This window comes from Aquicella siphonis, from assembly GCF_902459485.1.
GTDB lineage: Bacteria > Pseudomonadota > Gammaproteobacteria > DSM-16500 > DSM-16500 > Aquicella > Aquicella siphonis.
In genome coordinates this window covers 1-115,343 of sequence record NZ_LR699120.1, presented here as the reverse complement: position 1 = coordinate 115,343, position 115,343 = coordinate 1, and the positions used below count along the sequence as shown (strand labels likewise).

Below are 115,343 nucleotides of genomic sequence, written 5' to 3'. Positions count from 1 at the left end.
GGCCTCAGTATCAACATGCCGTGATTCATATGCCCGATGACCGCAAAGGCGAACAAATTATCCTGGTGACCAATTACAAAACCGCCCAGGTAAGCCAGCTCATTGATCATTTCAGGCAGCAAGGAATGGCAGAACTCTCACTGCCCAAAAAAATCCTGGTCCTCGCCGCGCTGCCAGTCATGGGCAGCGGGAAAGTGGATTACATGGCAGTCAGGGCACTGGTCGATGCGCAGTACGTGACTGAATCATGTCAGGATGATTGAGCAGGGCGCGATCCGGCTATCTGCCTGCAAGCTCCGCGCGCGGATTCTTCATGTGCGGAAATTCAAGCGCCGTTCCCCCCGGCATTCTCAGGTAGCTTTGATGGCCGCTTCAAATTCTTCATCGGTCGTTTTGTTTGAGAGGTCTTCTGCCAGAAACATGTACATGGCGGGTACGACAAACAAGGTGAACAATGTGCCAATCGCAATACCCGTTGCAATCACAAGGCCGATGTTGAACCGGCTTTCCGCTCCCGCTCCCGTGGCAAATATCAGCGGAATCACGCCTAACACCATCGCGATAGATGTCATCAGGATGGGACGCAGGCGGATTGCCGCGGCCATTTGCACCGCTTCGCGCTTCTTTTTACCGGTAAGCTGGAGATCGTTGGCAAACTGAACGATCAAGATACCATTTTTGCTGATCAACCCTATCAGGGTCACCAGGCCGACTTCACTATAGATATTGAGAGTGGCATTTCCGACACCCAGGCTGACAAAAATCATGGCGCCGCAAATCGACATGGGCACACTAATCAAAACAATAAACGGATCCCTGAAACTTTCAAACAGTGCCGCCAATGAAAGAAAAATGATAATCAATGCAAAAAAGAATGTCGCGATCAGCGCCGTTCCTTCCTGAATAAACTGGCGTGACTGCGAAGCGTAATCGACATAATAACCCTGAGGCAATACTTCCTTGGCAATTTGCTGCAGTGTCCCCAAGGCCTGGCCCATGGTAACGCCCGGAAATGCAATCGCTGAAATTGTCGTGGAATTCAATTGCTGGAAATGATTGAGTGATTCGGGCACAATTTCATTTTTCAAGCGGGCGATTGTGGATAACGGCACGGAAGACCCGTTGGCTGCCTTGATGTAATAATCCAGCGTTTGATGTGCGTTCAAACGGTCATTGCGTATCATTTGCGGGATCACCTGGTAGGATCGTCCCGCGTAATTAAAATAATTGATATATCCTTCGCTGAGCGACGCTCCCAGTACATTGCCTATGTCTTGCATGTTTAATCCCAATTCTGACGCCTTGTCTCTATCCAGAAGAATGGTCGTCTGGGTCTGATCGATCTTCAAGTCCGGATCAATATAGGCAAAAATTCCACTGGCGTATGCTTTTTCCAAAACTGCACTCAGCACCGTGTTGAGATTATCAAAGGTTTCAGTTGTCGTGATTACAAACTGAATAGGCAAACCGCTGCCGCCGCCAGGTAACGACGGCAGCTGAAATGCAGCGATTTTTGCCCCTGCGATCTTGTTTAGCTGATCCTGGATCAACGGCTGCAACTGGTTTGTCGTGCGTTTACGTTCATCCCAGGGTTTTAGCACCATGCCGATAATGCTCTGGTTCAATCCGCCGCTGCCATCCACCTGAAAGATATGATCAGTCTCCGGATATTCCGAGTAAATTTTACTCACCTGGTTCGCGTATAACTGTGTTTGTGCCAGCGCAGCATTCGCGGGCGCTGTGACTTGAGCTATGATGATTCCCTGATCTTCCTGCGGTGCAAGCTCCGACTTTGATGTCACAAAGAGAAAATAATTGCTTAATAAAATGACAACCGCGAAGACAGCAATGACAGGCAGGTTATTCAGCGCGTCATTCAGCGCCTTGTCATATCCATGCTGCAATTTCAAAAACAACCTGTCGGTAAATTCGATGAATTTGAATTTTTTTTCTTCCTTTGGCGGGTGCAGCAGCTTGGAACACATCATGGGTGAAAGTGTCAAGGCAATGATGGCTGACACAGTCACTGAACCCGCCAGCGAAAATGCGAATTCGGTAAACAAGGTCCCGGTCAAACCTCCCATAAAACCGATAGGAACATATACAGCGATCAGTACGACGGTAGTTGCCACAATCGGGCCGACCAGTTCTCTCGCGCCTATGACTGCTGCCTGAAGGCTGGTTTTGCCTTCTTCCATATGGCGTTGCGCATTTTCCACCACCACGATGGCGTCATCCACCACCAGACCAATTGCCAGCACCAATGCCAGCAAAGTTAGCAGGTTGATGGAATACCCCAAAGCCAGCATGATAAAAAATGTTCCGATAAGTGATAGTGGAATTGTGACAATCGGAATACTGACTGAATGCAGAGATCCCAAAAACAGGTAAATAACGATAGTGACAATGATAAAAGCTTCAATGAGGGTACTGATCACTTCCTTGATGGATGTACTTACAAACAGACTGGAATCATACACTATATTGGATTTAAGACCTTGAGGGAGCTGCTCCTCAATGGAGGGGTACACTTTTCTGACATTATCAATCACCGTAAGCAGATTAGCCGAAGGCGCAACCTTGATCCCTATGTAAACCGCCGTGCGCCCGTCGAAACTCACGGCTGAATCATAATTTTGCGCACCCAGCTGCACATTGGCGATATCCCCCAGCCGGATGATCGCGCCATTCTGTTCCTTGACAACCATCTTTCGAAAATCATCCACATTGGTCAGACTGGTATCCGCAGTGAGATTACGTATAAACATTTGGCCATCCGTGCGTCCGACGGCGGAGATAAAGTCGTTGTTAGCAAGCGCAGTGGAAACATCCGTAGGAGTAATGCCATACCCTGCCAGTTTCACGGGATCCATCCATGCCCGCAGCGCAAATGTCTGACCGCCCAATATTTCAGCAAGCTGTACGCCATTCACCGCCTGAAGCTTGGGTTGAACAACGCGAATAAGATAGTCGGTGATTTTATTCAGGGGTAGAACATCACTGTAAAAACCAATATACATGGCGTCTATGGTTTCCCCGACCGCAACTGAAATAACCGGTGATTGAGCGCTTTGAGGCAGCTGGTTCAATACCGCATTCACCTTGGTAGTGATATCTGATACCGCTTTCAGGGGATCGTAATTCAACAGTAGATTGACATTGATAGTGCTGGTGCCAGGAGTGCTGCTGGATGTCATGTAATCTATTCCGCCTGCCTGGGCAATGGAATTTTCCAGGGGTGTGGTGATAAACCCGGCAATGACATCAGGATCGGCACCGGTATAAGTAGTCGTTACCGTAACGACCGCATTTTCAGTAAAAGGATATTGCATGATGGGCAAGGAATCGACGGCGCGCAAACCCAATACCAGTATCGTCAGGCTGATCACGGTGGCGAGAACGGGTCTTTTTATAAATAGGTCCGTGAATTGCATAACCATCTTCCTTAGGCTTGATGCCTGTATTATTTGTCGATCAGTTTGGGCGCTGCGACATTACTTGGCTGAACTGAATTATTAACACTGATACGGCTGTTATTCTTCAGTTTAAGCTGACCGCTTGTCACCACCTCATCGCCCTCCTTCAACCCTGCCAATACCTGTATCTGATCACCGCGTGTTTCTCCGGTTGTTACAAATACCTGCCTGGCTATCAGGAGAGGTTCATTTTTGTCGTCATTACCCTCTTTTTTCACAACGTAGACAATATCTCCATAAGGATTAAACGTGATCGCCGATTGAGGCAGGGTCAAAAATGTTTTGGGCTCGCCCACTGTCACATCCACAGAAGCGTACATACCGGGCAGCAATTCAAGCTTGGGATTGTCCAGCGTGGCTTCCACTTCGACATTGCGCGTGTTCGTATCTACATTGGGCTGTATGGTTGTTATCCTGCCGGAAAACTGTTTTCCCTTGAAACTATCAGTTGTCACGATAACATTCTGGCCGACTTTCAACTGGGAAACCGCTTGCTGGGGAAGATAAAAATCGATGTAAATAGGATTAAGTGTTTGCAGACTGGTGACAGTATCCCCCACATTCAGATATTGGCCCGGGTTAACTTGTGAAATGCCCAGCCTTCCGCTGAAGGGCGCGCGCAGCGTCTTCTTCGCGACGGTCGCTGCCTGCTGGGCTGTCTGGCCTTGCAAATTTTTCAGGTTCCATTCATCTGTATCAACTTGCTGCTTGCTTACCGCGCGCACGGCATATTGTGCCTTGTCACGCTGATAGGTTATTTTAGCCAGTTCAGTCTGGGCCTGCAGCGAGTGCAACTGACCAATTTCCGCATCGGCATTCAACTGTACCAGTACTGTGCCTTCCGTAACTGTTGCCCCAGGCGTGAAATAAATCTTTTGTACCATGCCGGCCAGTTCCGTTGTCACATTGACGCCGACTATGGCGGTCAATGTGCCAACCCCCTTCAAACGGGACTGCCACGGACTGGATTGGACTTTCATAGTAGATACGGTAACAGCGGGTGCCTGCATCTTGGCCATATAGCGTTTGGTCATGAAGGAGGTAAATAATTTCCAGCCGAAAATCCCCCAAACAGGATACCCAGGAAAATCAGCATGATAATCATGCGCTTCTTCATTCAATCGTCTCCTCACGTTGCATTCAAACACTCCTGCACGCACCAGGGCTTGTTCCACCATCCGCCTCCCAATGCCTGGAAAAGAGCCGCGGTGTCATTATAACGCGCGGCTTTAGCTTGAATTACGGAAATACGCACAGTCTGGTATTGCTGCTGGGCATTCAGTAGAGAAAGATAATTGGTGCCGCCCAGGCGATACTGGCGTTCCGTCAAATACAAATTTTCACGCGCGGAATTTTCCGCCTGTTTTATGGCACGCAGGGTGCGGGCGTCTGTTTCCAATGCCCGCAACGTATCCGCGACGTTTTGAAAAGCCTGCAGCACCGTCTGCCGGTATTGAGCGGCAGCCTGGTCATAGGCTGCGATCGCTTCACGTCGTTGAGCGAACAAGGCACCGCCATGAAACAACGGCTGGGTAATGCCGCCAGTCAAAGACCATACTTTGGAACTGGAACCAAATAACTGCGATGGAACCGGGGATTCCCAGCCATAAGAGCCCGTTATCGTAAACTGTGGAAATAAATTTGCCGTTGCCACGCCAATATTCGCACTTGCAGCGTGTAATAAGGCTTCGGATGCCCGCACATCAGGACGCTGCCTGACCAGGTTGGAAGGCAGCGTGACGGGAAGCTTGTCCGGTAATACCAGTGCATCCAGTCTGATATCAGGAAGCGGACCATCCGGAAACGCGCCGATCAGAACAGACAGTGCATGACGTGTCTGGGAATAACTTTTTTGCAGTGGCGGCAAAGTAGCCCGTGTCTGGTCTACGAGTGTCTGCTGCGTCAAGACGGTTTCTCTTGAGACTCCGCCTAACTTCAATTGCTGCTCAAGAATATGCAGCTGGCCTTCCTGTGCGCGTATCAACTCATGCGTAGCCTGAATTTGCGCCTGATATGACGCTGCGGAAACCGCTGTGGTGACGATGTTTGCTGTCAGGGTCAGATAAGCCGCAATCAACTGGAACTGCTGATAATCCACTTGCGCACGTAAGGACTCTATCTGTCGCCGCGCGCCGCCGAAAACATCCAGTGTGTAACCGACCTTCACAGAGGCATTAAATACGTTAAAAATGTTCCCTGAACTCGATGAACCCAATGTCGCCCCGGTGAACCGCTGACGCTGGCCGCTTAAACCTGCGTCGAATGCGGGAAAAAGAGAATTGCCAATTTGCGCATTCAGGGTTTCTTGCGCCACACGCAGCGCTGCGTAAGAAGCCGCAAGATTGGGACTGTTAGCCAGCCCTGTTGTAATGAGACGATTCAACTCCCGTGAATGAAATAAATACCACCATTCCGTCGGCAGGTTATTGACGCTGACAAAGGTCTGAGCTTTGCCGGCCTCTCCGGCAGAGCGGGTTTGCACTGTCTTTGCCGGAAGCGGTGTTTCCGTATACCGGCTGACACGAGGCGGCGCAGGGGAGTGAAAGTCCGGTCCAACCATGCAGCCAGAAACCATCATACTCACCGAAGCTGCGAGAACCGTGTATTTTGCCCGTTTCCTGAGAGCGTGCATTCATTTGCAATCCATGCTGATTCAACCTAGTAACTTAGCACAAAATGGCGTTCGAGCAAATATCGGAACCTGTTATTTCTGGTCTAGGGAAAACGCCCCGGCTCGCGTCACTTTATTAACGGCGTTACGCCAGCCCAGGTATAACTTGTCACGCTCGGTTTTTGACATTTGGGAGACAAATGACGCCGACATTTGCCACATTTTGGAAATATCATCCAGAGACTGATATAATCCTGCCTGTAATCCGGCGAGATAAGCAGCTCCCAGCGCGGTTGTTTCGATGCAAACCGGACGATGCACTTGTAAATTGAGGATATCGGACAAAAACTGCAAGAGCCAGTTATTCGCCGCCATCCCTCCGTCCACTCGCAGTGTATTCAACCCGGAATGACAATCTGACTTCATGGCTTCAAGCAGATCCCGGGTCTGATAGGCGACATTTTCAAGCGCAGCCCGCACAACATGTTCTCTGCCGCTGCTTCTCGTCAAACCCAACAAGGCGCCTCTGGCATCCGGATCCCAATAAGGCGCCCCCAGGCCTGTAAACGCCGGTATTAAATACACACCTTCGGTACTATGAACTTTTTTTGCGAGCGCTTCAGTTTCAGCGGCATGGGTAATGAGCCCAAGTGTGTCTCTGAGCCATTTCACCGTCTCACCCGCGGAAAAAATGCTTCCCTCCAGACCATAAGTCACGTGATGATCGATGCGGTACGCTATGGTTGAAAGCAGCTTGTTATTTGACTGTATGACTCTGTCGCCTGTGTTCAACAACATAAAACACCCCGTGCCGTAAGTGGCTTTTACCATGCCGGAGTGAAAACACGCTTGCCCAATCGTCGCTGCCTGCTGATCGCCCGCCATTCCGGTAACCGGAACGCTTTTCCCAAGAATAGAGCCATGAATGTCGCCAAAATCCGCGGTATTGTCTTTCACAACAGGCAACATGACAGCAGGAATATTAAATGCTCTCAAAATCTCGTCATCCCAGGTTTGATCATGTATGTTAAACAATAATGTCCTGGAAGCATTTGTCGCATCTGTCGCATGCGATTTGCCATGCGTCAATTGCCACAACAAAAATGTATCCACTGTGCCGAATAACAAGTCACCCTTTGCTGCCCGTTCGCGGACGCCTTGGACATTCTCCAGTATCCATACAATCTTGGTGGCAGAAAAATAGGGATCCAGTAATAATCCGGTTTTGTGATAGACCATTTCTTGCAAGAATGTTTTTGATAACTGCCTGCACATTTCACTGGTTCTGCGGTCTTGCCACACAATAGCAGGATAGACGGGTTTTCCGGTTATCCTGTCCCAGATGACTGTGGTTTCACGCTGATTCGATATGCCGGCGGCGGCGAGGGAATCTGCATCGAGATTTGCCTTTCCTAGCGCTGCGCGGCAACACTCCACTGTATTTGCGAACATCTCGAGTGGATCTTGCTCAACCCATCCATCCCTGGGGAAAGTCTGCCGCAAGGCCATTTCATGCTGACTGATCAAGCAGCCGCGGCGGTCAAAAATAATTGCGCGGCTATTGGTTGTACCCTGATCAATAGCCAATAGATAATTACGCATTGTCTTCATCCTCAATCATCTGGCTCGAACCGCGGCAGGCGGCTGTCTGCGCGATAATTCGCAGGATTATAGCGTGTTGCCGGCGTGAAGTTGAAATCATTTAATGGAGAGGAATTTTACTTTTCATATAATTCATGCCGTTCATGCCATTCCGCGATTGATTCTTCTGGGTATCGCGCAAAACACACCTCTCTTTTGCCTTTGGGAATATCACACCAGCCAGCCGCATAATCGAGCATGATGTGAACGCGTTCAGGCGGAATGGGCAAGGGCGTATCAATCGCTGACGCGAAAGGATGAACAAGATCAGGCCAGGCAGGATCAGAAATCCACAAACAGCTGGCACAGCGTTGACAAAAATGCCGGCGACCTGTGCTTCGTTTGGGCCGGTTTTCCCGGGTTCGTCCCAATATGGCGTGGTAAACTTTCACATATTGTTTTCCAATGACTTTAAGACTATCAGCCTGCCCCATGATATTGATGGCATACCCACCTCCACCCGCGGTCTTGCGGCAAATGGAACAATAACACCGCATGAATGGATAAGGCGTATGGGAATTGACTTCAAATCTCACCGCTTTGCAGTGACAAGATCCTTTTAATAACATGATTGTCTCCCTATGATGGCGTGTCATATGAAAAATCTGCCGGTCTGGCGAGTCCCATCATGAATCCGGATTGATGGAAACCTGTTTTTTCAAAAATCTGATCAGATGATCATGATAGTCTTGCAATACTCCGCGCCTAGCCTGATCATCCATATTCATAACACCGTATGCAATAAATGGTGACAAAGGTGAAATGCCGGCAAACCGGAATGTATGATGAATGGGCTTGAGGTACTGATCCATCCTGCCATGTATGCCGCTCTCTTGGTAAGCACTTTCCGGTGACTGCGTGGTGACTGATACCAAAACCTTCCTGGGCTTCAACAGACCGCTGTCGAACCATTTATCCTTGTCAAAAGCAAAACCCGCAGTGAATATGCGATCAAGCCATCCTTTTAAAATGGCTGGCATTCCAAACCACCATAGAGGAAATTGCAATAGTACGCTATCACACCAGGCCAGCTTGCTCTGTTCTTCCTTGATGTCATTGCTTAAAAGATCATTCAAATAGGCATCACGCTGTATCATCCCGTACTGACGGGATGACAGATCGTGGCCGTTCCTGAAATCACTCCAGCTGGCAACCGGATTGAATTTCATTGCGTATAAATCAGAAATCCTGACTTCAAAGCCCATGGATTCCATCGTACGCACAGCCATATCTCTGAGCGCAGCGTTAAATGAGCTTGGCTCGGGATGAGCATACACAATCAAGATTTTCATTTTAATGCCTGTTTCACATTAACAATTGCAATCCGCTATCCAGCTTGTCCCCTCCCTTCAATCAGGGTGAGTTTAGAATGTCCAGCATGGGCCTTCTCGCTTCAGGGCCATAAAAAACCCCGCCCACCGGGACAGCATGATTAATGGCCTCCATGACTTGACTAATCCAGACAGGTCCAAAACCTCCGCACAGCTCGATACACTGCACCCCTTCTTCCACCAGTTTTTTTGCTACCTCAATTACATGTTCTTTATGATTCATATCAATGCCAATGATTTTGACTCGCGTCTGGTCGGACTTCATTTCATCGATATCTTTTTCATGATTAAAACCAGGTGACAAGTAAATAAAAGCCCAGTAACGTAATGCCATCACATTCTCCTCTTGCCGGATCTTTCTTTTATCAATTATTAGGAACAAGAATGAATCATCATTCCACTTTTGAAAACACTGCCCTGTCATTCCCAACCCAAACACAAAACGCTCATCGCCTTGTGCATTATCATTTCCCATGAATGGGAGACAGAACTCATATTATAAGTCACTTCATTTTTTTCGTACATATAACGTTTTGACCACTCTGGCAACAATTCTGCCTTCCTGATCAAACAAATCCACGGGACGATCAAACACAAACTTTTCATTCATATCCGCCTGGTGCCTGATAGCTTGAATTTCTTCCCTAGTAAAGGCAAAAGTCGCGCGCAGAGTGTCTTTCCCGGGCTTTTTAAATTCTATATAAGCCGCCTTATCCCAGACGATGTAATTCTCGCCCAGATTTTTAATCAGCATCAACATATAAAACGGGTCTGTCATGGCATACATAGATCCGCCAAAATGGGTGCCGACATAATTGCGGTTATACCAGCGCAAACTCATGCGTACTGTTATTGTGCGAAAATCATCGGTAATTTTTTCAATCCAGATTCCGGTACCCAGATAAGGAGGCCAAAAATTAATCATCCAGCGTAGCAGGCATACCGGAATTTTCTGCGTCCAGCGGTAAGCATAAGTCGCGCTCATGAAATGTCCACCCTGTCATGTTTCATCTCTTTCCTGCTGACCCATTGGTCAGCCATCATTGCAAACGAATTTTCCGCAAACGGGAAGCATTCAGGATAACAGACACCGAACTCAGACTCATGGCCGCCGCGGCAAAAATGGGGCTTAATAACATTCCGGTCCAGGGAAACAACACGCCTGCCGCAATCGGAATACACAATGCATTATAAATAAAAGCCAGAAACAGGTTCTCACGAATGTTACGCATGACATGCTGACTGAGCTTGCGCGCGCGCGATATCCCGGTTAAATCTCCTTTCACCAAAGTAATGTTTGCGCTTTGCATGGCTATATCCGTGCCTGTTCCCATGGCAATGCCGATGTCTGCTTCCGCCAGTGCCGCGGCATCGTTGATCCCATCCCCTGCCATGGCCACGATATTTCCCTCATCGCGCAATCGCTTGATGACTTCCGTTTTCTTATGAGGAAGCACATCAGCTTCAAAAGACGCAATCTTCAATCTGTCCGCAATCGCGGCAGCGGTGGTGGCATTATCACCCGTTACCATCATGATTTGCAGGCCTTCGTCGCGTAAGGCATTCAATGCTTCGGGCGTAGTGGGCTTGATGGTATCTGCGACGCTGATCAAACCTGCGATACGGTCTTCCACCACCACGAACATGACTGTGCCGCCGTCACGGCGCAGCTGCTCCGCTGGCTCTTGAATGGAACCTTGCGAGATGCCCAGCATTTCCAGCAACTTGTTATTCCCTAAGGCGACTCGCTTTTGATCGACCATCCCGATAATTCCCTTGCCCACCTCGGCATGAAATTGATCAGGCCTCTGTATGGTTATATTTCGGGTCTTTGCGGCGGATAAAATGGCTCCAGCCAGCGGATGTTCGCTATGACTTTCCAGACTGGCCGCGTAAAATAACAAGTCGGATTCTGAATATCCGGTCATGGGAACAGTCTTGTTAATCTGAGGCTTGCCCAGTGTCAATGTCCCGGTTTTATCGACGACAAGCACACTGACTTTTTCAAATCTTTCCAGGCTTTCAGCATTTTTGATCAAGATTCCAGCCTGCGCGCCTCTGCCCATACCCACCATAATAGACATGGGAGTCGCAAGCCCCACGGCACAGGGACAGGCGATAATAAGAACCGATATGGCGGAAACCAATCCGTAAGTCATCGCGGGATCGGGGCCAAACAATGTCCAAGCGAAGAAAGTGATTACCGCGATACCTATCACTGCCGGCACAAAATAAGCGGAAATCGAATCAGCCAGGCGCTGAATGGGAGCACGAGAATGTTGTGCTTCCGCCACTTGCTGCACAATCTGCGACAACATCGTTTCGCTGCCCACGTGCTGCGCCAGCATGATGAAAGTTCCGGTCAAATTTACTGTCCCGCCTATGACCTTGGCATCTTTTGCTTTCTCAACCGGAAGCGATTCGCCGGTAATCATGGATTCGTCAATTGCGCTGGAGCCTTCAACAATAACGCCATCCACTGGAATCTTTTCGCCCGGACGAACCCGCAGCCTGTCATTCACATGCACTTCTCCCAGAGGAACATCCACTTCACTTTCATCCGCCATGATTTTGCGGGCCAGTTTCGGGGTCAGGTCAAGCAGCGCACGCAAAGCCAGGCCAGTCCGTTCTCTTCCTTTTATTTCCATGATTTGGCCAAGCAAGACCAAAACCGTGATGGCTGCCGCGGCTTCGAAATACAAATTGACCTGGCCATGCATGCCTTTAAACGCGGGCGGAAACAAGCCTGGAAATATCACGGCAATCACGCTGTAACCAAAGGCCACGCCAATACCTAGCGCAATCAAGGTAAACATATTCAGGCTGAACCTTATCAGCGATTGTCCTGCTTTGGTCATCAAAGGCCAGGCGGAATAAAACACAACCGGGACTGCAAGAATCAGTTGAGCCCAGGAAGATACCCCGGGGGGGATGGCGCGTACCCAGTTGGAAAGCAGCGGTATATCCGCGCCCATGGTGAGGAAAAAGATGGGAACAGTGAATACCACGCCCAGCCAAAACCGCCAGGACATATCCATTAGTTCTTCATTAGGTTCTTCACCCGCGGACACGGCCATCGGCTCCAATGACATGCCGCATATCGGGCACGAGCCTGGTCCTTGCTGAATGATTTCCGGATGCATGGGGCAAGTATAGGAAGCTTGTTTATCGCCGCGAAGAGATTGTTTCCCTGGCGGTGAGGCGGAAGGTGAATGATGTTTGTGATGATGGCTTGAGTGCGCACAGCATTTTTCATCAGGTGTATTGTTTGATTCGGGTTCTGCCATATGAATATTTTCCTTAAAGATCAAATGTCCCGCATGGAACTTTTGGTTTATGATTGCATATACATAAGCTAAGCTAGGCTGAAACCCGCTTCAAAACCCGGCATGCATTTGCTGTCAGACTTTTTGAAACAGGTTGCAGAGTTCATTCATATTGGTTCCTACACTGCTGATAGAATCAGGGAGATATTACCATGCCAGGAAAAAAAATTTCACATTTGATGTTTGGCGTTTTGGCTGTACTGGGTGTCAACCTCGCCCACGCGAGCGTGACCATCCCGATAGAATTATTCAATGCCACCAGCGGGAAAGTGCAAAATATAGGCAGCATTACTGCCGAAGACTCCTTTTGCGGGGTGTTACTGACTCCTGATCTGAAGGGTTTGCCGCCCGGCGTGCATGGATTCCATGTGCATGTTAATCCTTCTTGTGCTGATAATGGGAAAGCGGCGGGTGGACATCTGGATCCTGCCAATTCAGATCAACATAATGGTCCTTATAGCAAGCATGGGCATCTGGGGGATTTGCCAGTATTAATTGTCAACAATGATGGAACAGCGACCCTCCCGACGCTGGCGCCGCGTTTCAAACTGTCCCAGATCCTCGGACATGCCATCATGATTCATGCCGGCGGAGACAATTATTCGGATAAGCCGGAAAAACTGGGTGGCGGAGGAGCGCGCATTGCGTGCGGGGTCATTGAAAAAAAACCGGCATGAACTTCCCTGACAAACACCAGAATAGAATTGTCCGTAAGGCTTTACTCTGCAAATCAAGATCTTCCGCCGCATGAACAGCCGGCGTCTTTTGCGCCGGCTTTTATAGCCATCCCGGAATAAACCGGTCCGCTGACCGTAATTCCAGTTTATGCGACCTCCAATCCGGATCATGTTCGCCGACCAGGTTCCAAAAACGTCTTGAATGATTCAAGTATTTCGTATGACAGAGTTCATGAATGATGATATGGCGCAATAACCGATGCGGAAGAAAAACCAGTTTATAATTCAGACTGATTGATTTTTTTGACGTGCAACTTCCCCATACCGTTTTTTGATCGCGCACCGCAGCGCTTGCATATTCCATACCCGTTACTAAACTTAGCGTTTCCAACTGGGAAATGAGATAATCACGCGAGTAATTTCTTATCCATGCAATGAGCTTCTTCCTGCATTGGGTTGTTTCATGAATTTTCCCGGTCAGAACGATTTCACGATGAGGACGTTGAATGATTTCAAGCCTGGATTGGCACGCGACATAATGGATCTTCCATAGCTCATTTAGAGCATTAAATTCCACATGATCAGGCCTCATTAGCGTCGGCGGTACTGTTGCCTGCGAAAGCGCGATCTGTTTAATAATCCAGGATTTATTTTCCTCGAGTATGCGCGGAATTTCATGCAAATTAAAACTCGGCGGAACGGTAATTTCCAGGCCGTCATGATGGCTGGCCCTCATTTTCACCCGTCGCGCCAGCCGGTGCCTTCTGACTTTATACTGTGGCGGCCAGACTACGGCGGATTGTCCTGGTATCATAAGCATCTGACTTCATCATTAAAAATTGCTGTTATAAAATTCCGGATGCGACCGCAAACAATACGCGGCCAAGCTCCCTGGACAGATCCTGACGCCATTCAGGACTTGATGAGCTGCGCCTTGTTCTCTTTGGACAGCGAAACCGGTGTGCCAGCCTTCTTTCTTTCTATGATATGGAACAAGTCTGTCACATTCCCATCGATAGACGGCATGCGCTCGACAAAGTGCCGTGTCATTCCCAAAAGCATTTTGCTGCCTGTCTTTTGAAAGAGAAACGGCAAAACAGCGTGTATGATGCACGCCAGTCCTCCAGTTATCATCTTGATCCCAAACAGTGTTGCAAACTTCATATGCTGAAAGTAGCTTTCGCCTATGCTGTGAGGATGTTCGGTAAATATATTTCTCATATTGTTTCCTATGCGATTCTTTCCATGATCTGATTATCTGCTGGTTGTGTGCCGCGCGCTATTTGTTGCCGCCAGGTATCCAGTACCATCATGTTCCCCAGCGTATCTTGCCGCGACATGGACATGCATTGATCTGCGCCGTCAAGAACATGCCGGCTCACGGCATCAATCTGATAAGTATATAATGATCGCTCAGCAGTCACATTGATTTTTACAGTTTCGCCGTTCTGGTAATGATGAATAATAAAACTGTTTTCTGTACGGTCAGGCAGCCAGGGATTGGAGATAAGACGTAAAGACCCCTTCGTTCCGATAATTTCGAAACGCGCGCACATGCTGATGTCATCCGCCGCTGTCACCATTGCCAGCATGTCATTCTCAAATTTCATCAACAGGCTGCCCTGGTTATCATTCCGAGTTGTGCTGACTCTTCCAAGTGAAGTGATTTCCAGAGGTTCCGCCATGCTTTTTCCTTGCGCGCTTCCGGCCAGCAAGCGTATCAGAGAAACCGGATAACAACCAAGATTCAGAATGGCACCGCCTTCGACCGGATTAGCCAAATCGACAATGTCTGCCATATAGACAGCGTTAAACAACGTGATTTTGCCCAAAACATGACTTGAAACCACTTCCTTCAATTTGTTTATCAGGGGATGGCAGCGATACATGAGCGCTTCCATACAAAACACGCCGTGTGTTTGAACGGCTGCCAACGCGGTACGCGCATCATCGATACGGGTCACGAAGGGTTTTTCACACAAGATATGTTTTCCGGAGGCGGCACACCGCACAATCCATTCTTTATGCAAGTGGTTTGGCAACCCAATATAGACGACATCCACCTCAGGATCATCAAGTACATCCTGATGGCATGAATAGTGGCGGGGAATATTATGTGTATGGGCAAAGTCCATGGCAGTTTTCAAAGACCGGCTTCCAACCGCATATAATTCGCTGATTGATGATTCCCGAATGGCTTTCGCCATCGTCGCAGAAATCATGCTGGTTCCAAGAATACCCCATTTAACAGGCACACGAGCCATGATCAACACCTCTGATGATTTTGTAAATACCGCCTATTCCAAGCATCAATCTGCTATGTGCTATCAATACCGGTCATGAGCTGATCCTGGGTAATCCGGAAAGCCGGAATGAGGAAACCGCGATGGAGCAAGCTCATTTCGTGAGCTCCGTCAATCAAGGATTGACTTTTAACACGGCCGGGATTAACTTCTAGCCCATATCTTCAGGGCAGGGTGCAATTCCCTACCGGCGGTAATTTTACTTCGTATGCGCCAAGTAAGAAAGCCCGCGAGCGCTTTTTCTAATGAAGAAGGTCAGCAGATTTGGTGTGATTCCAAAGCCGACGGTACAGTCCGGATGAAAGAAGATAAACCTGCTTATGAGCAAGAGCGCAGGCGCGGACAGCGATGGCCCATGGTCATCCTCACCGCCTTGCCATCGTACTTTGCCTGGTCGATCAAGCCCTGAGAAAAAACATATTAAACAAAGGCTTGAATATATCATGTCACATTCCGAGTTCATGTCGCTGGCTCTGCGTCTGGCCGAAAAAGGCCGTCTCACTGTTTCGCCCAACCCAATGGTTGGTTGTGTGATCGTGAGTCAGGGACAGATCGTTGGCCAAGGATTCCATCAGCAGGCAGGCGGCCCGCATGCGGAAATAATGGCTTTACAGCAGGCGGGCAGCATGGCCAAGGGCGCCACCGCCTATGTAACACTGGAACCTTGCTGCCACCATGGCAAGACCCCGCCCTGCACGACCGCACTCATTCAGGCTGGAATTAAACAGGTGTATGCCGCCTGCACGGACATCAATCCTCTGATCTCCGGCGCCGGCGCTGCGCAATTGCGTGCCGCGGGCATACAGGTTGAGACCGGGCTGATGGAAAAGGAAGCACTCGGCTTAAACGAAATATTTTTCCATTACATGAAACATAACCGCCCATTCGTAATCGCCAAATGGGCGATGTCACTGGATGGGAAAACGATTACTGCCTCTGGCGACAGCCGTGACATTTCCTCCCAGGCATCAAGACAGCATTCACATCAGTTCAGACAACAGGTTGACGCCATCTTGATCGGCGCGAATACCGCGCGACAGGATAATCCATTTTTAACGGTGAGGTATTCACCAGAAACAGGACTTCCTGTTCGGCATCCATTACGAATCGTGTTATCCGGCAAGGGCAGCCTGCCCCTAGATTTGAACCTATTCGACCCGCGTCTTCCCGGAAAAACCCTGGTGGCAACCACACCGGACGCGGATCAACATCATATCGCCTCCCTGCGTGAACAAGATGTGGAAGTTCTGGTTTTACCAGCAAACTCACGTCATCAAGTCGATTTGCATTCTCTCATGAGCGAGCTTGGCAGAAGACAAATCACCAGCCTTCTCGTTGAGGGCGGCATGACCGTTCACGAACATTTTTTTCATGAAAACCTGGTGAATAAAATACACGTTTATCTCGCCCCCGCTGTAATTGGCTCATTAAAAAATAAGCGCTTCCTGGATGAATTCAAGGTCTCAACATTAGATAAAGATATTTTTATTACTTCTGACTATAAGGAGCACTGTGATGTTTAGCGGAATTGTGGAAACCACGGGAGAAATATCCCGCCTGGTTACATCCGGCGGGTGCAAGGATTTCACCATCTCGCCCTCGTTGCCGTTTAATGACATCGTTATTGGTGAAAGTATCGCTGTCAATGGCGTTTGCTTGACTGTTACCGGTTTTACTTCATCAGGATTCAATGTAACCGCCGTCCCGGAAACACTGAGACTCACCAACCTGGATCAATTAATATCAGGCAGCGCGGTCAACCTGGAGCGTTCGCTGAAGTTGAACTCCAGATTGGGCGGACATGTGGTGCAAGGCCATGTTGACGGAACCGGACAGATTATGGAGCTAGCCCATGATGACAGCGATGCGCTGATGGTCAAAATCAGTCTTCCTGATATCTTGGCAAAATATATCGTTAACAAGGGATACATCACGCTGGACGGCATGAGCATTACTGTTATACAGGCTGCGAACACCTGGTTTACCGTCACCTTGATACCACATACCCGTGAAGTCACTATCGCCCATCAATATACCGTTGGAAGCAAGATTAACATCGAAGTCGATATCCTTGGAAAATACGTAGAGAAAATGTTAGGAGCATACAAACATGCTATCAGCCATTGAACGCGTCGAATCAGCCTTAAGCGACTTCAAAAAGGGGAAGATGATCATTCTGACGGATGATTCTGAACGTGAAAATGAAGGCGATCTCATCATCGCCGCTGAACACGTGACCACCGAATCCATGAATTTCATGATTCGTAACGGCAGCGGCATCGTTTGTGTTGCCATGCTGGCAACCCAGTTAAGGCAGCTGGATCTGCCGCTCATGATCTCGCACGATCAAAATACCAGTATGCGCGGCACACCCTTCACCATATCAGTAGACGCGCGAGAAGGTATTACCACTGGCGTTTCAGCACATGACAGAACGGTAACGATCAAAAAAATGATGGAATCCCGTGCTTTTGCGCATGACCTGGTCAAGCCCGGGCACATATTCCCGTTACAGGCAAAAGACGGCGGGGTATTTGAACGGCAGGGGCATACGGAAGGAGCTGTGGACCTGGCCAGGTTGTCAGGCTGTAAACCGGCGGCTGTCTTGTGTGAAATCATGAACCCGGACGGAACGATGTCAAAAGGAGACCAGTTAAGCGCTTTCGCAAACCGGCATCAGCTTGCCATACTGTCGATCGACGATATCATGACGTACCGCATACACCATGAGAACCTGCTGGCGGAAGAAGCTTCCGCTTCGTTTCTGCTCGATGAATATGGCAATTATCAGATGAGTGTGTACAAGGAAAAATACAGCGGCTGTGAACATGTCGTCTTGATGAATGACAGCAAGCCTTCGCAACAGCCGATGCTGGTCAGAATACACTCCTCCTGCTTCACCGGAGATTTATTCGCATCCCGGCGGTGTGATTGCAACAAGCAATTACGATATTCCCTGCAGCGCATCAGCGATGAAGGCGGAGTTCTTATCTATCTGAATCAGGAAGGACGCGGCATAGGATTATTCAATAAAATTCGCGCCTACGCTTTACAGGAAAAGGGATACGACACGGTGCAGGCAAATGAAAAACTGGGGCTGCCGGTTGATTCCAGAAAATATTACATAGCAGCAAACATTCTTAAAAATCTGAACATCAATGAAATCCGCTTGATGACAAACAATCCCGGCAAAGTAAGGGATTTGAAAAAATATGGAATCAAACACGTTGAAAGAATACACATGCCGGCATTTGCGGACCAACACAATCAGTTCTATCTTCAAACAAAAAAAGCCAAGCTCAATCATGATATCAATATGACCATGACTTGATCAAAAATTCAATAAAATCAAATTCTCTTCTTCTCCAGGAGCAGCCATGAAAGAACATAGATATGCCATTATTGTGAGCCGTTTCAATGAACATGTTACTGAAAAATTATTAAAGGGCGCGTTAGAAAGATTGGCTGAAAAAAAGATACAAGACAGCGATATTACTGTAATCAGGGTTCCCGGCGCCGTGGAAATCCCCCTCGCAGCCCAATTGATAGCGAAAAAAGGCCGCCATTCAGCCATCATCTGTTTAGGCGCTGTCATTCGCGGCGAAACCAGTCATTACGATTCTGTATGCCAGCAAGTCAGCCAAGGCTGCCAGCGTGTCATGCTTGATTATTCCATACCGGTCATTTTTGGCATCTTGACCACGGAAAATGATGAGCAAGCACTAGACCGCGCAGGCGGGACTCATGGTCATAAGGGAAAAGATGCCGTTGATACGGCGATGGAAATGGCACATCTGGCAAGTGAATTGACTTCTGATGGCTCAATCAGTATAGGTTATTATTGACAGAAACCGTGTCTTTATTGAACCATGCATGCCCGTTGCCGTCATTCAATCATGGATTTTCAAAAACACATACATCACGAGGAAGCTTATTGAAATATAGATGCTTCAATTCATTTTATTTTCAGTGCGGATGAAAGCGGTTTATTTGTTTCATGTTCTAATTCGCACGAAACTCTAGGTCTGTATTTATCACAGCTTGCTGCGGCCGCACCCAGATGTGACGAAGAGACACGAGTCACCTTCTCTGATTGAAACGGCATTGCCGGCGCCGCAACATCTTTTGCAACTTTTCTCGCGGGAACTCCGGCAAGGACTTGCAGAACAAAAGTGGTTGATTGTGCGCTGTTCAGGTTTTTGTAACTGATGGTTCGCGATAATAATGCATTCCAGGCTTCCAGGTTACCGCCCTTCATATGATCAATAAAAAATCTTTCCTTGGCCATCCAGGAAAATGTTTTGTAATTTGCGTCATAAAAATTGGCTATGGCGGTATATTGATCAACCAGGTCCGTTGCTTTTTCCAAAGTGTCTGCACGATCCAGGTCATTTAGATTCAGCAGCTCCAGCTTGAATAACTCAACCGAATACTTATGGCTCATCAGACTTAATAACCGGATTCTTAGCGCCTGTAAAGCGGCCTGTGCTTCCACCGAATGCGCATTGGATAGTTTGTTTGCCAATATTTTATATTTTGCTTCAGCACTTTCCTTCAGACTGTCGTTATCGAATCGACTTACCATCTCTTGCTCCTCCATGTTAGCCTAATGGTATATTATAATGTCCACTTTATACGATATCAGGACGAACACCACGTTAAGGCGATTAACGTAAACACAGTTATCAGGATGGTCGTGTTATCACACTTGCACTCTTTACTCGATCAGCTTCCATGTTATCAATCAATGCTTAACAAAACGTTAAGAATCCCGCTGCAACGATCTTACAAGACTTTCAAGTTCATCCCAGCGTTGGTACGCTTTTTCCAGGTCTGATTCCAGCTGATTGAGTTTATTGAGAGTTTCAGAAACTGTCTTTTGGTCTTGTTTGTAAAAATCCGGATGATTAATTTCTTCTTGAACCCTATGCTGGGCTGACTCCAAATTCTCAATTAATGTTGGCAGCCCGTCCAGCTCCTTCTGATCTTTATAGCTTAATTTTTTCGATTGCCGGATTTGTGTACAGGCAGCCTTGCCTGTATCCGGCCTGATCAGGGATGATTTTTCACCTGACTGGATATTTTTTTGCTGTTGCCTCCATTGACTATACCCGCCCACATACTCTTGTATCCTGCCGTCGCCTTCAAAAACCAGCAAGCTGGTCACCACATTATCCAGAAACGCCCTGTCGTGGCTGACTAACAACATAGTGCCCTGATAATCACTTAGCAACTCTTCCAGCAGTTCCAGTGTTTCAATATCAAGATCATTGGTCGGCTCATCCATGACCAGAAGGTTGGCTGGTTTGCTAAAAAGTTTCGCAAGCAGCAGCCTGTTGCACTCGCCTCCAGACAACGCCTTTACTGGCGTTCTCGCGCGCTGGGGAGTAAACAGGAATTCAGTCAGATAACTCATGATGTGTTTCCTGTGACCATTGCACTCCACCCACTCGCTGCCTTCCAGCACATTATCAATCACTGTCTTTTCCGGATCGAGAGAACGCCGCTGCTGGTCAAAATAGGCAATTTGCAGCTTCGTGCCCAGCGTGACCGTTCCCTGACGTGGCGTGATTTTGCCTAGGAGAAGATTGAGTAAGGTGCTTTTTCCCACCCCGTTAGGGCCGATTAAACCCAGCCTGTCTCCCCGCATGATACGTATGGAAAAATTTCGAATAACCGGTTTTTCATCAAAACCATGGCTTATGTCATATGCTTCGATAACGAGCTGGCCTGATCTGTCGCCCTCGTTCACATTGAAAGACGCTTTGCCCTGGATTTCACGGCGCTGGCCGCGCTGACGGCGCATGGCTTCCAGCGCCCTGACCCGCCCTTCGTTACGGGTACGCCGCGCCTTGATTCCTTGCCGTATCCAGATTTCTTCCTGCGCCAGCTTTTTATCGAAATCAGCATTTTGTTTTGCTTCAGCATGAAGCATTTCTTCTTTTCGGCGGAGAAAGTTTTTATAGTCGCCCGGCCACGATGTCAGGTGTCCGCGGTCGAGTTCAATGATGCGGGTGGCAAGGCGTTGCAGCAGGGCACGATCATGTGTAATGAATACTAGTCCGCAGCCTGAAGCTAGTAACTGCTCTTCCAGCCACTGAATGGCTTCGATATCAAGATGATTGGTGGGTTCGTCAAGCAGCAGCAAATCAGGCGCCGCAACCAGTGATTTTGCCAGCGCGGCGCGGCGCAGCCATCCGCCTGACAAGTCAGTCAATCGTTTGTCCGGATCCAGTTCCAGCCTGCTCAGGATACTATTGATATTGTTTTCAAATTCCCAGCCGTTGAGCGCATCGATTTGGTGTTGAATTTTTTCAAGCTGTGCGAATTCAGACTGCGTATGTCCCTGTCCCAATCTATGAGTAAGCGCATGATATTCGGCTAATAGCTGTCCGGTCTCCAACAATCCTTCTGAAACGAATTCATACACACTCATTTGCAGATTAAGAGGCAAATCCTGGGCAAGCCGCGCGCACCGCAAGTGGGGCTTGCGCCAGACAGAGCCTCTGTCCGGCGTTAATGTGCCTTCAATAATTTTCAGCAAAGATGATTTTCCAGCGCCGTTTCTTCCTATCAGGCACACACGCTCGCCCTTGCCTATCTGCAATTTGACATCATCCAGCAACGCATCCAGACCATAGGCCAATGACACGTTATCCAGTGTGACCAGGTTAGTCATACTGTATTGTCCCTTTCTTCACATGCTTGCAGCCATGTTTCTTCAAGCGTCTGCATGTCTTTTTTCAACGCCGCCTGTTTGATAAGATAAGCTTGCAGTCTCTCCTTGTTTTTCGGCTCATAGAGCGTCAAATCCGTAAGCGCAGCTTCGTTATCCAAGATTTCTTTTTGCAGTTTTTCAAGATCACATTCCAATTGTTTTATTTTTTGCAACAACGGCCTGCGCATATCCCGCTGTCTGGCATCAAGTTGGCGCTGTTCTCTCTTCGAAACTTCCGTCTTGATTTTTTCCGGTGCGGCCGCTTCAACAGCTTGCTTTCTGTATTCAATCAGCCATTTTTGATAATCGTTCAAATCGCCATCAAAGTCTTCCAACTTGCCGTCCGCAACCAGCACCAGCTTATCTGTTGCTGTTCGCACGAGGAACCGGTCATGGCTTACCAGCAGCATGGCACCTTCATATTCCTGCAAAGCCAGACTCAGGGCATTACGCATCTCCAGATCCAGATGGTTGGTGGGCTCATCCAGCAGCAACAGGTTTGGCTTCTGCCATACCAGCAGCGCCAGCGCAAGACGCGACTTCTCGCCGCCAGAAAAATTCCTGACAGGTTCAAGCACCTTATCGCCGCTGAATCCAAACCCGCCAAGAAATGCGCGCAGCTCCAGATCTGTCGCCTTGCCAGCCAGTCTGCGCAGATGCAATAGCGCATTATCACCCAGTTCCAGTTCATCCACCTGGTGTTGAGCGAAATATCCGATTTTGAGTCCCGCGCTTTTTTCACATCGGCCCTTCGCTGGAGTCAGCTCGCCGGATAGCAGTTTAATCAGCGTGGATTTGCCTGCGCCGTTTGGGCCCAATATCGCAATTCGGTCTTTGGGAGTAATACTCAGATTGATATTGCCCAATACGATCTTGTCGTCGTAGCCGATGCTGGCTTTCTCGAGTGTTAAAAGTGGATTGGGATATTGTTCCGCATTTCTGAATTGAAAATGAAACGGCGACTCGGTTTGTACCGCACAAACCAGATCCATGCGTTCAATTGCTTTCAGCCGGCTCTGCGCCTGTTTTGCCTTGGTGGCTTTTGCCCGAAATCGGTCGACAAATGATTGTAAATGTGCAAGCTGTTTTTGCTGTTTTTCATAGGTTGCCTGCTGAACCTGCAGTTCAGCCGCGCGCTGTTTTTCAAATGAAGAATAATTCCCCGTGTAAAGTGTCAGACTCTGATGTGATACATAGGCAATATGGTCGACTATATGATCGAGAAAATCGCGGTCATGCGATATGAGTAACAAGGTGCCATGATATTGTTCCAACCATTGCTCCAGCCATAAGACCGCATCGAGATCCAGATGGTTGGTGGGCTCATCCAGCAGCAACACATCCGAGCGTGACATCAGGGCTTTTGCCAGATTCAGCCTGACGCGCCAACCGCCGGAAAACGCGCTGACTGGTTTTGTCTGGCTTGCCGGATTGAATCCCAGTCCATCCAGCAATTGCGCCGCCCGTGCAGGCGCGGAATAAGCGTCTATCACAGCCAGTTTTTCGTGCAGCATGGCGATACGCTCGCCATCGTGTTCTTTTTCGGCATGTGAGAGCGCGAGCTGCAACGATGTTAACTCGCTGTCTCCGTCCAAAACAAATTCCAGCGCGGGCATGGCATACGCGGGAGTTTCTTGCGCGACGTGCGCCAGTCTGACTTGTTTGGGAATTTCGATTTCGCCGTCTTCCGGCTGCAATTCTTTCAACAACAGTGAAAACAGACTGGATTTGCCGGTGCCATTGGCTCCAATAATGCCTATGCGTTGTTTATGGTAAATTATCCAGTCCAGATGCTGCAACAAAACATGCTGGCCCCGGCGCAACGTGATATTACGTAATCTTATCATCGAATAATTGAATCATTCCGGCGGCACGCTACGCCTGGCTTTCCTGGTTAATAGTTAATAATGGCTTTCAAACACAGTAAACTTTCTTTCCAGATCCCACTGGGATTTTGCCTTTTCATTAGAATCCAGATAGGCGTTGCAAGCGGGTGAAACCGTATCCGCTCCAGGGACATCATTCATGCATTCAGCCGCGAGCCGCTGATAAGCATGATCTTGCCACAAAGCCTTTCCTGGAAGAAATGAATAAGCAAGACTGTTACGCGCAAACTGTTTGATCGTTGGGTAATCAAATTGATACGTTGTGACGGCGCGCAAATATTCCCTGGTCAGATTGCTGCGGCTGACGCCTTCATCGTCTGTTGACAGAGCAACCGGAACACCATAACGCAAATATAAAGGCAATGGATGCGTTTTCCCTTCCACGTTTAAAATCTCGGCGTTGCTGCTAAGATTTATTTCGACCAGCGTATGCTTTTCAGCCATGCGTTTCATCAATTGTTCAGCATTATCTTCCTGCTGAATATCAACGCCATGGCCGATACGGTCTGCTCCAGCCATTTCAACGGCGTCATGGATATGAAATTTCAGCCCCGCAGGCGGAACAAGCGCCTGATTTAATTCTCCCGCGTGCAAACTGATTCGCACGTCCGGATATATCTCATGCAAATATCCCACCATCCGCATATGCAAAGCATAATCCCGCATTGAAATAACGCCGTCTTCCGGCTGCACCATATTGACACCCACCACGCGCTTGTCACGGCGGGCCGCCTCAAATCCAGCAAGCAATTGCGCAAACACCATTTCAGGGGGTTGTTCGCGCAGAACCTGATATAAATAACGAATTTTTATTTCACAGCCTGCCTGGGGATTAGTGGAATCACACGCGAGGAGAGAACGCATTTTTGCCTCGTCCTGATCCAGGGAAAGCGTTATATCATCAATAACTTTGGTGAAATTTGACGCCAGCAGCCGGTTTCGCATCCGGGAAAAATCCGGATCCCATCCCAACTGCTTGCCTAGGCGGCCAGACTCATTACCATCCGCCGTGACCATCAGTTCCAGATAGGATTCATTCTCAGACGCGGCGCGCTCAGCAATTTCCGCGAGTATCTCGCCACGGTGATTATTGGTAATGGCGCTGAATTTTCCAAATGTCGCAAAAAAATGATCATGCCCGGATTCGCTGAATTGCGGAATAAAATGCCGCATGGACCAGGCATCGATGATGCTGTCGTAATAACGTGGATTTCTTATCGCATTATCCAGCCTGTTCGCCGGCTCACAATCCCGTTTATCAGTCACTGCGAAGGTAATCGGATCGACACACAAGTTATCCTTGAGAGCATACCGGATCAAGTTTTCGGCATAAGCAGCTCCGGATTCGTGATTATGCAAATCACCACCCTTGGGCATTGAGGCAAGAAAACTTCGCAATTTTTGCGAATCGCTTTTGATCGTTTCGAAATATCGTCCAGCATTTGTTTCAGGCAGATTCTGGGCAAACAAAGATGAACTGACAATCAGCGCCAGGCAAGCGGTGAAATAGCGTGTCTTCACAAGGAGCACCTTCATACAAGTTGTTGTAATAACTAACAATTAGCTGCTTCGATTTTCTGCATAATACCTGCAAACTGTTTCCAATTCCAGTCCCATGGGCAATCCGCGCATCCCCCCGCGTCTTTCCCTCGTTCCCTGAAAAGCCGTTCCAGCCAATCCGGTGTCTTATCCGAAAAATGTTCGTGACACTTCCCGGCTTCACACCGCCACAAAACCCGTTTTAACGATCGCCCACGAACTGCATCATGGCTTCGGGGTAACGTGCGCCCGATACGGCTTCCGGCGTAAACAGGCTATCCAGTCTTTCCATATCCTGCAGACTTAACTGAATTTGTGAAGCAGTGACGTTTTCTTCCAGATAGGAACGCCGCTTGGTCCCTGGAATGGGAATGATGATGGAGGACTTCGCCAAAATCCATGCCAAGGACAATTGCCCGGGCGTGCATTTTTTTTCGATCGCCATCTCGTTTAATTTCTCGACCAGATGATGGTTGATATTAAAATTCTTGTCCTGAAATCGTGGAATTCTTCTTCGATAATCATTTTCTTCCAGGTCGGAGAGTGCATTGATCTTGTTTGTGAGAAATCCTCTGCCAAGCGGTGAATAAGCCACAAAGCTGATACGCAATTTTTCACATAATGGAATAACGGCTTTTTCCGGCTCCCGGTACCACAACGAATATTCTGATTGTAGCGCTGAAATCGGATGTACGCGATGGGCTTTTTCAAGCGTATCTGCGTTGATTTCAGACAATCCCAAGTAACGGACTTTTCCTTCTTTCACCAAATCAGCCATGGCTCCCACGGTCTCTTCTATGGGTACATTGGGATCCATTCTATGAAGATAATAAAGATCGATCACATCAACGCCAAGACGCTTCAAACTGGCATCGCAGGCTGTCTTGACATACTCAGGACGGCCATTCACGGTTCTGCCCTGGGGAAGCCCGGGATCACGGACAATACCAAATTTGGTCGCCAGTATCACTTTGTCCCATTGACCCTTGAATGCTTTGGCGAGCAACTCTTCATTTGCACCCATTCCATACATATCAGCCGTATCAAAAAAATTGACTCCTAGCCGCAGTGCGTGATGTAACGTCACAATGGATTCATTGACATCTGTGCTGCCGTAAAATTCCGACATGCCCATGCATCCCAACCCGATTTCTGCCACTTTTACCTGCGTACTGCCTAGCTGTCGATTTTTCATACGCTGCTCCTGTCTGCTATGCAAAAATATGATTATTCATTTTCATCGCCGCGAGTCAGCAACACGGGAATATGGGCCAGACGAATGACCGCATCGGCTACACTGCCTAAAATTAATCGTCCTAGCCCGCTACGGCCATGCGTGCCTATGACAAGCAAATCCGCTTTCCACTGGTTCGCGTCTTCAACGATGCGCTCCGGTATCCGGGCTGGTGCTTCTGAAATTTCGTGCATGTCAAACTCGGCTTCAACCCCAGCCTTATTTGTTATTTCCCGCATCTTGGCCAGCACCAGTTCACCATGACGTCGAATTGACTGAATATACTGATCCAGATCGAATGACAATCCATCGATATAACCCAGGTATTCATCAACCACATGAATAACGCGCAGCTTTGCTTTCAAGGCATTCGCCAACACAACCGCATTTTTCAATGCCGTCTGTGATGTCGCGCTTCCGTCCACTGCAACAAGAATTCTTTGGTAAGGCATAATCAGTCAGTCCTTTTTTGGTTACTGATAAATTGGAGAATGCCTGAAAAATCCGTTTCCCCAAACCCCTGATTAACATACAGTTCATACAGTTCCGCCACAGCTGCCCCCAGTGGAATAGCTGCATTCACCGCTTCTGCTGCATGATGAGCCAGGCGCAAATCCTTTAGCATCATTTTTGCCATGAATCCCGGCTTGTATTGATTATTGGAGGGTGCATTTTCAATAATCCCCGGCACGGGGCAGTAACTTGTCATCGCCCAGCATTGCCCTGACGCACTGGAGCTGATATCAAAGAATTTTTTCTGGTCCAGGCCCAGTTTGTCCGCCAGAGCAAAAGCTTCGCAAACACCCACCATGGAAATGCCCAAGAGCAAATTATTACAAATCTTTGCGGTCTGACCGCTGCCTGACGCCCCCGCATGCACGATTTTTTTTCCCATGACCTGCAATACCGGCTTGGCTCTTTCAAAATTTTCGCTGCTGCCGCCAACCATGAAAGTCAATGTCGCTGCCTGCGCTCCGGCGACGCCGCCTGACACAGGCGCATCCAGCATGGATATATGCAGTTTTTCTGCTTCTTCATGCAGCATGTGTGTCGTGGCGATATCAATTGATGAACAGTCTATAAACAATTTTCCGGCTTTGATATGAGAAAATATCCCATCATGAGGCAAACAGATATCGACAACTTGCTGCCCTGTCTGCACGGATGTAATGATGACATCCGATTCTTGCGCGAGTTCGCCTAGAGAGTGAGCGACAATCGCCCCTTCTTTGGTCATGGATTGAACCGCATCAGGCACAACATCATGCACAAAAACCTTAAAACCTGCTTTAAGCAGGTTTTGCGCCATGGGGTGTCCCATATGACCCAATCCGATAAACCCTATCGTTGTCATATCTTGTCCTTAGCAAACCAGCGTTGCGTCACGGTCTTCAATTTGGTATAGAATCGAATCGCGTCATTTCCATACATGCCTATGTCTGAAAATATCGATCGCTTCCAGCCACCAAAACTATGATAGGCGACGGGAACCGGAACAGGCACGTTAACTCCTACCATTCCAACCTGCACCTTGTCCGCAAAGGTGCGAGCTGTGTAGCCGTCATTAGTGAAAATCGCGGTGCCATTTCCATATTCATGATCATTGATCAGTTGCAAAGCAGTTTCAAAATCCGGCACACGTACCACAGAAAGAACAGGGCCAAATATTTCCTCATTATAAATACGCATGCCCGGCTTGACGTGATCGAACAGACAGCCGCCCATGAAAAAACCTTGCCTGTGTTCAGCGGGTTTGTATTCGCTGCCATCAACAACCAGGGTGGCGCCTTCCTGCTTGCCGATATTTATATAGGATTTGACTTTTTCCAGATGTTCACGCGTGACCAGGGGGCCCATTTGTACCTCCGCTTTCGACCCCGGCCCGATTTTCAGATTAGTGATCAAGGGTTTCATTTTTTCAACCAGCTTGTCCGCAACCTGGTCTCCGACCGCAATGACGACCGAGATAGCCATGCAGCGCTCTCCGGCACAGTCATACGCCGCGGTTACCAGCGCTTGCGCCGCCTGATCCAGATCCGCATCCGGCATCACGACACAATGATTCTTGGCCCCGCCAAACGCCTGCGCCCGCTTATGATGGGCTGTGGCAGTCGTATAGACATGTTCCGCAACCGTTGATGAGCCTACAAAACTGACTGCCTTGACATCAGGATGCGTGATAAGCGCATCTACAGTTTCCCTGTCCCCGTTGACCAGATTCACGACCCCTTCAGGCACACCCGCTTCCTTTGCCAATTCCACCATGCGCAAGGCACACGAAGGATCTTTTTCTGAGGGTTTCAACACGAAAGTATTGCCGCAGGCAATGGCCATGGGAAACATCCATAATGGAATCATTGCCGGAAAATTGAAGGGAGTAATACCCACGCACACGCCTAGCGGCTGATAAAGAGAGTAACTGTCGACACCCGTACCCACGTCGCCTGCGTAAGCACTTTTTAAATGGCTGGGTATGCCGCAGGTGAAATCCACTACATCCATTCCACGCTGAAGAGAGCCTTGGGCTTCACTCAAAGTTTTTCCATGTTCCTGGGTAATATAACGGATCAGCTGATCGCGATTTTGTTCTAGCAGGGTTTTAAAACGGAAAAGTATCTTTGCCCGTTGCGGAGGAGTGGTGCCCGACCAGGAAATAAAAGCAGATTTGGCAGCCTGGACCGCCTGGTCAACGGTGTGACTGTTTGCCACGCCTACCTGACCGATAACAGAACCTGTCGCAGGATTATAAATATCGAGGGTTCTACCCTGGGGAAGCAGTTTTTTGCCACCAATAAAGTGAGGAACAGTGTAGACATCATTCCCCGACTTTTGACTCGCACCCACTGAATCCTGGGTCTCATGCACCATGTTAGTCTCCTTGAATTGAAGTTTCTTGCGAGGCAGTATAATCAACAATTCGATCGTATACTACCATAGGTTGCCTGATCGGGCGGGCAGGCCGCATCATGGCTTCCTGGTACTCATCCGATTCATGTCTTGAAAAATGAAGTGTATATCACTGAAGAAGGAATATGACAATGTGCAGATCACAACAGTGCGCATGAAGCTTTCTGTTGTTCCACGGTAAAAATCTGCTTCAGCATGGCTTTTTTATCCTGAACCCTGGCTGCAACCCTGAGTGGGTTATAGCGGGGATTCGCCCTTGTCTGCACATACTGGCCATATTCGTCAAGATATCCGCATCCTACTATGTCTTCCGTTTTGATGCCCTTGATAATATTGACTTCCTGCTTGGTTCCCGTCACCGGATAACTGGATGTTCTCGCTGACTGTGTCGCATCGATGTCTATTCCAAAACTATCCCGGTAATGAATTTGATACAGAAAGCCGAAAAATTCATGCACACCGTAATGATCTGTTCTGATTTGGCTGGTATAAAAACTGGCAATACGAGCACTTTTTGATGTGCTGACACCTGTGCTGTAATTTGAAACATCCGCGTAATCCTCGATATCACCCGATTGATATCCCTCTGTCATGCCGTTTAAAAATGCATCATCCGGATCCTGCAAGCTGCCCCGATACAAATAAGTCGGACCCGCTTCACCACTGTTTTGCTGCTGGAAAAAAACAATTTTTTTATTATCAAATTGTTCCCAGGCTTCATCGGGAAATTGCTCTGTCAACACCTCTACTAAATAGGTGCGAAATGAATAATTGTTTGCTTTCAATTTGGAACCGAGAAGACTTTGAATGATAATATTCTTCTGGTCTTGAATATTGGACGACAGCAAGGCGTGCTCCATCTCAAGAAGCGCAGGATATTTTGATTTCGAATGTCTGATCCGCCCAAAAAAAGTAGGCTGGTAACCCGGCCTGTCTGCTTGCTGGGCATAACGATCAAATGCTTCATTGAATGCCTGAAGATAACCGGGATGTAGTCGTTGCATACACTCTCGTTAAATGAGAATGTTCATTGAACTGTGTCAGTCCTTTGCCATGACAGATAAGCGACTGGATTTCAGGATGAAATCCGTTGCCACATGGATGTGGCGTTTGGAGCGAAGCAGTCATGGCAAAGGACTGACACAGTTCAATGAACATTCTCTGTTAAATTGAATTATATGAACAACAACTTAACATATGGTTAATATATATTCAACTTCCCGGATGGAAAAAGCATATCCGCCGCGAACAAACAACACCTTCACTCGTCTCGGCGGACAAGAACATCAAAAAACCCCGTATCCGCATCTCACCCGGTCATGGCAAGTTTCTTAACAGCTTCCGGCTTTTTCTCCTTGGCGAACGCCGCGAGTAAATCGTTAATCAATCCCGCATACATTTCCGTCATCATGACAAAATCCGCGTCAAATTTTTGTTGGCGGCTTTCCATTTCATCCTGAATTTCAGCCAGATCATCATCCGCCAAGTGTATGCTGCGAAAAGAAAAATCATCGGCCATGACAAAAGACAGCTTATCATGCCAGCATAAACCAATCTGAATCGCCTCACAGCCATCCTTGACCAGGGACTGAATGCTGGAATCGAACAAATCCTGCTGCTGGCAGCGTATAACACGATTTTGCTGGTCCGGATCTTGCAGTACACAAAATTTTTCTATGGAAAAAGCTTGAGGATAATCCTTGTTCTTCAGCCATTGAGTGACAATCGAAGCAGGCTTGATCACATCAATGGAACAAATGCCATCACCCAGTGATTTTTTAAACATTGAGAGAAACGCTTCCGTTTTTTTGGGACTGGTAGAATTCAGAACCAGCCATTGATTTCTCGTATCTATATATGCATAAGTCCGTGAATACTTGCTGAATGCCCTGGGCAGTAATGTCTGTGTGACTTCCTCCTTGTATGACAGCTTTTCCTTTTGCCGGACCCTGCGCCCTTCCGCAAGCTCTATCTGCCTGATTTTTTCTTTCAAGGTTTGCGTCACCACGCTTGCCGGTAATATTTTTTCTTCCGCCTGCAGACAGAACATGATACAGCCGTTCAAGCCTCGCGCCAGCGGAGCACCTTCCTCTTCCACGGGCGAAATCCAGCCTGCGCTGGATGGCATGGAAGGCAGGCAGGGGTTAAACGCCAAGGGCTCAAGTTTTTCCGCAAGCGCGTTGGGAGAGGATTGTATGGGTGAGGTTAATTGAAAAAGCTGGACTTGCTTGAACCACATCTGAGCCATTCCTTATGAAATAATAAATGTGCGCACACAAGAGAAAAACCCGGCCTTTCTTTTGCGTGCCGCATTGTCAGGGTGGGCTAGACTATCACGATTCAAGCCGATTTTACATCCGCAATATCATGAGATCACTGTGCCTCGTTCCGGCCGTAGATTCCATGTGCGCGCAATTCTCTGACAAGAATGGATGAGATCAGCTGATGGACAACACGGGTCGGATGAATGTGATCCCAAAACAGATATTCATCAGGGTTAGCACAAGACTTTTCGCCCGCCAATGACATTTCTGAAGTCAGGTAAGCCGTCCTGAGAGAAGGAGTGTTCAGAATGTCAATATCGGCTTGCCGCGCCGCCTGGACAGCCTTGAATTCCCGGGTGTCAAGCCCTCGGGCTTTTAACCAGTACCCGCCGTCATAACAGGCCTGGGTCACATTTTTCAAATGAAATTTGTCAGGATTGACGATGAGATCATCAAAGTATTGCGTCGTATCGCCGCTGACAATTTTTACCTCTGGGTAAACCAGTTGCATTTTCCGTATCATGTCAGCAAATTTTTGGTTATGCAGCGTCACCAGCCTGCGCACGCCCGCGATGAAATCCGGCCCCCTGGCGGTCACTTCAGGTACCGCGCCCAAGTCGGGAACATTCAAAACCAGCAGGTTTTTCGCGCCATAATACACCAGCCAGTCAATCTGGCTTTGAATGGATGCGACCGTATTCGTCGTCGCTTCATCGGCATCGGCACGGCCGTTCACATAATCGTTTCCCCCGGACCAGATCACATATAAGTGATTCTCCTTATGGAAGTCCAGCGCTGATGAAACCAGATAAAAATTCACCTGCATGCCCAGACCGAAGGGAATAATGAGTTTTGAATCCTTGAAAGGTTCTGCCCACGATCCCCCATAAGCATAATTAATTTGTTCCGCATGCATTTCCATGGCGAGATGATCCGTCCAGATCAAGCCATTGGAGAATCTGCCGTTGTAATAGGGCGGATCCTTGGGGATGACAGGAATCAAGGGAATGGAATTATGCGCCATGGCAGTCAGTGAAAAAATGTTGCCTGAATCAGAGAGACTGTCACCAAACACAACTATTTTATCTATATTAACGGCGTAGACACACGAGTATACGCAAGAGAATAGCAGGAAGAATAGAGACGCAACCAACCGTCCATAGAGCTTGATCATGTGTTGTCCTTGACTCGGCTATTTCATTCATCTTAGCGAATGGAAGTTAATTGTAAATACAGGAAAACACCAAACGCCTTAGGAATATGGCGGCAGCACAAGCCGCCTCGTTTGCAAATTTTAGGCTGCCGCGGCTCCATCACGCGATTGCGGTTAGACTGAGCGGGACAGGGATAATACCTGGCTGTCCGCTCTCGCATCCGAGGAACTGACCAAATGCAGCTCTGCAGCCGCATCATCACTCCGCGCAGCCACGGGATGTGAGAATAAACGGCCTTGAGTAATAGTCTGGATTTTACTCTTTTGCTCGTCAGTAAATATTTCCGGAGGCAGATTGAGGAGACATTGAACAAATTGCGGATCAAAGTCCTTTGCCAGCGTGGGATCCAGCTTGGCATGAAGATTCATATATAAACTGCAGAGATCACGCAAGGTTTTATAAGAAAGATCATAAATGACAAGCCCGATGACACCGCCTGTCAGTGCGCCAACCATCATGCTTAATCCTTCAAAAACTTTAGCGAAAGCCCGCTCCAGCGAGGCATTGATGACCATGTCGGCAGCAAAATAACCCAGGTAATTTCCCGCGTCGCCCAGCACCAGAGTCATGGCGCGACCAGTCAGTTTACTGACTATCAATTTGGGATTCACGCTTTCATTCGTCTGGCTGAGTGCATAACCAATGGCATAACCCGCGCCATAGCCAGGCGACGCCGCGATGACGGCACCCGTGACCGCCATGCCGATGGCGACGTAGGATATCTTTCTGGATGATTGTGTGTTACACAGCTTTTCCACCATTTTGACAGTATCCCCGCGCATGACATGGACTTTGGGATCAATGTATATCTTAGCGCCATCGGAGCCCAGCGCGGTTTCCAGTTTTTCAATGTTACGGCTGTCCATCAAAAACGTTTCAAAAGCGGATAGACAAGCCTGGCGTGTATGCTGGTCAATGTCTTCAATTTTCTGAATATTCAACGCATCTTTGCAAAGATCATACAAGACACTGTTTTCTTCCGGTGACCTTACCCAATAGGTATCCCAGATAGACTGCATCACGTAAAGCAGCAGGCCCATCTTGATTCTTTGTGTGCGGCTCAAAAAATGCTGTTCATCCTTTCCGCGCTTTTGCGGCAACATCTCACTCATCGCCTTGATAAGTCTTGCCAGCAGCAGCCTATCCGGATTATCCGACTTGGCGTTCTCCTGATACTTATCAGGCATGGCTTGCATCTTAGTATCGATGGATTGTTCAGTCGGGATCGCCCTGATCAACTTGTTGGCTTCCGTCACAACATGATTGAACGTGGATCTCAGAGTGTCTTCAACTTGCGTTTTTACCGTCTTGTATTCAAGGTTTTTCTCCGTGGATTTTTCCCTAAAATCCTGCTTGTTCGCCTTGAACACCAGATTATAAAATTTCGAGAGATAGATTAGTCTTGATTTGTCATCGAGATTGTTTGCGCCATTTATACCCAGTTTTTCTAATAACGCCTTATACAGCTTGCTCCCTGAATCGAACACATAGCCTTTGCTGTATTCGGGTTTAAGCAAGCGGTATGTGGCGTTGATATGTTCCAGCGCAAAAATATAGGCGCCAAGCATGGCTTCCTGTATTTCGGATTCAGCTGGCGGCTCATCGCTTTCAGCCAACTGTTTCAGTGTCTCCCTAACCGCTTCGAGAGTATCGATAAGCTTCACGCGATCGGGGTTGGGGGGCTGCCTATTGCGCAGATACTCCCCTCTCACCTCATCAATTCCGTCTAACAACGCCTGCAGTGGAGGGATGATATATGTCATTGCGATAAGCTCCTAGTGTGTTATCTGGCAATATACGGGTCTGGATAAGACCTTACTGTATAACGAAGAATTTACGATAGCCTATCTTGCTTAAGATATTCTTAAATTCATTTATAGCCGGGAAAAATATTCAAAGCCTTCGCCGTATCAAACACTCCTGACTTGTTTGCGCAAATAATGGCAATCTAAAGACTGTTGCCTGTTTAAGAGGGCCGACTTGCCAGTGCCGGCTCAGTCATCAGGCGCATAAAATTCCATAGCCCGAGGCAAAAAAATGGCTTACAATGCACCACGATTATCGGGTGAGTTAAAATGATTTCACATACACAGTCCCTGCATTCGCAAAAAATATCCGGTCTTGTCTGCGTCTCCGTTCTTGCATGGCTCAGTTATATGGTGACCAGCCTGCCCGTGATGGCGGAAACCGGCATCAGCTCTTTGGTCATTGCGATTGTATTGGGAATCCTGTTTGGCAACACCCTGCCCTATCCCGCATCATGGACAGCCGGTATTCAATTTGCCGCCAAGCGATTGCTTAGAATTGCCATCATACTCTATGGATTCCGTGTCAGCTTTCAGCAAATCGCATCCGTTGGCGTCCAGGCCTTGGCGGTGGATATCTTGATCGTCAGCCTGACTCTGACTGCGGGTTATTACATAGGCAGGAAAGTTCTCAGACTGGACCGGGACATGTCTTTGCTGATCAGCGCTGGCTCGGCCATCTGTGGCGCGGCGGCAGTATTGGCCGTTGAAGACGTCTTGAAAAGCGAACCCTACAAAGCTGCCGTTGCCATTGGCACCGTCGTACTCTTTGGCACCGCTTCCATGTTTCTCTATCCGCTGATCCAGCATGCGGGATTATTCGGTTTCAACGATACCCAGTTCGGCGTCTTTGCGGGCGCCAGTGTGCATGAAGTCGCTCAAGCGCTGGTAGCCGGCGCCAATGTCAGCCCGGAAGCCGGAAAAATCGCTGTCATTGTAAAAATGATGCGGGTGTTATTACTTGTCCCGGTATTAATCATTCTCTCTTTTATCAGTAATCAATCTTCCGTTTCCACTCTTGGCTCGAATAAACTTTTCAAAGTTACTATTCCCTGGTTCGCTCTGGGGTTCGTCGCCATGATCGGCCTGAATTCCACGCGGATTGTGCCTTCATCCTGGGTGGATATTATCAACCAGACCGATATTATCCTGCTAACCATGGCAATGGGAGCCATAGGAATAGAAACCAAATTAAGCAAGATGAAAAATGTGGGGTTACAACCGCTTTATCTCGCTGTCATGCTGTTCGTCTGGCTGCTCTTCAGCGCTTTTCTCATGATCAGATTTTTCTGAGGCACTTCCTTACAGCGACTCACGCGCATTGTTCTTTCCACGCAGTCATGCCTCCATCCAGGGATTTCACCAGATTGAATCCCTCGCTCAGGAGAAACTCGAGTGCTCTCATGCTGCGCCCGCCAGACGTACAATAGGTAACAATCAGTTTGTCCGGATCAAGTTCATTCAGTCGGCCGGGCAACTCTTCCAGGGGAATATGCTGACCGCCAATATGATAGGCATTATGCTTTTCAGTCGTCCTGACATCCAGCAGCTGGATATCCGGTTTGTTTGATAACAAATCCCGCAATTCCAGCGGTGATATATGATATTCATTCATATTGATATGGCTCCGCTTGTTGGCATGAAATGGATGCTCCGATTTGATCCCGCGGGAAAATCCGCAGATTTCGCAATCGGAATTTTTAGGCAAATGATACTCCTTGAATGCCATTTTTAACATATCTAAATGCAGCAACCGGCCCATTAAAGGTACGCCCTCCTGAAGTATCCATTTGATGACTTCCCCTGCCTGGATCATGCCAAGAATCCCCGGCACCACGGGCAACACCCCGCCTTGCTCACAAGTCTGCACCGTTCCGCGTTCGGGCACCACAGGAAATAGACAGCGTAAACAAGGCCCGTGTTGTCCTGCCACAGTCAGGCACTGTCCCTCAAACTGCGACACGCTGGCTGAAACAAGAGGCTTGTCGAGCAACACGCACAAATCATTGAGCAGAAACCGCGTCGCGAAATTATCAGAGCAATCAGCAATAACGTCATATTGGCTGATTAATTCCCTGGCGTTGAGACCGGTCAATTCAACTTGATGCACACGGATTTTTGCGTCCGGGTATTGCTCCGCCAGTTGTTCGCGGGCGCATTCGACTTTAGGTTTCCCAAAATGCCTTTCATGATACAGGATCTGGCGGTGCAAGTTCTGCCTGTCAACACAGTCATGATCCACAATGCCCAATGTGCCGACACCGGAAGACGCCAAATAGAGAAGCAACGGTGTCCCTAATCCGCCCGCGCCTATACAAGCCACTTTGGCATTCTTGAGCTTCAACTGACCAGTCAGGCCCATCCCGGGCAGTTTGATCTGTTGTTGATAACGGATGATTTCTTCCGGATTCAGTCTGGCATGCCGCGTCATCAATGCTTTCCTACCATAGACAATAATTGCTGCGTTTTTCTTTCTGGATTTTCTGCCTGTGTGATGGCCGAGATCATTGCGATTCCATTGACACCTGTATTCAATACCTCGCTCATCCTTTCTTCATTGATTCCTCCGATAGCAACCAGCGGATACCGTCTCAAGGTACGGCGCCAGCGCTTCAACTGTTCAATGCCCTGCGGAGCGAACGGCATCATTTTTGCAGTGGTGGGATATATCGGGCCGCATGCGATATAGGAGGGCTGAACCGCATGCGCTCTCGCCACTTCGTAATAACAATGTGTACTGATGCCCAATCGCAGGCCCGCCGAGAAAATCCTGTCAATATCAGCGGTGTTTAAATCTTCCTGCCCCAAATGGACGCCATAGGCTTGGTGCGCAATCGCGTCTTCCCAAAAATCATTAATATATAATCGGGCTTCATATTGCCTAGCCAGCGCAACCGCATGCCTGATTTCATTTTGCAAATGCACGCCTTGTTTATCCTTGCAGCGCAATTGCACGGTTTTAACACCCGCTGACAATAACAATCCTATCCATTCAGCTGAATCAACCACTGGGTATAATCCTAATGTTTCCGGATCACACGGCAAAAAGCTGCGTGGATGTTCCATCAAAGGACTAGCTGACAGAAAGGGCAAGTCATCCTGATCTTCGGGCCATGATCCGTGCACAAACCATGTTGGCTCACGGGAAATTGTTGACAGGCGAATTCCGTTGCTGATGTACATTTTCGCAATGACCAACGCATCCTTAAGAGAATAATTCAGCGCCAGACAGGCAGTGACAGCCGAAGAAAACACACAGCCTGTGCCCCGGCAATTTCGATCGGAATAGCGGGGCGTTGCCAGCCAGAATGATTCCTTCCCATTGGTCCAGTAATCCTGGCTCCATTTGTCAGAAATGAAATGTCCGCCCTTAATGCAAACACTGCCCGCACCCCGGGATAGAATTTTATGCGCCGCTGCTTCCATGTCTTCAAAGCTGCGTATCATGAAGCCTGACAGGCACTCGGCTTCGGGGATATTCGGAGTCAGCAGATGTAAATAGGGAAAGATTTGAAACAAACCATCCAGATATGCCCTGGCGGGACCCGCGATCAACCCGCCGCCGCATGAAGCGGAAAATACAGGATCAAAGACGATATAGCCGGAATAAGCGTGCAAAAACTCTCTTATCATATCTATATTTTTCGGCGTTCCCAGCATGCCGATCTTGATGGCATTCGGCCGGCATTCATGTTTCAGCACTGACAATTGCGCCTTCAGGTGTTCCGGGGAAGCATACTGTATATCCGATACCCGATGTGAATTTTGCGCTGTGGAAGCCGTCATGACGGAGCATCCATGCAGCCCGAAACGATGAAAGGTGAGCAAGTCAGTTTGCAGACCCGCACCACTGCTGGAATCAGAGCCGGCGATAGTCCAAGCTATCGGCTTATTCACGGACACCCTCACTATGCCAAAACGGCGTATCAATCAGGGGCGTGCTGGGATAAGCAAAATCCCGTGCTTCGATCATGCCTGCTTCATATGCCATTCTGCCAGCCTGCACGGCACAGCGAAATGCCTCCGCCATGCCAGCCGGATGTTTCGCGAGTGAAACCGCCGTATTCAATAAAACCGCGTCAAATCCCATTTCCATGACCTGACACGCATGCGACGGCTTGCCGATTCCCGCATCAATGATCAATGTGATATCCGGAAGCCGTTTGCGCAAAGTTTCGAGGGCATATGGATTCATGATTCCCCTGCCTGAACCAATAGGCGCGGCTCCGGGCATTAATATTCTGCAGCCGCTGTCGCGCAGCCGTTGACACAATACCAGATCATCTGTGCAGTAAGGAAAAACCTCGAATCCTTTCTTCACAAGAATAGAAGCCGCCCGCAGCAATTCCAGGGGATCGGGCTGCAAATTATATTCATCTCCTATCACTTCCAGTTTGATCCAGCGGGTTTCAAAGATTTCCCGCGCCAGCTCGGCGGTGGTCACCGCGTCAGCTGCCGTTCGACAGCCTGCCGTGTTAGGCAGCACATGGCATGGCAGCGATTTGATGGTGTCCCAGAATCCGTTGTCTGATTCCCGCGAAGTTATCTGACGTTTCAGCGCTATCGTCACAATGTCAGAACCGGAAGCAATGATGCTTTCACGCATGACTTGCAGCGACGGATACTGTGCCGTCCCCAACAACAGACGACTCGTTAATTTTTTCTCAGCCAATGTCCACATGGTACTCCTCAAGTATTGAAAACATCACACCGGTTCCAGCAGGAAAATTTTCCGCGCAGGATCGTTACCGCCGTCAGGATACGATGCATGGTTTGCATTCCTGCTTTTATCCACCCTGCATGGGCGTGACGACATCCACACAGTCTCCCTCATTCAATAGTGCGTTTACGACATCATTCCGTGACACGAAACTCCGGTTAACAGCCACGGCGAAACATCCATCAACGTATCCGTTATCACGCAACAACTCGACCAAGGTAAGCGACTTCCTGATCTTGATTGCCTTCGCGTTAAAATACACAGTAATCATGCAGTCCTCCAGATTTCGGGATAATAACAGGCAGATTGGCCCAGGCTGATCCAGCGCATAATTTCGGCCGCAAGCGCGGGAGCAATCAGGAATCCGTGTCTGTATAATCCATTAATCGCCACACATCCATTCACGTGTCTGATTTCAGGCATAAAATCATGCAGCGCAGGACGGCAATGCGCGACGGTCTTGACTAATCTTGCCTCAGCAAATCCAGGATGCAATGAATAGACCGCGGTCAACAATTCCAGGGTGGTGCGGACAGAGATATTACTCATGTCATCCGCATGGATTTCACTCGCCCCGATGATATAAACATGATCAGGGCGAGGCGCGAGATATAAGTTGTATCGTGGATGATGGAATTTGACCGGATAGCGAATATCGACCTCCGGCGCATGCAGCCAAATACTCTCTCCGCGCACAGCACACATTTTCTCGAACCGGGATCTCGCTCCCAGTCCGCGGCAGTCAAAAACCAGGTCAAATGCGTACTCATCATCTTCCGCGCGTATCTTGCCATCGGCGACAGCCGTCACGCGTGTCTCTGATCGCCAGAAGACATGATTTTTTAACAGGTATTCCCGCAAGGCGCCCATAACCGCCTGACTGTCAATCTGGCCTTCGTCGGGAATATAATAAACCTCATCGAATTGGGTGAGCTGCGGTTCAATCCGCAGAATTTCATCGTGACTCAATTTGACCGGCAATTTATTCTTCATTTCGCCGGACGAGTCTGGACAGGATTGCCTGGTATGTTTTCGCAAATGGTCGTGCAGCCTGGCATCAATATGCGAAACAAATCGCCGCAATTCCGGAACATCGCGGGGATGCGATAATGCCAGACTTCCCTGCGACCTAAAATAAATGTGATGACCAATCTCCTTCAGTATGTCAGGCCAGTGTGACAATAAGGCTTGCCTACCCAGCCGATAAATCAGGATTTCGGTTTTTTCCAGTTCGGAAACAGGCATTAACAAGCCGGCGGCGGCATGACTGCAGTTTGATGTGTCATTGACGGGCCCATGGTCAAACAGCGTAACACTATGGCCCGCCGACACCAGCGCGTACGCCAGCATGCGCCCCATGATTCCTGCACCGGCAATCCCCGCATTCATGCCTGCGCCTTATGGGCATATTCGCGAATTTCTCGCGTAATTTGCATGGAACAAAACTTCGGCCCACACATCGAACAAAAGTGCGCGATTTTTGCCGAATCCTGGGGCAGTGTCTGGTCGTGATACGCACGCGCGGTGTCCGGATCCAGTGACAGGTTAAACTGATCTTCCCAGCGAAACTCATATCTTGCCTCCGACAAAACCTGATCGTGAAAAAGCGCGGCGGGATGGCCTTTTGCGATATCCGCCGCATGAGCCGCGATTTTATACGCGATGATGCCCTGCTTTACATCATTTTTGTCGGGCAATCCAAGATGTTCCTTGGGTGTCACGTAACACAACAAGGCAACCCCGTGCCAGCCCATGACCGCCGCCCCGATCGCGCTCGTGATATGATCATATCCGGGAGCGATATCTGTTGTCAGAGGTCCGAGAGTATAAAATGGCGCGGCCTGGCAGTATTCGACCTGTTTATCCATGTTTTCCTTGAGTAAATGCAAAGGCACATGCCCCGGCCCTTCTATCATGACTTGCACATCGTGATTCCATGCCCGCCGCGTCAGTTCACCCAATGTCTGCAATTCAGCAAACTGGGCGACATCATTCGCATCCGCGATCGAACCCGGACGCAATCCGTCTCCCAGGGAATAACTGACGTCATAGGTTTTCATAATTTCGCAAATTTCTTCAAAATGCGTATAAAGGAAATTTTCCTGATGATGGGCAAGACACCATTTCGCCATGATGGACCCGCCGCGCGATACAATGCCTGTTACGCGGTTTGCTGTGAGAGGTATATGGCGCAGCAACACGCCCGCGTGAATGGTAAAATAATCCACGCCCTGTTCTGCCTGTTCAATTAGCGTGTCCCTGAAAATCTCCCAGGTCAGATGTTCCGCAACCCCGCCGACTTTTTCCAATGCCTGATATACCGGCACTGTTCCGACCGGAACAGGAGAATTGCGAATGATGTAATCCCGGGTCGTGTGGATATGTTTCCCCGTGGACAAGTCCATCACGGTATCCGCACCCCAGCGGACGGCCCATAATAATTTCTCAACCTCATCCTCGATGGAAGAACTGACCGGAGAATTGCCAATATTGGCATTGATTTTCACCAGAAAATTTCTGCCAATGACCATGGGTTCAAGTTCTTCATGGTTGATATTGGCGGGGAGAATGGCCCGCCCCTGAGCAATCTCATTGCGAACAAATTCCGCCGTGATCGCCGGTGCATGCGCGCCGCCCGCAGCGGCATACTGTCCGCGGTTCATATTTTCCCGTAATGCAGCGAATTCCATTTCCGGCGTAATAATTCCCCGCCGCGCATAATGCAATTGCGTGACATTCGTACCCGGTTTGCCCCGTTTTGGAATACGACGTAAATCCTGTGAGTAAGACAGCGCCGCCCGCTTCATGTTTGGGAAACCATTGTCCTGCGGCTGAACAGAGCGGCCTTCATAAGTTTCCGTATCGCCACGCTTCGCTATCCAGCCCGCTCTTGTTCCAGGCAGCCCCTTTGAGACATCTATGGACGAAGCTGCATCGGTATAGGGGCCCGAGGTATCATACACGCACCAGGTTTTCCCGTTCGTCAATCTGATTTCACGCATGGGAACGGCGATATCCGGATAGAGATGTCCTGGAATATATATTTTTCTTGATCCCGTGAGTGCTTGACAAAGATGTTTGTCGGTTTGCATGCGTACTCCATTAAATTCATGGGCGCGAGCATGCTGAAAGAAATGCGAAAAACCATCATAAAGACTATTCACATTCCCTACGCAGGCCCTAGCCTGATCAGGTTCAAAGGGTTAAGCAATCTGCTCTCTCAGCCACTGATGTGGCACCCCTAGTGATTACGGCGTATTTAATCACAAACAATTTTCAAAAGCCAACACAAACTTGCAAGCGATTAAAATCGGATAACGCCCTTTCAGATTGATGATGCAGCTCATCGTCTAGATTTGATTCGTTCTGACGCCAATAAACTGATATAACACCATCATCAATGCGCATACCAGAAGAAACAAGCCAGGCAAAAGTGTCGCTTTGATCGTTAACGGACCCAGACATATAACAGCGAGCGTGGCCAGCCCCATATTGAGAAAACTCATGACTGCAGAACCATGCGACTTGTCATCAACCTGATGCATTGCAATAGTAGACGCATTCGCGAGAATAAAACACAAGCCGTAATAGATAAACATCATGGGAAAAAATATTGAGAAAATCGCAGACAGCTGCATATGTACCGCGAGAATCATGATGACCGAGCCTGATGCCGCAATGACGATTCCTATCCCGATCATCTTTTTTAATGGAAATACCCTAACCAGTCTTGCGGAAGACAATGAACCCGATAATAAACCAATCGGCGGCAGCAGATTAGCGAATCCATATTCCGTGCTGTTCATACCCATCAGGTTGATTGCCACAAATGGAGCCACAGCGGCAAAAATATAGACGAATGCACTGCAACATCCCATAAGCAAACCGCCGGACACCAATGTGGTATTCCGAAATTGTCGGACATAGGCGAGAAACAGATGTGTGATTTTGAGAGCATTCTTGTCTTTTATGGACAAGGTTTCCGGCAGGTTGAATGTCAGGATCAACAAAAATAACCCGTATGCGGCTAACGCAAAAAAACAGCTTTCCCAGCCGTAATAGGCGGTGAGCACACCGCCTAGGGCCACAGCGAGTCCGGGTGTGACTGCGAACGCGAGCGTCAGATAGGCAATTTTTTGACTGGCGGCACGCGCATCAAGACATTCATTCACCAACGTGAATGTCATTTTTAACCCTACGCCTGATCCCAGAGCCAGGAAAAATCGACCAGCAACCAGAATTGAATAAATATGCAGCCAGCCTGACAGCACGCAAATCAGGCTGCTTACAATTTGCAAGCCGACGCCGCAATATACCGCCGGTTTGCGGCCAAACCGGTTGGCAATGGGACCGTAGACCAGTTGCCCCAGCGCATAACCGGTTAAAAACCAAATCATCGTTAATTGTGCCTGATCATCCGTAAGATGGAAAAACTGTTTGATATCAGGCAAGGCCGGCGTGAACAACACTGCGTTCACGGAAGCAAATGAAATCATTAACAATAAGGTCATGAATGGAATAGAGAATTGTTTCTGCATAACAGCCGCCTTTAATGTATTTTCTGTATGATAATGCTGGCATTAAAAGTAAACAATATAATATAATGTTAATTATTGTTGAATATTTTGCAATAATCATGACCAAACTAGAACGAATCAACGCCTTTATTCATGTAGTGGAAGCAAACGGCTTTGCAGCAGCAGCCAGAAAGCAAGGGATTTCAACTCCGGCCATCAGCAGACAGATCACGGCCTTGGAGGCAAGTCTTGGCGTGCAATTATTGAAACGCACCACCCGGCAAGTTGCCTTGACTGACATCGGGCTTCAATACTACCAGCACTGTAAGAATGCGTTAACCCTGCTTTCTGACGCTGAGGATGCCATCGCCAACAGCCGCAGGGACGCCACCGGCGTTCTAAGCATCTTAAGCAACCGACACTTTGCCTTCGCGCATCTTCTTCCACGATTAGCGGATTTTATGCAGATGAATCCAAAATTGCATATTCAGCTGCAATTGGCTGAGCGTTTTCCCGATTTGTCGCAAGAAAATATAGATATCGTTTATGGAGTCAGCCAGGAAGGCCCTCCCGATCTGGTCAGACGCCGTATAGCAAGCACAAAGTATGTGCTGTGCGCGTCGCCGTCCTACCTGAAGCAGCATGGAATACCCAGGACACCCGCAGATCTTGTTCAGCATGCCTATATCACACATAGCATGCGCAAACCACTCGATGTGCTGATATTTGCTGACGGCAGAGAAACATATCTGGAACCCGCCCTGTGGCTGAATGATACTCAGGCAATGCATGAATGCGCTCTTCAAGGCATGGGCGTAGTAAAACTGCACGAATATGAAGTCGCCGAGTCAATAAAAGAGAATTGTCTGACCGTGATTCTGCCAGATTATCCTATGCCCCAGATTTCCGTATATTTGTATTATCGGCAAAGCCGGTATTTACAAGCCAAGATCCGCCGCTTTATTGACTTTTATATGGAGTGACCCCTGCTTGCTGAAACTTCAACTGCTGGTGTCAGCGACTACTTACTATAGATATCAGGGCAGCAGTTTTTCATTGAATAAATGAGGATCATATCCCGTCCCGGGAACGCTGAGGGATAGCACTCCATTTTTGCAGGCGGCGAAAGATAGCCGTGATAACAGCATTAAATCCCAGATAAACAAGCCCGGCAAGCAAATAAAACTGCACTGTTTCATATGTCTGCGCGATCAATTGCTGAGTCACACCCATCAGATCCAGCAGCGTGATCGTACTGGCAAGAGACGTTCCCTTAAGTATCATGATGACTTCATTGGAATAGGCAGGGAGCGCCAGGCGAAATGCTCTGGGAAAAATGATTCGTCTGAACGCCAGCCATTTAGGCATACCTATTGCGTCACACGCAGCAATCTCATTCGCGGGAACTGATTTGATGGCTCCTTGCAGCAAAACGGTCGTATAACATGCCGAGTTGACAGATAATGCCAGAATCGCGCACGCCATGGGTGCCTGAAGGAATACCCACAACCACGATTCTCTTATCCACTCAAACTGGCCTGCGCCATAATAAATCAGGAACAATTGCACCAGAAGCGGTGTACCGCGAATAAAAAAAACAAATACATCGACACTCTTCCTGACAAGATACACTTCAGAGAGGCTGCACATTGTCATGATCACAGCAAGCACGAATCCCGCGCTTACCGAGGCCAGCATTAAAATAAATGTGACCAATATACCGCTGAGCAATCGGGAAAGGTAAGGAATCAAATCCATCATGTATGCAGATACCGGTTTGCTTTGATCGTAAAATAGGTAATGACTTGTTGAGAAACCGTAGTAATGACCAAATAAATTCCTGCCGCGATCAGATAAAATGTGAATGGCTGTTGGGTAGTACTGGCGGCAATCTTCGCCTGGTTCATCATGTCAGCCAGACCAATCAGCGTCACTATCGCCGTGTCTTTCAGCAACACTAGCCACAAGTTTCCCAATCCAGGGATGGCGTGGCGCCAGGCCTGCGGAAGCTGAATGCGAACAATAATTTGTCTGCGAGTAAATCCCAACGCCCTTCCCGCTTCAATTTGGCCGTTATCAATAGATAAAAACGCCCCCCTGAACACTTGCGAGGCATACGCGCCAAAAATAAGGCCCAATGCCGCGACTCCCGCTGCAAACGCGCTTATGTCGACATAGTGATGAAATAACCGGCTGATTATGGCTGTCACGCCAAAATAGATAAAAAACAGCACCAGCAGTTCAGGCAATCCACGCACGACAAAAATGATGCTTGCAGAGACATAACGCAGCCAGGGAATGGTAATGGATTCCAGCAAGGCCCCCATCAATCCGATGATCATGCCAACCGTCGCCGCGGAAATCGCAAGTTTGACCGTGACGACTGTTCCCGCCAGAATCTGCAATATATATCCGTTCGCTATCATAAGAAACCAACCCGCGCCTAGTCGCCAAAATATTTTTTGGTGATTTGATCATATGTTCCATTCGCCTTGATTTCCGCCAGTGCTTTATTCAGCTTATCCAGCAAAGCTGTTGCGTTCAAATTGACGGCAATCCCATATCCTGTTCCGAAATACGTATGATCCACAATGGGCTTTTCAATGATGGCATAAGTCTTTGACTTATTACCTTGCTTGAGCCATGCAAGAGCGATTGGCGTGTCCGCCAGAACGATATCAACACGTCCTGAATCCAGATCCAGGAAAGCGTCTTGTATGCTTGCATATGTCTTGACGGTTACCTTGTTCCCATATTTATCCTGCAAGTATTTTTCAAATGTTGAACCTTGCTGCACGCCTATGGTTTTGCCAGGCAGGCCCGTTAACAAATAATGCGAAGCCGTTTTCGCGACAAAACTTCCGCTTGGCTCGTAATAGGAATGGGTGAATGCAACCTGCTTCTGCCGCTCCGGGGTCACACCCAGCGCGGAGATCAGCGCATCAAATTTTCCCAATTTCAGACTGGGAATCAAGCTGCTAAATGCCTGATTACTGAAGGTGCAATCCGCCTTGATCTGCGCGCATAACGCATTGGCAATATCAATGTCAAACCCTTTAATTTGCCCGGTCTGATCTATGTACTCAAATGGAGGATAAGTTGCTTCGGTGGCAAAGCGTATCACAGGCGCTGACGCCGCATGCACGGGTACGCTCAATTGCGCCATCAAAAAAACCGCGGTCAATGCCTGCATTCCGAATTTAACCGCGGCACGGAGGCAATTTGAAATTTTTCTTCCGGCAGCGACGGCACAAAAATCGTTTACAGATGACTGAATTGACAGCTCGGTCTTTATAGTATAATTCATGACAGCCTCGTCTAAGACAAGAAATTAATGTTGCATGGCTTCGAGAAAACGACGAAACCGCGGTGTCTGTGGGTTGCCAAACATGGACAAGGTTTCTCCCTGTTCAACAATGGTTCCCGCATCCAGAAAAATGGACTGATTGGCCACTCTGCGTGCAAAGCCCAGCTCATGTGTCGCAACGAGCATCGTCATGCCTTCTAGCGCCAGCTGCTGCATGACGTTCAGCACTTCGCCCACCATTTCAGGATCCAGGGCGGATGTAGGCTCATCGAACAACATGATTTCCGGTTTCATCATCAGTGCCCTGGCGATAGCAGCGCGTTGCTGTTGACCGCCGGAAAGCTGTCCCGGATAGCGATTAAGCTTGTCTGACAATCCCACCTTTTCCAAAAGCCGTTTGGCTTCTTCCATCGTAGCCTTTCTGTCCTGTTTTAAAACCTGTATGGGCGCTTCAATCAGATTTTCCAACACGGTCATGTGCGCCCACAAATTGAATTGCTGAAACACCATGCCGATTTTTTTCCGCAATTCGACGATCTGTCTGTTTGTCAGAACGGTTTTTTCCTGTTCATTGAAACGCAGGACCTGGTTGTCGATCTGAATGACGCCATCATCCGGTATCGTCAATAAGTTGATGCAGCGCAGCAGCGTGCTCTTGCCCGATCCGCTGCTTCCCATTAACGCAACCACGTCACCCTTGTTTGCTGCAAAGGAAACGCCTTGCAGTACAACATGATCCTGAAAGGACTTATGTAAGTTTATGATTTCTAGCTTGTTCATGGCATGTGAATAATTATTCAAATAGTTGCATATTTAATCATGCATGCAGTATGATTGTCAATCAACGTTATGGCAACAGGAACAACATACTGCATGACGAAACCTAAAACGATATCGGGAAAAGACACCAAGACACTCATCGAAGCCTTACGCATGATTCTTCAGTCCAACACCGTCGGCACCCAGGAAGAAATCAAGCTGGCGCTCGAGGAACTGGGTCATGAAGTCAATCAATCAAAGATTTCGCGTCTTTTGCGCAGGCTGGGCGCGGTAAAAACAACCAATGAGCGCAGGCAGACGATTTACACTCTGCCTATCGACCCGGCGCCGCCAGCGTCGAAAAGCATCATGTCCGAATTAATCACCAGCATTCACACCAATGAGAGCCTGATTGTCATTCATACCAATCCCGGATCAGCGTCATTGATTGGAAGATTACTAGATCATCATCGTGAACCGCTAATGATATTGGGCACCGTCGCAGGCGATGATACAGTTTTTATTGCTCCTCAATCCGTAAAAAAAATCATGAAAACCCTGCAGCTGATCCAAACATTTTTAGCACAAATGACTTAACTTGTTTAAACTACCTCGTATCAATCACATTATATCGAGATCCGGATGAATGATCTGGCAAACAATCTGAACGCTTCGCCCCGAATTAACATCAAGGCAGTCATTAAAGAAGCCTGGGGGCTGGTTTATGGAATGAAATGGCCGGTATTCTGGATAGGTGTGCTGCTGCCTTTTGCATACTTCATACTGTTATTTATCGCCATGCTGATTCTGGTTCCCGGCAAGCAGTACATGTCACTGCCTTTCTTGCTGATCTCCGGATGCATATCATTGCTTGTAATCTGGTGTTTCCTGGCTATTATTGTCATGCTGGGCGTCAGACAAGCGATAGGATTGTCTGTGGATGTCAACGTCGTATACACACATTGCATGGAAGTAAAAGACAAACTGGTCTATCTCGCCCTTATCTGGCTAAGCCTCACGGGCTCTTACTTCTTCATCAAGTTTATGATAGGACAAAACCCTGTCTTGAATATTCTTCTTTATGCATTCTTTCTGTATTTGAAACTCCCTCTGATCATATTCGGCATTCCCCTGGTAGTGACACAACGCGGCGACATGGCTATGACACTTGAAGAAAGCTATAAGGCCATGAACCGCCATTGGCCGCAGATTTTAGCTTGTTTTCTCATCATGATAGGGATACTCACAGTAAGCGCGCTTCCTTTCGGGATAGGCCTGATCTGGACCATGCCCATGTATTATGCCATGACGGGAATCCTGTTCAGGGATATTTATGGCTTGAAAAGAAGAAAACAGAGGCAGGAGCAACCCGGCGGATGAACCTCTTCCGCTCCGCTTATCAGGCGAGTTGCTGACTGTTCGCGCTTCCAAACTAAAACGTGGAAATGGCCGCCAGACGTTGATCCAGGATTTGTTCGGTTACAGAAGCGCGGTTTTTTACTGCAAAATAAAGGATGACCACACTAAATATTGCTATCACCAGAAAGTCCCAGCCAAATGGAATAATGTTTTTACCGCCAAACGCTCCCAGATAGGAAATGAGAACCAGCCCGCCCAAATATGGCGCCATCCACATACCTGATCTTAATCCTAGGCCCCCTGGCACATTCAGCCGCCCCCTCAGACTTGCCGTCACAAAAAAGACGATGCCTATCGCCATAGCGATTGCCAGTTTGTAAATAGTTTCCCATCCACACCAGTAACTCAGAAGATTACAAAAGTAGAAAGCGCACGGGCAAATGATCTTGGCCGCGGGTAGTTTGAACCCGCGTTTTTCATGCGGCATTTCAATACGCATGCATAACAAGGCCACAGGACCCATGGCATAAGAGATGACCATGCCTGAAACAAGAAAACTGACCATCGCCTGCCAGCCCGGAAGCGGCAGGAAGAGGAACATTCCCAAAACAAAATTGACGAGAATGGCCGTCACAGGGAAATTTTGTTTATTCAGGATTTGCAACCAGCGGGGCAGATACCCGATTTGACTCATTGCATATAAAATTCGAGCTGTTGAAGTGACATAAATCAAGCCCGCACCACCCGGAGACACAGCGGCATCAATGTATAACAGCTTGACCAGCCAGGCCAAGCCCAATCCGGCGGCAAGGCCAGCAAACGGTCCCACATCACCGGCAAAACTCAGATGCTGCCAGCCATTCACCAGCATATTCGGACTAAGAGCCCCTATAAAAGCCACCTGCAATCCGAGATAAAGAATGAGACAGCCTATAACCGACCCCACAATCGCCAACGGGATAGCCACCGCGAGATTTTTGGTCTCTCCCGCCAATTCCACACCATGCTTGAACCCCGTGAAAGCAAATGCAACTCCTCCTGATGCAACCGCAGTCAAAATTGCATGCCAGCCAGTCAGGGTAAAAGCACCTGTAGCGGCGCCGGAAAAATTCACGGTATTAAAGCTGGTCTTAATCAGCACAAATACCGTCAGGATAATGACTAACACCTTAAACAGAAACAATCCAAAATTGAAACGAACCAGTCCCTTGTAACTAGCGATATTGATAATGCAAAATGCCAGCATCAAGATGGTTGCCCATACCATGCCTGCCCCGTTCAAAACAGGAATGCCGTTTTCGATATTCACAATAGACGTAAAATACGTTGATGCATACTGCAGAATGGCTTGCACTTCGATCGGAGCCATGGTCAATGCCGACAGCCATGCAATCCAGCTCACGATAAAGCTGGTGAAGGTGCCGTGGCTCATTTGCGGAATCTGTGCAGTACCGCCGGCAACGGGAAACAAGACAGACAATTCGGCAAAAGTAAGAGCAATGATAGCCGTGGCAACGCCTCCAATCAGCCAGGCAATGACGGCTGAAGAACCCGCGATCTTAGCCGCGTATAAGGGCGCAAATAGCCATGCTGAACCCACCATACCGTTAATACTCAACATTAGCAGACTGACGGGGGTAAAACGTCGATTGAGTGTCATAAGCTCTTGTATCCCTGATGTATTGATATCATATCTCATTTCCACGCTGATTCCGGGGTGCGGGAGAGTTTTGCACTTAGGTCTCGCTTGCCGCCGCACTCTCGAACTGAATCAATATGGCTCCCATTAAAATGATGACCACACCCAGTGATTGCACCCATGTCATGGATTCATGCAGCATGGCCATCCCGACCAGCACCGTGACAACCGGTTCCAGGACTGACAGGATCGATGCCTTCACAGGACTTATATACTTTAAACCATCCAGGAGAAGTTGGATAGGCAATGCCGTGGCGAAAACACCCAGTGCGCAGATATAAAACCAGGCATGCCATGAGGAGGGAAATACAAAACGATGAAAATAATATGACAGGCCCAGAAATACCATGGTATTCCCAATGCAGACCAGCAAAGCCAGCATTCCGGAATCAAGACTCTTGGTCGTATGCTGACTGCCATAGACATAAATGGCAAAACAACAGGCAGCGATAGCAGCGAGCGCGATCCCCGACAGATTCAAGGCCAGCTGACCGCTGCCTTTCAATAAAGCCAAGCCAAGCATTACGATACTCAATGCCGCCAAAGCGATTTTATTGATTTTCCAGGTTCCAGCCGCCCAAGCAATCAAACTGACAAATACCGGAAATGAGAAAAAAATAACCATCGCGATTCCCGTGCCAATCTGTTTGCTGGCGAGAAAGTAAAAAACGCTTGCACCGCTATAGCTTAATGCTCCAAAGATAAATATTTTCATGATTTCCAGGTAGTTCAGCGGATTTCTAAAAGGATGTTTGCGATTGATCAGCATCCATCCCGATATCCAGACGGAAGCCACCAGGAACCGCCAAAATAACATGTTTTCAACCGAAAAATGGTACGCAAAAAGCCGGGTTCCCAAAAATCCCATCCAGCCAAACAGAAGCCCGGAGAGGATAACGAGTATCGTGCCCCGAATCGATAAATTAGAAAGAAATGTTTTTCTTGTGTCTGTCATAAGCGCCCCGGGAGAAGAGGCGAACCATTCCCGATTCGACCCGTTTGTTCATGATTGATTGAAGATAGTATAAGCTTTGCCCACATGAATCAAACTTTCATGCCGCTTCGGAACCCCATGCTCCATACCAGCGCATCGCTATATTAAAAATCCCTTGCGATAATGACACTCTGTTGCAAACAGTACGGATTACCGTCAATTCGCATGAAACTTCTTACACTTCCCAATAGACAGTTTCAGCTTAGCAGGTAGAATTCCCTCTAGAAGACAACCAGAAACAGGGTAAATGCAGATGACAAAATTATTTGGCGAAGCTAATCCTCCATTAACTGAAAACCTGGTCTCTTATATTCTCTCCATGACTGGCAGCACCACATTGCGATTAGCCGAACAAGTAAACCGTACCTGGCGGGATGCAGTCTTTAAAATGAAGTTACGCACGAAAATATTCGAATCCACTTTAAAAAAGTGTGATTTTTTTACCAGGATAACATTCCAGGATTTTGATTTTGCACCCTTAAGCGGTGGACTGACCAATTCCACATTTAAACTAGTCATCCAGGGGCAAGCTTATGTGGCAAGGATTCCAGGGCGTGAAACACGGCTTTTTATCGACCGCTCCGCGGAATACTGGAATGCGGCCATTGCAATGAAATACGGAATCAATACTGTGATCACATACTTTGATCCTGCTAACGGATCCCAGGTCACCGCCTACCTGCAAGATCCTGTCCCCATGACATCCAGCCTGATCAAAGAACCTCTCTACCTGGAAGCCGCAATCAATACACTCCGGCGAATACATCAATCCACTGAGTTGTTCAAAAACGATGTGGATATTTTTTCGAGAAACCGGATCATGCTGGACATTATCAGCCATCATGGCAATGCATTACTCTCGAGATATCAAGAACTAGCCAAGACCATGGAAGACGTGGAAAAGCTTTTTTCTGTCCTCACACTGCCCAAACGACCTTGTCATAATGATACGACGCCATCCAATTTTGTGTGCTCCAATGGCAAAATGTATCTGATTGATTGGGAATATTCTGGAAATAACCTTCCGATTTGGGACCTGGTATGCCTGGCTGTGGAAGCAGGTTTCTCCCGGGAGGACACGCAGCGCATGCTGGCTTTATATTATGGGCCGGAGGCGCCTGAAAATGACAGGCTATTTCAAATTTTGATTCCTGTATATGAATTCTGGGTTGCGTTATGGGCAGGCGTGCAAATTGCCAACGCAAATCACTCAGGAGATGAGAAAGACTTGCTTGCGCTTGAAAAACTAAGGCTGGATGGATGCAGCAGCTCACTCAAGACGCTGACATTCAAAGAGAGCCTGGCGTCTTTCAGAAAAACAACGGAGAATGACAGTGAGCGCGGAACAGATCCCACCGGACTGCTGTCTGTGGGAATGTTTTCCAGCAGTCCATTTAACGCATCCGCGCAGTCATCAACACCATTGATTCCGCAACACCGCATGCACATGTAAACTTATATACCGCCAAATGTGAATGTATATATTTCCAGCCCCGGAGCATCTGCGATTACTTCCAGCAGGCCTTCATTTCCCTTCTTCAAGTCAACGAGAAAATATAACTTGTTTTCATTAACTTGCAATTGACCATTCACAACATCCGGACCGAAATCCTCAGTCATTTTTTTACCATTGAGCAAGACAGTCAAAGTGACCGGCGTTTTCTTTGACACACCCATCACCATGTATACCTTATTGGCGTAAAATCGTAATTTGACCGACGCATTTGCTTTGGACGAAGTGACTTTTTCAGAAGAAATTATCCATTCTCCGCCAAGAGCCCACTGACTCAATTTCAAAGTCTCAGGATAGGTATAGTTGGCAGGCGCATCCTTTGTGACAGATTCAGGGCTGGCAAAACGATCCGCCCTCTTATAACCCAGGTAGGTTTCCGGTGTCTGTTTTGTTGAATAAACCTCTGCTTCCCTGGCGGCCTGGACAGGCTCATTCATGCCTAAAAGATAACGAATATTATTTTCAGTGACATTATATTCACCTTCGCCGAAATGCACATACACCACTTCGCCTTCCTTATTCACCAGATAATGCGCCGGCCAATATTGATTTTTGAAGTTTTGCCAGGATACGAAACGATTATCAAGCGCAACAGGATAATGAATTCCGAATTGCGCCACTGCATTTTTCACATTGTTGACATCGTGTTCAAACTGAAATTCCGGACTATGCACTCCCACAATTTCAAATCCCAGATCATGATATTTGGCATACCAGTCCTTCAGATACGGCAAGGTTCTAATACAGTTAATACATGAATAAGTCCAGAAATCCACCAGCACAACTTTTCCCTTCAAATCGCTCCAGTTCAGTGCCGGAGAGTTAATCCAGGCATCAATCCCGGTAATTTGCGGCGCAGGATAAGGATGTTCCAGCCCGTTCACCAGCGAATTGACGCGCACGTTATCGCGGCTCTCTTCCGGCCCGGATGGAAGTCCTGTTCCTGGAAAAAAGATCAGGTACAAAACCGTCAAAACGATTATCAGGCCAAGTACCTGGCGGAATAATGAAGTATATTCACGAAACACGGCGATGCGCGTCATCACTCCCCGGCCAATCAAGGCGATCAATAACATGGGCAGCCCCGCCCCGATTGCAAAGGCGGTAACAATCAGAATGCTGATAAAAGTGGTTTTCTGAACCACAACTTGAACGATCACGGCCGCAAGAATAGGCCCTGCGCACGGCGTCCATATGATGCCAACCAGGCCGCCGAATAAAACGCCTCCCCAAAAACCGCCCTGCGGATTATTGACGATTTCTATCGAACTGCCTACGCTGGTCAACCGCGATGTCAGGAGATTGAATTTTTCCGTCAGTGTCTTAGACATCATCACCACGCCCAGCAACAGCAATATTCCATAGGAAAAGTTTCGAATCAAATCCTGGCTGACATGCACTGACTGAACAATCTCCCGTGAAAAAAGCGTAACCACGGTAAAAGTAATGATGAATCCTGTCACAATGCCCAGCGGCCTGGATTTGCTGCCGGCGAGTGATCCGGAAAGAATGATGGGCAGTATCGGCAAAATACAAGGCGAGATAATCAAGGCAAATCCTTCGATAAACGCAAGTCCAATGTTGATCAGGTCTGCATTCATGCTCAATATCCTTTTGTTGATTCATTGATTACTCTGCCAGCCAGTCACCATGCCGGCATGAAATGCCAAACGTCATCCGGGCATTTTGTACCCGCTTCCCTATTCAAACCAGGACGCGTGGCTTCTTGGTCTCCTCTTTCACAAATGCCAGGCAATCCTTGCAAGGCAGGTCACCCGGTGTGAAAGCAGACTCGTAAAAATAACATTGCATCATTACATGCTGATTGACAACCGTGTTTTGATATAAAAATCCGCGGCAGCTCTCATCCTGATCACAGGTAAATCGACACAATTGTTCATCCGGAACCGGTATCTGCCGTATATATGACGCCATTTTCGGCATCATCGCCGCTCGAAACGAATGGTAGGCATTAACACGCAGGCGGCGGCTGGATTCCTCTTTTAGCACACGCTGCTTGAATAATTGGCTTTTGTCATACCAGACACCTTGTTTATCATAACCAAAAGCAAAAATATTATTGTAATGCAGCAACCAGTTATAAAGTATTTCATTCGGCACTTCTTCCATTCTTTCAATCTGAAATGGATAAACCTCTTCTTTTAATCCAGGCATGAGATACGCATATCTGAACAGTGTTCCACTATATGTATGATGAAATGAGAGATAAAATTTCTTTTGACGATTTTCAAGAAGTTCATATTCCCCGCTTCCAAGAAAAAGAAGAAACGGATACGCCGAATTACCCATCAGATAATCGTTATGCAACAAACTGTCTTCTATGACCAGCAGGCTGTCCGGATTCAGCCTGCTTTTGATAGCGGGGGGACGCAGTACTGCATTCCGGTTGAGAGCGAGTCCTAGCGAACCGTTTGCCAAGCTGGCGTATTTGTCGATATTGACACGATTGACGTCAAAGGCAACGCACAATATACAGAAGGACAGAGAAAGGCATAACAGCCTGACCCACGCATACTTTCCGATAGTTTTGTGGGCCAGCCGCTCCACACAAAATCCCGCGATCACACTCAGGCAAAGCAGCGTCAGGCTGTAATGCCAAGGCGCACCCATTGCCCAGCTAAAAGGCAGAACCAGAAACAGAATAGATGAAGCATAGAGGAACGCCAGGGATTTTTTATAAACCATCGAATCATCCGAACGATAAATCCAGACACCAAGCGTACCCAGCAGAGCAGCCCAGATCAGGGCCCAGATCAAAAGACGGGCGGAAGCAGTGAAAATAATCGTGCGCCATGCGAGATCCGGGAACGCCAAAATACCCGATGGGATATAATCGTGCGTGACGCCAAATACATCCTTCAAAAATGCATTAACCGTCCCTAGTGTATGACGGTAATTCACATTTTTCACTCCGTATTCCAGCCCTGGCCAGGATGCCAAAAGATAAATTCCCAACGCCGCACTCGTCAATGTGATGATGGTTATCACCTTTCGTGCATCCCTGTGTCCAGCCAGCCTGTATAAATAGCGCCATGGCGATTGTCTGGTATAAAAGTGTATTAAAAAATAACACATCAGAACCGGCCCCAGCATGACGGCCGGTTCCTTGAATGTCACCGCCAGCACATACAAAAACAGTGAAGCAAAAAACAAGAAATAATGTCTGAACGGGATGACGTCGGGTTGTATGCGCGCAGGATGGTGTTCACGTTCGCACGGACACAAGGTGTTCTTTTCGCAGAAGACCACAAACAAATAAAGTGACAGCGTCAGAAAAAAGACATAAGCGAATTCAAAATGCATGATGGTGAGACGAGATATACTCAGCGCAGGATGCATCAGATAAATACTGAATGCAACCCACCCGCCAAATCGATAGGAAGGAAATAGCCGCGAATAAAGCCGAATGAGAAAATATCCAGTCATAGACAAGAAAAACAAATTGATGAGAATGAATGCTTTTGTGTTATGCCAGCCGAGCAGCGGCGTGATAATCTGATAAATCAGAAAATGTCCTGACGGCCTGAAAAAGGGAATGTTTGTGTGCAGCAATTTGGGATGCAGATAAATATTCAATAAATCGCCCAGACTGTGGATACCCTGATTAGCCAGGTAAATTGTCGGCTGCTCAGGGTACATCAGGTTAAATGCGATAACGGAATGATTAACAACCAGTACCAGTGAAAGTAAAAAAATTATCTGAATGAATGGCCTGAATATGGGTAACCGCAAGATTGTTTTTTTGATAAATTCCATTCTGAGTTAATCCTGTTTTTTGCCCAAACCTAGCAAAGCTTTTTAAACAATACGCTCTGCCAGCGCCTTGGTCCCGGTCGTGCGGTTTTCGGCGCCGCAACTGTTGCACGGCTCGAATAGCTGACATTTAACCTGATCTTAGGCAACTTTTCTATCACTTTTTGACGAAGCGCCCGTTTGAATCCGCCCGCATCCTGGCAAATATTGTAATCACCAGTCAGATCGAATAAAGTGATCGTTGATTAACGCTGTACGGCCGGGAATTACTAAAATTTGCACCAGCCTAAATATGCCAGCCATTTTTCATTTTTACCAGGATCATTCGTATGGATAACAATCGGGATACCAGCTTTTCCATTATCATTCCTACTTATTGTGAAGCCAGGAATATCCCCGATCTGGCACAGCGCATCGCCAATGTTGATTTTGGCGGCCGACAATTTGAAGTCTTATTGATTGATGACAACAGCCAGGATGGCATTGCCAATGTCGTCCACCATCTTGCATTCGCTTATCCATGGCTTCAGCTGATTGTCCGTACTGAAAAAAGAGACTTGAGCCAGTCTGTGATATGCGGCTTTCGAAATGCGCGGCATCCTCTCATCGTCACTATGGATGCGGACTTAAGCCATCCGCCCGAATCCATACCCGCCATGCTCGAAATGCTGGCTGACACCGGCACGGACATGGTAATAGGCTCACGATATATACCAGGCGGCAGCAGTGATCATAACTGGCCCTTCATTCGGAAAATCACATCCCGCACCGCGGCACTGATAGCAAGAATGCTGCTTACGGCGCCTGTAAAAGATCCGCTATCCGGATTTTTAGCTTTCAGGAAAGACCTGTTCCTGTCGGGCGATCCTCTGGAGCCGATTGGCTGGAAAGTCGGGCTGGAATTAATGATCAAATGCCGGTGTAAAAATATTCGTGAAATTCCCATTCATTTTTCGCAACGCAGCCACGGCAAGAGCAAGCTGAATATGAAAATTTCATTTGATTATTTACGCCACATTATCAAGCTCATGCGATATCAACTGTTTGCCTGACACCCGTTATGCGGTGCGTAATTCCCGTATATCCCGCACAAATGCCTCGATGTCAGCTGCTTCCGTGTCAAACGATGTCATGAGGCGCACCTCGTACCTGTCTTCATCCCACACATAAAAATGATATTTTTTCTGTAACTCAGTGATCAGTACTTCAGGCATGATGGCAAATATGGCATTTCCCTGGACGGATTGTGTAACCTTGATATCAGAAAATTCGGATAATTTTTCCGCCAGCAGCAACGCCATGTCATTCGCGTGCGCTGCGTTTTTCTGCCATAGCTGGTTGGTCAGCAGCGCCTGAAACTGCGCGGAGATAAAGCGCATTTTTGATGCCAGCTGCATGCTTTGTTTACGGATGTACATGAAATTTCCGTTGATGGCACGATTAAATAATACGACCGCTTCCCCTATCATCATGCCATTTTTTGTCCCGCCGAAAGAAAGCACGTCCACCCCTGCGTCTCTTGTAATGGATTTCAAATCCAGACCCAGAAAAACAGCAGCATTGCTGAGGCGTGCTCCATCCATATGAAGATACATCTGATGGGAGTGCGCAAAATCTGCTATATCCCTGATTTCATCAGGAGTATAAACCGTGCCCAGTTCCGTCGTTTGGCTGATGGAAATGATATGTGATTGCACATAATGCTGATCTCCCAATCGGCGCCATTGCCTGCGTATTCCATCCACAGTAATTTTACCATTCGATGTTGGCACCAGGAGTAATTTGGATCCGGTGAATTTTTCTGGCGCGCCGCATTCATCAACCTGTATATGTGCCTTGTCAGAGCAAATCACTGCCTGATAACTTGCATTCATGGCAGCCAGTGCCGTTACATTTGCCCCGGTACCATTAAATACAAAATGCACCTCGACATCCGCGCCAAAATGCTCCCTGAAGGTTTCAATGGCGCTCGCGGTATATTCGTCAGACCCATAAGCCGGTGCATGATGCCGGTTTGCATCTGAAATTGCCCTTAGAATGTCGGGATGGATCCCGGCATAATTATCACTGGCAAAGCTGATTTTTTTCATATATACGGTCTCCCCGGAGATACGGCATGCGTCTTGATCATGGCTATTCAAGAACCATCGCTTTTATTAAACTGACCACATCTGCGTTAAGATAAGGCCGTTTCTGAGGGGGATTATAATAAAGCAGCTGCAGCAAGCAAAGTAAGTCCATAAGCCTTGCGCCAATTTTCCAGTCTGGCGGCAGCTTACTGCCATTGCATTCTACACCCTGTATAAAACTTGTCTCATAGTAACCCGGCAAACGCTTGCTGTAACGCAAGAATAAACCCACGTCCAACAGGTAAGTGCTCGCAAGAGCAAACTCCCAATCCAGGACCGCGCTTACTTTCCATTTTCCCTTGTCTTGTTTGACCAACAGATTGGCCGGATCATAATCCGCATGCGTCAAATTCGCGGGTTGATGATCAGGCAGATGACCCTTGTTTTCTTCAATGAAGGCTATGACTCGGGATAAAAGTTCACTGTCTAATCCTCGGCGCACATCGGAAGAGTCCAATAAGGCTTGAACGTAGGGAATATATTGTTCCTCCACACCAAATGGCCTGACAGAGAAATCCTCCTGAAAAAAACCGCCCTGATCAAACTTCATCATTCGCAGTTGTGACACGATTTTTCCTGCGTCATACGCGCATTCCTGAATTGCCTGTTGGTCGCCTCGCATAATAACCTCCCGCATCAGAGCACCCTCAACCCATTCAAATACGGCATAAGGATAGGGAAAGATTTCGCAGCGGCCGTCATGGTAATACATTTCTGCCATCGGAATGCGGCTGTTAATAAATTGATAGATATTGAGTTCATTTATTAATCCGGACTTGTCTCTAAGATAAAGCCGCAACACTAATGGAGGGTGATTTGATTTGAAAGTAATTTTAAAATTACTGTTGGCACAGCCTTCTGACAGCAAAATGATCTGCTCAATCGGGTCGGGCACATAGCCTTGTATTAATTTCCCTGCCTCGGCGGCATTCAGATCATAGTGAGCAGTAAGCCGCTCCCAGCGCAGTTTTAATACCGGAGTGTCAGCGTGAAGAAAACGCACCGGATCAAAAGACATGACCCACCAATAAATGAATCGGCCAGGTCATTACCCGTTCCGCCGTCGGGTCTCCCCATGCCATTTGTAAATCAGCAAAAATAAGATTAATGGGATTTTCCTGGTTCAGCTGCTGATACTCCTTCACAGCGGACCAGGTATTGAGATAGCCAATCAGTTGCGTGAAATTCATCGATTTTTCTATATGATATGCGGGCGATTCGATTCTTTTGAAGGGAAAAGGAATGGTTTGGTACTCATTATCAATATATTCTCTCTGTTTGGGCCAGTAATTCGCCCCCAATACATCCGAATAAAGTCTCTTGATGAAAATATCCACATCCGGATGGATGAATCCCAGGGAGTAGCACCACGCAGCGACAATGCCGGTATATTTTGCCACCCGTTTGACTTCCTGATAAAAACTGTCGAGATCAAACCAATGCAATGCCTGCGCGACGGTAATCAAATCCACCGATGCATTCTGTAGATCGGTTTTTTCCGAAGGCCAACAGAAATAGTTAACATTTTCCTTTTTTATGGCGATATCCAGCTGAGCCTGGTTGATATCGCTGCCAATAACTTGCTTGAAATAATCCGCCAGCCTGGAAGCAGCCTGACCATTTCCGGTTCCACAGTCCCACGCCAGATCATGCTTGCTGACCAGCCCGGCAAGATACTGGTATAGTGCTTGCGGGTAATCTGGCCTAAACTGCAGATAATCTGATGACTTCTCGCCGAAGTGGTCTATGTAATGCATGAATTTATTTTCTCCCTCTCTCACACGGACCTAATCTGGCTATTTTCTCATATTTTTATTGAGTTATCACTTTCCATATCGTTACGCCTGACCAGGTCCGCAAGAAATGCCTGTCTTTCTTGCAGGATAGGTATCCGTCATTTTTTAAAAAAACCGAATTTACATTTGTCAACAAGCCATATTCGGGTATAATGAATGCCCTACATTGAGGCATATTGCCATGAAGAACATACAACGCCGCTAAGTTTCATCCTTAAAAGCTTGATCCTATAGCTTTGTCATCACTTTAATCACAAGCGAGTTGTATATTTATGCCTCACGACAATTTTCTTCACTCAGTCAGGAGTGAGATACGGGAAACCTTCTCTCTCAGCATTCCCTTAATTGCCTCCCAGTTGATCTATGCCTGCAGCGGTTTCATTGGCACCGCCATGGTTGCGCATCTGGGTCAGGATGCCTTGGCTGCCAGCGTTCTTGTCTCCATGATCTGGATGACACTGACAGTGTTGTTTTTTGGTATTTTAAATTCCATCAGCGTCCTCGTTTCTCACCAGTTTGGCGCGAAAAATTACCGGGCCATCAGTGATATTATGGGGCAAGCATTCATTCTGGGCGTTCTGCTTGCGGCAGTCATGATCATTCTTATGCTGGGCATGCCTATCATCCTGCGATACACTTCACAACCCCCCGCTGTGCTGGCGCTGGCAGTACAATACATGCATTCTTTGATCTGGACAATTCCAGGCCTGATCACTCTTATCGTTTGCGAACAATTTCTCGCGGGTGTCAATCAGGCAAAACTGGTACTGAGAATCAGCCTGCTTGTTGTACCTATAGAAATACCCCTCATCTATCTTCTCATATTCGGCAAGCTAGGTTTGCCCGCATGCGGAGTGGCGGGCATAGGTTATGGATTCGCAACAACCTATTCCACCGTGGCTGTGCTGCTGACTTGCTATCTCGTCAAGTCCAGATACTATCAATCCTTCGGCATTCTTCAGGGATGTTGCCGCATTGATCTGACCCGGATCATGGAATTGATTCGCATTGGCCTGCCCATGGGCTGCATGCATGTCATTGAAGTCAGCACGTTCACATTCGCCACCTTCTGGATTGCGCGATTCGGCACCACCATGCTCGCTGCGCATCAAATCGTTATGCAGTATTTGGGTTTTGCGATCACTATCGTTTTCGCCATGTCTCAGGCTGTCACAGTCAGGGTAGGCCATAGTGTTGGCAGACAAAATTTGACCGGCATACGCCTTGCCATTTATGTAGGCATGGTTTTAAATTTTATCTGCATCGCCCTGGTAGCATTGGCGCTGAACTGTTTTCCTTATTTCTTTCTGAGCCTGGATATGGATATCAAAAATCCCGCAAACGCCTTGCTGCTGCGCGACAGCGCCATGTTGTTAGGCATTGGCGGGATACTCATGCTGTTCGATAACTTTCGAATCATTGGTTTCGGCGCGTTGCGCGGTTTAAAGGACACAAAATTCCCCATGTATGCGTCCCTGGTATCTTTCTGGATCATAGGACTCAGCCTGGCTTATCTGTTCGGGATGGTATGGCATTTTTCAGGAAAAGGTATTTGGTGGGGTCTGACTCTGGGAATCGCAAGCGGCGCGGTCATTGTATTCATACGCGTGCAATGGCTGTTAAATCACGTCGATCTGGCGCAATTGATGACGACAGGAAAAAACATGAGCCTGGCTTCTCACGATTAAAAAACCGCCGGCTGCGGTTGAAGAGGGAAAAAGCGCACTCGTCTAATGACAGACAGGAAATATGTCACGCTCCGGGTCAGCCTGGTTATTTGTACGCCTCAAGAACATAGTAAGGCGCCATGATGGTTTCATCTTTCCAAGCCAGTCCGGTACCCTTTTCCATCACGGGGAAATGTACGCTGGTCTTTTGAAAACACTGATTCAACACGATCTGTTGTACAGTTTCAGGAGACCAATAGCTTCCGGAAACAACCGCGCCCGCTGGTAACAGCCTGACAGAATAACGTTCACCATCTTGTATCTCGCCAGCCTGCGGATACAGAGTTTCCACACTCACCCAGGAGCCCTTCAACAAGTTCCTGTAAGTATCCCAGGCAAGAAGTAATCCATTTGTACGCAATAATGACGAAACACTTTGAAGAAAATGTTCAAGGTCGTTCAATTTCTGATTTTCATGAAATACAAACGAACAAACAACAACATCAAATGTATCGGGCAGGATTGAATAATGGACCACACCGCCCGATTGATGCAGATGCAGATATATACCCTGCGGATCGGAAGACTTAGCCTGCATCAGCATGGACTGGTTTATGTCAGCGCCGATAACGACCGCATCTGGAAAATGGCGTTTAAGATATCTTGTCGCAAGACCGGTCCCGCAGCCCAAATCCAGTATTGTTTTTACCGGGCCCGAGTTGCCAATTAGCGCAGGCGCATCCTTCACGGCGAGATAATCCGTCCCGCACTCAATGGAATATTCGGGCAACCGGGAAAAATAACCGGCTTGCTCATGATAGTCGGTAGGCTTACAGCTGATGGCCATGTGTGATATCCCCGTGATCAATTTATTTACCGGTATTAAGAGTGTGATTACCAGAGGGTGCTAAATTACCACCAGGATGGAAAAATAGCAAAGTGACCGGGTATTCAGTCGTTGATATCCCCGCACCCAGAGCTTGCACGTGACGCGCGGTTAGAAATTGTTTAGAATGCGCTCATTTTAATAAATGAGTGGCTCTCGTGAACCAGTACCGCTTCATCAGTTGCAATCCGGATTCATTTCACGCAGGCGTGATAACAGCAAGAATTCAGGCAGTAAAAGAGGGCATGATCACCGAATTGCCCGTCAGAGAACTTTATCACCCTGACTGGCTGCGCTTGTTTTCCCCAGCAGACGCCTCACGCATCGCCGCTCTACATGCAGCTGAACAGACTCAGGATATCGAACTTCTGACACGCCTGCACCATATCAAACCAGCCGTCAAGGACAGTGTTATCCTGGTGGGAACACTTTTCACAGCCTTTCTGATCCTATCAAATCTGGCGGCATTCAAACTGGTCAGCGTGGGTCATTTTACCTTCCCGGCCGGCCTGGTTTTTTTTCCGGTTACTTACCTATTTGATGACATCCTGACTGAAGTTTATGGTTTCAAAATCAGCAGACGCATCATCTGGTCTGCGCTTTTTGCCAATTTGATCGTCTTGCTGGGAGCCTGGCTAACCACCTATCTTCCACCCTCTCCCGATTGGCACGATCAGGCAGCTTACGCACTTATATACCAGGCAACACCACGGATTTTTATTGCTTCAACAGTCGCTTATTTTTTTGGTGAATTCTCCAACTCCATCTTACTGGCCAAATTAAAAATTCTGATGTCAGGAAGACATTTATGGCTGCGCGCGCTGGCCAGCACATCTGTAGGTGTGGGAATTGACACCATTCTCTTTACCCACATCGCCTTTTTTTCTCTTATACCTTATTCGGCTGTCTGGGATATTATTTTCACCATGTATCTCGCTAAAGTCATATATGAAGCCTGCGCCATTCCGCTGACTTACAAAATGGCAAATTATCTGAAACGTAAAGACAATGTTGATTATTACGATGTAGGAACCCGGTTCAATCCGTTTTCCCTGGCGCTTTAAGATAGCGATTTTCGCCGGACGTGTAGTGTGTATCCAGGCTGAAGATGCCAAATTTCGTATGTAAATCATAAACATCCAGCTTTTCCACGCGCTTGAGCGCGGCAGCAAGAGACACGGATATTGGCAGCCCCGTGATTTCCACCATCACCTTAATCAGCCACATTGTCAGGATCAGGGAGAGCAGATGTTCGATCTGAATCATGCCGTAAAATGCGATTATTCCAAATATCCAACTATCCAATCCGGAAGCAGCCACCGTAGATGCAATGAATCTTGCCCCCATGGCGCGCCCCTGCCAGCGCAGTTTGAGTTTTGCCATGATGATGGAATTTAAAGGTTCAGCGCATATGTAACTGATTGCGGAAGCCAGTAATACTCTCGTATTCATGGTCATTACCGCATCGAATAGCGCATTGTTATTTGGATAATCAGGGCCCGGCAAATGAATCACAATCTGCCCATACACAATGAATAAGCCATTAAACAGAAATCCGCACCAGATTGCCCGTCGGGCATATTTATATCCGTAAACCTCCGTAATCAAATCGGATAATAAAAATGTCAGCGGGAAAATGAGCGTCCCGGCATCTGTAACCAAGTTCACAATTTTAATCAGGCGGGCATCAAACCAATTGGCGATGACGATGATGGTGGAATAACTCAAAGTCAGCAGCCATAGGTTATTGGATTGTATGTTCAGATTTTTCATGACGAAGACGTCAATTATAATCCCTGAGTTCAATAATCTTGTCGTTCTCGAAGCGGAAAACGGACACACCCAGCAAATTCAATTCTTCCCCGGCTTTTAGGCCGTTGGGCAAGTCTTTTTTCAGCGTTGCCCGATATTGTATTTCTATGGCTGCCTGATTATCACTTAAAATCCAGTTCTTAACCTGCTGCTTGCGATCGAGAAAATACATGGCACTTTGTGCCGCCAATTCGCGAACTTGTGATTTGCCTTGACAAGATATCGAACAACTGCCGCCGGAAATAGCCGCGAAAACACATTCATCAGCGAAACATTCCATCATTCCATCGATATCAAAATGGTTATACGCTGAAATATATTTTTTTATAACTTCACGCAAATGCGCCCAGGGCATGCGCTTCTCCTTTGATTAGAAAGCAGAGATACTGCTTTCCAAATATTGAATCCTGAAATCCCACTTTTCTCTCCTGGTTGAGAGTAAAAGCGTAATATTACCCATTCAGGCACATTTATGACATCAATTTGGTTGACTTGAACAATATTTCCCTGGCAGTTTTTACAATCGCGCTGTTGGGAACATATTTGTTAGTCAAGATGACAATACCCGATTTTTTGTTAGGTATCACAGCGATATAAGCGCGAAAACCGTTTGTTGCGCCGGTCTTGTCAATCAGTGCGTCGCCATTATAAGGCGGTCTGCTATAAATTTCCTGTACGTCTATGGGGCCAAAATCTTTGGCGTCAGATACTTTAAGCAGACCTGCAACGTCTTCATCTTCAATTTTGTGAATCTGCCACCCTAATCCCTGATAATCACCGCCCATTTTCACATACACAGATTGCGTCATGCGCATGGGATAAAAGACACGCGGCGGTGTGCCTGGCAACCCGATTGCCGCGCTGAGAAACCGCTGCATATCCGCTGCGGAAGCTTTGACTGCCGCAGCAGCGGGAAACAATCCGGCTGTCATATGAGGAGCGGCATCGCCATTTTTGTCATAACCTGTTGCATAGTACTTCGCCAGTGTTTTGGGAACGGAAATACCGGTTACCATTTTCAACGGATTCAGGATATGACGGCGATATAGATCATCGAAATCTCGTTCCGTAGACTTTTCAAGCGCATTGCCCAGCAGTCCGATACCAACATTGGAATAAATCCATTCCTCACCGGGATCCGAATCAGGCGTATAGGTATCCAGATATTGCTTCAGTTCATCCGGGGTGCTGACTGCTGCAGGCAGATCGAATGGCAACCCCGATGTGTGAGTCGCCAAGTCTTGTAATTTGATTTTTTTATAACTTTCCGGCAAATCCTTAATATATTTTGTAACAGGATCGTTAAAACTCATTTTAGCCCAATCCACTTCCTGGGCCAGCAGCAGGCTGGCCATGATTTTGGAAACCGATCCTATTTCGAAAATGGTTTTTCGGGTAACAGGTTCTTTTTTATCACGATCAGCATAGCCAAAATAATATTCATTCAATTTGCCGTCAGTATATAATTCCACCGCGACACCTGGAATATGATTCCTGGACATGAAAGAGGTAATGGTTTTTTGCACCCATTCATCAGGCTGATCAGGCGCATTTTCAGCCATCACTCCAAATGATATCGTCGATAACAGGATAGTGGATATTGTCTTGATCATTTTTCTCATATCGATACTCTCTTCTTTTTTTCCAGATAATTGCATTTTTACCCGAATCACATTTATGAGGCAGACTTCTTATCGAACTGATTTGCCTGCTTGCATACAATCCGCGAGATGATCCAGAGCCTTATGCATTTTCAGATTAATGCCGGATAAGTCGCTGCGTATCAACTCTTCACTCTTTTGAACATACTTGCCGGGAGATAACTCGTTCTGACAATGCCTCACCATTTCCTTGATGTTTTCGGGTGTCAACTCCAGGTGAAACTGAAATCCATAAACCCTGTCACCATAACGGAAAGCCTGTCTAGGACAGCCGGCACTTTTTGCCAGCAAGACAGCCTTATCCGGCAGCCCGGGCATGTCACTATGCCAGTGCATAACATCAAACTGCCCAGGAAATTGCTTGAATAATGGATCCGATGACGCTTCCGGAGTGGCCTCAACAGGATAGACTCCGATTTCCCGATGCGGGCTGGGCTCAGCCTTCGCGCCCAATGCAATTCCAAGCAATTGGGCACCCAGACAAATCCCCAGAATAGCCTTGTTTGCAGCAATTGCTGACTGGATAAGATCGACCTCGGCTTGCAGGTAAGGAAATTTTTCCAGCATCAGGGCGCTTTGCGGCCCGCCCATGATAATAAGGAAGTCAAAATCCTCAACAGCAGGCAAGTCTTCACCACGATAAACATGGGTGCCGGACACGGAAAATTGGTTTTTGTTTATCCAGCTTTCAATCGTCCCCAATTTTTCAAATGGAGCATGGATAATATAATGTATATGCATGTCAACCTTACTGCTTCATTTCAACTTGTATTCTCTGAATAAACCGCATTCTTTATACCCGAGACGTTTATATAAGGGAAACCCTTCCTGCGACGCTTGCAGCACGGCCATTCGATATCCCATTTCCTTGGCTCGCATCAAGCGAAACTGCTGCATGGCAGTCCCGTAGCCCCTTCTTCGGTATGCAACCGGCACAGACAGCCAATATAATCCGGCAACGCCAGCATAATAACAAGCCAGGCCGCGCACAACGGGTTTATTGTCAACATATCCCACATAATATTCAATCGGATCCTCTGCAGAAATCACTTCCGCTAGCCAGATATAATATTGATCAAAAGCTGACGGGGAAGCATTCAGTACGCGGGCAAAATCCAGTAATGTCTGTTGATCCAGGGCCCGGACAATCGATAATTCGGCCGGCGGCCGCAGCCGTTGTCCGCTGAGGTCACCATGCCAGGATTCAAGATCCAGCCACATGGCCGGATTATTTTCGGTATTCTGATATCCCGATCGCTCCAGATAACATGCCAAATCGCGCGGCTGATCATGGGGACTAACCCACCAGGTAAATGGCAAACTGCCATGGTCAAAATACGAATTTACTTCCCTGATTTTACTGCATGCATCCCGCGCGCTGAAATCCGCCCGCACGACATAATTAAATGTATCATCCTGCAACCCGGAATTGACGATGGTAAAATCCGGGACGCGTATCAATTGCACTGTTTTCATGTATTGAGAAAAATGTGTCATATGCACATTTAGATTTGCTTCCATCGCCAGGAGTATTTTATCTTGCGTCCATTCTTTGATTAGAGCCCGGGGGTCAGGCGGTAAAAATCGGATTCGCTGCTCTATCCAGCGCTTTGCCTTGCTGTCTATATCTTGAATGGTCTGGCTCTTGTTTTTGACATACTCATGAATATTGTCACGGTAGCGGGCCGCCAATTGCTGTTTTAATCGCTGATACCGGTCATACTCTTGCGGGTGCCGGATAAGATAATCGCGAAACGCGACATGTCGTTTTACTTGCGGATCACCTTCAGGAAACAGATGCAAATGATAGCGGACAGCCTCATTCTGTTTCGAAGTAAAAAAACTCGTATGCGGTACTATATTTTTCCTCAGACAATCATAGCCCAGGGCGGCCAAGGCTTGTTCAATCGCATGCATATCATCCAGACACGCATATTCCACGAGGATATCTATCACTGGTTTCGCGGCCATTCCAGGAATGGCAGTGCTTCCTATGTGATAAACAGATCGCAGCCTCGAGCTCAAAGTCTGGCGTAACAGCCCTGACTCAGTCAGATAAAGAGAAGACCAGGCTTGCTGATAGGGGATGAGTTCAACTATGCGTGGGGACATATACACCCTGTCATTTTAAAATATTCAATTATTCATTGTATTATATATTCGCCTGTACATTCATGATGCCCATTATTCCACATGGCCCAACAATCTCAATGGCATATCCATTTATTTAAGGCTCTCTTAAGCTTCATGATTTATCATTTTGCCCAAAATTAATACAGACATTTAAGGCAAAACGAGGCACGTGCATGCGCAATCGGTTTATCTCCCTTATTGGAAGCGTAAGGACGCGGGCAAATCCTTCGCATCCTGCCCCTGCCATAAAACCAATTAATCCTTTGCCCCCAGCAAAACCTGCCAGCGCACCGAAACCTGCCCGCAAGAGCAAGCCCCGCGTCGCGGATCCCCGCATCCAAATGCCAAGGCCACTGGATTTACCCGGGTTTACTTCTGTAGCCGTACCCGGATGGAATGTCGTCACTGTCAGCAGCGCACCCGAACCTGAGCGAAAATCTACGCCCCCGGAGCAACCGCCAGCCAAACCTCGTGTTTCAACCCGCCGCCCCGGCAGCTCAAGCGTTTTATCGTCGCCATTTTTTATGGCAAAACGCCATTATTCTGTACACGCCTGGCATCATACAACTTCGCCTTTTCGTATCAGCGACATACTGGAAGATGATAACTTCAAATTACCATCAGACCTTCAATTTACCCTCGCCAATCCGCAGTATATCACGCGGTGTCTGCGTGAAGTCCGCGCTATCTATCGTGCAATTGGAGGAAAAAACCCCGAACAGCAAAACCGTGCGGCTAAAGATCTTGTTGTATTCAAACCAGAACGAATGGGCTTGCAATATCTTGGCGCAATGGTCGCAACAGAAATCAAGACCGAAGATGATGCCGATTATCTCAATACCTGCAAGAAACTGTATAAATTGATACAGCCTAACATCGCTCAAAATCATAAACTGTTTCTAGAGCTCGCTGAAGAAAACGAAGCACTTGTTCATGACCTGGCTCACCGGCACCAACGCACTGAATTTTCCGATGACCCAAGGGCGCAGCATTATCTGGGTGTCAGAAACATCATTATGCAGCGTCTCGCCAGCAAGGGATACGATGCCCACATCATTAAGCATCTGGCAACCAAAATTGTCATGGATGATTTTCTCCGTAATATCTACGAAGAAACCATACAAAAAATCATTACAGAAACCATACATCAGGAATTATTAATTCAGCATTTGACCGCGTTGGATCCGCATGGCGAAGACCGTCAACAAATCCTGCTGTTACCTCAATTCCCGGCGCATCACCGTCTGACTCAAGTCATGGCGGGCGGAATCGCGACCGGAAAATCATCCGTCGCCAAACAATTCGCTGCCGAATTCAAGTCTAAATATGGTTTATCGCTTACTGATTTCGCGAGAATCAGCACCGACACTTTTCGATTGCTATTGCTTGATGATCCGTACATTGGAAACGACGCCATCACAAGAGGTTTGCTGACTCAGGATGAAGCCCGGCTAATAACGGATTTGTCCATACGGCTGATCGGAAAAAAAGTCGAACAACATGGTTCCGCGCCTCATGTTTTCATGGAAGCCGTTGCACCGACCGATGATGAACTCATCACCGGCACAAAATTAGGCGGTAAAGTCAGGGTGGCGATGACCTCTTATCCGCCAGCGCTGGCTGTCAAAGGAAATTATGAGCGTTATCAGGATAAAAAAGAACGATTACCGCCGGTTTCAGCCGTGTTGGGAAGTCAGTCACTCACCAGCAAAACCGCTCCGCGTATTCTTGATAAACATGGCGGAAAAGACATCGTCATGACCTTGCACGATACTTATGAAATCATCCATAAGTCAGCAAAAGGCTCCGCGCTGATTGCTATCTTTCATTGTCATCACGAAAAAGTAATCGTGTGCAACCTGCCTGGTTTATTGGAATTTGTCAAAAAATCTCATGTCAACACATCCGCCACCTCTCCGGATACAATGTATCCTGACCCTGATAAAATATCCTTGCCCGCGACCGTTGACCATTTTCTCAAGGATTATGGCAACAAGGAAATCGTCTTCGTCGATCCCGGCCAGGAAATCCACGACATCAATGATTACGATAATCACGCTTACGCCGTGTACCGGCCCGGATCAGGTCTGGAGATTAAAAATGAATCTGTTTACCGCGCGCTCATCGAGCACGATGAAGCGGCCAGAACGGCATTTGAGCTCATGCTGGAGAAAACCACGCCCGGCCTGGAAAGAAGAAAGCCAGCCGTCACTTTATAAGTCTGCCCGTTAGGAAGCTCACGGCATTGGCCCGCCGGCCATCCGCTCTCATTTTTGAGATTTGCCGCTAAACAGGGTAAGCTCAGGAAAGGAAGCACTTTGCTGGAGGGATTAAAAATGACGACTGGCAGGTTGTTGACTCGCTTACTGGCAAAACCAGGAGAAAGATATTTAATGAAGCAAAAACCCGTACAATTTATCAATAACACCCATCCTGTGCCTATGGAAAATTCCCACGACCTCGGCAAATCCATTCCACAGATATCTCTTCAGAATGCCGAATCGGCACTGACAGCCAGCGAACGGGCTCAACTGGAAAAACTGGATGAAACCGGTGTCACTGAAACCCTGCATGATTTGCGCAATCTCCGCGGCTAGCTGACTGGCAGCCGCTGCAAATCAGACCAAAGGGCCAGGGTTGGCCACCGCGCCCTCATACAAAAATATATTAAATACAAATACTTGTGATTAGTGAAGCATGTTGTCATGCTGGCAGCTGCAAGAGTGGGAATTTGTCAGCGCTATTTCACAAATCGTGTTATGATTTGCTCCATCCTAAACGGTGAACACCCCTATGTCTGAGCTTTTCTTTAAAGGAATCATCCTGGGCATGGTCATTTCAATGCCTATGGGTCCCATCAGTATCTTATGCATACAGCGCACCCTCTACTATGGAATAAAAATCGGCCTGGTCACTGCGATCGGCTCCGCGCTTGCTGATGGTGTTTACGGTTCAATTGCGGCGTTTGGCTTCACGGCAATTACAGATTTTTTAACCGGCTATCAATTCTGGATTCACTTGCTGGGCAGCCTCTTTTTGCTTTTCCTCGGCATAGGCATGATGCGCTCACCAATTCGAACCCTGCATGCACCATTGACCCAGGAAACCCATTCCATGCATGCATTCGTATCCGCATTCTTCCTGACCATCACCAACCCTGTCACGATATTTTCATTTATGGCGGTCTTTGCCGGACTAGGCCTTGGCAGCATCTATAAAGGCTATGATGGAGCCGTTTACACCGTCGCCGGAATCATGGTTGGCTCAACGCTTTGGGAATTCATGCTCAGCATAAGCATAAAAGGGATATTCCACCGCAGCATTAATCACACCATGATGCGCATCATCAACTATATTTCAGGCTCGACCATACTTGCCTTCGCAGCACTTTCATTCAAACTCTAGATCCGGGCGCCGGCACAGATCAACAGCAAAGATTTTAGTGATGACTAACAAACGCCTGCATGATACCGAGCATCTTATCATTACCAATTAAATTTCCCTGCCAGCAGTGATACAATGACCCCGCTATCATGATTACGTTTGGATTTTTAAGAATTAGCAAATTAATGCAAATTCAAAGGAAAGGATATTACTATGAAACCAGTTAATGCCTATGCAGCTGAAAAAGCAAAAGACCCGCTGAAACCCTTTGTTATTCAACGGCGTGATCCAGGCCCGCACGATGTTGCCATTGAAATTCTCTATTGCGGGGTCTGCCACTCGGATGTGCATCAGGCACGAGATGAATGGGGCAATTCCACATTTCCTATGGTGCCCGGTCATGAAATTGTAGGAAAGGTTACACAGACAGGCGCTTCCGTCACGCGCTTCAAAGCTGGCGATATGGTCGGCGTAGGCTGCTTTGTTGATTCTTGCAGGGAATGCCAGCCCTGCAGACAGCATCTTCAGCAATACTGCGAAAAAGGCATGAACCTGACCTATAACGGCGTAGAAAAAGATGGGAAAACAGCCACCTATGGCGGTTATTCCACAAACATCGTTGTTGATGAAAATTATGTCCTCACCATTCCAGCAAACCTTCCCCCTGAAAATGCCGCGCCGCTATTATGCGCAGGGATCACTACCTATTCCCCCTTGCGTCAGTGGAAAATCAAGCCCCGTGACAAAGTTGCCGTTGTGGGTTTGGGCGGGTTAGGTCATATGGCGGTCAAACTGGCCTCTGCAATGGAAGCGGAAGTCACCGTACTGAGCACATCTGACAGCAAGAAAAATGACGCCATGAAATTTGGCGCAAAACATTTTGTTAATACCAGAGATGGCAAGGCGTTCACCGAATATGCCAATTTTTTTGATTTCATGATCAATACCGCCTCCGGGAATATTAACCTGGAACACTATCTTCAATTATTAAAACAGGATGCCACCATGGTATGCGTAGGCGTGCCTGAGCAGCCATTCAGTCTTAATGCGTTTCCCTTGATCATGAAGCGCAGGCGTCTCGCAGGCTCGCTGATCGGCGGAATCAAGGAGACGCAGGAAATGCTGAATTTTTGTGGCAGTCATGGCATTTCAGCCGATATCGAATTAATCCCTATCAATAAAATCAATGAGGCTTATGACAGAATGGTTAAAGGAGAGGTACGATACCGTTTTGTGATTGATATCAATTCCTTGAGATCCGGTTAAATTGATGAAGCCAGCCGGCACGGGAAAACATTTATTCATCTGGTTCTGACTTTACTGCTGTCAATGAGCGGCTGGATTTCAGAACCTGCTCCCGGCTGTGATTTGACCATAAGACCCTGTTTGTTAATGGGGTGTATCAACTTGGGAAGGCTTTAGCGGCTACGTCAAAATAAGCATAATAAATCAATCAGATAATTACGGGATTGCGATTTTTACCATTGAATGCTTTATCAAAGACCAGTAATGATGCGGATTTTTTAAAAGTGCAAACTGACCACACCGAATCCGTCATCGATCTAACGATTATCTTGCAGGGGTTGATTATGGAGCATCATTGGAATAATCTGATTTAACTCAAACCAAACTATTGTGCGAGGATTGTATGAAACCAAGACAAGGTGAAAAGAACAACGACTCCAAAGGTATACCAGACAAAATAGAAAAGGAAATGGCTGAAGAAACAAAAAGAAATATCCTCTCTGATCCATTATCAAATCAATCCGGCGTTCATCAGTTTTTTTACAGAAATGTTCCGCCATTTAGCACAATGCAGCGAAGAGTGGATGAAGCAGATTGCGCTAAAAGCTTTTTAGCGGCAACACTGTTTAATAAGAGCCTTAGAGATAAACCTATTGACGGCGTCGACCCCATCAATATTACACCTGAATCGTTTTCTTCGTGTATGCGATTAAATAATAAATAACCCTGATGTGGGAACTGTGACATCAATCAAGATGTAAATTTTTACTGGCAGCGATGTGAAGCCATAGAGCTCTTTGCCCTATGGCTTTTCACATCGAATATGCCATTGTCCAGGATGAAGCCAGGACTCTCTAGAGTTTAAAATTGCTTACGATTGTTATGAGTGCTGCTGTTTTCATTATTTTCATTAACAGGACTGGCTACTGTTGTGGATTTTATATGAGCGCCAAAAGGCTAGTCGTAGAATTTATTTCTCTATCAAACCCTTTTACCTCAGGTAAGTCTTGTAATGTTATTTTACCATCTAAGTTACCCAATGGGGTGGATAGTTTAGCTTTCACATCCACACAGCTGTCTTTTGACCTGATTATACTTGTAGGCACTTCAGCGTCCGAAAGATATGCACTTGGACATATTTTCCAGCCATTATCGACGCCTTTCACATGGATATATTCACCCGGTTTCGTTTGATAAGATAACCCGTCAGCACTTAATGCTGCGTAAAACTCCGTGATATAATTGCAATCATACGCCATCGTGACCTTGCTGCGGCTGGATACTTTCACGCGTTTCGGAAGTTCCTGTTGCTGCGGCTGTGTTGGTGTATGCTGCACAGGTTTTTCAGGCTGCTGACTAACTGGTTGTGACACTGGTTGAGATACCGGCTGCTCTAATGGTTTTTGCTCAGTCTGTTGATTAACGCCTGAGGCATTAGTTTTATTGCCAAAAAGATACCTAAACATTTTTATGCCCTCGTTTCATGTAGTATTTATAAGATTTATTTACAATGCGCATTATATCTGGTGATTATTAATACAATATTAATCGCTCATCCCAGCGAATTGCGCCGTCATTCGTTATAATAGATGTGCCCGAAAAATCACAGCTAACTAGCTGAAAATAATGGTGTTGTACCCGAATGGATGTTATCCAGCAGAAAGGATACCGCTGCTGCAATGAGAAATGGGTACCCATTTAAAACATCTATAATCGGAGAATGTTCATTGAACTGTGTCAGTCCTTTGCCATGACAGATAAGCGACTGGATTTCAGGATGAAATCCGTTGCCACATGGATGTGGCGTTTGGAGCGAAGCAGTCATGGCAAAGGACTGACACAGTTCAATGAACATTCTCTATAATCGCGCTGCTTTTCAAGTCGACCGTAACAATGACTGTCAGGTTATGTCTGAGTAGAATTAAAATGGTTTCTGGTGAAAATAAGCGGCAACCCAAATAACAAGAGCAATATGATATTGATCAGCACGTTGAGGTAGACATGAAATGTCAATGACACAGCAGTATCCGTTGCAAACCAGAGCAACAGTCCCAGCATAAATCCATTCCAGGCCCATTTGTCCTTGTTTTTGAATGCATGAACACTCAGCACTGTCATGAAAACACCCCAGCCAGCCATGACCGCGCCTAAAGTTCCGTATATCCATTGTTGAAAAAGCAACAAAGAAGGAGACATTGTGTTTTCATCCCAGAAGACCTTATTAATATGGCGATTAAACAGCATATCGAATAATGGAGTCTGGTTGAAAAGCACCAGCGACAAACCAAAAAAAATCATGAAAAAGCTGGCGGTTACTATCCATTTATGCCAGAAACTGAAGGTAAACACCTTGTCCTCCTGAAGCCGCCAGGTCATGCGGCAATTATTTCAAGGTATCTGTGATCCCTACAGCATACAACCATTCAGGCGTAGGCAGAACCAGTTTTCTTTCCTCAATATTGAACAATCCAAATGTCATATGTGCTTCACAGCAAATATGTTGATCCGCATTACGAATCATTTGCCTCAACTTGCCAATCTTTTTTTCATATGACAAGGTTACCGATTCAATAATAACTTCTTCTCTCAACCGTATTTCCCTGATAAATTTGATTTGTATTTCCAATACGGTTGGACCCAGCCCTGATTCCTGGATTTTTTTCAAGCCAAACCCACGCGAAGTAATGAATTCCCAGCGCGCGCTTTCTAAAAGCTCGAGATAAGTCGCGTTATTAACATGTCCGAAAGTGTCAAGATGATGCTCGCGGATTAGCACCGGGTAGAGGAATGTTGCAGATTGTGTAAATGGCAGCATGTATTCCGCTCTTTTTAAAATGAATATATCAGCTCGATGACACCTTCAATTTATCGGTTTGTTGACCGTCGATAACGCTTCGGCTTCATGTTTTACTCCGACAAAACTTGGGAAAAACGGTCTAAGCTTTATGATAAAATCATACGCCATGAATAAAGCGCCAATGGCAAACACTATATCGCCTGGGGTACGCAGCCATTGCCATAATAACGTTGTATTATAAAATTCCAGACTTCTTGAATGAGCGAGACCATGCTGATAAACATCCATTAATTGAGCCCAGCCAATCGGAAAGAAATTTAACAATATCCAAAGCACTAAACCACCGTTATAAAGCCAGAATGCCCATGTGCCATAACGGTCACTCCATGAATGATTGCCTGTTGCATAGCGCAAACAAAAATACACCAATCCCAAGGCTAACAGACCAAATGCACCAAATAACGCTGTATGTGCGTGATTTAAGCTTAAAAACGTACCGTGTTCGTAATAATTAATCAGCGGCGCATTTAATGTCCCGCCGCCAAATACACCAGCACCAACAAAATTCCAAAACGCCGCGCCTAAAATATATAAATATGCCAAATTATATGAAAATATTTTTTGCTTTTTAATAAGGTGCAATTCTTCGATGGCATCGATAATCAACAAAGTCAGAGGAAGCACTTCAATGAATGAAAACATGGTTCCGAGCGGAATCCACATGTCCGGCGTACCAGTCCAATACCAGTGATGCCCCGTCCCAATGACGCCCCCTAGAAAGATCAGAATCGCCTCAAAATATACTGTCCGCTCAACCAGGCGACGGGAAACCAGCCCTACTCCCATAAGAAGATAAGCTGTTGCACATACGGTAAAAAATTCAAATGACTGCTCCACCCATAAATGCACAACCCACCATCTCCAAAAATCCGTAATGGTGAATGATTTTTCAATCCCTGTTAATGGAATCATTCCAAAGCAATATAAAACAGCCACATTAATTGTACTGGCCCAAAAAAGATGTTCTAGATGAATATTTCCAGTCCAAAATTCAACTGTAGCTGTTTTAAGGCTGCTCCAGGTGGGCCACATGCCTCGAAAAACGATGAAGCTCCAAAGAACCAGACCAATACAAAAGCCTATTTGCCAAAGTCTTCCTAACTGAAGGTACGATAAGCCCTGGTTTCCTAACCAGAACCATGCCTGATCAATGAAACCCATAATACCTAGATAGTTCCCAATGATTGCTCCGGCGACAATAAATAATGTAACCCAAAATAGAAAATCGACAAAAAATCCCTGCCATCTGGCTTCTTTGCCGCTAATTACAGGCGCGAGGAAAATCGCTGCGCTTATCCATGATAAGCCTATCCATACGATTGGCGTTTGAATATGGACATCACGCAAAAAATTAAAAGGCAAGAATTTGCTGATATCTATCCCATAAAATCCGGTCCTTTCTGCATAATAATGAGCCATTATCGCCCCGACGCCAATTTGCGCAAGCAAGACCAAGGCAACAATAAGAAAATATTTTCCAACTTTTCGCTGACTGTCCGTTAAGGGTTTAAATTCCAATAAAAAAGGCGTTTTAACACCTGCATCTGCTTCACTGAGATACCGATGATAGATATATAATACCGCGCCAAATCCAAAAAATACGAAGCAAAATGATATCCAAGTCCAATAGAAGGTGGCATTGGTTGCTACATTTCCAACACTGGGTTCATAAGGCCAATTATTTGTGTAGGAAAAATCTTTGCCCGGCCGGTTTGAAACGGTTGTCAATGATGAGTAAATCAAAAAATCGGCTGTTTCCAAAGCACTTTTATCATTCAAACTGTAAGCTTTTGTCCAGCCAGCTTTAGCATCATGGTTAAGCAACTGTTTTGAAATTTCAGCTTGTAACTGCTGTATCGATTTACTGACAGCAGAGGTGAGAATTAAATTCGATTGAGAAAGATCTAATTTTTTCAGTTGTTGCTGCATGGCCAGACGTACTTCATATTTGGCGCCGGTTGATAAGTCAGCTAAGGATTTGGAAAACATTTGTAGTGCTAATTCATTTTCTATTAATTGACCTAAGCGAACCAGATATTTGGCTGTGTAATCCTCGCCAAAATAGGATCCCATACCATAAAGACTACCATAATCCATTAAGTCCGCACGTTGGAATCCGGCTTTTCCAGCAATAATATCGCTTTCCGTCATCACTATTTGTCCGCTTGGGGAGGAAAACGTTTGGGGAAGAGGAGGCGCTAGCTGATAAGTTTCATATGTTCCCCAGCCAACAAATGCGAAACAAACAATTGCTGTGATCAATAATACCCATTTTAATACATTTGAAACCGGATCATGATCAGCTATATGTGTTAGGGAATGATTTGTGTTAATCGACATTGTTTGCTTCCATGCAATCAAAATTAATCATTGATTATGTAATGATGTCCCTCTCAAATCAAGAAATGAACCGGACTCTTATGAATAAATCAAAAGGAATATGGCAACATCGTAAAATATTGGCAGATGATAAAAAGACATTCTGATGGCAAAGCCTGGCTCACAACAGCCTGAAGATAACTATGAGTGGCAAAATGATTTTGTGATGTCTCTGAGTTATCCCCAGTTTCTGGGGATAACTTGTGTAATAAGATGTGTGTGAGACTGTATAATCCGGTTTATTGATGAACGCCTTGAGACTTGAGAGCGGAATTTGCCATTTTGACGAGCACCATTTTTGCATCGCCTGGCATGTCCCATGATAATGTGTACAAGACCCCGTTCATCTGCCACTCCAACGCAGGAGCATGCCAGTCCGCTTCAGCATGGCCTGGCGTGAAATAACCAGTCAAACCGTTTTCCAATTTCACTTCCTGTTTAGGCAGCGGTTTATTGTTTTGACCGAATGGAGGTTGTGAATATTCCTTCTCCAGCTTCCCTTTGGTGTTCACCGAGAGCGAGCCCACTACACAGCCATGCATCTGGCAATCCGGAGTTGACGCCACGGTAATTTCCCAGAACTGATTATAATCCGGCTTGTCATACAGACTGCTTTGCATGGCATATAGTGTTGGCTGCTCGCCCTTGGGAATACTGGTAGGAAACATGACGCTGAGTTGCGACTGCTTCTTCACTTGTTCTATGACTTGATTCAAATTCCGGATGACTTTGTCCGCCGTCACCAACTGAGGGGTTTTAGACTGGGCAGCATAAGCATGGCCCATTATCATGAACAAAATAGACAAACAACACAGAAACCTGATTCGCAACTTATTCACATTCTTCTCCTCTATGTCATTTTGGTTAAGGCACATCGAATTTGCTTGGGTATGAATCCTCCGCTGCTTACGCGCGTACTACCATTGTATTGCACTGTGCAAGCTTTAGTATGCACAGGCAAAGCCCGGGTTAGCTGTATGCTGGTTTGGTTATACTCACAAACAAGATAAATTTGATCGTCCGGTGAAAATCTCCAGGTTGACTGGAATTTTTTGAACTCCTCGGGCTTCAAGCTTGCCATTTCTTCTGGTTTGCCCGAATAAAATGTGACACCACTCAGATAATACTGTGCCGGAGCTTGAAGCGAACGCCAGCCAGCATAAGCTGCTGCCGCAGCTTGCTGTACCTGAATCTGTCCAGGACAGTCAACCGTAAAATTATTCGCCGCAAAAGAAGGTAAAACGATTAGCGCATTTATTAATAAAGCAGGAAGTACCTTGTTTCCATATCGCATTTATTTCTCTCACCTGCCAAATGAATGCGCAGCCCAAGAAAAGCGCTGCCACAACATGGTCTGGCATGGGAAATAGCTTGCAAGAAGGGGTGTGCTGAAAAACACCACCCCTTTCTGGTTTGGCTTAACAGCTAATTTCTGCCACCCGGCACATGCCGTCCAAAAATCCCCACAAAGCCATTGCCGCTTCGCGAGTCGCCCGCTCAGCGCGTTCTGGTTCAACATGCTTTTCAATCAGGTCCGCGACTTTTTTTGAATGTTCCACATCATATGCTTGATGGGCTGTGAAAAACTCCAGCGTCTTTTCATCATCAACGCCATAAAACTTTTTCAAACCATCAATTTTGGAGGCTGACACGTCAGGAACCTGAGCCTCATAAGCATATAACGCACATAAACCATCACGCCAATCACGCTGTGCGAGATCATAATAAGTTTCGACCATGGACGTGGTTTCAGGCAGAGGCATGTCATTTAATACTGTTTCCTTCCCGGCTCCCATGCCATTAGCAAACTGCATCCATAACGCAGGGTGATCAGTTCCATGAATTTCCTCATCAACCAGGTTTTCAAGTAACACCTTGCGCGCTTCAATAACAGGACAATGGGTATGCACGCGGGAAATAAAGCGCGGAAACGATTGTACCTGATTATAATATTGAGCTGCGTAACGCTGTAAGGTCTCCCGGCTCAATTCCCCCTTGGACCAGGCCTGATAAAACATATGTTTCAATAAATGATATTCAGAAATAATTGCGTTTAAGCGGGCAATAGTTTGCATGTGCGTACTCCTTTAATCTGTTCTTAAAACTGACGGGGCTTCAAGAAAAATGAATTATCAGGGTTAACGCCTCATAAATGCAAGCAGAATGGCAATGAATCCGCTCATCTTCTGTCTGACCAGACAAACTGGCGTCTGATTCAAAAATAAAGATAAAAAATAGCTTCTATCGCTGTCTTGAGTTCATATTACCCAACAGGTTGGCATCCACACATGTGATACAAACAAGCTTCAAGAGCAGAGCTGGATTGATTAAAATATGAACAATATCATATGTAGATGCAGCTGCCTGAGGCTTTCGTTACGACGGCAGACAAAGCCTCTCCCCCTCAACCTATGAGAGGGACAGGTTATTTCGGGCTGCACTGAGATTTTAGACCGATACAATGGAATGATTATTATGCTTTTCCCTGATGACATGTTGCGCTTGTCTGCCATCATTCAGGGTTTCAGCAATATATTCCACTGCGTCACCAATTGATAAATGCGCGAAATCAGGATAGCTCACGTTTGTAACGCTGAAGTAATATTCATAACCGTCAACGCCGTCAATAAATCCATAGCCTTCCTCGGGAACGATTCTTGCAATATGTCCATGCATAACGTCATTATGTGTTTTCACCCGGCCATGCCGTTTATGTGAATGTTCTTCCAATTGTCTCACGATTGCGTTAAATGCGTCACGAATTGCCACATAGACGTCTTCATTGATTTTATGCGTCACCACAAGCTCCTTTCCTGGAACAGTGACATCAATTCGTACATTGAATAACTTGCCCCGGTGCTTATGCTTTTGCGGCAACTCAATCACTATGCGGCAACTGCTGATTCTGTCGTAGAATCGGTTAAGTTTTTCTGCTCGTTTGCGTATATTGTTTTCTAAGGCGGGAGAAGTGGAAATATCGCGGATGGTAATTTGAACAGGTAACATAAGTTGACCTCCCTCGTTTTTAACTTACTTATAATTAATATTATTAAACTTCTTACTATTTACTATTTGAACGATTAATAGCAACATTACATGCTTGTTGTCATTCATTCACCTTATATGTTTTATTATAGACCATTATTGATTTTCGAGTAAGAAGCGGATGTGCAGAAAAGGAAATAGTCGAATTATCGCTATGAATTGACAAGAAAATCCAAAGGAAATCGCGGATCCGCAGCTTGGCTGTTCGCCGCCCGGTTTTTTGATACCCATAGGAATGGAAACAGGCAAGTTAAATGCGAATCAAAAAACAAATATTGCTCTGAATATTAACGTGATCGTATTACCGGCTTGAAAACACTCTCCAAATTTACGCCAACTCTTCCGCTAATGGCGCAAAATAATGAGCAACAGCATCACTGGAAACAGCTGGTAACGTTCCTGGCTGCCATTTGGGCGATTGATCTTTATCAATGATCACCGCTCTTATGCCTTCGGCAAAATCATGATCTTGCAAGAATCGCGTCACAAGCCTGTATTCCTGGCGCATACAGGCATCAAAATCCATATTTGCGCCCTCTTGCATTGCTTTCAGTGAAATTTTCAGGCTGGTAGGTGATTTCTTTTCAAGCGCGCTTACCGCTTCCTGACAAAGAGACTGGTTTGAGTTTTTCAGTGCCGCCAGGATTTCTTCTATTGTTTGCTCACCAAAGCAATAATCAATTACTTTCTGCTCGCTGATCAACAGCGACGGTTGAAGAGAGACTTGATAAGCTTCAATAATTCTGGAAACTGCCGCCTTGGGATCCCCGGCAAGAGGCTGATGAATAAGATCGTTCATAAGCGCAGGAATGGACTCTCGTGCAATTTTCTGGTGAGCAATACCAATTTGCACACATTCATCGCTTGCTATTCGCGCTCCCGTCAAACCCAGGTAATATCCAATTCGGCCAGCCAGGCGCGGTAAAAAATAACTGCCGCCCACATCTGGAAAAAAACCAATTCCTGTCTCTGGCATGGCGAATAGCAAACGCTCTGTCGCAATACGGTGAGACCCGTGAATGGATATTCCCACTCCCCCGCCCATGGTAATGCCATCCAGTAACGCAATATAAGGTTTGGGATAATGGAAAATGACACGGTTCAGCTGGTACTCATCACGAAAAAAATTTGTCATCACAGGATCATGTGACTTGATGCGCTCGTATGTCAGGCGTAAATCACCGCCAGCGCAAAAAGCACGGCCTTCCGCAGCCCGGATGAGGACAGCCTTGACATGCTCAGCTCCTTCCCAGAGCCGCAATTGTTTATAGATTGCGTGTATCATAGTGTGATTTAGCGAGTTCAGGACAGCGGGTCTATTCAAGGTGATCACACCCAGACTGCCGCCCTGGCCAGGCATTTCATCAAACAAGACTTCCGTATAGGTGTTCATCGTCAAGCTCCAGTAAAAACCGCAGTGCGTTTCTCTATAAACGCGCTGACACCTTCCTGTTTATCCGCAGTTGCGCAGCATAAACCAAAATGCGCGGCTTCCATCTCCATCGCTTCTTCCATGGGCAAATCATAGCCGGAATGAATGACTGACAAGATACTCTGCAGTGCGATTGGACCCAGATGAACCATTTCCTTGAGTATTGACATTGCCCTGGGTACGAGATCTTCAGATGTGGTCACTTCATTGACCAGCCCCCATTGTAAAGCTTCTTCTGCTTTAAACCGGCGTCCGGTCAAGCAGATTTCCAAGGCACGGCCTTTGCCAATCAAGCGGGCCAGCCGCTGCGTGCCCCCAAATCCCGGGATCACACCCAGCTTGATTTCGGGTTGACCAAAGTTCGTATTAGCCGCAGCTAATCTTATTGTTGCAGCCATGGCAAGTTCACAACCGCCCCCAAATGCGAATCCATGAACCGCTGCAATTGAAGGCTTGCCCAGCATTTCAAGACTGCGAAACACCTGTTGGCCAAAGCGGGCAAATTCCAAGCCTTGTTGGCCATTCAGCGCGACCAATTGTTTAATATCAGCCCCGGCGCAAAATCCTTTTCCTTCTCCGGTCAATAAAATGGCCCTGATGGATGCATCCTGTCTGGCATCATGAAAAACTCGGGAAAGGCGCTGCAGAACCTCGCGGCTTAATGCATTTAATTGTTCGGGACGATTCAGGCTAATCTGCAGAATGCCTGAATCATGAGGGATGATCTTGACCATGTCATTATTCATTTCCATACTCGCATATCCTTACTAATTGTCTGTTCTGAACTATTTACACAAACCGTACGACCGTTCTATCCATCCGCTCTTGTTATCCAAAACACAACCGGAACCTCTATACAAGATCTTTAAATAAAAGGAATTTCGCCTGATCTGGTGGGTTTAGCCATGCTCAAGCGCCATGGATTCTGAAGCGAGAAATTCTGTGATCTTGGCGGAATCCAGCGCTACCCTGCTTTGAACTGCCAATTGAAATATGATTAAGCTGAAAAGCGCCATCACTAAAAAGTCCCATCCGAATGGAATCAACCCCACGCCTCCAAAGGACCCCAAATACGACATGATGATAATCCCGGCAAGGTATGGAACCAGCCATAAGGAGGTTTTCAAGTCCCGTTTTTCAATTTTGACATTGCCGCGGGCATAGGAAACACCAAATATCAGGAATCCGATAAACAGCACAATACCCAGCTTGGAAATGGTTTCCCACCCTGTCCAGTAGCTGAATAAATTGCAGCAATAAAAGGCAAACGGACAAATTAGATTAGCGAAAGGCAGACGGAAAGGACGTTCCTTATCAGGCAGGGAGTAACGCAAGCACATGAGGGCGACCGGACCCATTGCGTAAGTAATGACCATGGCAGATATCAGAAAATTCACCATGGCCTGCCAGCCAGGCAACGGAAGAAAGGAAAGCATGCCAAATACAAAATTAACAGCAATCGCCCACACAGGGAAACGCTGGTTATTCAAACGGGAGAGGAATTTAGGCACATACCCCATCCTGCTCATCGCGTAAAGGATACGCGCTGTGGCCGTCACGTAAATCAGCCCGGCTCCCAGGGGAGAAACAACCGAGTTCACATAAAGCAGTTTTAACAGCCAGAACAATCCCAATGCCGCAGCCAGGCCGACAAACGGCCCTATGTCACCGGTATAATTCAAATTTTGCCAGCCGTTCTGAATGGATGATGGATCCAGCGCCCCTATAAAACAGATTTGAAGCCCAATATACAAAAGCAGACAGGCGACAACTGATCCCGCCGTGCTTAAAGGAATGGCGATAGCCAGCTTCCTGGTCTCACCCGCAAGTTCCACACCGCTTTTGAAACCATTGAAGGCAAGAACAATACCAGCTGTCGCCACTGCGCTCAGAATTGCTTTCCAACCCTCCGGGGATCCGGCAGCAGAAAGCGTGCCGGAAAAGTTTGCGCTATTAAAACGCGTGTTCAAAAGGGTAAAAATGGTGAGCAGAATCACAGAAAATTTGAATACAAACAGGATAAAATTAAAACGCATCAAGCCTCTGTAGCTGAGAACATTCACCAGACAGAGAGACACCATTAAAATACTTGCCCAGAGGTAGCCCCACGGTGTCAAAGACACTACGCCACCAGCTTCATGCATAAGAGAGGGAAAAAACAGGGAGGCATATTGTAATACGGCTTGTACTTCTATAGGGGCAAGCATCAATGCGGTAATCCAGGCTATCCAGCTGAGAATATAGCTTGCAAACGTCCCGTGGCTTAACTGTGGGATATGAGTCGTCCCGCCGGCAACAGGCAGCATGGTTGATAACTCGGCGAAGGTGACCGCAACCAGAATGGCTGCAAGACCGCCTATCAGCCAGGATATAATGGCTGCCGGCCCCGCAACTTTCGCGGCATACAACGGCGCAAACAGCCATCCGGACCCAATGATCCCGTTCATGCTTAACATGAACAGTGTGGCTGGGGAAATACGGCGTGATTGGTGACCCATAACTTCCTCGTATTTTATTGTATTATATAAAACTTTATGCCAATTCTTCTGTCACTTGCGGCATTTGCGTGACCGGTTTGGCGGTTTGTTTAGCCAGTAGCTTCGCTTGTTGTTTTTCTATGGAATATCTCGCTTCTTCGGCTGTAACCAGGCCAGCTGGATTGCCGTCCAGATCAATTCGCGTCGCACCTTCCACAACGCTTTTATGATAAGCAGCGGTATTAACATAATAGGCCAGGCTTTTTACCATGCATGCCTTGTCTTCTGTGACAATACTGTCCAGCGTGCTCAGGCGTTTAACCAGATCCTGTTTGATACCCTTTTTCAAAGGTTTAATCTCGCTATGAGTCTTAAATCCGGCTGGGAAATAAACCCGCAGCAATTCCACTCCATATTGAACGTAATCCAGCCATTTTGGTTTAGGTTTTTTGACCCGCTCCTTGTCCCTGTCTATCTGATGAAAATGCTTTTTCGGCTTCTGCTCCTTGCCTGACTTATCAGATAATTGAGAGGCAACTGCCTGCAGCTGTTCTTTTAAACTCGCGTTACTCATTCTTCTCAAACTCCACGACCAGAAATACGGCTCATTTTTGGGTATACCGAATGGTACTTTAAAGAGTTACGCTGGGTAAATCAATATCAGCCGTAGCCAAGCCGGGGCCTGGTGGCAGCATGCCAGGCCTCCTATCACCCCAACCGGCAGGAATTCTTTTATTCATCACCCTATTAGTAGACTTTTTAAGTGCTTCGATGTTAAATTTTAACATCTTAAGTTTTCGTACTCAGAGGATAACTGTCTATGCCACGTAACAAAACTGCAAAGCGTACCAAACAACGTCAAACCATGAGCAAGATCCTGACCGGCGTGCAAAAAATGGAAAAGGATTTTATGCAAATCCCCTCCAAATTAGCTGCGCAAATGAATAAAGAAATCAACGCACACAAGAAACAGCAAAACAAATTAAAGATAACGGTAAACAAAGCCAAAGCCCTGGTCAAAAGCATGGAAACCCGCCTAAATGCTCTGGTTAGCTCAAAGAACACGTCGGCTAAAGCGAAAAAACAGTTAAACGCAATTAAAAAGGCTCATGGCCAGGCAGTCAAAGCGCACTCTGATGTCAGCAAACAACTAGACGCTTCTGCTCAAGCACTGCAAGCATTAACCAGCAAACAGGCCAAACTGAATTCTCTTGGCAAATGCTTAAGTCAGTTTGAAAAGGATTGGGCAAAGTCAGTTAAAATAAACAAAGCCAAGGTTGCTGCAAAACCTCAAGCTAAAAAAACCAAAGTAAAATCCAGACAAAAACAGGCCACACCATCCATGGAACAGCCACGTATCCAGCCAGCTGATGTCGCGGTTGAAAATGTAAGAATGGATGAAATTACCGAATTAGCGTCGTAAACTACTCATTTGTAACGAGCATGATCTCCAGCAGCAAGGCGTTGGAGATCACTTTTAGTCTTTGATCACGGAAAGATATAACTAAAACTATGGATAGTATGGAGTTTTATTTATGAATAAAAAAATGGTAATGGCTGAAGATTTAGAAACAATCACCCTCAAGCAAGTCGTTAAAGATACCTTGCGCAATTATTTTTCCAATATCGGAAGTGAACAACCGGTAGATTTCTATTCGATTTTGCTGGAAGAAATTGAAAGGCCGCTCTTGGAAGTCCTGATTAATCACACGCATTACAACCAGGTTAAAATGGCGAACATTCTTGGAATTTCACGCGGAACATTAAGGAAAAAACTAAAACAGTACGGAATGTTAGACTAGCACCACTATATTGATATCAGGGCCATGCGGGAAACCGCATGGCTTTTTCTTTTTCATCAGCCCCTTATCACTCATCGCAAAGAAAAAGCATATATTTTCTGATTCAGGAACGAGCAGCGGTTTCATGCAGCCACGATGGTCGAGGGCGTTCAAGCATATATTGTTGGATCTGTCACGCCTGCTTCGGTGAATCCCTTTTTCCTATAAACACAGCTGTCACAGGATCCGCACGCGCGTCCGTTGATATCTGCGCGATAACACGAAATGGTTTGGCTATAATCGATTCCTAAATGCAAACCCTTGCGAATAATTTCAGCCTTGCTGAGCGATAACAGCGGTGTATGGATCTTAAAACGCTGGTCTTGCTCCACTCCGGTTTTGGTCGCCAAAGTAGCCAGTTTTTCAAATGCATGCAAATATTCGGGCCGACAATCCGGATACCCTGAGTAATCAAGGTGATTGGCTCCTAAAAAAATATCATATGCGCCTAATACCTCACCCCAGCCAAGCGCAAATGAAAGAAAGATGGTATTACGAGCAGGCACATAAGTGTCCGGAATTTTGTCTGACGCCTGATAATCACGGACAGCCAGGTTTTTATCAGTTAGTGATGAGCCGCGAATCTCATCCAGCGGCAGCGAGAGGATTTTATGCTCTTTTACACCATATTGGCCGGCGATTTTACCCGCCTGTTCCACTTCGACATGGTGTTTTTGACCATATACAAAGCTGAGTGCGTAGCAGGAAAAACCTTGCTCCAGCGCATAGACCAGACAAGTAGTGGAATCCAGGCCGCCAGAAAATAACACAATTGCTTTTTTATTCATGCTTGAGGCTCCCGTTTTGCGTGAAATGAGTATAGCATTATGTTTTCGAATTGATAATCTGTTAAAGCAGAGAACAAGCCATGAAACCTGCCGTCACGATGGATCAGCTTATGGAAAAAGGCCTGGATAGGGAAGCTTCCCTCCGGTTCCTGAATCAGATGCAAAACATATTCTCCCGATGCGCTACTCCCGAACAAGCCTGGTCTGCCATATCTAGAGATCTAATATCAGACCAATATGCGTTTGACATTCACCTGCTTGTGTATAACAGCCTCTTTCCGGACCGGGAATCCCGGCCTGAATCCGCTCCAGCGTGGGTTCCCGCTGCTGAATCAATCGCTTCGGCAAATCTTACCAAATTCATGTCTGATCTGGGAATGGATGATATTAATGCGTTTCATGCCTGGACTGTCAGTCAATACCAGAATTTCTGGAGCCGCATCGTTAAAAAATTGGGGATTGTGTTTGATAAAGCACCGGATAACATTTGTGATCTGAGTCAGGGAAAGGAATTCCCCGTCTGGTTTCCTGGATCACGCATGAACATCATAAACAGTTGTTTTACAGCGCCTGGTTCCGCAACCGCCATTATCTATGAAGATAGCCACAAGAATCTCATCAAACTGTCTTATGATGAATTGGACCGGCTTTCAAACCGAGTCGCGAACAGCCTTATCCAATCCGGAATCAATCCTGGCGATGCTATCGGTATTGCCATGCCGATGAATCATTACGCTGTCGCGATTTATCTTGGTATTATCAAAATGGGTGGCGTTGTCGTTTCTATCGCGGATAGTTTTTCATCGGAAGAAATCGCCATCCGCCTGAAAATCGCGCATGCCAAGGCCATCTTTACCCAGGATTTCACCCACTGGGGAGAAAAATACTTTCCATTATATGAGAAAGTCAGCCATTGCCGTTCCCTCCCGGTTGAGCAAAACGACATGCAGAGTTTTAGAATTATAGTCACACCCTGTGAGTCGCGTGTCACGCTTGCTTTGCATGAGTCTGACAAGTCATGGGAGTCTTTTCTTGTCGATTCTGACATATTTACACCCGAATCCTGTCTGCCCATGTCACCATGCAATATTTTATTTTCCTCTGGCACAACCGGCAGTCCCAAAGCCATCATCTGGAACCACACCACACCCATTAAAGCAGCCAGTGACGCATTTTTTCACCAGAATATCCAAGCCGGTGATGTCATGGCCTGGCCGACCAACCTAGGCTGGATGATGGGTCCCTGGCTTATCTTTGCAGCCCTCATCAACCACGCCGCCATAGCACTCTATTCCGGGGCGCCAAAAGACCGTGCATTCGGCGAATTCATTCAACATGCTCGGGTCAACATGCTTGGAGTTGTTCCCACCTTGGTTGCAACCTGGCGGCAATCAGGATGCATGGAAAATCTGGACTGGCACACCATCAAAGTATTCAGCTCTACAGGGGAATGCTCCAACGCCGAAGACATGTTTTATTTAATGTTTCTCGCCGGTTACAAACCTGTTATTGAATATTGCGGAGGTACTGAAATTGGGGGAGCCTATATATCCAGCACGGTTATCCAAATGAACTACCCTTCTTTATTCACCACTCCCGCCATGGGAATGAATTTTGCTATTATCGATGAAAATGGCCAGCCTGCATCCACTGGCGAGGTTGCCATCATTCCTCCCTCAATCGGTCTGTCAACGCAATTGCTTAACGCTGACCATTATCAGGTTTATTTTGAACACATGCCCAAGTCCGCCAACGGCGAAATGTTGCGGCGTCATGGCGATCAGATTAAACAACTTCCGGGTGGTTTCTACAGCATTTTGGGTCGTGTGGATGATACGATGAAACTGGGCGGCATCAAAACCAGTGCCGCGGAAATAGAACGAACACTGGCTGGTTTGCCTGACATTCTCGAGGTTGCAGCCATCGCTATCCCGCCCGCCAACAATGGGCCAAATTTGTTAATTATCTATGCGTCCACTGCTGCCGCTTTGAATAAACAAGATGTCATGAAAGAAATGCAAAAAAAAATCAACTTGCATTTAAATCCCTTGTTCAAAATTCATGACATCGTGCTCACAACAGAACTGCCCAAAACCGCATCTAATAAAATCATGCGCAGGATACTCAGAAAGAAGTATCTGGAAACGATGTGAGATCAAGCCGCTTCCTGTTTTAGTGCCTTTAAACCGCATGCATCGTGCGGCATATTGCGTGCTCACGAAGTCGTTCGCGCTTCCGAATCCGCCGCGGTTTCCCTTTCTTCAATGGAAACCCCGTACTGCAGCAGTTTGGATATCTCTTCCGCAGATACGGGGCGCGAGAGGTAAAATCCCTGTATTTCGCAACATTTTTCCCGTAGTAGAAATTCATATTGCTGACGCGTTTCCACTCCTTCAGCAACAGACGTCATGCCCAGTTTGTTCACCATGGCGATGATGGCGCTGGTAATCTCAGCAGTGGTCTTGTCATTCATAATATGCTGAATGAAAGTTCTGTCTATCTTGATCTTGTCAACGGACAGCTTCCTAAGATTGCCGATAGACCAATAGCCAGTGCCAAAATCATCAATCACAATCTTCACGCCTTTTGACTTCAGACTATCAAGAATCCTGAGCGTATTGTCAGGGTCTTTCATGATCATGCTTTCAGTCACTTCGATTTCAAGTGATTCTGGAGGTATCTTGATTTCATTTATGATCGAATAAATATTTTCAATGAAAGTCGTTTGCTTGAATTGCCTGGCCGTACAATTCACCGCCATGGAGAGTGCGCGGCATCCCTGATCATGCCATTTTTTTAATTGCTCACATGCTGATTTTAGTATCCATTCACTTACAGGAATGATTAACCCTGATTCTTCAGCAAGCGCAATGATTTCATCCGGCCTGATACCGCTGTATTGCTCGTTCTTCCAGCGTAATAATGCTTCAACACTGGTGATCTGTCCGGTCTGGATATTCATTTCAGGTTGAAAGAGCAAATAAAATTCCTGTTTAGCGAGCGCCTGATTCAGGGCACTTTTGATATCCATTTTTTCTTTAGCTTTGGTTGTCATTTCCTGTGTGTAAAACTGATAGTTGTTTCTTCCATGCTCCTTTGCCCGATACAGGGCAAGATCTGCGCATTTCATTAGTGAGGGAAGGCTGAGACCGTCATAGGGATAAATACTGATGCCGATACTGGTAGTTATATAGATATCCTGACCTTTGATAATGATGCCTTGTAAAATACTGTCTAGAATTTTTTTTGCAATCATGGCGACCGAGTCGGTTATCTTCACATCCGTGACAAGCACAACAAATTCATCACCGCCCAATCGCGCCACCATGTCAGTATTTCTGACCGTATTTCGCAATCTTTCCGCGATAACCTGCAACAATGTGTCGCCTGCCTCATGCCCGATGGTGTCATTAATGTTTTTAAATCCGTCCAGGTCCAGAAACAACAAAGCGAAACAGTGTTGTTGACGGCTGGCGGTGGCAAGCAAGTGATTGATATATTGTTCGAGTTTGTTTCGGTTGGCCAGGCTGGTTAATGGATCATGATATGCCATGTGACGCAGCCTGTCTTCCGAGTTTTTTTGCTGTGTGATATTTTCAGCCTGCAATATATAATATTTAGGATTTTCGTCATAATCCCGGATCAGTGCCAGTGTCGCCTTGATCCAGACTGTTTCTCCATTTTTTTTATAACATTCAAGTTCACCCTGATATACTGACAACGTGTCATCCATCAGGTGCTGCATATTGATTTGCAGGTTATTCAACTCGTTCTGATTAACCAGATAATAAAAATTCATTGCATGCACATCATCTTGTTCATAACCAAGAAGATCACAAAACGCCTTGTTGACTCTCAAAAAACGCCCTTCAATACTCAGCATGGCAATACAGGTATTTCCATACTCAAACACAGCCTGAAAGCGGCGCTGCTCTTCATGCAGTCTTGTTTCAATTTCCTTCTTCTGGAATGAAAACCGAGACAGTTTATGTCCCGTTTTCTTGGCTTGCCGCAGCAATATTATTAAAAACAGCATAAAGACACTGCTTGAAATAAAATACAGATAAACTTTTGTTTGGGTCGAAATACGCAGATTGAAAGGATCGACCGTAATGAAAAGGCTAGCTGCGACAAAAGCCAGGATACAAACCAGCGATAATGTTAGAATGTTTTTATTCATGAGTCCCTGCCTTGAAAAAACAACCTTGTCACACACCCCGGATGTTTCATTTTTCCATGATTACGCAGCTTACACGCGCGAGCAGGCTTCGTGTCAATCATATATAATTCTTATAGAGATCCTGCCCTTTCATTACATCATACAACATTCACGCGGTGCATGATATGCAAGTGAATGAATATAAAGGGCAACCATAAACAGGACGTTATTGAGAGAAAACACGCCGCCAATGGCCAACAGTAAAAGTTGTTGAATAGAGGAGGATTTTATGAAACATGCCCTGCTGCGTCTGGCCATCGCTTCCATAGGCATGACAATCGCGGCCGGTGTTTTTTCATCGCTTGCGTTCTCGCAACCCGTTAATTTATATGATCAACCTGCGTCATCCGCCAAGCTTATCGGCAGTGCTGACATGTCGACAGGAATTATTCCCATTATGACTTCCAGTAACGGCGAATGGATAAAGGCAGCAGACCCTCGCAATGGTAACGTTGGCTGGGTTAAAGTCATTGACATCAAAAATGCCAAGGGCACAACCAATTCCTTCACCTTAAAACAAGATATGCTTTCCAGCGGAGCCCAGCCCAAGAATTATCAAATAATCCAAAATGGCGCGCCAAAAGGTCTCACCGATGAGCAGTTAAAAACCTTCATGAATACAATGCAGAAAGAACAGAAAAATATACAAAATTCATTCATGAATATTTTTAATGGAATGAATGATCTTATTCAGTATCAAATGAATATTTGGACTCAGCAAGGCAATAGCACAGTCAATCCGGGTGCGAACATCTCTGTGCCCGCTCAATCCATTCCCGCAGGCTCACAGCCAGCGAACGGAAATTCAACAAGCGCGGGACCCTCTTCAACGGGGAGCAAATAAAGCCAGCTTAAACAGATGATGCTTGGGGAGCGTTCATTGTGCTGATACAAAAATCAGCCGCGCATTCTTAGAAATGAAACGGCTGATGAATCGTTTTAGGCTTGCAAATGCCTGATGACCGCATCAAGAAATCGTGTTGCTTCTCCGCCAGTGACCGCCCTATGGTCAAACGTCAGTGATAAAGGCATGATCTTGCCTATCACTATTTGTCCATTCCTAGGGATTGCGACTTCCCTGCTGCGCCCGCAACCCAGAATCGCGACGGCCGGAGGCACGATGATGGGCGTGGCATAGCGCCCGGCGATCATGCCAAAATTTGACAAAGTCATGGTTGCACCTTGCAAATCTTTTTGAGCGATTGTACGTGTGCTGACGGATTGCTTGTATTCATTGATCAGTTTTCGTAATTCATCATCCGCGCGCGATTCCGCATTTTTGATGACCGGGACGAATAATCCTTCCACCGAATCTACCGCAAGACCTATATGAACTTCCTTGAATACCTTGCGTTCCAGAGATTTGCCATCAAACCACGCATTTAGCGCCGGTTCCGCTGCCGCCGCCGCCACCATCGCTTTAATAATTCTCACCGTGATATCCGTCTTGGGTAACATGCCGGTAAGATCCACATCTTCCACAATCGTCACCGGAACCACTTCGCGATGGGATTGTGCCATCGTTTGCGCCATCACTCTGCGCACTCCACGCAAAGCTTCGGTTGCTCCCTCAAGCTGGGCTGTTTGTGGTTTGGCTTCAAGAAACTTTTTAACATCATCCGCGGTAATCAGACCCTGAGGCCCGGTGGGTGTGACCTGATTCAAGTCCACACGCAGCTGTTGCGCAAGCACTCTCGCCGCCGGCATGGCTTTGACTGCCTGCGGCCTGGTTTGTGCAGCGCCAATGATCACATCACCGTCATCCCATTTCTTTTCACTGGTCTCCAGTTTTCCAACCACGCTACCCTTGTCAGCGGTGGCTTCATCCACTTCGTAAGTAATCAATGGCGCACCAGTTTTGATGATTTCATTGACTTTGCCATGCAGCTGGCTGATCTTGCCAGCGTAAGGTGATGGAACATCTACTACCGCTTTTGCCGTTTCCATTGAAACCAGCGGCTGATCCACTTTTACCACATCACCGGCCTTGACATACCATTCACGAATTTCCGCTTCAGCAAGACCTTCGCCTAAATCGGGTAAATGAAAAATTTTCATGCATACTCCATAAGACGCGAAACCGCGTCAATAATTCGTTGTTCACTCGGAATATAATATTTTTCGAGTTTTGCATAAGGCACGATGGTATCAAATCCGGCGACGCGTTCTGGCGGTGCCTTCAGTGAAAACAATGCCTTTTCGGCCAGTTGCGCCATAATTTCCGCGCCCACCCCGCAGGTCAGCGGCGCTTCATGCACCACCACGCAGCGTCCGGTTTTTTCAACCGAAGCAAGTATCGTATTCATATCCAATGGCTTGATGGTTGCCACATCGATCACTTCTGCGCTAACGCCGGATTGCTGCAGAGAATTTGCCGCAGCAAGCGTTTCTTTTACCATGGCGCCCCAGGTCACGAGGGTGACGTCTTCACCGACACGCAGCGTAAAACACACATCTAGCGGCAATGCCTTGCCGTCATTTTTTACTTCTTGTTTTGCAAAACGGTAAAGCCTTGACGGTTCCAGAAATATCACCGGGTCCGGATCGCGTATGGCGGCAAGCAGCAGACCATAGGCACGCGCGGGCGATGAAGGCACCACCACCCGCAGGCCAGGTGTATGCGCAAAATACGCCTCTGTACTTTCGGAATGATGCTCAGGCGCATGAATACCGGCTCCAAAAGGCGTGCGAAACACCACCGGGCAAGTCAATCGTCCCCGAGTACGATTACGCATGCGCGAAGCATGGTTGATAATTTCGTCAAGCGCAGGATAGATAAAGCCCATAAACTGGAATTCAGCAACAGGTTTCAACCCGCGTGCCGCCATGCCCACAGCAAGACCCGCGATCATGGATTCCGCAAGCGGAGTATCGAGCACCCGTTCAGCTCCAAACTTGTCAAGCAAACCAACCGTCGCGCGAAACACGCCGCCATTTTTTGCGACATCCTCGCCCATGACAATCACATCAGGATTTGCTTCCATTTCATATGCAAGTGCCTGATTCACTGCTTCTACTAAAGTAATTTCAGCCATGAACGACATTCTCCAAATCTTTTAACATCTCGCGTTGCGCGGCGTAAGCTTCCGGTAAACGGGCATAAAGGTAATCAAACATGGATGCAAGAGGCTGTGGCGTGACTGAAAGATATTCATTGACAGCCTTGTCCACTTCAGCGGCGCATTCAGCCTGCAGCATTTCTTCCTGCTGTTCCGACCATGCTTTTAGTTGTTCAAGATAACGGCGCAAGCGCGCGACAGGCTCCTTCTTCCATTCCTGCTCACGCAATGATTTTGGCTCATAACGACTGGCATCATCTGCAGTAGTATGATCGTGCTGGCGATAGCAGACCATTTCCAGTAACCGTGGTTCACCTCTCTCTCTAGCGCTCTTCAATGCTTCAACAGTCCTATGTTGGACCGCAATAATGTCATTGCCATCGACTTGTTCACCTGAAAATCCGGCTGCGATCGCTTTTTGTGCAATTGTATGGGCCGCTGTCTGCACCTCCCGTGGAACTGAAATCGCCCATTGATTGTTACAAACCACAAATACAATAGGCAGCTTCCAGGCGCCGGCCACATTAATGGCTTCATAGAAATCGCCCTGAGATGTCGCGCCATCTCCAAACAAAGAAAGCACAGCCCGATTTTCCTTGCGAAATTTCACAGCATAGGCAGCTCCTGCTGCATGCAGGGTTTGGCTGCCAATGGGCACGCTATAGGGAAAATCTTCACTGTCATAACAATTGCCGCGCTCATCTCCACCCCAATACTGCAAAATCTGGGATAATCTTACGCCACGCTGAATCAGAGTTCCCATATCACGATAATACGGAACAAAGATATCATCCTTGGCCAAAGCATTGCCGACCCCGACAAACACTGCTTCCTGGCCGCGGGTGGAAGGATAAGTGCCTAATTTTCCCGTGCGTTGTAACGCAATGGCTTTGGTATCCATCGCTCTGACCAGTACCATGAGCTTGTACAATTTCTGCAGTGTTCCAGTATCCCTGGCTACTTCCGGCGCTTCATCCGCCAGCTGGCTTTCTTCGTTAAGGTATTGATAATAGGGGATTTCGAAATGATCTATAATTTTCACGAGTGGAACTCCCTTCTATTTAAAATTCAGTTGGGTCCCGTTACAAACGCAACGGCGTTGGTATAACGACGTGTGCAAGACAACGTTGAGATGATGCCAACGATATTGATAGTATTTATACTTGATCCAACCAGCGCCTAAAAAATGACTGGCAACAAGATTAGCCATCAAGGAAAATAGAGTCAAGCAAGGAGTAAGAAATCATGGCAAAAAGGATAGCTGTGGTAACCGGTGGAATGGGAGGCATAGGACATGCCATTTCCAGGGAGTTATATGATCACGGCTACCGGGTGGTTGCGGGATACAGCCGTAAACATGAAGCCGCTCTTGAATGGCACTCAGAGCAAAAGAAAGCCGGTTATGACTTTGACATCGCCTACGCCGATGTCACAAATTTCAAATCCTGCGAAGAAATGATTGCAAAAATCGAAAGCGGTCTCGGAGCGGTGGATATTTTGGTAAATAATGCCGGAATAACCCGCGATCACGCCTGTTGCAAGATGTCCCAGGAAGAATGGGATCTTGTCATTCTCACCGATTTAAGTAGTGTCTTCTATATGACCCACGCGGTCATCAACGCAATGAAAGCACGAAATTATGGACGCATTATAAACATATCATCCATAAACGGACAAAAGGGTCAATTCGGCCAAGTCAATTATTCGGCCGCTAAAGCCGGCATCCACGGATTCACCAAGGCATTGGCATTAGAAGTCGCAAAACATCACATTACTGTGAACACCATCTCGCCAGGCTATGTCGCCACTGATATGGTCATGGCGATACAAGATGACATCCGGGAAAAAATTATTGCTCAAATTCCGATGGGGAGACTCGCGGAGCCGGAAGAAGTCGCGCGCGTGGTGTCCTTTCTTGCGGATGAAAGAAACAGTTATATCACCGGCGCCAACATTGCCATTAACGGCGGCCAATACATGATGTAGTATCATAAATCTATGCATGACAAGATCAAGCACAGGATATTTCCTTACCAAAGTCTGGCGGTATTTCTGACGCGGCTGTGCGAGTGCCCGTCTTTTGATACCTTGCAGCAGTCACTTATATCGAGGGACAGCGCGTGGCAAACATACGCATTATAAAGAAATATCCTAACCGCAGGCTCTATGATACCGAGCTGGGTGTTTACATCACCTTGGATGATGTAAAACAGCTGGTATTTGACAGAGTCAATTTTCAGGTAATCGATGCGCGCACCAGCAAGGATTTGACACAAGGAACACTTTTGCAGATCATCACAGAACAGGAAACCAGTTCCACACCGATCTTCACCACGCCCCTCCTTCAAGATTTGATTCGTTCCTACCATGAAAAGTCGCAAAACCTGTTTAGCCGGTATCTTGAACAAGCCATGCATTTATTCCTTGATCAAAAACAATTTTTCCAGCACCAGTGGATGGCTTATCAACAATTACTTTCAAACCCCGAACTGCTGCAGCAGCTGGTGAAAAAGCAGAAACCCGTCCCCAAAGGATCGGAGCAAGCCATGCGTAAAAAATCACGCAGTAAGAAAAAATAATTATAAATTAGAATTACTTACAATATATGTTCCTTTCCCAAATTTGACAGGATTGCGATTCTCGCCTAAAGTAAATATAAGGATGTTGCAGTGCACAATTTTTAAATTCATCGGAGGGCCAGAATATGTATCACGAAGGTTTTGATCAATTTTTCAAGATAAATAAAAGCTTCACCGCTCCGGTCAGCGAATGGAATAAGACGCTTAATGAAATCGGCAAACGCATAGCCGAGCAAAACCTGGAAATTATTGGTGAAAATTTTAACAGGGTTTCCAGTCAGCTAAAACGTCTCAGCAGTGTGCGAAAGCCGGAAGATTTTCTTAACCTCCAAAAAGATTGTTTGAGTGAAAACATTTCCGCCAGTATCGATATTACCCAAAAAATAGCTCACCTGGCCATGGAAAACATGGAAGAAATCGCCAAGCTCTGGGGTACGACCGCTGCTAAAATTACGGAAAAAGCTGTTGAGAAAGCACAAAAATTTACGGAAAAACCGGAAAAGACGGAGAAGATGAAATAATCACACCCTGTGCTGCGATAAGAGGTACACTATTAAAATGATCTCTGAAACCGGAGATTGGCAATGCTAGACGCACACTGGGAAGAAAAACACGAAAAAGCCGAAGCGGTAGACAGATCATTACAAGTCGCTGTCAGTAAATTCACCGGTGGTATTTCTCCGGCAGCGTTAATGATTGCGTTCTTTGACTGGTATTTTCATTTGCTCATCCATCCCGCCAAGCAGATGGAGCTGTATCAGTTATATCAGGACAACCTGTTGCATCTGTTTAATCAATTTATGGGCCATCTCAGCGGTGACGCCAGCGGCGAATATTGCATTATTACCTCGCCCCAGGACAAACGCTTTACAGGGAAGCGCTGGCAGGAATTTCCATACTCATTCTATTATGAATCGTTTCTCCTGGTACAAAACTGGTGGCATGTTGCCGCGTCGAAAGTGCGTGGAGTAAGCCGCCATCACGAAGACGTGGTTGATTTCACCTTGCGTCAGATCCTGGATATGCTGTCGCCCGCCAATTCCGTATTGACCAACCCTGAAATCCAGCAAGCCGCGATAGAACAGAATGGTGAAAATTTCCTGAAAGGGCTGGAAAATTTTCTTGAAGACATCGAGCGCAATCTGGCGAACAAACCCCCGGTCGGATCTGAAAATTTTGTGATCGGTGATAATATTGCCGCCACACCTGGGAAAGTGATTTATCGCAATCAACTGATTGAACTCATCCAGTATTCCCCTGTTACAGATAAAGTCTATGCCGAACCCGTGCTAATCACGCCCGCATGGATTATGAAATATTATATTCTCGATCTCACGCCCAAGCATTCACTCGTGAATTATCTTGTCAAAAAGGGTCACACCGTTTTCATGATTTCATGGAAAAATCCCAAACGCAAAGACCGTAACCTTGGCATGGAAGAATATCTCAACCTTGGCATTATGTCTGCGCTGGATGTGATTTCATGTATTCTGCCCAGACAGAAAATCCATCTTGTCGGTTATTGCCTTGGAGGAACACTCGCATCCATTGCTGCAGCGACACTGGCACGCGACAATGATAACCGGCTGGCAAGCATGACCTTGTTCGCAGCCCAGACGGATTTCACAGAGCCAGGCGAACTGGGTTTGTTCATCGATGAAAGTCAAATCACTTTTCTGGAAAGCATCATGCAGGAAAAGGGGTATCTTGACACTCATCAAATGGCGGGCGCTTTTCAGCTTCTGCGCTCAAATGATTTAATCTGGTCACGCCTGATTCATGATTACATGCTGGGAGTGCGCAAGCCATTGACCGATCTCATGTCATGGAATGCTGACGCAACGCGCATGCCCTATAAAATGCACTCCGAATATTTGCGAAGATTATTTTTGCACAACGAACTCGCGGAAGGAAAATTCATTGTTGCCAACAAGCCAATTGCGCTGACGGATATTTCCATACCCATTTTTGTTGTGGCGACGGAACGAGACCATGTGTCTCCCTGGCATTCCGTGTTCAAGATCAATCTCTTGACGAACAGCGATGTTACTTTCGCGCTGACCAGCGGAGGACATAATGTCGGCATAGTCAGCCTGCCATCCAAAACCACCAAACGGCATTACCGGATCTCCACCTTGAAAGAAAATGACAGATTCATAGACGCAGACAGCTGGTATCAGAATTCAAAAGTGTATGAAGGTTCATGGTGGCCCGCTTTTGAAAAATGGCTGGCGAAAAAATCGGGTAAAAAGATTGCCCCCCCCGAAATGGGATGTGAAAAGGAAGGCTATCTTCCTTTGGAAGATGCTCCTGGTTCTTATGTGCTGCAAAAATAATTCCTGGAACGCCTGGTTTGCTAACATGTGTGCCAAATAACTGTCTCGCAGCCGAATCAATAGAAGCGCTCACGTAACTATGCTGGTGCGCGCGCTCTCCATCAATATGCTTTCACTATCACCCGGGTTCCCCGGTAATGATTGCCTGAATTAGGGCCTTCAATGAAATCATACCGCAGCCATTCCGCATCATTCACATACATGCGCACGCATCCATGGCTAGCATTATAACCTGGCAGTCCATTCGGCTCTCCATGCAATGCCTGTCCATTCTGAAAATACATGCAATAAGGCATGGGGGCTCCTCCGTCAGGCAGTGGAAACTTGGTTGAATAACAATCACTGCTTCCCAATGAGTAAACGCGAAATGAACCCTCATGAGTGCGGCACTCCCTGTCAATATCGCGGCAATAATCTGCTCCTGCCGAAGCAGGACCCCACCTCACCAAAACACCCTCTGCGTCATACGCACCCCAGGCATGGCTCGCTGGATCAACAATGACAATTTTTTCTCCTGGCGAAGGGACATTGAGAGGAAACGGTGAAAAATCCATAATATCAGCTTCAGCGAGATTATCAGGAACAGCCAGTGTAATACCAGGATAAATCTGTGTATTCATCCTGTTGACCCGCATGACTATACCCCTGTCATGATCATCAGGAAAAAGAGACCGCCAAGATTGATTTCCCTTAACACGCAAACAATGAAACCCGGGTGTTTTGCAGATTTTTTTCCCATAGGACGCGGACAGGGCGAGAACCGGAAACATAAGCGAAGCGATTATCAGCAATTGCAGCAACCTTACTCGGTTTCGCATATTAAAACTCCTAAACATTCCTTCTTCTATCATTATTAGTGTACCTTAATCATGGCAATTTATAAGGTATAAGTAGGCTTATTCCAGCAAATATAGTATTTTTATTAAAACAACACATCCCGATAGGAGACACTTTGACCATCCTTGCTTTTTCTGCCTTACTTCTTTTCTTTTCATTTCTTGCCGGCCTGGTGGGATCACTAACCGGACTGGGAGGAGGTGTCATTATTATTCCGGTTCTGGTCCTGCTGTTTCATGTCAATATTCATTATGCGATGGGAGCATCATTGATTTCTGTTATTGCAACTTCATCGGGCACCGCCGCCGCATATCTGCGCGAAGGTTATACAAATGTACGCATTGGCATGTTTCTTGAAACCGCGGCAGTCATTGGCGCCGTCACAGGCGCCTTGTTAATCGCTGTGGTTTCAAAAACCTTTCTGTCCGTCTTGTTCAGCTTTCTGCTGTTTTTTTCTGCCTATATGACCAGTAAACGCAGGGAAGAGCATGAACAATATACACAATCGCATCCCTGGGCGGTCGCGCTTAAACTGGACGGCACCTATCCTGAAAAACAACAACTGGTAAACTATCATGTCCAGAATGTTCCTCTTGCCTTGTTGATAATGGGATTTGCCGGCCTGATCGCGGGCCTGCTGGGCGTCGGTTCCGGAACCCTTAAAGTATTGGCCATGGACCAGGCGCTACGATTGCCTTATAAGGTCGCCACCACCACCAGTAATTTCATGATTGGAATCACAGCCGCTGTCAGCGCCGGAATTTATTTTTCGCACGGGTACATCAACCCCGCCATCGCATTCCCTGTCATGCTGGGAGTGATAGCCGGAGCATTTTCTGGCGCCAGAATTCTGCCCAAATTACATAATCGTGTCTTGCGCCTGCTGTTCAGTATAATAATCTGCATTATTGGCCTGCAAATGCTATACAAAGCGGCCGCCGGAACTCTCTAACAGGATGGGTATGCAAACAAATAAGACAATGGAAGAAATCATGGGGCTCATTCTCACCGCAGGCATGATGATTGCGTGCTGCATGGTGATTATCGGCGGTTCCATGTATCTATACCAAAACGGCGGCAACAGCCTGCAGTCAGAATTATTTCAGACAGAAAACTATCACACCAGTATCGCCATGATCTGGCACACGGCTTTGTCGTTTTCCCCTATGGGAATCATCGAATTGGGTCTGCTGACTTTGGTCGGCACACAAGTAGTACGCGTCGCCATGCTGGTCTGGTATTATGGCGTCACGCACGATTTTTGGTTTGCCTCTATCAGCCTGTTTATTCTGGTTACACTTGTTTACAGTTTTTTCTGGCGGACATGAAAATAAATATCAGTACTTATCGGAGTTTTCCATGACTTTTTTCAACCGCATGACTAAATCCAAACGATTTAAGAAAATAATGGTCGCTGCTTTTTTCGTACTTAGCGGCGGTGTTTGGCTGGGTTACTGGATTTACGGGCATTATTATGTCAGCACCGATGACGCTTACCTGAATGCAAATGTCATACAAATTGCCCCGCGGGTTTCCGGCAAAGTCATCAAGGTCTACATCAACAATAATCAATATGTCAAAAAGGATCAGCCCCTTTTTGACATCGATCCCGAACCATTTCAACTGGCTGTCAACTCTGCCCAGGCACAATTGAATCTGAGCAATGCGGAGCTGGACAATGCCACCCTGACAAAAAACAGAGTATTGACTTTGGCGGAGAAAAAATTTGTATCGACACAAGAAGGTGACAATGCCGTATCGGAATACAAGACTGCTCAGGCAAAAGTTGAAGAGTCTAAAGCCAGGCTCGATCAGGCAAATCTGGATCTGAGATATACGCGTGTGATCTCTCCCGCAACAGGCTGGGTCACAAATGTCAGTCTGAATGGCGGTGATATCGTACACGCTAATCAGGCATTATTTGCCCTGATCAGCGATGATAAATTCTGGGTGGACGCCAATTTCAAGGAAACACAATTGGAAGCTATCAAACCGGGTCAGACAGCGACTATTGTAACTGACCTGTATCCTGGCCATCCCTTTAATGGCGTCGTGGAAAGTATCAGCGGCGGCACCGGATCGGCTTTTTCACTGCTCCCGCCGCAAAATGCGACCGGGAACTGGGTCAAGGTCACACAAAGAATTCCTGTGCGCGTATTGATACTGAATCCGGATGTGAATTTGCCATTGCGTATAGGCAGTTCAGCAACCGTTACCGTTCATCTGCGTCAATACCTTTATCAAAAACCCTGATACTGACTCACGTTGACTGAAATGGATTCATCATGACGGAAGAGCTTTATAAGAAGGTTACACCGCTGGACCGCTGGCTAATTACTTTTGTCGTCATGTCAGCAACTCTGATGCAAGTCATTGACACAACGATAGTCAATGTCGCGTTACCACACATGCAAGGCTCCCTGGGAGCATCGTCAGACGAAATTACCTGGACACTGACCAGCTATCTGGTTTCTTCAGCTATTTTCATGCCCTTGACCGGATACCTCTCTGACAGGCTTGGAAGAAAGCGCTATTTGATTATCTCAATTGCGGGTTTCACCCTGGCATCCGCTTTATGTGGCGCTTCTGTCACGCTGGCGGAGATTGTGATCTTTCGTCTGCTGCAAGGAGTGTTCGGCGCTGGTCTAGTCCCCCTTTCTCAAGCCATTCTGGCCGACATCTTCCCGCCGGATGAGCGCGGCAAGGCCATGGCCATCTGGGGAGTCGGCGTCATGGTCGGTCCCATTCTTGGTCCAACGCTGGGCGGATATCTGACAGATGTCACGACGTGGAGATGGACATTTTACGTCAACGTGCCAGTCGGCTTGTTTACCTTGCTGCTGACCAACATTCTTCCTGATACGCCAAAAAAGCGCCGCGAAATGGACTGGTTAGGGCTCATCCTGATATCCATGGCGATAGGCGGACTGCAATATGTTCTCGATCGCGGAAATTCTGACGATTGGTTTAATTCTACCAGTATCTGTATTGTCACGTATCTTGCAGCATCGGGGTTGCTTGGGTTTTTTTTCCATTCCATGCAGGAAAAATCACGCAGCGTGTTTGATTTGAAGATTTTCAAGGACAGGAATTTTGCGGTTGCCAGTATCTTATTATGTATTTTTGGTTTGGGCTTATATGGCATGATGGTCATACAACCCATCATGATGGAAGGTTTGCTTGATTATCCTGCGTTGACAACAGGCCTCATGATGGCTCCGCGCGGGATCAGCGGCATGATCAGCATGCTGCTGGTAGGAAGACTGATTACCCATATGGATGCTCGTTTGCTGATTATCTTCGGGATATTGATCAGCGTCATAGGCATGGCCATTGGCACTTACTATTCCATAGACAATATCAGCCCTTTTTGGCTGATCTTCCCCATGTTGCTGCAAGGATTTGGACTTGGAATGGTGTTTGTACCGCTATCCACCGTTGCTTATTCGACACTCAGTGTCAGCCTAAGAACAGAAGCCGCCGGATTATTCAGTCTGTTGCGCACCATTGGAAGCTCTATTGGTATTTCCATTGCCGTCACTATTGCAACACGAGGCACCCAACTCTTCTGGAATCAGTTGGGAGGATTTATCACGCCTTACAATCCGCTGGTTTATGACTACCTCGCGCCATTGCATTTAAAACCCACAGATCCTCTGGGATCAGCATTACTAGGCAAGCTCTTGTTTCGCCAGGCACAAATGCTGTCGTTCGTTAATGTATTCGCTGTAATCATGTGGTGTTTTATTTGCATGATCCCGCTCGTACTGTTAATCAAAAAAGTCAGGCCTTCTACACGGATAGTCAGAGAGCTGGCTGAATAAAAAACCTGCGTGTTTGCTACCCGGCACTAGTAACCCGTGGCTTTAATGTCAAACTCGCCTATGTACTTGGGTGTACGCACTACTCCTGTTTTGATGTGTCCATCATCATACAGATTGATCCAGCGATAACCCGGAGGAAGATTTTCCAGACCAAAATGATCTTGATTTCTCATGAATTGAAAGCAGGTGGACGGGGTCGAGTAACAGTGTATACCGTTTACTTCCTTGTCAAATTCCTGATGGACATGGCCAAACAACACGTTTTTCAATTTAGGGAAACGGGAAATGATATTCCATAGCTCATCCGCATTGGTGAGGCCGAGATTATCCAGCCACCGGCTTCCAACAGGAATTGGTTGATGGTGAAACAGAACAATGGCATGGTGTTCCGGATAAGTGTGCAGACAATGCTGTAAATAATTTAACTGTTCATGCGCAAGAAATCCTTCCACCGCTCCTGGTTTATGAGAATCCAGCAATATAAACTGCCAGTTTTTGGTGACGATGTGGCGGTCATTGGAGATCAGCCCGCGCGGATAAACTTGCGCCATGACTTTGGGATCGTCATGGTTACCCGGGACACAGTATATCGGCACGTTAAATACGCCCAGCATTTCAGCCACACGAACATAAGCAGGCTCGGAATAATCCTGGGATAAATCACCCGAATGAATGATAAAATCGAACTTTTCTGTATCCTGTTTTAATTGTTCAAGTACGCCTTCCAGACTTTTATGTGGCTGGACACCCAATAACGCCTTGTCCTTATCGGAAAATAAATGGGTATCGCTGATCTGAATTATCCTTAATGGACCATGACTCATGCTAAAATCCTTTCATCGCTCATAGGCTATGATAGCTGGTACTCGCGCAAAAAAACAAATACTTGTGTTCGTTATTGTCTAGACGAGATTGTCATCCGGTCTGACTTTCCGTTTCTGATCAGCTGCCCCTGAGCATGGCCGCCACCATACACAAGCACGAAATCACTATGGCAACAGCGACAGGCAAAGCGATTGATAAGATGGCACCATTAAAAAACAGACTGGCAATCAAACTTCCCAAAACCGCGAAGCCTGTCCATAACACGGTGAATAAGGCGACACGCACACCCATGGGCTCCTCACTCGCTTCGATAATTGAACGGTTAAGCGGTGCAAAACATAATGCCGAGCCGAAAGAATAAATTGTCATGGCAATGACAAATAGAACCAACTTATCCGGGAATACAATCGCAAAAAGCAGTGCAAGCAGTCCGCCGCACAATGTAATCCCTAAGCCGCCGAGTATCAATGATTTTACCTCCACCCATTCCAGTAAATACTTGACCCAGTGATTGCCTAAAATATAAGCAGCAAAAACTTCAGCCTGGATAAGTCCAAACACTAACGGGCTATAATGAAAGCTTTCAATTACCAGCAACGGTCCCGCGGTGATCCAGACAATAAAACCCATAAATGTAAAACCCAGCACTAGCAAAAGAAGCATGAAAGTCTTGTTAGTCAAAATTCGCCAGTACTGTTTAAAAAGCGTCCCGAAATGGACAGGATGACGTTTTTCAGGAGGATGAGTTTCAGGCATCCACTTGTTCAAAAAGAATATCGCCAAAGCGGCCCATGCGGCGATGATCCAGAAGATACCGCGCCAGCTGGAAAAATATAAGACGATGCTGCCAAGGAGCGGGCCCAGCGCGGGAGCAAGTACGGTGATACTACTCATCAAAGCAAGGATTCGGATCGCTTCTTTCTGCTCATAAAGCTCATGTATGCACGCATACCCTGCCACCATCATGGAAGGTATGGCTGCTCCTTCTACAAATCTTGCGGCCAATAGAGAATTGGCATTCGTGGTCAGGGCACAGACAACCGTCGCTAATGTATAGATGACACCGCCTGTTAATAATACCAGCCTGCGTCCGTATCTGTCAGAAATCACACCCATGACAAGCGGCAGACTGGCAGAACCAACAAACCAGGTCGTTAATGTCCATTGCGCCTGTTTCATTGATAAATTCAATTCCCGCATCATGTCAGGCAGCGCAGGTAAATACATATCATTCGAGAGATACGTGGCTATTTCGTACAAGACCAACAAAAACGGGAAGAGCAAGGGCTTGATTTTCGCTGTCATCTGGTATTCCTGAATACTTGTTATTTTTGGTGGAATGTATAACCCAATAGGCACGACTTGATTATATATCCAACCCGATACGCATTCGACTTTTGTTTTGACTCTTGACCAGGTAATCGCTTGCTCGCTTCAATCCGGGATAATATTGCTACAGTCCAGTAGATTTTTAAATGATTTATGCATAATCTACGAAGGTATTTTTTATTAAGAGTCAGGGAGGAAATAGGGATGAAAAAAACCAAGGTCATGGCTTTCGCATGTTTGAGCCTGTTGGCTTACCTGAATCAAGCCGGCGCAACGATTCCCAATACGGACCATCCCACGACTTTTCTCGGGCCCGCACTGCGGCTTGGGTTCAGCAATTATATGAATGACACCACCGCTTATGCGCTCGCAGCCGAGCTGGGCATAAGGAATTACCGGTTAGACGGTACGTTTGGGTGGCAAATCACTTATAATCAACGCGTCAAATTAACCGCAGAGTATCTTCGCCAAGATATTACCTATGCTTTTTTTGATGGAAATTCCGACCAGTGGGTCCATCAGGGAGCTATCGGCGCCGAGTACGAGCATGATTTCAATGATTACCTGCTCAATCCCCAATTTACCTTGGGCGCCTATCTGTCGCACGCACCCAGTAAAACCTTGCGTACCGACTTGGGAACTTATACCAATGCAGATGGTATCATGCAGCCGTTCAGAGAATTAAAGCGAATTGCAGGATCAAATGCAGGCGGTTTGAGTCCGGGCGTCAGCTTCAGCGCGTGGCCCGGCGCTAAAATCAACGCGGAATTGAATTATGATAAAGTTCATTATGACACAGAGTACGTTGATTCGGAAAATCCAACAGGGTTTGGCGGCACTGTCAGCGTCCATCAAGCGATTACCGATGACTTTGGGGTCCGCCTGCTGGCTGCAATCCGTCAGCCATTCAATAATTATCAGGCAAACTTCACCCTGGGTAACGTGCCTTTTTACGGCAAATGGGCATTTGGATTCAATACAGCCTATACAGTGGGTAAAAATGCTCTGCCAAGCACTTACATCGTTGGCATCAGTGCCGATTATTTCATGGAACAAATCTCAGAAAGTCCTTACACACATACTGACGGGATAGACAGATATATCAGCGCACGTGACAATGTTGACTTTAAAGGTGTGTCATCCCTGTCTCAGCAAGCTGAAAGACAAGATTTTCTTTCATGGGTATCAAGGCCTGCGGTATACATGCCGCAAGTATTGGCCATTGCTGACTCCAGGGTCAGCTGCCAGGATGGTGAAGCTCCAACCGCACTAAACAGTACATTGCCGCCTGATTTTAACACCACGGAATTGTCAGGTATTAACCTTGCCAATAACTTCACCGGCAGCAATCTGACGTTTGCTGTCGTTTCGGTGACGCCTGACCCGCAATTTTTCCCCAGCGACTTCGTCAATATGACTGCCAACGGCACACTGACTTATGATGCATCCACCGCGGTAAATGATGACAGACAATATTTCGCCACCATCAGCGCTGCCAATACTTGCGGAGTGGCCTATTCCAGCATCACGCTTGGCCCGATCCCCGAGTAAATAAGTCAGATGTGGAGCCAGGTTTGTTGAATTTCCCGAGCGGCCATCTTATATTTAAACATGTTTTAATGTTTTTTAACGTGAATGATGAAAACATTGGATGTGACAACGATTCGCCGGTCAATCAGAATTTCCGTGAACTCGGCGTAATAACCCGATTTAACCAGGCAATTGTTCCTCACGTTGATTTGGGATTGGTCGCCGCAATCCGCCGCCACCCTTTCAACCATTATGAAATCGGAATAGGCAGGCTTAACCAAGGAGGAATGAGGTTATGCTGATAGTGAAAACACAAAAATGGCTGGCTATTTGTGCTGTGGTTTTATCCACCCTCTCATCACCCGCTTCCGCGGCGGAAGAATTCGCGCCTGTGTCCGGATTTGCGCGATCTTTTATTTTAGGAACAGAATTATCAGATGCGACCATCACTGTTCTGGAGTCAGGGTTGAAATTAAAAACGGACAGTCATGGACGCTTCGGGCCATTCCTGTATCCCGTCGGCAAGCCAATCACATTGCTATTTGAAAAATGGGGGTATAAAACGACTCAATCTGGTACATTTATCGTTCCGCGCGACGGCTTGACCGGGCCTCATGACAATATCACATTTCAAATTCCGTCCATTGAAACGTATTATCTGCTTTCCACCATCATTGGCGTTGACTTTGACAAGAATAGTTGTCATGTGGTCACGACCGTCATGGCATACGGGAAAACACTGGATGATCCCGAGCAGGGCGAGCCTGGTGCCAAAATCACGTTAACACCATCTGTTAATGTAACACCATTCTATTTTGATATTTTTGAGGAGGGACCTTTGAAGGGAAAAACCAACCCCTTTACAAAAGGCCTTACTCTGACAACCCGGGATGGAGGGGTTGGTTTTTATAATCTTCCGCCACGAGAAGAACCTTATACCCTCTCGGCTGAAAAAAACGGTGTGATGTTCACTCAGGCCCGGTTTATCTGCCGCAAAGATGTATTTATCAACATCAGCCCGCCAGGCGGACCCATGGCAACACAATAGAAACACACACCATGCCTGCGCGCACTACATGATGTAAGAATCCTTACGACTGTCGCTTATAGACCTGGAAGCGGTAATCGGCATCCGTCCAATTGCTTTTGCTGCCCTCCAGACTTGTCATATAGCGGTAGGGTTTCCAGGCTGTTCTGAAATGTTCATTTCTTAAAAAATAATTCAGATAATCAAATGGTATCTGTTCCCCTTTCAACTTGCCTTGCCTCGTATGAAATACGGTAAAGCCAAGTTTACTCTGGTTAACGTCCACAAAAACATATTCCGGCTTTTTGATGCTCAGATCTTCTGCGACCATCTCGATCAGAAAATGACTATCTCGCGCCCGCTGCTCCGAAATTTGCTTTACGCTCATATAAGGTTGTTTGATAATCCCGCCCAGACCCAGAAAATGTGAAAATCGCGATGATGACGTCGTATCACCGGCGTATTGAATGACAGGAAAGACATACTTGATATCTGTAGTAAAAAAATAAACAGACTGATGGCTTGCGTTGACTTTGAGAAAGGTAATCAATTTTTCCATCCGCTGTTTGACCAAAACAAACTTGGCATAAAAATTAGTCAACGCGTAACTGGGATAACTGAGTACCAGCATGGCTACCACCAGGGTCAACAGGTGTTCTAACTGCCGTTCCAGAGTTCTTATTATCAAAAAATAAAATGACAAAACCATCAATGCAGTAGTCAGAAAAAATCGATGTTCCATCAAAAAAGTATTCTGTATAAAGTCCGATATTAAATAATTTATGATCAATATGAATATTAATGATATAAGAATAAACAATTTTTTGTAGTTTTGCCTTGTTACACAGATTAAATACGTTGTGCCAATGAATAAACCTGCAAAAAATACATAATACGCCAATGAATTGAAAATCAACGTCGTCCATATTGATGCTGAATAATGAACCAGAAAAAAGAAAGTCAGACTGCCCAGCATGCCCATTAGAATGTAATCACGCTTGGTATATGGTGTTGTTAAACGCAGACTAAATAATAAGCCCAGCAGCAAAATTGCCATGGCATAAGCGGGGAATAATCGATAATACCAAGGTGTGCGTTGTACCAGAAAAGCTATGATATCTCCCACAAGAGCAATCACTAATATCCCGCTAAAGGCTTTTTGTGAATTAGCGCGATATTGCAGTAAAAAGAAGATGATTGGAATAAGGCAAAAAAGCATATATTGATTGAAGAGCATCAATGCCCAGGGATAAGCACTAGTCAAAAAACACCAGCGCGCAGCATAAGGCATGACAATGTAAAGATAATCCGGATGACGGACAAACAGTGTTGTCAGATAGATAACAAGTAAACTGCTCAATCCCAGGGTTTCCGGCCGCAGCCAAGCCTTGATGCTGCGCTGATTCACATGATAATAGACTTCTATTAGAAACCATGTTATTAAAAAAAACGGCTTGATAAAAAAGCCTAACCCCGCGTAAACACCTAACAGAAATGCATTTCCAGATGGAAATGTATCACCCTGAACTCGTATCGCCATCATCAGCAAATACGGTAATGTAAATATCAATAACAAGTGTTCTCTCTGCCCAAATTCATACAGCGGCAAGATCATAAAGACAAAAGCCACACATACCATAAAAAAATGATGCAGGGCTGCATTTTGTCTTTGAAAAATTCTCAGAACTAACACGTTGCAAATCACCAGTGAAATGCTCGCAAGTATATAAATATAAACCCTCAAGGAAATCATCAGGTTCAAATGGAAAAATTTTGTGAGTAATACCGGCGGAACATACAGATATAATATCAGCGGAGGGTTGTTTTCAAAAAAATCACTTTTATATGAACCTCCCGCAAGTAATCGCCGGGATGCTTCCATAAGCCAGCTTACATCCCAGTTAAAATACAAATTTGACTGCGCAATCCATGTCAATGCATAGATTGCAATGAATATGCTGATTAAATAAATATTGTCTTTATTTCTCGCAACTATCCCTGTCACGCATTTGATCCTGATTCAAGATAATGATTCAAATCATTATATGTCAGACTGTGTCCGCCAATTATCTGAATACCATTTCAACAGTTTTTCACCTTTATGCCGCAGCCAGTGTCAGCACCGCTATCCATGCAACATCGCGCCGGTGTCGTATTCACTGTAATGACATCTTCCCATTTATACAAGCCATAGTTACATGCATGCATACGATAGGAAAAGTGAACATAAATCTTGGCCAGGTTCATTATGACCAGAGAAGAGATTGGAATTCGTTCTACGTGGAACATGAAATCCCATAAACGTCACATATTACAAAGGTGGACGTTTATGGGAGAGGTTGGTAATGAAATATTTTATAATTATTTACTTATTTAACAATCACTTAAATCAAGCTTCGGTGACCGAAGCAGACTGTCTGAGCAGACGTTGCATGATGCTTGCCCTGATCAGATTACTTTTTACACCCTCTAGCTTGGGGTATTGTTTACGAACATGTACAATTGCCTGCTCGATACGAACCATTAAGGTTTCAGGAACGCGAATACTAACCATGTCACTGAGCTGATCCATATCTTCTGCAATGTCCACCAGGGTTGGATAATCTGATAATGTTAAAAGAGATTCAATTGACTCAATAATCCATTTGCTCTTTCCTCGCATTCCATAACCATCTTCAATAATCCTTTGTTGTAATCGTTGGTGAAGCTTTTTTTGTAATTTAATTGATGTCATTACTTTCTTCTGCATTGTCATACCGCCATTTCAAGTTCCATTAGTTCAATTAATTTACGAAACGCTTTTGTTGTTTGCCGCAAGTCAGCCCAATTAACATTCGAAAAAATTTCCATGTACTTATCATATTCTTTCCGTGAGGTGACACTTTCAATAATGGTTTTTATTACCTCTGTATTCAATGTCGTACCCATGTTAATACGGGATGTGCTTCGCCCGCGGGATGAAGCCTGTATTGTGCTCTTATTCCGTTTCAACAGTTTATGCTGGCTTATTATGCTGCGAATTTCTTTTAAACTCGAACCATTTATACAAGCATCGATCGCTTCTTTTCTGATGTCTGGTGAGGCGATTCCTGCAATAATGGCTGCCTTATCCAGGTTGCGAATATTACCGCTTTGAATTTCAACTTGAACATCTAGTGGTGCATTCAAGGCTGCCAGGTAGTAAGTTGTCTGCGAAAGTGATAGACCAGTAATATTCTTTAACAAAGTAGCCGTCACCTCTATTTCGCCTTGCTGATTCTTATACTCACGAATAATTTCACGTACATTGCCCAGCCTTTCATCCAATGTAAGATCTTCGCGAGCGGTATTTTCAATCCACTGAATCAACTTTAATTCAAATGTCTTAGGCTTTTCATTGAAAACACGAGCATCAATTTCCTGCTTGCCAGCCAATATGGATGCCAAACAACGTCGTTCTCCCGCCACAATGCGGTAAACTTCGCCTAATTTATATACCACAACCGGATTGATCACTCCGCTGGTCTTAATGGTATGCGCGAGTTCCTTCAGTTTTTCCAGTTCATCCTGTTTGCGGGCATATAAAGGATCATCAGGACGAATCCCTGCTCTCACATCGGCTAAATCGATAGCAAGTTTACGTGGATTTTCCGGATCCAGCTCAATACGCGACAGTGGCAGTACAACGTTACGATACATGCCGGCGTTGTTTTCAACAACATGTATGGTCTCACTTAATCCGCGGGTTAAGGCTTCAGAAATACCAAATCGTTTCTTCTTAGTCATGCGAAAATCCTCTCTGCTATATAACTACAAACTTCCATGGCTTCGCTTTTTGCTACGTGTTGTTCTTGAAAGTCGAAAATGGAGCGAGGATTAGAATCGGCGGCATCGACTTCAGCAAAAACAATTCGTTGTGAGAATTTTACCGGTAAGACATATTTTCCGATAGCAGAATTATCTTGCAGACTGGTCAAAATATCTTTATGCAGCCGTGTCTGTTTGAACATATTAGGTAAAATACCAACGAGCTGAAGAGGTCGATTCTTTTCCCGCGCCAGTGATTCTTGCATCCATAACTGCAACATGCCATAAATACCTTGAACAGGCTGTTCTTCCATAACAGAGGGGATAATAATATGCGTGGATGCTTTCATTACACTGATTGTCAGCGGACCTTTAGATGGTGCGGTATCAATCACGACTGCGTCATAAGCGGCGCGGACATCCGAAGAATTTAAAAAGCTCGCTAATTGCTTATGAACTTTTTCCACCACTTCGGATCTGCGAACTGATTCTGCAGCGAGTAATTTTTCTGCATGACCAGGAGCAATGTCCAAATTAGGTACATATGTTGGGTACGGAACAACACCTTGGCCATAGAAAATTTCAGCAATACTGCTTCGTCCATCCCAATCCTGATCTTCAGGATTGGAAGGATCATAATCCGGGTGTATGGGCGGCATTAATCCTTCAGGTGCAGCAGGATCAATTTCCATATGCAAATATTGGTGTGAAAAATTACACTGCGGGTCAAAATCGATACATAACGTGCGCAGACTTTTAGTTTTGCTGAGATATTCAGCCATTAACTTGCTGCAAGTTGTCTTGCCGACACCACCTTTGTTGTTTACAAATGCGATAATTTCCATTTATGACTCCTGTCATTGTATTACGATAAAGCATAATATAT

Annotated in this window: 105 protein-coding genes and 2 riboswitches (1 of these 107 running past the window's edge); of the genes, 33 read left to right on the top strand and 72 right to left on the bottom strand. The window is 46.7% G+C overall.

Going from position 1 to position 115,343, the window contains the following annotated elements; genetic code table 11:
• Positions 1–263 carry the 3' end of an acyl-[ACP]--phospholipid O-acyltransferase gene (locus AQULUS_RS11705; protein ID WP_148340452.1) on the top strand. 3,205 nt of this gene lie to the left of the window's left edge, so 263 of the gene's 3,468 nt are visible here — the last part of the coding sequence; the start codon falls outside the window, past its left edge; it ends in the stop codon at positions 261–263.
• A gap of 87 nt (positions 264–350) precedes the next feature.
• On the opposite strand, the gene AQULUS_RS11700 is transcribed toward AQULUS_RS11705, so the two are convergent.
• The 9 genes from AQULUS_RS11700 to AQULUS_RS11660 form a co-directional block, all read right to left on the bottom strand.
• Entirely contained in the window at positions 351–3,434 is a 3,084-nt protein-coding gene (locus tag AQULUS_RS11700) for an efflux RND transporter permease subunit (RefSeq protein WP_148340451.1), read from the bottom strand.
• 29 nt (positions 3,435–3,463) lie between these two features.
• Entirely contained in the window at positions 3,464–4,654 is a 1,191-nt protein-coding gene (locus AQULUS_RS11695) for an efflux RND transporter periplasmic adaptor subunit (RefSeq protein WP_232051922.1), read from the bottom strand.
• On the bottom strand, positions 4,606–6,108 hold the full coding sequence (locus AQULUS_RS11690) for an efflux transporter outer membrane subunit (protein WP_148340450.1): 1,503 nt from the start codon (positions 6,106–6,108) through the stop codon (positions 4,606–4,608). The genes AQULUS_RS11695 and AQULUS_RS11690 overlap by 49 nt, the downstream gene beginning before the upstream one ends.
• Before the next feature lie 72 nt (positions 6,109–6,180).
• Positions 6,181–7,689: a glycerol kinase GlpK gene (gene glpK / locus AQULUS_RS11685; RefSeq protein WP_148340449.1), complete on the bottom strand. Its 1,509-nt coding sequence runs from the start codon at positions 7,687–7,689 to the stop codon at positions 6,181–6,183.
• A 116-nt stretch (positions 7,690–7,805) separates the two neighbouring features.
• On the bottom strand, positions 7,806–8,297 hold the full coding sequence (locus AQULUS_RS11680) for a GFA family protein (RefSeq protein WP_148340448.1): 492 nt from the start codon (positions 8,295–8,297) through the stop codon (positions 7,806–7,808).
• Positions 8,298–8,354: 57 nt separating this feature from the next.
• Positions 8,355–9,020, bottom strand: coding sequence for an NAD(P)H-dependent oxidoreductase (locus AQULUS_RS11675; RefSeq protein ID WP_148340447.1), 666 nt, complete (start codon positions 9,018–9,020; stop codon positions 8,355–8,357).
• 61 nt (positions 9,021–9,081) lie between these two features.
• Positions 9,082–9,393 (bottom strand): DUF6506 family protein, encoded by a 312-nt coding sequence (locus AQULUS_RS11670; RefSeq protein ID WP_148340446.1) that lies wholly within the window; start codon positions 9,391–9,393, stop codon positions 9,082–9,084.
• A 174-nt stretch (positions 9,394–9,567) separates the two neighbouring features.
• Positions 9,568–10,044, bottom strand: coding sequence for a DUF4442 domain-containing protein (locus AQULUS_RS11665; RefSeq protein WP_148340445.1), 477 nt, complete (start codon positions 10,042–10,044; stop codon positions 9,568–9,570).
• A 55-nt stretch (positions 10,045–10,099) separates the two neighbouring features.
• On the bottom strand, positions 10,100–12,346 hold the full coding sequence (locus tag AQULUS_RS11660; RefSeq protein ID WP_148340444.1) for a copper-transporting P-type ATPase: 2,247 nt from the start codon (positions 12,344–12,346) through the stop codon (positions 10,100–10,102).
• 191 nt (positions 12,347–12,537) lie between these two features.
• On the opposite strand from AQULUS_RS11660, the gene AQULUS_RS11655 reads away from it, so the two are divergent.
• Positions 12,538–13,062, top strand: coding sequence for a superoxide dismutase family protein (locus AQULUS_RS11655; RefSeq protein WP_148340443.1), 525 nt, complete (start codon positions 12,538–12,540; stop codon positions 13,060–13,062).
• A gap of 100 nt (positions 13,063–13,162) precedes the next feature.
• Here the strand turns inward: AQULUS_RS11655 and AQULUS_RS11650 are convergent, their stop codons facing one another.
• The 3 genes from AQULUS_RS11650 to AQULUS_RS11640 form a co-directional block, all read right to left on the bottom strand.
• Positions 13,163–13,882: a M48 family metallopeptidase gene (locus AQULUS_RS11650; RefSeq protein WP_148340442.1), complete on the bottom strand. Its 720-nt coding sequence runs from the start codon at positions 13,880–13,882 to the stop codon at positions 13,163–13,165.
• Positions 13,883–13,974: 92 nt separating this feature from the next.
• Positions 13,975–14,283 carry a DUF6356 family protein gene (locus AQULUS_RS11645; protein WP_148340441.1) on the bottom strand — a complete coding sequence of 103 codons (309 nt, stop codon included), beginning with the start codon at positions 14,281–14,283 and terminating at the stop codon, positions 13,975–13,977.
• A gap of 8 nt (positions 14,284–14,291) precedes the next feature.
• Positions 14,292–15,326, bottom strand: coding sequence for a Gfo/Idh/MocA family protein (locus tag AQULUS_RS11640; protein WP_148340440.1), 1,035 nt, complete (start codon positions 15,324–15,326; stop codon positions 14,292–14,294).
• Between the two features lie 195 nt (positions 15,327–15,521).
• Positions 15,522–15,679, top strand: a riboswitch (FMN riboswitch).
• A 129-nt stretch (positions 15,680–15,808) separates the two neighbouring features.
• On the opposite strand from AQULUS_RS11640, the gene ribD reads away from it, so the two are divergent.
• Genes ribD through ribH form a run of 4 tightly spaced genes read left to right on the top strand, consistent with a single transcriptional unit; the run spans position 15,809 to position 19,210 of the window.
• Positions 15,809–16,888 (top strand): bifunctional diaminohydroxyphosphoribosylaminopyrimidine deaminase/5-amino-6-(5-phosphoribosylamino)uracil reductase RibD, encoded by a 1,080-nt coding sequence (gene ribD, locus AQULUS_RS11635; RefSeq protein ID WP_148340439.1) that lies wholly within the window; start codon positions 15,809–15,811, stop codon positions 16,886–16,888.
• On the top strand, positions 16,881–17,492 hold the full coding sequence (locus AQULUS_RS11630) for a riboflavin synthase (RefSeq protein WP_148340438.1): 612 nt from the start codon (positions 16,881–16,883) through the stop codon (positions 17,490–17,492). Before ribD ends, AQULUS_RS11630 begins: the two co-directional genes overlap by 8 nt.
• Complete coding sequence (ribB, locus tag AQULUS_RS11625) at positions 17,476–18,696, top strand: 3,4-dihydroxy-2-butanone-4-phosphate synthase (protein WP_148340437.1); 1,221 nt, start codon at positions 17,476–17,478, stop codon at positions 18,694–18,696. The genes AQULUS_RS11630 and ribB overlap by 17 nt, the downstream gene beginning before the upstream one ends.
• A gap of 46 nt (positions 18,697–18,742) precedes the next feature.
• On the top strand, positions 18,743–19,210 hold the full coding sequence (ribH, locus tag AQULUS_RS11620; RefSeq protein WP_148340436.1) for a 6,7-dimethyl-8-ribityllumazine synthase: 468 nt from the start codon (positions 18,743–18,745) through the stop codon (positions 19,208–19,210).
• A 110-nt stretch (positions 19,211–19,320) separates the two neighbouring features.
• On the opposite strand, the gene AQULUS_RS11615 is transcribed toward ribH, so the two are convergent.
• The 12 genes from AQULUS_RS11615 to AQULUS_RS11560 all read right to left on the bottom strand — a co-directional run bounded on the left by AQULUS_RS11615 (position 19,321) and on the right by AQULUS_RS11560 (position 34,890).
• Complete coding sequence (locus AQULUS_RS11615; RefSeq protein ID WP_148340435.1) at positions 19,321–19,950, bottom strand: hypothetical protein; 630 nt, start codon at positions 19,948–19,950, stop codon at positions 19,321–19,323.
• A 177-nt stretch (positions 19,951–20,127) separates the two neighbouring features.
• Positions 20,128–22,044, bottom strand: coding sequence for an ATP-binding cassette ATPase Uup (uup, locus tag AQULUS_RS11610; RefSeq protein WP_148340434.1), 1,917 nt, complete (start codon positions 22,042–22,044; stop codon positions 20,128–20,130).
• On the bottom strand, positions 22,041–23,930 hold the full coding sequence (locus AQULUS_RS11605; protein ID WP_148340433.1) for an ATP-binding cassette domain-containing protein: 1,890 nt from the start codon (positions 23,928–23,930) through the stop codon (positions 22,041–22,043). Before AQULUS_RS11605 ends, uup begins: the two co-directional genes overlap by 4 nt.
• Before the next feature lie 54 nt (positions 23,931–23,984).
• Complete coding sequence (locus AQULUS_RS11600) at positions 23,985–25,490, bottom strand: adenosine deaminase family protein (protein ID WP_172622863.1); 1,506 nt, start codon at positions 25,488–25,490, stop codon at positions 23,985–23,987.
• Positions 25,491–25,710: 220 nt separating this feature from the next.
• Entirely contained in the window at positions 25,711–26,703 is a 993-nt protein-coding gene (locus tag AQULUS_RS11595) for an aldo/keto reductase (protein ID WP_148340431.1), read from the bottom strand.
• 32 nt (positions 26,704–26,735) lie between these two features.
• The gene (locus tag AQULUS_RS11590; RefSeq protein WP_148340430.1) at positions 26,736–27,194 is read right to left on the bottom strand and encodes a universal stress protein; all 459 of its coding nucleotides are present in this window, start codon (positions 27,192–27,194) and stop codon (positions 26,736–26,738) included.
• 2 nt (positions 27,195–27,196) lie between these two features.
• Complete coding sequence (mmsB, locus tag AQULUS_RS11585; protein WP_148340429.1) at positions 27,197–28,096, bottom strand: 3-hydroxyisobutyrate dehydrogenase; 900 nt, start codon at positions 28,094–28,096, stop codon at positions 27,197–27,199.
• Entirely contained in the window at positions 28,093–29,610 is a 1,518-nt protein-coding gene (locus AQULUS_RS11580; protein ID WP_148340428.1) for a CoA-acylating methylmalonate-semialdehyde dehydrogenase, read from the bottom strand. The genes mmsB and AQULUS_RS11580 overlap by 4 nt, the downstream gene beginning before the upstream one ends.
• 179 nt (positions 29,611–29,789) lie before the next feature.
• Complete coding sequence (locus tag AQULUS_RS11575; RefSeq protein WP_148340427.1) at positions 29,790–30,653, bottom strand: scabin-related ADP-ribosyltransferase; 864 nt, start codon at positions 30,651–30,653, stop codon at positions 29,790–29,792.
• Between the two features lie 305 nt (positions 30,654–30,958).
• Positions 30,959–31,888 (bottom strand): recombination-associated protein RdgC, encoded by a 930-nt coding sequence (locus tag AQULUS_RS11570; protein WP_172622862.1) that lies wholly within the window; start codon positions 31,886–31,888, stop codon positions 30,959–30,961.
• Positions 31,889–32,022: 134 nt separating this feature from the next.
• Positions 32,023–33,087 carry an SGNH/GDSL hydrolase family protein gene (locus AQULUS_RS11565; RefSeq protein ID WP_148340425.1) on the bottom strand — a complete coding sequence of 355 codons (1,065 nt, stop codon included), beginning with the start codon at positions 33,085–33,087 and terminating at the stop codon, positions 32,023–32,025.
• A 153-nt stretch (positions 33,088–33,240) separates the two neighbouring features.
• Entirely contained in the window at positions 33,241–34,890 is a 1,650-nt protein-coding gene (locus AQULUS_RS11560; RefSeq protein ID WP_148340424.1) for a hypothetical protein, read from the bottom strand.
• Between the two features lie 312 nt (positions 34,891–35,202).
• Here AQULUS_RS11560 and AQULUS_RS11555 point away from each other — a divergent pair, with 312 nt between their 5' ends.
• Positions 35,203–36,225 carry a YeiH family protein gene (locus AQULUS_RS11555; protein ID WP_148340423.1) on the top strand — a complete coding sequence of 341 codons (1,023 nt, stop codon included), beginning with the start codon at positions 35,203–35,205 and terminating at the stop codon, positions 36,223–36,225.
• Between the two features lie 19 nt (positions 36,226–36,244).
• Here AQULUS_RS11555 and AQULUS_RS11550 read toward each other — a convergent pair whose 3' ends face one another.
• The 7 genes from AQULUS_RS11550 to AQULUS_RS11520 all read right to left on the bottom strand — a co-directional run bounded on the left by AQULUS_RS11550 (position 36,245) and on the right by AQULUS_RS11520 (position 44,190).
• Positions 36,245–37,363, bottom strand: coding sequence for a ThiF family adenylyltransferase (locus AQULUS_RS11550; RefSeq protein ID WP_148340422.1), 1,119 nt, complete (start codon positions 37,361–37,363; stop codon positions 36,245–36,247).
• The gene (gene thiE / locus AQULUS_RS11545) at positions 37,363–38,829 is read right to left on the bottom strand and encodes a thiamine phosphate synthase (protein WP_172622861.1); all 1,467 of its coding nucleotides are present in this window, start codon (positions 38,827–38,829) and stop codon (positions 37,363–37,365) included. The genes AQULUS_RS11550 and thiE overlap by 1 nt, the downstream gene beginning before the upstream one ends.
• Entirely contained in the window at positions 38,822–39,613 is a 792-nt protein-coding gene (locus AQULUS_RS11540) for a thiazole synthase (protein ID WP_148340420.1), read from the bottom strand. The genes thiE and AQULUS_RS11540 overlap by 8 nt, the downstream gene beginning before the upstream one ends.
• A 106-nt stretch (positions 39,614–39,719) precedes the next feature.
• Complete coding sequence (gene thiS / locus AQULUS_RS11535; RefSeq protein ID WP_148340419.1) at positions 39,720–39,923, bottom strand: sulfur carrier protein ThiS; 204 nt, start codon at positions 39,921–39,923, stop codon at positions 39,720–39,722.
• Positions 39,920–41,041, bottom strand: coding sequence for an FAD-dependent oxidoreductase (locus AQULUS_RS11530; protein WP_148340418.1), 1,122 nt, complete (start codon positions 41,039–41,041; stop codon positions 39,920–39,922). The genes thiS and AQULUS_RS11530 overlap by 4 nt, the downstream gene beginning before the upstream one ends.
• Positions 41,038–42,744 (bottom strand): phosphomethylpyrimidine synthase ThiC, encoded by a 1,707-nt coding sequence (thiC, locus tag AQULUS_RS11525; protein ID WP_148340417.1) that lies wholly within the window; start codon positions 42,742–42,744, stop codon positions 41,038–41,040. The genes AQULUS_RS11530 and thiC overlap by 4 nt, the downstream gene beginning before the upstream one ends.
• A gap of 56 nt (positions 42,745–42,800) precedes the next feature.
• Positions 42,801–42,905, bottom strand: a riboswitch (TPP riboswitch).
• 97 nt (positions 42,906–43,002) lie between these two features.
• Complete coding sequence (locus AQULUS_RS11520) at positions 43,003–44,190, bottom strand: MFS transporter (RefSeq protein ID WP_232051921.1); 1,188 nt, start codon at positions 44,188–44,190, stop codon at positions 43,003–43,005.
• Positions 44,191–44,288: 98 nt separating this feature from the next.
• On the opposite strand from AQULUS_RS11520, the gene AQULUS_RS11515 reads away from it, so the two are divergent.
• A complete protein-coding gene (locus AQULUS_RS11515; protein WP_148340416.1) occupies positions 44,289–45,152 on the top strand; it encodes a LysR family transcriptional regulator in 864 nt (287 codons plus the stop codon).
• Positions 45,153–45,240: 88 nt separating this feature from the next.
• On the opposite strand, the gene AQULUS_RS11510 is transcribed toward AQULUS_RS11515, so the two are convergent.
• The 4 genes from AQULUS_RS11510 to AQULUS_RS11495 are packed head-to-tail and all read right to left on the bottom strand — an operon-like array spanning position 45,241 to position 48,256.
• Positions 45,241–45,930: an ABC transporter permease gene (locus AQULUS_RS11510; RefSeq protein WP_232051920.1), complete on the bottom strand. Its 690-nt coding sequence runs from the start codon at positions 45,928–45,930 to the stop codon at positions 45,241–45,243.
• Entirely contained in the window at positions 45,927–46,595 is a 669-nt protein-coding gene (locus AQULUS_RS11505) for an ABC transporter permease (protein WP_148340415.1), read from the bottom strand. The genes AQULUS_RS11510 and AQULUS_RS11505 overlap by 4 nt, the downstream gene beginning before the upstream one ends.
• Positions 46,596–46,612: 17 nt before the next feature.
• The gene (locus AQULUS_RS11500; protein ID WP_232051919.1) at positions 46,613–47,476 is read right to left on the bottom strand and encodes a transporter substrate-binding domain-containing protein; all 864 of its coding nucleotides are present in this window, start codon (positions 47,474–47,476) and stop codon (positions 46,613–46,615) included.
• A gap of 24 nt (positions 47,477–47,500) precedes the next feature.
• Entirely contained in the window at positions 47,501–48,256 is a 756-nt protein-coding gene (locus tag AQULUS_RS11495; RefSeq protein ID WP_148340414.1) for an amino acid ABC transporter ATP-binding protein, read from the bottom strand.
• 93 nt (positions 48,257–48,349) lie between these two features.
• On the opposite strand from AQULUS_RS11495, the gene AQULUS_RS11490 reads away from it, so the two are divergent.
• Together AQULUS_RS11490 and AQULUS_RS11485 are read left to right on the top strand one after the other, a co-directional pair.
• A complete protein-coding gene (locus tag AQULUS_RS11490; protein ID WP_172622860.1) occupies positions 48,350–48,832 on the top strand; it encodes an arginine repressor in 483 nt (160 codons plus the stop codon).
• Between the two features lie 45 nt (positions 48,833–48,877).
• On the top strand, positions 48,878–49,615 hold the full coding sequence (locus tag AQULUS_RS11485; RefSeq protein ID WP_148340412.1) for a hypothetical protein: 738 nt from the start codon (positions 48,878–48,880) through the stop codon (positions 49,613–49,615).
• A gap of 52 nt (positions 49,616–49,667) precedes the next feature.
• On the opposite strand, the gene AQULUS_RS11480 is transcribed toward AQULUS_RS11485, so the two are convergent.
• Both AQULUS_RS11480 and AQULUS_RS11475 read right to left on the bottom strand, forming a co-directional pair.
• Positions 49,668–51,254, bottom strand: coding sequence for an APC family permease (locus AQULUS_RS11480; protein WP_172622859.1), 1,587 nt, complete (start codon positions 51,252–51,254; stop codon positions 49,668–49,670).
• A 76-nt stretch (positions 51,255–51,330) separates the two neighbouring features.
• Positions 51,331–52,248, bottom strand: coding sequence for a DMT family transporter (locus AQULUS_RS11475; protein WP_148340410.1), 918 nt, complete (start codon positions 52,246–52,248; stop codon positions 51,331–51,333).
• A 292-nt stretch (positions 52,249–52,540) separates the two neighbouring features.
• Between AQULUS_RS11475 and AQULUS_RS11470 the strand changes: the two genes are divergently transcribed.
• The gene (locus tag AQULUS_RS11470; RefSeq protein ID WP_172622858.1) at positions 52,541–53,740 is read left to right on the top strand and encodes a choline/ethanolamine kinase family protein; all 1,200 of its coding nucleotides are present in this window, start codon (positions 52,541–52,543) and stop codon (positions 53,738–53,740) included.
• A 2-nt stretch (positions 53,741–53,742) separates the two neighbouring features.
• Here the strand turns inward: AQULUS_RS11470 and AQULUS_RS11465 are convergent, their stop codons facing one another.
• Positions 53,743–55,401: a redoxin family protein gene (locus tag AQULUS_RS11465; protein ID WP_148340408.1), complete on the bottom strand. Its 1,659-nt coding sequence runs from the start codon at positions 55,399–55,401 to the stop codon at positions 53,743–53,745.
• A 103-nt stretch (positions 55,402–55,504) separates the two neighbouring features.
• On the bottom strand, positions 55,505–57,577 hold the full coding sequence (locus AQULUS_RS11460; protein ID WP_148340407.1) for a hypothetical protein: 2,073 nt from the start codon (positions 57,575–57,577) through the stop codon (positions 55,505–55,507).
• Between the two features lie 326 nt (positions 57,578–57,903).
• Here AQULUS_RS11460 and AQULUS_RS11455 point away from each other — a divergent pair, with 326 nt between their 5' ends.
• The gene (locus AQULUS_RS11455; RefSeq protein ID WP_148340406.1) at positions 57,904–58,626 is read left to right on the top strand and encodes a polyprenol monophosphomannose synthase; all 723 of its coding nucleotides are present in this window, start codon (positions 57,904–57,906) and stop codon (positions 58,624–58,626) included.
• A gap of 6 nt (positions 58,627–58,632) precedes the next feature.
• On the opposite strand, the gene AQULUS_RS11450 is transcribed toward AQULUS_RS11455, so the two are convergent.
• From AQULUS_RS11450 to AQULUS_RS11440, 3 genes are read right to left on the bottom strand one after another with little or no spacing between them, the layout of a single operon-like run.
• Positions 58,633–59,664 carry a threonine aldolase family protein gene (locus tag AQULUS_RS11450; RefSeq protein ID WP_148340405.1) on the bottom strand — a complete coding sequence of 344 codons (1,032 nt, stop codon included), beginning with the start codon at positions 59,662–59,664 and terminating at the stop codon, positions 58,633–58,635.
• A 43-nt stretch (positions 59,665–59,707) separates the two neighbouring features.
• Complete coding sequence (locus tag AQULUS_RS11445; protein WP_148340404.1) at positions 59,708–60,721, bottom strand: phosphotransferase family protein; 1,014 nt, start codon at positions 60,719–60,721, stop codon at positions 59,708–59,710.
• Positions 60,711–61,460 carry a class I SAM-dependent methyltransferase gene (locus AQULUS_RS11440; protein ID WP_148340403.1) on the bottom strand — a complete coding sequence of 250 codons (750 nt, stop codon included), beginning with the start codon at positions 61,458–61,460 and terminating at the stop codon, positions 60,711–60,713. The genes AQULUS_RS11445 and AQULUS_RS11440 overlap by 11 nt, the downstream gene beginning before the upstream one ends.
• Positions 61,461–61,771: 311 nt before the next feature.
• Here AQULUS_RS11440 and AQULUS_RS11435 point away from each other — a divergent pair, with 311 nt between their 5' ends.
• Positions 61,772–63,187 (top strand): MATE family efflux transporter, encoded by a 1,416-nt coding sequence (locus AQULUS_RS11435; protein ID WP_148340402.1) that lies wholly within the window; start codon positions 61,772–61,774, stop codon positions 63,185–63,187.
• Positions 63,188–63,272: 85 nt separating this feature from the next.
• Here AQULUS_RS11435 and AQULUS_RS11430 read toward each other — a convergent pair whose 3' ends face one another.
• Complete coding sequence (locus tag AQULUS_RS11430) at positions 63,273–64,013, bottom strand: class I SAM-dependent methyltransferase (RefSeq protein ID WP_148340401.1); 741 nt, start codon at positions 64,011–64,013, stop codon at positions 63,273–63,275.
• 197 nt (positions 64,014–64,210) lie between these two features.
• Here AQULUS_RS11430 and AQULUS_RS11425 point away from each other — a divergent pair, with 197 nt between their 5' ends.
• Positions 64,211–65,116 carry a queuosine precursor transporter gene (locus AQULUS_RS11425; RefSeq protein WP_232051918.1) on the top strand — a complete coding sequence of 302 codons (906 nt, stop codon included), beginning with the start codon at positions 64,211–64,213 and terminating at the stop codon, positions 65,114–65,116.
• On the opposite strand, the gene AQULUS_RS11420 is transcribed toward AQULUS_RS11425, so the two are convergent.
• The 5 genes from AQULUS_RS11420 to AQULUS_RS11400 all read right to left on the bottom strand — a co-directional run bounded on the left by AQULUS_RS11420 (position 65,091) and on the right by AQULUS_RS11400 (position 69,637).
• Positions 65,091–65,825: a queuosine precursor transporter gene (locus tag AQULUS_RS11420; RefSeq protein WP_148340400.1), complete on the bottom strand. Its 735-nt coding sequence runs from the start codon at positions 65,823–65,825 to the stop codon at positions 65,091–65,093. The two genes, AQULUS_RS11425 and AQULUS_RS11420, sit on opposite strands and share 26 nt — an antisense overlap.
• A gap of 10 nt (positions 65,826–65,835) precedes the next feature.
• Positions 65,836–66,219: a nuclear transport factor 2 family protein gene (locus AQULUS_RS11415; protein ID WP_148340399.1), complete on the bottom strand. Its 384-nt coding sequence runs from the start codon at positions 66,217–66,219 to the stop codon at positions 65,836–65,838.
• 115 nt (positions 66,220–66,334) lie between these two features.
• Positions 66,335–67,486 (bottom strand): serine hydrolase, encoded by a 1,152-nt coding sequence (locus AQULUS_RS11410; protein ID WP_172622857.1) that lies wholly within the window; start codon positions 67,484–67,486, stop codon positions 66,335–66,337.
• A 69-nt stretch (positions 67,487–67,555) separates the two neighbouring features.
• Positions 67,556–68,266, bottom strand: a complete 711-nt coding sequence (locus AQULUS_RS11405; RefSeq protein WP_148340397.1) for a homoserine O-acetyltransferase/O-succinyltransferase family protein — start codon at positions 68,264–68,266, stop codon at positions 67,556–67,558.
• A 15-nt stretch (positions 68,267–68,281) separates the two neighbouring features.
• Positions 68,282–69,637 (bottom strand): bifunctional GrpB family protein/GNAT family N-acetyltransferase, encoded by a 1,356-nt coding sequence (locus AQULUS_RS11400; protein ID WP_148340396.1) that lies wholly within the window; start codon positions 69,635–69,637, stop codon positions 68,282–68,284.
• A 362-nt stretch (positions 69,638–69,999) separates the two neighbouring features.
• On the opposite strand from AQULUS_RS11400, the gene AQULUS_RS11395 reads away from it, so the two are divergent.
• The 5 genes from AQULUS_RS11395 (at position 70,000) to AQULUS_RS11375 (ending at position 75,011) form a co-directional block, all read left to right on the top strand.
• Complete coding sequence (locus AQULUS_RS11395; RefSeq protein WP_148340395.1) at positions 70,000–71,877, top strand: hypothetical protein; 1,878 nt, start codon at positions 70,000–70,002, stop codon at positions 71,875–71,877.
• A gap of 117 nt (positions 71,878–71,994) precedes the next feature.
• Complete coding sequence (locus AQULUS_RS11390; protein ID WP_172622856.1) at positions 71,995–72,255, top strand: hypothetical protein; 261 nt, start codon at positions 71,995–71,997, stop codon at positions 72,253–72,255.
• 196 nt (positions 72,256–72,451) lie between these two features.
• Positions 72,452–73,063 (top strand): LysE family translocator, encoded by a 612-nt coding sequence (locus AQULUS_RS11385; protein WP_148340393.1) that lies wholly within the window; start codon positions 72,452–72,454, stop codon positions 73,061–73,063.
• A 192-nt stretch (positions 73,064–73,255) separates the two neighbouring features.
• Positions 73,256–74,308: an NAD(P)-dependent alcohol dehydrogenase gene (locus AQULUS_RS11380; RefSeq protein ID WP_148340392.1), complete on the top strand. Its 1,053-nt coding sequence runs from the start codon at positions 73,256–73,258 to the stop codon at positions 74,306–74,308.
• A 382-nt stretch (positions 74,309–74,690) separates the two neighbouring features.
• The gene (locus AQULUS_RS11375; protein WP_148340391.1) at positions 74,691–75,011 is read left to right on the top strand and encodes a hypothetical protein; all 321 of its coding nucleotides are present in this window, start codon (positions 74,691–74,693) and stop codon (positions 75,009–75,011) included.
• Between the two features lie 214 nt (positions 75,012–75,225).
• Here AQULUS_RS11375 and AQULUS_RS11370 read toward each other — a convergent pair whose 3' ends face one another.
• From AQULUS_RS11370 to AQULUS_RS11315, 12 genes are all read right to left on the bottom strand, one after another.
• A complete protein-coding gene (locus AQULUS_RS11370) occupies positions 75,226–75,753 on the bottom strand; it encodes a hypothetical protein (RefSeq protein WP_148340390.1) in 528 nt (175 codons plus the stop codon).
• A 439-nt stretch (positions 75,754–76,192) separates the two neighbouring features.
• Positions 76,193–76,636, bottom strand: a complete 444-nt coding sequence (locus tag AQULUS_RS11365; RefSeq protein WP_148340389.1) for a hypothetical protein — start codon at positions 76,634–76,636, stop codon at positions 76,193–76,195.
• Between the two features lie 34 nt (positions 76,637–76,670).
• Positions 76,671–77,102, bottom strand: coding sequence for an acyl-CoA thioesterase (locus AQULUS_RS11360; RefSeq protein WP_148340388.1), 432 nt, complete (start codon positions 77,100–77,102; stop codon positions 76,671–76,673).
• 45 nt (positions 77,103–77,147) lie between these two features.
• Positions 77,148–79,484: a nitric-oxide reductase large subunit gene (locus AQULUS_RS11355; protein ID WP_148340387.1), complete on the bottom strand. Its 2,337-nt coding sequence runs from the start codon at positions 79,482–79,484 to the stop codon at positions 77,148–77,150.
• Between the two features lie 278 nt (positions 79,485–79,762).
• Complete coding sequence (locus AQULUS_RS11350) at positions 79,763–80,362, bottom strand: hypothetical protein (protein WP_148340386.1); 600 nt, start codon at positions 80,360–80,362, stop codon at positions 79,763–79,765.
• Positions 80,363–80,373: 11 nt separating this feature from the next.
• Complete coding sequence (locus AQULUS_RS11345) at positions 80,374–80,817, bottom strand: STY0301 family protein (RefSeq protein WP_148340385.1); 444 nt, start codon at positions 80,815–80,817, stop codon at positions 80,374–80,376.
• 124 nt (positions 80,818–80,941) lie between these two features.
• Positions 80,942–81,598: a CADD family putative folate metabolism protein gene (locus AQULUS_RS11340; protein WP_148340384.1), complete on the bottom strand. Its 657-nt coding sequence runs from the start codon at positions 81,596–81,598 to the stop codon at positions 80,942–80,944.
• Positions 81,599–81,971: 373 nt separating this feature from the next.
• Positions 81,972–82,529: a ribosome hibernation-promoting factor, HPF/YfiA family gene (gene hpf / locus AQULUS_RS11335; protein WP_148340383.1), complete on the bottom strand. Its 558-nt coding sequence runs from the start codon at positions 82,527–82,529 to the stop codon at positions 81,972–81,974.
• Positions 82,530–82,896: 367 nt separating this feature from the next.
• Complete coding sequence (locus tag AQULUS_RS11330; protein WP_148340382.1) at positions 82,897–83,961, bottom strand: enoyl-CoA hydratase/isomerase family protein; 1,065 nt, start codon at positions 83,959–83,961, stop codon at positions 82,897–82,899.
• A gap of 2 nt (positions 83,962–83,963) precedes the next feature.
• Positions 83,964–84,752: an enoyl-CoA hydratase/isomerase family protein gene (locus AQULUS_RS11325; RefSeq protein ID WP_232051917.1), complete on the bottom strand. Its 789-nt coding sequence runs from the start codon at positions 84,750–84,752 to the stop codon at positions 83,964–83,966.
• Between the two features lie 147 nt (positions 84,753–84,899).
• Complete coding sequence (locus tag AQULUS_RS11320) at positions 84,900–86,498, bottom strand: APC family permease (RefSeq protein ID WP_148340381.1); 1,599 nt, start codon at positions 86,496–86,498, stop codon at positions 84,900–84,902.
• 34 nt (positions 86,499–86,532) lie between these two features.
• Positions 86,533–87,051 (bottom strand): ProQ/FinO family protein, encoded by a 519-nt coding sequence (locus AQULUS_RS11315; RefSeq protein ID WP_148340380.1) that lies wholly within the window; start codon positions 87,049–87,051, stop codon positions 86,533–86,535.
• A 246-nt stretch (positions 87,052–87,297) separates the two neighbouring features.
• Here AQULUS_RS11315 and AQULUS_RS11310 point away from each other — a divergent pair, with 246 nt between their 5' ends.
• Together AQULUS_RS11310 and AQULUS_RS11305 are read left to right on the top strand one after the other, a co-directional pair.
• Positions 87,298–87,900 carry a hypothetical protein gene (locus AQULUS_RS11310; RefSeq protein ID WP_148340379.1) on the top strand — a complete coding sequence of 201 codons (603 nt, stop codon included), beginning with the start codon at positions 87,298–87,300 and terminating at the stop codon, positions 87,898–87,900.
• Between the two features lie 112 nt (positions 87,901–88,012).
• Positions 88,013–88,279 (top strand): helix-turn-helix domain-containing protein, encoded by a 267-nt coding sequence (locus tag AQULUS_RS11305; RefSeq protein ID WP_148340378.1) that lies wholly within the window; start codon positions 88,013–88,015, stop codon positions 88,277–88,279.
• A 149-nt stretch (positions 88,280–88,428) separates the two neighbouring features.
• Here the strand turns inward: AQULUS_RS11305 and queC are convergent, their stop codons facing one another.
• Entirely contained in the window at positions 88,429–89,106 is a 678-nt protein-coding gene (gene queC, locus AQULUS_RS11300; protein ID WP_148340377.1) for a 7-cyano-7-deazaguanine synthase QueC, read from the bottom strand.
• Between the two features lie 80 nt (positions 89,107–89,186).
• Between queC and AQULUS_RS11295 the strand changes: the two genes are divergently transcribed.
• Entirely contained in the window at positions 89,187–91,259 is a 2,073-nt protein-coding gene (locus AQULUS_RS11295; RefSeq protein ID WP_148340376.1) for an AMP-binding protein, read from the top strand.
• A gap of 62 nt (positions 91,260–91,321) precedes the next feature.
• Here AQULUS_RS11295 and AQULUS_RS11290 read toward each other — a convergent pair whose 3' ends face one another.
• Positions 91,322–93,286, bottom strand: a complete 1,965-nt coding sequence (locus AQULUS_RS11290) for a putative bifunctional diguanylate cyclase/phosphodiesterase (RefSeq protein WP_148340375.1) — start codon at positions 93,284–93,286, stop codon at positions 91,322–91,324.
• 268 nt (positions 93,287–93,554) lie between these two features.
• Between AQULUS_RS11290 and AQULUS_RS11285 the strand changes: the two genes are divergently transcribed.
• On the top strand, positions 93,555–94,169 hold the full coding sequence (locus AQULUS_RS11285; protein ID WP_148340374.1) for a hypothetical protein: 615 nt from the start codon (positions 93,555–93,557) through the stop codon (positions 94,167–94,169).
• A gap of 95 nt (positions 94,170–94,264) precedes the next feature.
• On the opposite strand, the gene AQULUS_RS11280 is transcribed toward AQULUS_RS11285, so the two are convergent.
• From AQULUS_RS11280 to pdhA, 3 genes are read right to left on the bottom strand one after another with little or no spacing between them, the layout of a single operon-like run.
• Positions 94,265–95,383, bottom strand: coding sequence for a dihydrolipoamide acetyltransferase family protein (locus tag AQULUS_RS11280; RefSeq protein WP_148340373.1), 1,119 nt, complete (start codon positions 95,381–95,383; stop codon positions 94,265–94,267).
• The gene (locus AQULUS_RS11275; protein ID WP_148340372.1) at positions 95,380–96,360 is read right to left on the bottom strand and encodes an alpha-ketoacid dehydrogenase subunit beta; all 981 of its coding nucleotides are present in this window, start codon (positions 96,358–96,360) and stop codon (positions 95,380–95,382) included. The genes AQULUS_RS11280 and AQULUS_RS11275 overlap by 4 nt, the downstream gene beginning before the upstream one ends.
• Positions 96,353–97,426: a pyruvate dehydrogenase (acetyl-transferring) E1 component subunit alpha gene (gene pdhA, locus AQULUS_RS11270; RefSeq protein WP_148340371.1), complete on the bottom strand. Its 1,074-nt coding sequence runs from the start codon at positions 97,424–97,426 to the stop codon at positions 96,353–96,355. Before pdhA ends, AQULUS_RS11275 begins: the two co-directional genes overlap by 8 nt.
• 203 nt (positions 97,427–97,629) lie before the next feature.
• Here pdhA and phbB point away from each other — a divergent pair, with 203 nt between their 5' ends.
• The 4 genes from phbB (at position 97,630) to AQULUS_RS11250 (ending at position 101,299) form a co-directional block, all read left to right on the top strand.
• The gene (gene phbB / locus AQULUS_RS11265) at positions 97,630–98,370 is read left to right on the top strand and encodes an acetoacetyl-CoA reductase (RefSeq protein ID WP_148340370.1); all 741 of its coding nucleotides are present in this window, start codon (positions 97,630–97,632) and stop codon (positions 98,368–98,370) included.
• Positions 98,371–98,504: 134 nt separating this feature from the next.
• Positions 98,505–98,963 (top strand): polyhydroxyalkanoate synthesis repressor PhaR, encoded by a 459-nt coding sequence (phaR, locus tag AQULUS_RS11260; protein ID WP_172622855.1) that lies wholly within the window; start codon positions 98,505–98,507, stop codon positions 98,961–98,963.
• Between the two features lie 125 nt (positions 98,964–99,088).
• Positions 99,089–99,484 carry a phasin family protein gene (locus AQULUS_RS11255; protein WP_148340368.1) on the top strand — a complete coding sequence of 132 codons (396 nt, stop codon included), beginning with the start codon at positions 99,089–99,091 and terminating at the stop codon, positions 99,482–99,484.
• 63 nt (positions 99,485–99,547) lie between these two features.
• Complete coding sequence (locus AQULUS_RS11250) at positions 99,548–101,299, top strand: PHA/PHB synthase family protein (RefSeq protein ID WP_148340367.1); 1,752 nt, start codon at positions 99,548–99,550, stop codon at positions 101,297–101,299.
• 101 nt (positions 101,300–101,400) lie between these two features.
• Here AQULUS_RS11250 and AQULUS_RS11245 read toward each other — a convergent pair whose 3' ends face one another.
• A complete protein-coding gene (locus AQULUS_RS11245) occupies positions 101,401–102,117 on the bottom strand; it encodes a L,D-transpeptidase (RefSeq protein WP_232051916.1) in 717 nt (238 codons plus the stop codon).
• A 134-nt stretch (positions 102,118–102,251) separates the two neighbouring features.
• Here AQULUS_RS11245 and AQULUS_RS11240 point away from each other — a divergent pair, with 134 nt between their 5' ends.
• From AQULUS_RS11240 to AQULUS_RS11225, 4 genes are read left to right on the top strand one after another with little or no spacing between them, the layout of a single operon-like run.
• Complete coding sequence (locus tag AQULUS_RS11240; RefSeq protein ID WP_148340366.1) at positions 102,252–103,088, top strand: sulfite exporter TauE/SafE family protein; 837 nt, start codon at positions 102,252–102,254, stop codon at positions 103,086–103,088.
• Between the two features lie 10 nt (positions 103,089–103,098).
• On the top strand, positions 103,099–103,464 hold the full coding sequence (locus tag AQULUS_RS11235; protein ID WP_172622854.1) for a DUF1634 domain-containing protein: 366 nt from the start codon (positions 103,099–103,101) through the stop codon (positions 103,462–103,464).
• Between the two features lie 31 nt (positions 103,465–103,495).
• On the top strand, positions 103,496–104,389 hold the full coding sequence (locus AQULUS_RS11230; protein ID WP_148340364.1) for an HlyD family secretion protein: 894 nt from the start codon (positions 103,496–103,498) through the stop codon (positions 104,387–104,389).
• 32 nt (positions 104,390–104,421) lie between these two features.
• Complete coding sequence (locus tag AQULUS_RS11225) at positions 104,422–105,960, top strand: DHA2 family efflux MFS transporter permease subunit (RefSeq protein WP_148340363.1); 1,539 nt, start codon at positions 104,422–104,424, stop codon at positions 105,958–105,960.
• A 26-nt stretch (positions 105,961–105,986) separates the two neighbouring features.
• Here AQULUS_RS11225 and cpdA read toward each other — a convergent pair whose 3' ends face one another.
• Together cpdA and AQULUS_RS11215 are read right to left on the bottom strand one after the other, a co-directional pair.
• Positions 105,987–106,784 (bottom strand): 3',5'-cyclic-AMP phosphodiesterase, encoded by a 798-nt coding sequence (gene cpdA / locus AQULUS_RS11220; RefSeq protein ID WP_148340362.1) that lies wholly within the window; start codon positions 106,782–106,784, stop codon positions 105,987–105,989.
• Between the two features lie 118 nt (positions 106,785–106,902).
• Positions 106,903–108,090: a multidrug effflux MFS transporter gene (locus AQULUS_RS11215; RefSeq protein ID WP_148340361.1), complete on the bottom strand. Its 1,188-nt coding sequence runs from the start codon at positions 108,088–108,090 to the stop codon at positions 106,903–106,905.
• 228 nt (positions 108,091–108,318) lie between these two features.
• On the opposite strand from AQULUS_RS11215, the gene AQULUS_RS11210 reads away from it, so the two are divergent.
• Both AQULUS_RS11210 and AQULUS_RS11205 read left to right on the top strand, forming a co-directional pair.
• Positions 108,319–109,665, top strand: coding sequence for a TonB-dependent receptor (locus AQULUS_RS11210; RefSeq protein ID WP_148340360.1), 1,347 nt, complete (start codon positions 108,319–108,321; stop codon positions 109,663–109,665).
• Positions 109,666–109,939: 274 nt separating this feature from the next.
• Positions 109,940–110,692, top strand: a complete 753-nt coding sequence (locus tag AQULUS_RS11205; protein WP_148340359.1) for a carboxypeptidase regulatory-like domain-containing protein — start codon at positions 109,940–109,942, stop codon at positions 110,690–110,692.
• A 43-nt stretch (positions 110,693–110,735) separates the two neighbouring features.
• On the opposite strand, the gene AQULUS_RS11200 is transcribed toward AQULUS_RS11205, so the two are convergent.
• From AQULUS_RS11200 to AQULUS_RS11185, 4 genes are all read right to left on the bottom strand, one after another.
• Entirely contained in the window at positions 110,736–112,676 is a 1,941-nt protein-coding gene (locus AQULUS_RS11200; protein ID WP_148340358.1) for a hypothetical protein, read from the bottom strand.
• Between the two features lie 384 nt (positions 112,677–113,060).
• Positions 113,061–113,420, bottom strand: coding sequence for a hypothetical protein (locus tag AQULUS_RS11195; protein WP_148340357.1), 360 nt, complete (start codon positions 113,418–113,420; stop codon positions 113,061–113,063).
• Positions 113,421–113,422: 2 nt separating this feature from the next.
• Entirely contained in the window at positions 113,423–114,436 is a 1,014-nt protein-coding gene (locus tag AQULUS_RS11190) for a ParB/RepB/Spo0J family partition protein (protein ID WP_148340356.1), read from the bottom strand.
• Entirely contained in the window at positions 114,433–115,302 is an 870-nt protein-coding gene (locus AQULUS_RS11185) for a ParA family protein (protein ID WP_232051915.1), read from the bottom strand. Before AQULUS_RS11185 ends, AQULUS_RS11190 begins: the two co-directional genes overlap by 4 nt.
• Positions 115,303–115,343: the final 41 nt, after the last annotated feature.

Excerpts from the sequence above, each read along its gene's own strand:
- AQULUS_RS11245 (WP_232051916.1), bottom strand. The coding sequence starts at position 102,117 with ATGCGAAACCGAGTAAGGTTGCTGCAATTGCTGATAATCGCTTCGCTT.
- AQULUS_RS11275 (WP_148340372.1), bottom strand. The coding sequence starts at position 96,360 with ATGGCTGAAATTACTTTAGTAGAAGCAGTGAATCAGGCACTTGCATAT.
- AQULUS_RS11520 (WP_232051921.1), bottom strand. The coding sequence starts at position 44,190 with ATGCAGAAACAATTCTCTATTCCATTCATGACCTTATTGTTAATGATT.
- AQULUS_RS11670 (WP_148340446.1), bottom strand. The coding sequence starts at position 9,393 with ATGGCATTACGTTACTGGGCTTTTATTTACTTGTCACCTGGTTTTAAT.
- AQULUS_RS11435 (WP_148340402.1), top strand. The coding sequence starts at position 61,772 with ATGCCTCACGACAATTTTCTTCACTCAGTCAGGAGTGAGATACGGGAA.
- AQULUS_RS11650 (WP_148340442.1), bottom strand. The coding sequence starts at position 13,882 with ATGCTTATGATACCAGGACAATCCGCCGTAGTCTGGCCGCCACAGTAT.
- queC (WP_148340377.1), bottom strand. The coding sequence starts at position 89,106 with ATGAATAAAAAAGCAATTGTGTTATTTTCTGGCGGCCTGGATTCCACT.
- AQULUS_RS11460 (WP_148340407.1), bottom strand. The coding sequence starts at position 57,577 with ATGGAATTTATCAAAAAAACAATCTTGCGGTTACCCATATTCAGGCCA.
- AQULUS_RS11440 (WP_148340403.1), bottom strand. The coding sequence starts at position 61,460 with ATGCATTACATAGACCACTTCGGCGAGAAGTCATCAGATTATCTGCAG.
- AQULUS_RS11380 (WP_148340392.1), top strand. The coding sequence starts at position 73,256 with ATGAAACCAGTTAATGCCTATGCAGCTGAAAAAGCAAAAGACCCGCTG.
- AQULUS_RS11690 (WP_148340450.1), bottom strand. The coding sequence starts at position 6,108 with ATGCACGCTCTCAGGAAACGGGCAAAATACACGGTTCTCGCAGCTTCG.
- AQULUS_RS11495 (WP_148340414.1), bottom strand. The coding sequence starts at position 48,256 with ATGAACAAGCTAGAAATCATAAACTTACATAAGTCCTTTCAGGATCAT.
- AQULUS_RS11550 (WP_148340422.1), bottom strand. The coding sequence starts at position 37,363 with ATGACGCGGCATGCCAGACTGAATCCGGAAGAAATCATCCGTTATCAA.
- AQULUS_RS11415 (WP_148340399.1), bottom strand. The coding sequence starts at position 66,219 with ATGCCCTGGGCGCATTTGCGTGAAGTTATAAAAAAATATATTTCAGCG.
- AQULUS_RS11310 (WP_148340379.1), top strand. The coding sequence starts at position 87,298 with ATGCCACGTAACAAAACTGCAAAGCGTACCAAACAACGTCAAACCATG.
- AQULUS_RS11395 (WP_148340395.1), top strand. The coding sequence starts at position 70,000 with ATGCCAAGGCCACTGGATTTACCCGGGTTTACTTCTGTAGCCGTACCC.
- AQULUS_RS11530 (WP_148340418.1), bottom strand. The coding sequence starts at position 41,041 with ATGAATGCGGGGATTGCCGGTGCAGGAATCATGGGGCGCATGCTGGCG.
- AQULUS_RS11375 (WP_148340391.1), top strand. The coding sequence starts at position 74,691 with ATGAAACCAAGACAAGGTGAAAAGAACAACGACTCCAAAGGTATACCA.
- AQULUS_RS11465 (WP_148340408.1), bottom strand. The coding sequence starts at position 55,401 with ATGAATGCAGACCTGATCAACATTGGACTTGCGTTTATCGAAGGATTT.
- hpf (WP_148340383.1), bottom strand. The coding sequence starts at position 82,529 with ATGTTACCTGTTCAAATTACCATCCGCGATATTTCCACTTCTCCCGCC.
- AQULUS_RS11305 (WP_148340378.1), top strand. The coding sequence starts at position 88,013 with ATGAATAAAAAAATGGTAATGGCTGAAGATTTAGAAACAATCACCCTC.
- AQULUS_RS11590 (WP_148340430.1), bottom strand. The coding sequence starts at position 27,194 with ATGCCTTACCAAAGAATTCTTGTTGCAGTGGACGGAAGCGCGACATCA.
- AQULUS_RS11575 (WP_148340427.1), bottom strand. The coding sequence starts at position 30,653 with ATGCAACGACTACATCCCGGTTATCTTCAGGCATTCAATGAAGCATTT.
- AQULUS_RS11205 (WP_148340359.1), top strand. The coding sequence starts at position 109,940 with ATGCTGATAGTGAAAACACAAAAATGGCTGGCTATTTGTGCTGTGGTT.
- ribH (WP_148340436.1), top strand. The coding sequence starts at position 18,743 with ATGAAAGAACATAGATATGCCATTATTGTGAGCCGTTTCAATGAACAT.
- AQULUS_RS11510 (WP_232051920.1), bottom strand. The coding sequence starts at position 45,930 with ATGATGGATTTGATTCCTTACCTTTCCCGATTGCTCAGCGGTATATTG.
- AQULUS_RS11470 (WP_172622858.1), top strand. The coding sequence starts at position 52,541 with ATGACAAAATTATTTGGCGAAGCTAATCCTCCATTAACTGAAAACCTG.
- uup (WP_148340434.1), bottom strand. The coding sequence starts at position 22,044 with ATGACTAACCTGGTCACACTGGATAACGTGTCATTGGCCTATGGTCTG.
- AQULUS_RS11235 (WP_172622854.1), top strand. The coding sequence starts at position 103,099 with ATGCAAACAAATAAGACAATGGAAGAAATCATGGGGCTCATTCTCACC.
- cpdA (WP_148340362.1), bottom strand. The coding sequence starts at position 106,784 with ATGAGTCATGGTCCATTAAGGATAATTCAGATCAGCGATACCCATTTA.
- AQULUS_RS11320 (WP_148340381.1), bottom strand. The coding sequence starts at position 86,498 with ATGGGTCACCAATCACGCCGTATTTCCCCAGCCACACTGTTCATGTTA.
- AQULUS_RS11555 (WP_148340423.1), top strand. The coding sequence starts at position 35,203 with ATGATTTCACATACACAGTCCCTGCATTCGCAAAAAATATCCGGTCTT.
- AQULUS_RS11455 (WP_148340406.1), top strand. The coding sequence starts at position 57,904 with ATGGATAACAATCGGGATACCAGCTTTTCCATTATCATTCCTACTTAT.
- AQULUS_RS11355 (WP_148340387.1), bottom strand. The coding sequence starts at position 79,484 with ATGTCGATTAACACAAATCATTCCCTAACACATATAGCTGATCATGAT.
- AQULUS_RS11615 (WP_148340435.1), bottom strand. The coding sequence starts at position 19,950 with ATGGTAAGTCGATTCGATAACGACAGTCTGAAGGAAAGTGCTGAAGCA.
- AQULUS_RS11485 (WP_148340412.1), top strand. The coding sequence starts at position 48,878 with ATGAATGATCTGGCAAACAATCTGAACGCTTCGCCCCGAATTAACATC.
- AQULUS_RS11475 (WP_148340410.1), bottom strand. The coding sequence starts at position 52,248 with ATGACAGACACAAGAAAAACATTTCTTTCTAATTTATCGATTCGGGGC.
- AQULUS_RS11505 (WP_148340415.1), bottom strand. The coding sequence starts at position 46,595 with ATGATAGCGAACGGATATATATTGCAGATTCTGGCGGGAACAGTCGTC.
- AQULUS_RS11675 (WP_148340447.1), bottom strand. The coding sequence starts at position 9,020 with ATGAAAATCTTGATTGTGTATGCTCATCCCGAGCCAAGCTCATTTAAC.
- AQULUS_RS11430 (WP_148340401.1), bottom strand. The coding sequence starts at position 64,013 with ATGGCCATCAGCTGTAAGCCTACCGACTATCATGAGCAAGCCGGTTAT.
- AQULUS_RS11410 (WP_172622857.1), bottom strand. The coding sequence starts at position 67,486 with ATGAGAAAAATGATCAAGACAATATCCACTATCCTGTTATCGACGATA.
- AQULUS_RS11630 (WP_148340438.1), top strand. The coding sequence starts at position 16,881 with ATGTTTAGCGGAATTGTGGAAACCACGGGAGAAATATCCCGCCTGGTT.
- AQULUS_RS11665 (WP_148340445.1), bottom strand. The coding sequence starts at position 10,044 with ATGAGCGCGACTTATGCTTACCGCTGGACGCAGAAAATTCCGGTATGC.
- AQULUS_RS11660 (WP_148340444.1), bottom strand. The coding sequence starts at position 12,346 with ATGGCAGAACCCGAATCAAACAATACACCTGATGAAAAATGCTGTGCG.
- ribD (WP_148340439.1), top strand. The coding sequence starts at position 15,809 with ATGTCACATTCCGAGTTCATGTCGCTGGCTCTGCGTCTGGCCGAAAAA.
- AQULUS_RS11500 (WP_232051919.1), bottom strand. The coding sequence starts at position 47,476 with ATGAATTATACTATAAAGACCGAGCTGTCAATTCAGTCATCTGTAAAC.
- AQULUS_RS11595 (WP_148340431.1), bottom strand. The coding sequence starts at position 26,703 with ATGAAAAATCGACAGCTAGGCAGTACGCAGGTAAAAGTGGCAGAAATC.
- thiS (WP_148340419.1), bottom strand. The coding sequence starts at position 39,923 with ATGATTACTGTGTATTTTAACGCGAAGGCAATCAAGATCAGGAAGTCG.
- AQULUS_RS11680 (WP_148340448.1), bottom strand. The coding sequence starts at position 8,297 with ATGTTATTAAAAGGATCTTGTCACTGCAAAGCGGTGAGATTTGAAGTC.
- AQULUS_RS11225 (WP_148340363.1), top strand. The coding sequence starts at position 104,422 with ATGACGGAAGAGCTTTATAAGAAGGTTACACCGCTGGACCGCTGGCTA.
- AQULUS_RS11565 (WP_148340425.1), bottom strand. The coding sequence starts at position 33,087 with ATGATCAAGCTCTATGGACGGTTGGTTGCGTCTCTATTCTTCCTGCTA.
- AQULUS_RS11190 (WP_148340356.1), bottom strand. The coding sequence starts at position 114,436 with ATGACTAAGAAGAAACGATTTGGTATTTCTGAAGCCTTAACCCGCGGA.
- AQULUS_RS11325 (WP_232051917.1), bottom strand. The coding sequence starts at position 84,752 with ATGGAAATGAATAATGACATGGTCAAGATCATCCCTCATGATTCAGGC.
- AQULUS_RS11420 (WP_148340400.1), bottom strand. The coding sequence starts at position 65,825 with ATGAAAAATCTGAACATACAATCCAATAACCTATGGCTGCTGACTTTG.
- phbB (WP_148340370.1), top strand. The coding sequence starts at position 97,630 with ATGGCAAAAAGGATAGCTGTGGTAACCGGTGGAATGGGAGGCATAGGA.
- AQULUS_RS11480 (WP_172622859.1), bottom strand. The coding sequence starts at position 51,254 with ATGACACTCAATCGACGTTTTACCCCCGTCAGTCTGCTAATGTTGAGT.
- AQULUS_RS11445 (WP_148340404.1), bottom strand. The coding sequence starts at position 60,721 with ATGTCTTTTGATCCGGTGCGTTTTCTTCACGCTGACACTCCGGTATTA.
- AQULUS_RS11640 (WP_148340440.1), bottom strand. The coding sequence starts at position 15,326 with ATGGCTCGTGTGCCTGTTAAATGGGGTATTCTTGGAACCAGCATGATT.
- AQULUS_RS11400 (WP_148340396.1), bottom strand. The coding sequence starts at position 69,637 with ATGTCCCCACGCATAGTTGAACTCATCCCCTATCAGCAAGCCTGGTCT.
- AQULUS_RS11695 (WP_232051922.1), bottom strand. The coding sequence starts at position 4,654 with ATGGTGGAACAAGCCCTGGTGCGTGCAGGAGTGTTTGAATGCAACGTG.
- AQULUS_RS11580 (WP_148340428.1), bottom strand. The coding sequence starts at position 29,610 with ATGGTGCATGAGACCCAGGATTCAGTGGGTGCGAGTCAAAAGTCGGGG.
- AQULUS_RS11195 (WP_148340357.1), bottom strand. The coding sequence starts at position 113,420 with ATGCAGAAGAAAGTAATGACATCAATTAAATTACAAAAAAAGCTTCAC.
- mmsB (WP_148340429.1), bottom strand. The coding sequence starts at position 28,096 with ATGACAACGATAGGGTTTATCGGATTGGGTCATATGGGACACCCCATG.
- AQULUS_RS11605 (WP_148340433.1), bottom strand. The coding sequence starts at position 23,930 with ATGATAAGATTACGTAATATCACGTTGCGCCGGGGCCAGCATGTTTTG.
- AQULUS_RS11255 (WP_148340368.1), top strand. The coding sequence starts at position 99,089 with ATGTATCACGAAGGTTTTGATCAATTTTTCAAGATAAATAAAAGCTTC.
- AQULUS_RS11700 (WP_148340451.1), bottom strand. The coding sequence starts at position 3,434 with ATGCAATTCACGGACCTATTTATAAAAAGACCCGTTCTCGCCACCGTG.
- AQULUS_RS11280 (WP_148340373.1), bottom strand. The coding sequence starts at position 95,383 with ATGAAAATTTTTCATTTACCCGATTTAGGCGAAGGTCTTGCTGAAGCG.
- AQULUS_RS11210 (WP_148340360.1), top strand. The coding sequence starts at position 108,319 with ATGAAAAAAACCAAGGTCATGGCTTTCGCATGTTTGAGCCTGTTGGCT.
- AQULUS_RS11215 (WP_148340361.1), bottom strand. The coding sequence starts at position 108,090 with ATGACAGCGAAAATCAAGCCCTTGCTCTTCCCGTTTTTGTTGGTCTTG.
- AQULUS_RS11560 (WP_148340424.1), bottom strand. The coding sequence starts at position 34,890 with ATGACATATATCATCCCTCCACTGCAGGCGTTGTTAGACGGAATTGAT.
- AQULUS_RS11340 (WP_148340384.1), bottom strand. The coding sequence starts at position 81,598 with ATGCAAACTATTGCCCGCTTAAACGCAATTATTTCTGAATATCATTTA.
- AQULUS_RS11490 (WP_172622860.1), top strand. The coding sequence starts at position 48,350 with ATGACGAAACCTAAAACGATATCGGGAAAAGACACCAAGACACTCATC.
- AQULUS_RS11405 (WP_148340397.1), bottom strand. The coding sequence starts at position 68,266 with ATGCATATACATTATATTATCCATGCTCCATTTGAAAAATTGGGGACG.
- AQULUS_RS11330 (WP_148340382.1), bottom strand. The coding sequence starts at position 83,961 with ATGAACACCTATACGGAAGTCTTGTTTGATGAAATGCCTGGCCAGGGC.
- AQULUS_RS11645 (WP_148340441.1), bottom strand. The coding sequence starts at position 14,283 with ATGAGAAATATATTTACCGAACATCCTCACAGCATAGGCGAAAGCTAC.
- ribB (WP_148340437.1), top strand. The coding sequence starts at position 17,476 with ATGCTATCAGCCATTGAACGCGTCGAATCAGCCTTAAGCGACTTCAAA.
- AQULUS_RS11250 (WP_148340367.1), top strand. The coding sequence starts at position 99,548 with ATGCTAGACGCACACTGGGAAGAAAAACACGAAAAAGCCGAAGCGGTA.
- AQULUS_RS11290 (WP_148340375.1), bottom strand. The coding sequence starts at position 93,286 with ATGAATAAAAACATTCTAACATTATCGCTGGTTTGTATCCTGGCTTTT.
- AQULUS_RS11360 (WP_148340388.1), bottom strand. The coding sequence starts at position 77,102 with ATGCTGCCATTTACACAATCTGCAACATTCCTCTACCCGGTGCTAATC.
- glpK (WP_148340449.1), bottom strand. The coding sequence starts at position 7,689 with ATGCGTAATTATCTATTGGCTATTGATCAGGGTACAACCAATAGCCGC.
- AQULUS_RS11295 (WP_148340376.1), top strand. The coding sequence starts at position 89,187 with ATGAAACCTGCCGTCACGATGGATCAGCTTATGGAAAAAGGCCTGGAT.
- AQULUS_RS11230 (WP_148340364.1), top strand. The coding sequence starts at position 103,496 with ATGACTTTTTTCAACCGCATGACTAAATCCAAACGATTTAAGAAAATA.
- AQULUS_RS11540 (WP_148340420.1), bottom strand. The coding sequence starts at position 39,613 with ATGTGGACATTGGCTGAGAAAAAATTAACGAGTCGTCTGTTGTTGGGG.
- AQULUS_RS11385 (WP_148340393.1), top strand. The coding sequence starts at position 72,452 with ATGTCTGAGCTTTTCTTTAAAGGAATCATCCTGGGCATGGTCATTTCA.
- AQULUS_RS11315 (WP_148340380.1), bottom strand. The coding sequence starts at position 87,051 with ATGAGTAACGCGAGTTTAAAAGAACAGCTGCAGGCAGTTGCCTCTCAA.
- thiC (WP_148340417.1), bottom strand. The coding sequence starts at position 42,744 with ATGCAAACCGACAAACATCTTTGTCAAGCACTCACGGGATCAAGAAAA.
- AQULUS_RS11570 (WP_172622862.1), bottom strand. The coding sequence starts at position 31,888 with ATGTGGTTCAAGCAAGTCCAGCTTTTTCAATTAACCTCACCCATACAA.
- AQULUS_RS11390 (WP_172622856.1), top strand. The coding sequence starts at position 71,995 with ATGACGACTGGCAGGTTGTTGACTCGCTTACTGGCAAAACCAGGAGAA.
- AQULUS_RS11185 (WP_232051915.1), bottom strand. The coding sequence starts at position 115,302 with ATGGAAATTATCGCATTTGTAAACAACAAAGGTGGTGTCGGCAAGACA.
- AQULUS_RS11345 (WP_148340385.1), bottom strand. The coding sequence starts at position 80,817 with ATGCGATATGGAAACAAGGTACTTCCTGCTTTATTAATAAATGCGCTA.
- AQULUS_RS11655 (WP_148340443.1), top strand. The coding sequence starts at position 12,538 with ATGCCAGGAAAAAAAATTTCACATTTGATGTTTGGCGTTTTGGCTGTA.
- AQULUS_RS11370 (WP_148340390.1), bottom strand. The coding sequence starts at position 75,753 with ATGTTTAGGTATCTTTTTGGCAATAAAACTAATGCCTCAGGCGTTAAT.
- AQULUS_RS11285 (WP_148340374.1), top strand. The coding sequence starts at position 93,555 with ATGAAACATGCCCTGCTGCGTCTGGCCATCGCTTCCATAGGCATGACA.
- AQULUS_RS11515 (WP_148340416.1), top strand. The coding sequence starts at position 44,289 with ATGACCAAACTAGAACGAATCAACGCCTTTATTCATGTAGTGGAAGCA.
- AQULUS_RS11450 (WP_148340405.1), bottom strand. The coding sequence starts at position 59,664 with ATGAAAAAAATCAGCTTTGCCAGTGATAATTATGCCGGGATCCATCCC.